98 protein-coding genes, 1 tRNA gene and 3 pseudogenes are annotated in these 115,343 nt (G+C 72.9%); 47 read left to right on the top strand and 55 right to left on the bottom strand.

Features of this window, described 5'->3' with window-relative positions; translation table 11 throughout:
• Positions 1-89: 89 nt before the first annotated feature.
• Positions 90-1,271: an Rv3626c family coenzyme F420 biosynthesis-associated protein gene (locus tag LZ495_RS19110; protein ID WP_235053547.1), complete on the bottom strand. Its 1,182-nt coding sequence runs from the start codon at positions 1,269-1,271 to the stop codon at positions 90-92.
• 83 nt (positions 1,272-1,354) lie between these two features.
• Positions 1,355-2,908 (bottom strand): D-alanyl-D-alanine carboxypeptidase/D-alanyl-D-alanine endopeptidase, encoded by a 1,554-nt coding sequence (gene dacB / locus LZ495_RS19105; protein WP_235053546.1) that lies wholly within the window; start codon positions 2,906-2,908, stop codon positions 1,355-1,357.
• A gap of 322 nt (positions 2,909-3,230) precedes the next feature.
• On the opposite strand from dacB, the gene LZ495_RS19100 reads away from it, so the two are divergent.
• Entirely contained in the window at positions 3,231-3,722 is a 492-nt protein-coding gene (locus tag LZ495_RS19100) for an inorganic diphosphatase (protein WP_231773328.1), read from the top strand.
• Between the two features lie 130 nt (positions 3,723-3,852).
• On the opposite strand, the gene LZ495_RS44925 is transcribed toward LZ495_RS19100, so the two are convergent.
• The 4 genes from LZ495_RS44925 to LZ495_RS19080 form a co-directional block, all read right to left on the bottom strand.
• The gene (locus tag LZ495_RS44925) at positions 3,853-5,157 is read right to left on the bottom strand and encodes a C40 family peptidase (protein ID WP_235053545.1); all 1,305 of its coding nucleotides are present in this window, start codon (positions 5,155-5,157) and stop codon (positions 3,853-3,855) included.
• Between the two features lie 57 nt (positions 5,158-5,214).
• Positions 5,215-6,156 carry a hypothetical protein gene (locus tag LZ495_RS19090; protein ID WP_235053543.1) on the bottom strand — a complete coding sequence of 314 codons (942 nt, stop codon included), beginning with the start codon at positions 6,154-6,156 and terminating at the stop codon, positions 5,215-5,217.
• Between the two features lie 38 nt (positions 6,157-6,194).
• Positions 6,195-6,887, bottom strand: coding sequence for a DedA family protein (locus LZ495_RS19085; protein ID WP_235053541.1), 693 nt, complete (start codon positions 6,885-6,887; stop codon positions 6,195-6,197).
• 219 nt (positions 6,888-7,106) lie between these two features.
• Positions 7,107-7,994 (bottom strand): alanyl-tRNA editing protein, encoded by an 888-nt coding sequence (locus tag LZ495_RS19080; RefSeq protein WP_235053540.1) that lies wholly within the window; start codon positions 7,992-7,994, stop codon positions 7,107-7,109.
• Between the two features lie 161 nt (positions 7,995-8,155).
• Between LZ495_RS19080 and LZ495_RS19075 the strand changes: the two genes are divergently transcribed.
• Positions 8,156-8,893 carry a hypothetical protein gene (locus LZ495_RS19075; protein WP_235053539.1) on the top strand — a complete coding sequence of 246 codons (738 nt, stop codon included), beginning with the start codon at positions 8,156-8,158 and terminating at the stop codon, positions 8,891-8,893.
• A 244-nt stretch (positions 8,894-9,137) separates the two neighbouring features.
• Here LZ495_RS19075 and LZ495_RS19070 read toward each other — a convergent pair whose 3' ends face one another.
• Together LZ495_RS19070 and LZ495_RS19065 are read right to left on the bottom strand one after the other, a co-directional pair.
• The gene (locus LZ495_RS19070; RefSeq protein WP_235053537.1) at positions 9,138-10,118 is read right to left on the bottom strand and encodes an LLM class flavin-dependent oxidoreductase; all 981 of its coding nucleotides are present in this window, start codon (positions 10,116-10,118) and stop codon (positions 9,138-9,140) included.
• Between the two features lie 108 nt (positions 10,119-10,226).
• Complete coding sequence (locus LZ495_RS19065; RefSeq protein ID WP_235053536.1) at positions 10,227-10,694, bottom strand: MarR family winged helix-turn-helix transcriptional regulator; 468 nt, start codon at positions 10,692-10,694, stop codon at positions 10,227-10,229.
• Positions 10,695-10,793: 99 nt separating this feature from the next.
• Here LZ495_RS19065 and LZ495_RS19060 point away from each other — a divergent pair, with 99 nt between their 5' ends.
• On the top strand, positions 10,794-11,702 hold the full coding sequence (locus LZ495_RS19060) for an SDR family NAD(P)-dependent oxidoreductase (RefSeq protein WP_235053535.1): 909 nt from the start codon (positions 10,794-10,796) through the stop codon (positions 11,700-11,702).
• Positions 11,699-12,619: a TIGR03619 family F420-dependent LLM class oxidoreductase gene (locus LZ495_RS19055; RefSeq protein ID WP_235053534.1), complete on the top strand. Its 921-nt coding sequence runs from the start codon at positions 11,699-11,701 to the stop codon at positions 12,617-12,619. The genes LZ495_RS19060 and LZ495_RS19055 overlap by 4 nt, the downstream gene beginning before the upstream one ends.
• 145 nt (positions 12,620-12,764) lie before the next feature.
• Here the strand turns inward: LZ495_RS19055 and LZ495_RS45310 are convergent, their stop codons facing one another.
• A complete protein-coding gene (locus LZ495_RS45310) occupies positions 12,765-13,121 on the bottom strand; it encodes a L,D-transpeptidase (protein ID WP_372498597.1) in 357 nt (118 codons plus the stop codon).
• 28 nt (positions 13,122-13,149) lie between these two features.
• Here LZ495_RS45310 and LZ495_RS45305 point away from each other — a divergent pair, with 28 nt between their 5' ends.
• Positions 13,150-13,548 (top strand): hypothetical protein, encoded by a 399-nt coding sequence (locus tag LZ495_RS45305; RefSeq protein ID WP_372498596.1) that lies wholly within the window; start codon positions 13,150-13,152, stop codon positions 13,546-13,548.
• A 224-nt stretch (positions 13,549-13,772) separates the two neighbouring features.
• On the opposite strand, the gene LZ495_RS19045 is transcribed toward LZ495_RS45305, so the two are convergent.
• A complete protein-coding gene (locus LZ495_RS19045) occupies positions 13,773-14,660 on the bottom strand; it encodes a TIGR03854 family LLM class F420-dependent oxidoreductase (RefSeq protein ID WP_235053531.1) in 888 nt (295 codons plus the stop codon).
• Positions 14,661-15,076: 416 nt separating this feature from the next.
• Positions 15,077-16,333: a hypothetical protein gene (locus LZ495_RS19040; RefSeq protein WP_235053530.1), complete on the bottom strand. Its 1,257-nt coding sequence runs from the start codon at positions 16,331-16,333 to the stop codon at positions 15,077-15,079.
• A 277-nt stretch (positions 16,334-16,610) separates the two neighbouring features.
• Here LZ495_RS19040 and LZ495_RS19035 point away from each other — a divergent pair, with 277 nt between their 5' ends.
• Positions 16,611-16,919 carry a hypothetical protein gene (locus tag LZ495_RS19035; protein ID WP_235053528.1) on the top strand — a complete coding sequence of 103 codons (309 nt, stop codon included), beginning with the start codon at positions 16,611-16,613 and terminating at the stop codon, positions 16,917-16,919.
• Between the two features lie 34 nt (positions 16,920-16,953).
• On the opposite strand, the gene LZ495_RS19030 is transcribed toward LZ495_RS19035, so the two are convergent.
• On the bottom strand, positions 16,954-17,472 hold the full coding sequence (locus tag LZ495_RS19030) for a methyltransferase family protein (protein WP_235053527.1): 519 nt from the start codon (positions 17,470-17,472) through the stop codon (positions 16,954-16,956).
• 152 nt (positions 17,473-17,624) lie between these two features.
• On the opposite strand from LZ495_RS19030, the gene LZ495_RS19025 reads away from it, so the two are divergent.
• A complete protein-coding gene (locus LZ495_RS19025) occupies positions 17,625-17,975 on the top strand; it encodes a winged helix-turn-helix transcriptional regulator (protein WP_235053526.1) in 351 nt (116 codons plus the stop codon).
• Positions 17,976-18,006: 31 nt separating this feature from the next.
• Positions 18,007-18,345: a hypothetical protein gene (locus LZ495_RS19020; RefSeq protein WP_235053525.1), complete on the top strand. Its 339-nt coding sequence runs from the start codon at positions 18,007-18,009 to the stop codon at positions 18,343-18,345.
• Between the two features lie 70 nt (positions 18,346-18,415).
• On the opposite strand, the gene LZ495_RS19015 is transcribed toward LZ495_RS19020, so the two are convergent.
• Positions 18,416-19,345, bottom strand: coding sequence for a LysR family transcriptional regulator (locus LZ495_RS19015; protein ID WP_235053524.1), 930 nt, complete (start codon positions 19,343-19,345; stop codon positions 18,416-18,418).
• A gap of 157 nt (positions 19,346-19,502) precedes the next feature.
• Between LZ495_RS19015 and LZ495_RS19010 the strand changes: the two genes are divergently transcribed.
• A complete protein-coding gene (locus LZ495_RS19010) occupies positions 19,503-19,964 on the top strand; it encodes a carboxymuconolactone decarboxylase family protein (RefSeq protein ID WP_235053522.1) in 462 nt (153 codons plus the stop codon).
• 40 nt (positions 19,965-20,004) lie between these two features.
• Here the strand turns inward: LZ495_RS19010 and LZ495_RS19005 are convergent, their stop codons facing one another.
• Positions 20,005-20,523 (bottom strand): hypothetical protein, encoded by a 519-nt coding sequence (locus LZ495_RS19005; RefSeq protein WP_235053520.1) that lies wholly within the window; start codon positions 20,521-20,523, stop codon positions 20,005-20,007.
• Positions 20,524-20,665: 142 nt separating this feature from the next.
• Here LZ495_RS19005 and LZ495_RS19000 point away from each other — a divergent pair, with 142 nt between their 5' ends.
• Both LZ495_RS19000 and LZ495_RS18995 read left to right on the top strand, forming a co-directional pair.
• Positions 20,666-21,349: a TetR/AcrR family transcriptional regulator C-terminal domain-containing protein gene (locus tag LZ495_RS19000; protein ID WP_235053518.1), complete on the top strand. Its 684-nt coding sequence runs from the start codon at positions 20,666-20,668 to the stop codon at positions 21,347-21,349.
• 110 nt (positions 21,350-21,459) lie between these two features.
• On the top strand, positions 21,460-21,975 hold the full coding sequence (locus LZ495_RS18995) for a MarR family winged helix-turn-helix transcriptional regulator (protein WP_235053516.1): 516 nt from the start codon (positions 21,460-21,462) through the stop codon (positions 21,973-21,975).
• Positions 21,976-22,075: 100 nt separating this feature from the next.
• On the opposite strand, the gene LZ495_RS18990 is transcribed toward LZ495_RS18995, so the two are convergent.
• Positions 22,076-22,771: a DUF998 domain-containing protein gene (locus tag LZ495_RS18990; protein ID WP_235053514.1), complete on the bottom strand. Its 696-nt coding sequence runs from the start codon at positions 22,769-22,771 to the stop codon at positions 22,076-22,078.
• A gap of 171 nt (positions 22,772-22,942) precedes the next feature.
• Here LZ495_RS18990 and LZ495_RS18985 point away from each other — a divergent pair, with 171 nt between their 5' ends.
• The 3 genes from LZ495_RS18985 (at position 22,943) to LZ495_RS18975 (ending at position 26,320) form a co-directional block, all read left to right on the top strand.
• Positions 22,943-23,266 carry a YciI family protein gene (locus tag LZ495_RS18985; RefSeq protein WP_235053512.1) on the top strand — a complete coding sequence of 108 codons (324 nt, stop codon included), beginning with the start codon at positions 22,943-22,945 and terminating at the stop codon, positions 23,264-23,266.
• A 31-nt stretch (positions 23,267-23,297) separates the two neighbouring features.
• Positions 23,298-25,316, top strand: coding sequence for a DUF6596 domain-containing protein (locus LZ495_RS18980; RefSeq protein WP_235053511.1), 2,019 nt, complete (start codon positions 23,298-23,300; stop codon positions 25,314-25,316).
• 185 nt (positions 25,317-25,501) lie between these two features.
• A complete protein-coding gene (locus tag LZ495_RS18975) occupies positions 25,502-26,320 on the top strand; it encodes an SDR family oxidoreductase (protein WP_235053510.1) in 819 nt (272 codons plus the stop codon).
• Between the two features lie 66 nt (positions 26,321-26,386).
• Here LZ495_RS18975 and LZ495_RS18970 read toward each other — a convergent pair whose 3' ends face one another.
• A complete protein-coding gene (locus tag LZ495_RS18970) occupies positions 26,387-29,833 on the bottom strand; it encodes an AfsR/SARP family transcriptional regulator (protein WP_235053509.1) in 3,447 nt (1,148 codons plus the stop codon).
• Positions 29,834-30,156: 323 nt separating this feature from the next.
• On the opposite strand from LZ495_RS18970, the gene LZ495_RS18965 reads away from it, so the two are divergent.
• From LZ495_RS18965 to LZ495_RS18935, 7 genes are all read left to right on the top strand, one after another.
• Entirely contained in the window at positions 30,157-31,698 is a 1,542-nt protein-coding gene (locus LZ495_RS18965; protein ID WP_235053508.1) for an MFS transporter, read from the top strand.
• Between the two features lie 184 nt (positions 31,699-31,882).
• Complete coding sequence (locus LZ495_RS18960; RefSeq protein ID WP_235053507.1) at positions 31,883-33,346, top strand: MFS transporter; 1,464 nt, start codon at positions 31,883-31,885, stop codon at positions 33,344-33,346.
• A 69-nt stretch (positions 33,347-33,415) separates the two neighbouring features.
• Positions 33,416-34,267 carry a Rieske (2Fe-2S) protein gene (locus LZ495_RS18955; RefSeq protein WP_235053506.1) on the top strand — a complete coding sequence of 284 codons (852 nt, stop codon included), beginning with the start codon at positions 33,416-33,418 and terminating at the stop codon, positions 34,265-34,267.
• A 112-nt stretch (positions 34,268-34,379) separates the two neighbouring features.
• Positions 34,380-36,647, top strand: a complete 2,268-nt coding sequence (locus tag LZ495_RS18950; RefSeq protein WP_235053504.1) for a serine/threonine-protein kinase — start codon at positions 34,380-34,382, stop codon at positions 36,645-36,647.
• Between the two features lie 167 nt (positions 36,648-36,814).
• The gene (locus LZ495_RS18945; RefSeq protein ID WP_235053503.1) at positions 36,815-37,810 is read left to right on the top strand and encodes an NAD-dependent epimerase/dehydratase family protein; all 996 of its coding nucleotides are present in this window, start codon (positions 36,815-36,817) and stop codon (positions 37,808-37,810) included.
• Positions 37,807-38,577 carry a WecB/TagA/CpsF family glycosyltransferase gene (locus LZ495_RS18940; protein WP_235053502.1) on the top strand — a complete coding sequence of 257 codons (771 nt, stop codon included), beginning with the start codon at positions 37,807-37,809 and terminating at the stop codon, positions 38,575-38,577. Before LZ495_RS18945 ends, LZ495_RS18940 begins: the two co-directional genes overlap by 4 nt.
• On the top strand, positions 38,574-39,749 hold the full coding sequence (locus LZ495_RS18935; protein ID WP_235053501.1) for a glycosyltransferase family 4 protein: 1,176 nt from the start codon (positions 38,574-38,576) through the stop codon (positions 39,747-39,749). The genes LZ495_RS18940 and LZ495_RS18935 overlap by 4 nt, the downstream gene beginning before the upstream one ends.
• Here the strand turns inward: LZ495_RS18935 and LZ495_RS18930 are convergent.
• Both LZ495_RS18930 and LZ495_RS18925 read right to left on the bottom strand, forming a co-directional pair.
• Positions 39,710-41,185, bottom strand: coding sequence for an oligosaccharide flippase family protein (locus LZ495_RS18930; RefSeq protein WP_235053500.1), 1,476 nt, complete (start codon positions 41,183-41,185; stop codon positions 39,710-39,712). The two genes, LZ495_RS18935 and LZ495_RS18930, sit on opposite strands and share 40 nt — an antisense overlap.
• Before the next feature lie 36 nt (positions 41,186-41,221).
• The gene (locus LZ495_RS18925) at positions 41,222-41,818 is read right to left on the bottom strand and encodes a sugar transferase (protein WP_308268381.1); all 597 of its coding nucleotides are present in this window, start codon (positions 41,816-41,818) and stop codon (positions 41,222-41,224) included.
• Between the two features lie 260 nt (positions 41,819-42,078).
• Here LZ495_RS18925 and LZ495_RS18920 point away from each other — a divergent pair, with 260 nt between their 5' ends.
• The 3 genes from LZ495_RS18920 (at position 42,079) to LZ495_RS18910 (ending at position 45,538) form a co-directional block, all read left to right on the top strand.
• Positions 42,079-43,218: an LCP family protein gene (locus tag LZ495_RS18920; RefSeq protein WP_235053498.1), complete on the top strand. Its 1,140-nt coding sequence runs from the start codon at positions 42,079-42,081 to the stop codon at positions 43,216-43,218.
• Positions 43,219-43,376: 158 nt separating this feature from the next.
• Complete coding sequence (locus LZ495_RS18915) at positions 43,377-44,903, top strand: tyrosine-protein kinase domain-containing protein (protein WP_308268359.1); 1,527 nt, start codon at positions 43,377-43,379, stop codon at positions 44,901-44,903.
• Positions 44,900-45,538 carry an arsenate reductase/protein-tyrosine-phosphatase family protein gene (locus LZ495_RS18910; RefSeq protein ID WP_308268357.1) on the top strand — a complete coding sequence of 213 codons (639 nt, stop codon included), beginning with the start codon at positions 44,900-44,902 and terminating at the stop codon, positions 45,536-45,538. The genes LZ495_RS18915 and LZ495_RS18910 overlap by 4 nt, the downstream gene beginning before the upstream one ends.
• On the opposite strand, the gene LZ495_RS18905 is transcribed toward LZ495_RS18910, so the two are convergent.
• Entirely contained in the window at positions 45,514-46,518 is a 1,005-nt protein-coding gene (locus LZ495_RS18905; RefSeq protein ID WP_235053496.1) for a polysaccharide deacetylase family protein, read from the bottom strand. The two genes, LZ495_RS18910 and LZ495_RS18905, sit on opposite strands and share 25 nt — an antisense overlap.
• Positions 46,515-47,393, bottom strand: coding sequence for a class I SAM-dependent methyltransferase (locus tag LZ495_RS18900; protein WP_235053494.1), 879 nt, complete (start codon positions 47,391-47,393; stop codon positions 46,515-46,517). Before LZ495_RS18900 ends, LZ495_RS18905 begins: the two co-directional genes overlap by 4 nt.
• A gap of 238 nt (positions 47,394-47,631) precedes the next feature.
• On the opposite strand from LZ495_RS18900, the gene LZ495_RS44920 reads away from it, so the two are divergent.
• Positions 47,632-48,729: a GNAT family N-acetyltransferase gene (locus LZ495_RS44920; protein WP_235053492.1), complete on the top strand. Its 1,098-nt coding sequence runs from the start codon at positions 47,632-47,634 to the stop codon at positions 48,727-48,729.
• Positions 48,729-49,724 (top strand): class I SAM-dependent methyltransferase, encoded by a 996-nt coding sequence (locus tag LZ495_RS18890; RefSeq protein ID WP_235053491.1) that lies wholly within the window; start codon positions 48,729-48,731, stop codon positions 49,722-49,724. The genes LZ495_RS44920 and LZ495_RS18890 overlap by 1 nt, the downstream gene beginning before the upstream one ends.
• Positions 49,725-49,764: 40 nt before the next feature.
• Here LZ495_RS18890 and LZ495_RS18885 read toward each other — a convergent pair whose 3' ends face one another.
• Positions 49,765-51,024, bottom strand: coding sequence for a nucleotide sugar dehydrogenase (locus LZ495_RS18885; RefSeq protein WP_235053489.1), 1,260 nt, complete (start codon positions 51,022-51,024; stop codon positions 49,765-49,767).
• A 173-nt stretch (positions 51,025-51,197) separates the two neighbouring features.
• Here LZ495_RS18885 and LZ495_RS18880 point away from each other — a divergent pair, with 173 nt between their 5' ends.
• A complete protein-coding gene (locus LZ495_RS18880) occupies positions 51,198-52,778 on the top strand; it encodes a Rieske 2Fe-2S domain-containing protein (protein ID WP_235053487.1) in 1,581 nt (526 codons plus the stop codon).
• A 70-nt stretch (positions 52,779-52,848) separates the two neighbouring features.
• Here the strand turns inward: LZ495_RS18880 and LZ495_RS18875 are convergent.
• From LZ495_RS18875 to LZ495_RS18850, 6 genes and pseudogenes are all read right to left on the bottom strand, one after another.
• A pseudogene (locus LZ495_RS18875) lies at positions 52,849-53,532 on the bottom strand (glycosyltransferase family 4 protein); the annotation flags it as partial.
• 779 nt (positions 53,533-54,311) lie between these two features.
• Positions 54,312-54,497, bottom strand: a complete 186-nt coding sequence (locus LZ495_RS18870) for a hydrophobic protein (RefSeq protein WP_235053485.1) — start codon at positions 54,495-54,497, stop codon at positions 54,312-54,314.
• A gap of 234 nt (positions 54,498-54,731) precedes the next feature.
• Positions 54,732-55,496 carry a GAF and ANTAR domain-containing protein gene (locus LZ495_RS18865; protein ID WP_235053484.1) on the bottom strand — a complete coding sequence of 255 codons (765 nt, stop codon included), beginning with the start codon at positions 55,494-55,496 and terminating at the stop codon, positions 54,732-54,734.
• A gap of 80 nt (positions 55,497-55,576) precedes the next feature.
• Positions 55,577-56,353: a GAF and ANTAR domain-containing protein gene (locus LZ495_RS18860; protein WP_372498603.1), complete on the bottom strand. Its 777-nt coding sequence runs from the start codon at positions 56,351-56,353 to the stop codon at positions 55,577-55,579.
• Positions 56,354-56,441: 88 nt separating this feature from the next.
• Positions 56,442-57,041, bottom strand: coding sequence for an STAS domain-containing protein (locus LZ495_RS18855; protein WP_235053482.1), 600 nt, complete (start codon positions 57,039-57,041; stop codon positions 56,442-56,444).
• A 464-nt stretch (positions 57,042-57,505) separates the two neighbouring features.
• Positions 57,506-57,748 carry a flavodoxin domain-containing protein gene (locus tag LZ495_RS18850; protein WP_235053481.1) on the bottom strand — a complete coding sequence of 81 codons (243 nt, stop codon included), beginning with the start codon at positions 57,746-57,748 and terminating at the stop codon, positions 57,506-57,508.
• A gap of 269 nt (positions 57,749-58,017) precedes the next feature.
• On the opposite strand from LZ495_RS18850, the gene LZ495_RS18845 reads away from it, so the two are divergent.
• On the top strand, positions 58,018-58,374 hold the full coding sequence (locus tag LZ495_RS18845; protein ID WP_235053480.1) for a PRC-barrel domain-containing protein: 357 nt from the start codon (positions 58,018-58,020) through the stop codon (positions 58,372-58,374).
• A 31-nt stretch (positions 58,375-58,405) separates the two neighbouring features.
• Positions 58,406-58,573 carry a hypothetical protein gene (locus LZ495_RS18840; RefSeq protein ID WP_235053479.1) on the top strand — a complete coding sequence of 56 codons (168 nt, stop codon included), beginning with the start codon at positions 58,406-58,408 and terminating at the stop codon, positions 58,571-58,573.
• A gap of 191 nt (positions 58,574-58,764) precedes the next feature.
• Here the strand turns inward: LZ495_RS18840 and LZ495_RS18835 are convergent, their stop codons facing one another.
• The 3 genes and pseudogenes from LZ495_RS18835 to LZ495_RS18825 form a co-directional block, all read right to left on the bottom strand.
• Positions 58,765-58,944: a hypothetical protein gene (locus LZ495_RS18835; RefSeq protein ID WP_235053477.1), complete on the bottom strand. Its 180-nt coding sequence runs from the start codon at positions 58,942-58,944 to the stop codon at positions 58,765-58,767.
• Between the two features lie 221 nt (positions 58,945-59,165).
• Positions 59,166-59,459: pseudogene (gene mihF, locus LZ495_RS18830) on the bottom strand (integration host factor, actinobacterial type); the annotation flags it as partial.
• A 359-nt stretch (positions 59,460-59,818) separates the two neighbouring features.
• Positions 59,819-59,974, bottom strand: coding sequence for a hydrophobic protein (locus LZ495_RS18825; RefSeq protein ID WP_235053475.1), 156 nt, complete (start codon positions 59,972-59,974; stop codon positions 59,819-59,821).
• Between the two features lie 1,103 nt (positions 59,975-61,077).
• Between LZ495_RS18825 and LZ495_RS18820 the strand changes: the two genes are divergently transcribed.
• From LZ495_RS18820 to LZ495_RS18805, 5 genes and pseudogenes are all read left to right on the top strand, one after another.
• Entirely contained in the window at positions 61,078-61,617 is a 540-nt protein-coding gene (locus LZ495_RS18820) for an Asp23/Gls24 family envelope stress response protein (protein WP_235053473.1), read from the top strand.
• 130 nt (positions 61,618-61,747) lie between these two features.
• Entirely contained in the window at positions 61,748-62,059 is a 312-nt protein-coding gene (locus tag LZ495_RS18815) for a GlsB/YeaQ/YmgE family stress response membrane protein (protein ID WP_235053471.1), read from the top strand.
• A 103-nt stretch (positions 62,060-62,162) separates the two neighbouring features.
• Entirely contained in the window at positions 62,163-62,468 is a 306-nt protein-coding gene (locus tag LZ495_RS18810) for a DUF1003 domain-containing protein (protein ID WP_235053469.1), read from the top strand.
• A 146-nt stretch (positions 62,469-62,614) separates the two neighbouring features.
• A pseudogene (locus LZ495_RS45300) lies at positions 62,615-62,866 on the top strand (DUF5994 family protein); the annotation flags it as partial.
• A gap of 267 nt (positions 62,867-63,133) precedes the next feature.
• Positions 63,134-63,706, top strand: a complete 573-nt coding sequence (locus LZ495_RS18805; protein ID WP_235053467.1) for a DUF5994 family protein — start codon at positions 63,134-63,136, stop codon at positions 63,704-63,706.
• A gap of 13 nt (positions 63,707-63,719) precedes the next feature.
• Here the strand turns inward: LZ495_RS18805 and LZ495_RS45295 are convergent, their stop codons facing one another.
• The 9 genes from LZ495_RS45295 to topA form a co-directional block, all read right to left on the bottom strand.
• Entirely contained in the window at positions 63,720-64,244 is a 525-nt protein-coding gene (locus LZ495_RS45295; RefSeq protein ID WP_372498595.1) for an STAS domain-containing protein, read from the bottom strand.
• A 102-nt stretch (positions 64,245-64,346) separates the two neighbouring features.
• Positions 64,347-64,420 (bottom strand) — tRNA-Thr (locus LZ495_RS18795).
• Between the two features lie 55 nt (positions 64,421-64,475).
• Entirely contained in the window at positions 64,476-65,993 is a 1,518-nt protein-coding gene (locus LZ495_RS18790; protein WP_235053465.1) for an alpha/beta hydrolase, read from the bottom strand.
• Between the two features lie 197 nt (positions 65,994-66,190).
• Positions 66,191-67,879, bottom strand: a complete 1,689-nt coding sequence (locus tag LZ495_RS18785; RefSeq protein WP_235053463.1) for an alpha/beta hydrolase — start codon at positions 67,877-67,879, stop codon at positions 66,191-66,193.
• A gap of 66 nt (positions 67,880-67,945) precedes the next feature.
• The gene (locus LZ495_RS18780; protein ID WP_235053461.1) at positions 67,946-69,694 is read right to left on the bottom strand and encodes an alpha/beta hydrolase; all 1,749 of its coding nucleotides are present in this window, start codon (positions 69,692-69,694) and stop codon (positions 67,946-67,948) included.
• Between the two features lie 33 nt (positions 69,695-69,727).
• On the bottom strand, positions 69,728-71,176 hold the full coding sequence (locus tag LZ495_RS44915) for an alpha/beta hydrolase (RefSeq protein WP_235053459.1): 1,449 nt from the start codon (positions 71,174-71,176) through the stop codon (positions 69,728-69,730).
• Positions 71,177-71,366: 190 nt separating this feature from the next.
• A complete protein-coding gene (locus LZ495_RS18770; RefSeq protein WP_235053458.1) occupies positions 71,367-72,554 on the bottom strand; it encodes a DNA polymerase III subunit delta' in 1,188 nt (395 codons plus the stop codon).
• 117 nt (positions 72,555-72,671) lie between these two features.
• Positions 72,672-75,941: a dTMP kinase gene (gene tmk, locus LZ495_RS18765; RefSeq protein ID WP_235053457.1), complete on the bottom strand. Its 3,270-nt coding sequence runs from the start codon at positions 75,939-75,941 to the stop codon at positions 72,672-72,674.
• A 206-nt stretch (positions 75,942-76,147) separates the two neighbouring features.
• A complete protein-coding gene (gene topA / locus LZ495_RS18760; RefSeq protein WP_235053456.1) occupies positions 76,148-79,003 on the bottom strand; it encodes a type I DNA topoisomerase in 2,856 nt (951 codons plus the stop codon).
• Positions 79,004-79,332: 329 nt separating this feature from the next.
• Between topA and LZ495_RS18755 the strand changes: the two genes are divergently transcribed.
• The gene (locus tag LZ495_RS18755; protein WP_235053455.1) at positions 79,333-80,949 is read left to right on the top strand and encodes an MDR family MFS transporter; all 1,617 of its coding nucleotides are present in this window, start codon (positions 79,333-79,335) and stop codon (positions 80,947-80,949) included.
• Here LZ495_RS18755 and LZ495_RS18750 read toward each other — a convergent pair.
• The 5 genes from LZ495_RS18750 to bldG all read right to left on the bottom strand — a co-directional run bounded on the left by LZ495_RS18750 (position 80,900) and on the right by bldG (position 87,150).
• The gene (locus LZ495_RS18750; protein ID WP_235053453.1) at positions 80,900-82,393 is read right to left on the bottom strand and encodes a DUF7059 domain-containing protein; all 1,494 of its coding nucleotides are present in this window, start codon (positions 82,391-82,393) and stop codon (positions 80,900-80,902) included. The genes LZ495_RS18755 and LZ495_RS18750 overlap by 50 nt on opposite strands.
• Positions 82,394-82,420: 27 nt before the next feature.
• Positions 82,421-83,191, bottom strand: coding sequence for a hypothetical protein (locus tag LZ495_RS18745; RefSeq protein WP_235053451.1), 771 nt, complete (start codon positions 83,189-83,191; stop codon positions 82,421-82,423).
• A gap of 143 nt (positions 83,192-83,334) precedes the next feature.
• A complete protein-coding gene (locus LZ495_RS18740) occupies positions 83,335-85,728 on the bottom strand; it encodes a sodium-translocating pyrophosphatase (protein ID WP_235053449.1) in 2,394 nt (797 codons plus the stop codon).
• Between the two features lie 492 nt (positions 85,729-86,220).
• A complete protein-coding gene (locus tag LZ495_RS18735) occupies positions 86,221-86,688 on the bottom strand; it encodes an ATP-binding protein (RefSeq protein WP_235053448.1) in 468 nt (155 codons plus the stop codon).
• A 120-nt stretch (positions 86,689-86,808) separates the two neighbouring features.
• Positions 86,809-87,150: an anti-sigma factor antagonist BldG gene (gene bldG / locus LZ495_RS18730; protein ID WP_231773267.1), complete on the bottom strand. Its 342-nt coding sequence runs from the start codon at positions 87,148-87,150 to the stop codon at positions 86,809-86,811.
• A 108-nt stretch (positions 87,151-87,258) separates the two neighbouring features.
• Between bldG and sftH the strand changes: the two genes are divergently transcribed.
• The gene (gene sftH / locus LZ495_RS18725) at positions 87,259-89,622 is read left to right on the top strand and encodes a DEAD/DEAH box helicase (RefSeq protein ID WP_235053447.1); all 2,364 of its coding nucleotides are present in this window, start codon (positions 87,259-87,261) and stop codon (positions 89,620-89,622) included.
• A gap of 36 nt (positions 89,623-89,658) precedes the next feature.
• On the opposite strand, the gene LZ495_RS18720 is transcribed toward sftH, so the two are convergent.
• The 8 genes from LZ495_RS18720 to ssd all read right to left on the bottom strand — a co-directional run bounded on the left by LZ495_RS18720 (position 89,659) and on the right by ssd (position 95,839).
• Positions 89,659-90,009 (bottom strand): Rv3654c family TadE-like protein, encoded by a 351-nt coding sequence (locus LZ495_RS18720; protein WP_235053446.1) that lies wholly within the window; start codon positions 90,007-90,009, stop codon positions 89,659-89,661.
• Positions 90,010-90,041: 32 nt separating this feature from the next.
• Positions 90,042-90,446 carry a TadE family type IV pilus minor pilin gene (locus tag LZ495_RS18715; protein WP_235053445.1) on the bottom strand — a complete coding sequence of 135 codons (405 nt, stop codon included), beginning with the start codon at positions 90,444-90,446 and terminating at the stop codon, positions 90,042-90,044.
• Positions 90,433-90,771: a DUF4244 domain-containing protein gene (locus LZ495_RS44910; RefSeq protein ID WP_308268345.1), complete on the bottom strand. Its 339-nt coding sequence runs from the start codon at positions 90,769-90,771 to the stop codon at positions 90,433-90,435. Before LZ495_RS44910 ends, LZ495_RS18715 begins: the two co-directional genes overlap by 14 nt.
• 395 nt (positions 90,772-91,166) lie before the next feature.
• A complete protein-coding gene (locus LZ495_RS44905) occupies positions 91,167-91,940 on the bottom strand; it encodes a type II secretion system F family protein (RefSeq protein ID WP_235053444.1) in 774 nt (257 codons plus the stop codon).
• Positions 91,928-92,617 (bottom strand): type II secretion system F family protein, encoded by a 690-nt coding sequence (locus tag LZ495_RS18700; protein WP_235053443.1) that lies wholly within the window; start codon positions 92,615-92,617, stop codon positions 91,928-91,930. The genes LZ495_RS44905 and LZ495_RS18700 overlap by 13 nt, the downstream gene beginning before the upstream one ends.
• Positions 92,618-92,667: 50 nt before the next feature.
• Positions 92,668-92,961: a hypothetical protein gene (locus LZ495_RS18695; RefSeq protein WP_235053441.1), complete on the bottom strand. Its 294-nt coding sequence runs from the start codon at positions 92,959-92,961 to the stop codon at positions 92,668-92,670.
• A 234-nt stretch (positions 92,962-93,195) separates the two neighbouring features.
• Entirely contained in the window at positions 93,196-94,338 is a 1,143-nt protein-coding gene (locus LZ495_RS18690) for a TadA family conjugal transfer-associated ATPase (RefSeq protein WP_235053439.1), read from the bottom strand.
• Between the two features lie 400 nt (positions 94,339-94,738).
• Positions 94,739-95,839, bottom strand: a complete 1,101-nt coding sequence (gene ssd / locus LZ495_RS18685) for a septum site-determining protein Ssd (protein WP_235053437.1) — start codon at positions 95,837-95,839, stop codon at positions 94,739-94,741.
• A gap of 788 nt (positions 95,840-96,627) precedes the next feature.
• On the opposite strand from ssd, the gene LZ495_RS18680 reads away from it, so the two are divergent.
• Positions 96,628-97,446, top strand: a complete 819-nt coding sequence (locus tag LZ495_RS18680; RefSeq protein WP_372498602.1) for an HAD family hydrolase — start codon at positions 96,628-96,630, stop codon at positions 97,444-97,446.
• Between the two features lie 406 nt (positions 97,447-97,852).
• On the opposite strand, the gene LZ495_RS18675 is transcribed toward LZ495_RS18680, so the two are convergent.
• Positions 97,853-98,692 (bottom strand): Fic family protein, encoded by an 840-nt coding sequence (locus tag LZ495_RS18675; RefSeq protein WP_235053433.1) that lies wholly within the window; start codon positions 98,690-98,692, stop codon positions 97,853-97,855.
• A gap of 194 nt (positions 98,693-98,886) precedes the next feature.
• Here LZ495_RS18675 and LZ495_RS18670 point away from each other — a divergent pair, with 194 nt between their 5' ends.
• Positions 98,887-99,870 (top strand): ATP-binding protein, encoded by a 984-nt coding sequence (locus LZ495_RS18670; RefSeq protein WP_235053431.1) that lies wholly within the window; start codon positions 98,887-98,889, stop codon positions 99,868-99,870.
• Between the two features lie 70 nt (positions 99,871-99,940).
• Here LZ495_RS18670 and LZ495_RS18665 read toward each other — a convergent pair whose 3' ends face one another.
• Positions 99,941-101,257, bottom strand: a complete 1,317-nt coding sequence (locus tag LZ495_RS18665; protein WP_235053429.1) for a polysaccharide deacetylase family protein — start codon at positions 101,255-101,257, stop codon at positions 99,941-99,943.
• Positions 101,258-101,694: 437 nt separating this feature from the next.
• Here LZ495_RS18665 and LZ495_RS18660 point away from each other — a divergent pair, with 437 nt between their 5' ends.
• The 6 genes from LZ495_RS18660 to acs all read left to right on the top strand — a co-directional run bounded on the left by LZ495_RS18660 (position 101,695) and on the right by acs (position 111,683).
• Positions 101,695-104,112, top strand: coding sequence for a SulP family inorganic anion transporter (locus LZ495_RS18660; RefSeq protein WP_235053427.1), 2,418 nt, complete (start codon positions 101,695-101,697; stop codon positions 104,110-104,112).
• 254 nt (positions 104,113-104,366) lie between these two features.
• A complete protein-coding gene (locus tag LZ495_RS18655; RefSeq protein WP_235053425.1) occupies positions 104,367-105,875 on the top strand; it encodes a DUF4331 domain-containing protein in 1,509 nt (502 codons plus the stop codon).
• A gap of 127 nt (positions 105,876-106,002) precedes the next feature.
• A complete protein-coding gene (locus LZ495_RS18650) occupies positions 106,003-107,283 on the top strand; it encodes a tetratricopeptide repeat protein (protein ID WP_235053424.1) in 1,281 nt (426 codons plus the stop codon).
• Positions 107,280-109,007: a nickel transporter gene (locus LZ495_RS18645; protein WP_235053423.1), complete on the top strand. Its 1,728-nt coding sequence runs from the start codon at positions 107,280-107,282 to the stop codon at positions 109,005-109,007. The genes LZ495_RS18650 and LZ495_RS18645 overlap by 4 nt, the downstream gene beginning before the upstream one ends.
• A gap of 34 nt (positions 109,008-109,041) precedes the next feature.
• Positions 109,042-109,485 carry a hypothetical protein gene (locus LZ495_RS18640; RefSeq protein ID WP_235053422.1) on the top strand — a complete coding sequence of 148 codons (444 nt, stop codon included), beginning with the start codon at positions 109,042-109,044 and terminating at the stop codon, positions 109,483-109,485.
• A gap of 227 nt (positions 109,486-109,712) precedes the next feature.
• The gene (gene acs / locus LZ495_RS18635; RefSeq protein ID WP_235053420.1) at positions 109,713-111,683 is read left to right on the top strand and encodes an acetate--CoA ligase; all 1,971 of its coding nucleotides are present in this window, start codon (positions 109,713-109,715) and stop codon (positions 111,681-111,683) included.
• A gap of 131 nt (positions 111,684-111,814) precedes the next feature.
• Here the strand turns inward: acs and LZ495_RS18630 are convergent, their stop codons facing one another.
• Positions 111,815-112,327 (bottom strand): protein-tyrosine phosphatase family protein, encoded by a 513-nt coding sequence (locus LZ495_RS18630; protein WP_235053418.1) that lies wholly within the window; start codon positions 112,325-112,327, stop codon positions 111,815-111,817.
• A 147-nt stretch (positions 112,328-112,474) separates the two neighbouring features.
• On the opposite strand from LZ495_RS18630, the gene merB reads away from it, so the two are divergent.
• The 3 genes from merB (at position 112,475) to LZ495_RS18615 (ending at position 115,290) form a co-directional block, all read left to right on the top strand.
• Positions 112,475-113,146 carry an organomercurial lyase gene (gene merB / locus LZ495_RS18625; RefSeq protein WP_235053416.1) on the top strand — a complete coding sequence of 224 codons (672 nt, stop codon included), beginning with the start codon at positions 112,475-112,477 and terminating at the stop codon, positions 113,144-113,146.
• A 251-nt stretch (positions 113,147-113,397) separates the two neighbouring features.
• Positions 113,398-114,720, top strand: a complete 1,323-nt coding sequence (gene nhaA, locus LZ495_RS18620; protein WP_235053415.1) for a Na+/H+ antiporter NhaA — start codon at positions 113,398-113,400, stop codon at positions 114,718-114,720.
• A gap of 150 nt (positions 114,721-114,870) precedes the next feature.
• On the top strand, positions 114,871-115,290 hold the full coding sequence (locus tag LZ495_RS18615; RefSeq protein WP_235053414.1) for a phage holin family protein: 420 nt from the start codon (positions 114,871-114,873) through the stop codon (positions 115,288-115,290).
• Positions 115,291-115,343 lie beyond the last annotated feature (53 nt).

Raw genomic sequence — 115,343 nt, 5'->3', positions numbered from 1 at the left:
CCGGCTCATGGCCCTGCCTCGGGCCGGTTGCGGCTCTGCCCGGCGGGCCGTGCCCCGCCCGTGCGGGCGGAGCCGGCCCTGCGGACTGCCTACTCGGGAGCGGAGCGGGTGCTGTGCACGCGGTCCACCCAGGTCTGCGGGTCGGCGATCTCGCCGCGCGTGGGCAGCGTGTTGGGCGAGGTCCACACCCGGTTGAAGCCGTCCATGCCGACCTGGTCGACGACCATGCGCACGAAGCGCTCGCCGTCCTTGTACTGGCGCAGCTTGGCGTCCATGCCGAGCAGCTTGCGCAGCGCGAGGTCCAGGCGGCCGGTGCCGCGGGCACGGCGCTGCTGGAACTTCTCGCGGATCTCGCCGACGCTCGGGATGACCTGCGGGCCGACGCCGTCCATGACGTAGTCGGCGTGCCCTTCGAGCAGCGACATCACCGCGGTGATGCGGCTCAGGATCTCGCGCTGGACCGGGGTCTGCACGAGTTCGACCAGCGAGCCGTCGCCGCCCCGGGACTCCTCGTCGGCGTCGCCGCGGCGGCCCGCGACCAGGGCCTGCGCGGCGTCCCGGAAGCGGCGCGCCATCGCGGCGGGGTCGACCTCGGTCTCGGTCAGGAACGCGTGGACTTCCTGCTCCAGGTGGTCGCGCAGCCACGGGACCGCGGTGAACTGGGTGCGGTGGGTCTCCTCGTGGAGGCACACCCACAGGCGGAAGTCGCGCGGTGCGACGTCCAGTTCGCGTTCCACCTGGACGATGTTGGGCGCCACCAGCAGGAGGCGCCCCGGGCCCGCGGAGAGCCGCTTGCCGCCGAGTCCGTCCTCGGCACCCTCCGCGGTGGCCGGGATGTCCGGGTTGTCCGGCAGTGCCGCGGGGGCGAACGTCTCGTACTGGCCGAGCACTCGGGCGGACAGGAAGGACAGCAGGGTGCCCAGTTCCAGGCCGGTGACCTTGCTGCCCATGCCGGTCAGGGCGTTGCCGCCGGGGATGTTCTCGCGGCGTTCGTTGACCTTGTCGAGCAGGGGACGCAGCACATGGCGGAAGCCCTGCACGTTGGCGCGCACCCAGCCGGCCCGGTCCACGATCAGCACGGGCGTGTCGTTGCCGCGCGTGTCCAGGCCGGTGAAAGCCCGTACGTGTCCCTCGGATTCCGCGGCGTGCGCCCGGAGTTCGGCGACGACGGCGCGGGCCTCGTCGCGGGTCACCTCGGGCCCGGGACGCACCAGCCGGTTCGCCGTGGAGACGGCCAGGTCCCAGTCGATCATGTCCGCACCGCTCGTCATACGGCCACCGTACGTGCTGGAAGGAGTGTTTGGGCGGGCGAAGCGCGCGTTTTCCGGTCGGTACCGGCCATCGCGCATTCCGGTCACCCGGCCGCGGCGGCCGGTGCGGAGGCCGCGGGGGTGCCGCAGCCGCAGTCGCCGAGGGCCGCGGCCATCTTGTCGAGGGCCGGGCGGGCCAAGTCGGCGCCGCCCGGGACCTGGTCGGCCAGGAACGCGAAGGCGAGCAGCCGCCCGTCGGCGTCGCGCACCACGCCGGCCAGGGTGCTGACGCCGGTCAGCGAGCCGGTCTTGGCCCGCACGATGCCGGTCGCGTCCGCGACGTCCGCCCGGCCGAAGCGGTCCTTGAGGGTGCCGGTGAACCCGGCGATCGGCATCCCGGTGACCGCGGTGCGCAGTTCGGGATGCGCAGGGGACGCGGCGAGCGTGATGAGCCCGGTGAGCACCGCCGGCGGCAGCTTGTTGGCCCGGTTGAGGCCGCTGCCGTCCTCCAGGTGCATGGCCCCGAGGTTCACGCCGAGTCCGGCCAGGACCTCCTTGACGGCCTCGCTGCCGCCCGCGAAGGACGCGGGCTTGCCCTTGGCGACCGCGATGTGCCGCAGCAGCGCCTCGGCGATGTCGTTGTCGCTGGCCATCATCATCTGCTCGACGACCTCGGGCACCGGCGGCGAGTGCACCGCGGCGAGTTCGGTGCCGGGCGCGGGGGCCGTGCCGGCCTGCGCGGCCGGGGCCGGGTCGACCGAGGTGCCGGCGGTGCCGGCCGCGGCGCTGCCGGCCGCGGGTTTGCCGTTGACCGCGATGCCCTGGCGGGCCACGAGCTGCGCGAACTGCTCGGCGGCCTTGGCGGCCGGGTCGGCGACGCGGGCGCTGGGGCCCTCGACCTTTTTGCCGTCGACGCGGCCTTCGTCGGCCATCAGGGCGACGACCGGCGCGATGTTGTCGTTCGGGCTGATCGGGTGGTTGGCCGGCCCGGAGTACAGCGAGGTGTCGTAGGCGAGCTGGACCTGCGTGATGCCCGCGGCGCGCAGCGCCTTCGCGGTGGCGGCGGCCAGCGCGTCCAGCCGGGCGGGGGCGTACTGCCCGGCGTACTGCGAGCCGTCGAGCGCGGTCAGCGTCGGGTCGCCGCCGCCCACGAGCACGATCGTGCCGGGGGCCGCGCCGGCCAGCACGCGGGTGGTGAACCGCTGGTCGGCCTTGAGGGCGGCCAGCGCGGCGACGCCGGTGGCGACCTTGGTGGTGGACGCGGGGACCGCCCCGCGGTCGGCGTCCACGGCGTAGAGCGTGCGGCCGGTGGCGACATCCACGACGGAGACCGCGGTCTTGCCGGGGCCGCCGAGCGTCTTGTCGGCCAGCAGCGGCTCCAGGACGGCCTTGACGCCCTGGTCGGTGGGCAGCCGTCCGGCCGGGTTTTCGTCCACCGGGGCGAGCACCGGCGGTGTGATACGCCTCTCACCCGTACCGCCGCCCGCGGCACCGGACGCACCCTGCGCACCGGCCTGGGCTCCGCCGCTGCGCTTGCTGCCGTGGTGCTCTCCGACCCGGTAACCGTCCTGCCAGGGGCCTGCGGCCCAGACCGCAAGGACCGCCAGCAGGATCCCCGCGACGGTTGCGGCCAGGGCCACCGTCCTCACCCTGGGCACGCGCGACCAACCCCTTTCGACAGATCCACTTCGGCAGCCCCGGCGGGCATGCGAGACACTGTCAGCAGACTAGGTTCTGTTCGGGACTCCGGCAGGACTCCTGTCACCCCTACGGGTGTGCAGGACGTCCCCACCGAAACACCGTCCACCGTGCGTCGAGGAGGGCCGCCGGCCCGGCCGAGGCCCGGCGCGGCCGTCCGAGTCCGCAGGCAGTCCGCCACGTCCCCGAAAGGCCCTGACCGGCCGCTTCAGGGTGCCGTGCGGCCCGCCGACGCCACGGACAGACCCTGATGATCCCGGCCGAACAATGGATGGAGGAGCCTTGGAGTTCGACGTCACCATCGAGATCCCTCGGGGTTCGCGGAACAAGTACGAGGTGGATCACGAGACCGGCCGCATCCGGCTCGACCGCATGCTCTTCACCTCGACGCGCTACCCGGCCGACTACGGCTTCATCGAGGACACCCTGGGTGAGGACGGCGACCCGCTGGACGCCCTGGTGCTGCTGGAGGAGCCGACCTTCCCGGGCGTGCTCATCCGCTGCCGCGCGATCGGCATGTTCCGGATGACGGACGAGGCCGGCGGCGACGACAAGGTCCTGTGCGTGCCCGCGACCGACCCGCGCATGGAGCACCTGCGCGACATCCACCACGTGCCGGAGTTCGACCGGCTCGAGATCCAGCACTTCTTCGAGGTGTACAAGGACCTCGAGCCCGGCAAGTCCGTCGAGGGGGCCGACTGGGTCGGCCGCGTCGAGGCCGAGGCCGAGGTCGAGGCGTCGTTCAAGCGCCTGAAGGAGTCGGGCCACCACTGACCGCCTCGCCGGCGGCCACGGTGACCCGCGTCCGTACGCGGTACCGCAGTTCTCGCAGGACCCGCAGCACCCGAAAGGGCGGTCCTCCCGGATGGGGAGACCGCCCTTTCGCCTGCCCGGGTGACCGGGGTCAGGGGCGGGCGTAGAAGTCCGGGGTGCCCATATAGAACATGCTGCTGATCCGGATCACGTCGCCGGTGCGCGGGGCGTGGATCATCAGGCCGTCGCCGAGGTACATCGCGACGTGGTGGATGTCCTCGGCGCGCGGCGTCTCGGTCCAGAAGATCAGGTCGCCGGGCCGGAGTTCGGCGTAGCCGACGGGCCGGCTCTCGGCGTACTGGGTGGCCGCGAAGTGGGTCAGCGCGACACCCGCCTGGCGCCAGGCCTGCACGACCAGTCCCGAGCAGTCGTAGCCGTGCGGGCCCTCGCCGCCCCAGATGTACGGCTTGCCGAGTTGCGCCTTAGCGTAGGCGATCGCCGCGGCGGCGCCGCTGCGGACCGGGGCCGGCCGGGCCGCCTGGGCGCTCCCGCCGGAGGCTCCGCCGGCGGCGCCGGGCCGGGCCTGGGGCCGTCCTGCGGCCGCGGCCGTCTGCCGGGCGGCCTCCTCGGCGCGGCGCCGGGCCTCGGCCTCGGCACGCTGCCGGGCTTGTTCGGCGAGGCCTTCCTGGCGCTGCCGCTCGAGTTCGAGCGTGGTGTCGCGGGCGGCCGCCAGGTCGGCCAGGAGGCGGTCCTGCCGCAGGGCGAACTCTCCTACCCGGGACTGCTGTTCGGCGACCTTGGCGGCGGCCGCGGCATAGGCGCTGCGCACCGTCTCGGCGGTCTCCCGGGTGCGCCGGGCGGCGGCCTCGGCGGTGTGCCGGGCGGTCTGCGCGAGGCGGGCGGCCTCGCTGCTGCGCCGCAGGCCTTCCTCGCGGGCCCGGAGCACGGTCCGCATCGCCTCCGCTCGCATGGCGGCCTCGGACGGTGTGGACGAGTCGAGCAGCATGCCGAGCGTGCCGAGGCGCGAGCCGCCGTCCATCCGGTAGGCCTCTGCGGCCAGTCGGCCCAGTTCGTCGCGGGCCTGCGCGACTGCGGTCCCGGCGGCGGCCACCTGCTCTTTCGCCTGCCCGGCGGCCCGGGCGGCCAGCCCGGCCTGCACTTGGGCGCCGTTGTAGGCCTCGACCGCGCGGGCGGCGTCCAGCGCGCTCCGGTCGAGTTCGGCGCGGGCGCGGTCGAGTTCGGCCTGCAGGCGGACCGCATCCGCGGCCTTGGCCTGCACGTCGGTGCGGGCGCGGTCCACCTGGCCGGCATCCGGGAAGGCCCCGGCGCCCGGATCGTCCCCGGGTGCGGCGACGACCGGACCGGCGAGCAGCGCCAGCGCCAGAGCGGCAGGCGGTCCGCCGCGCGCGACCGCCCGGAACAGGATCTTCCGCTTCCGCGGCGCGCTACGGGTCACGCACGCCACATTAGTGACATGAAGTGACTAGCGCATCACAGATTGTGACCTTTGGCTCTATCGGCCGAGCGTCCCGGGAACCTGCCACAGCCGCACCAGCCCCGAATCGGGGTCGGCGGTCACCCACGTGCCGTCGTGCCGCACCACGAGCCACGCGCGGCCCTCGTCGTCCGGGTAGTCGACCTCGGCCACCGGGCGCAGGTCGGGCACCGAGAACACCACGTGGCGCTGGTTCGAGGACGCCGCGACCACCCGGTCGGGACCGAGGAAGCCCGCGTAGAAGTCGAAGACCTCGTCGTCCTCCGGGAACAGCGCGTCCGGCCGGCGGGCCGCCACGATCCCGCCGTCCGGCGAGCGCAGCAGCGCGAGCGGACCCTGGCCGTACGGCGTGGTCAGCATGAGGCCGGAGCCCGGCTGGATGTCGATGAGGATGCGGCTGTCGCCCGCGGCGATCTCGGCGGGCGGCCCGTCGCCGTCCGAGCCGACCAGGAAGATCCGGTACGCGTCGTCGCCGTGCCCGGCCGCGACGCCGACGTGCAGGCCGTCCGGATGCGGCAGCAGTTCGGAGCCCACCGTGGACGCCGGGAGCGGCGCGGTGCGCAGCACGGTGCCCTCGCGCGCGTCGAACAGCACGCAGGCGTCGCCCTCCTCGGTGCGCACCACCGCCCACACGCCGCGCGCATCGGTGCTCACCACGCACGAGCCGGATTCCTCGAACTCCCAGTCGGCGTGCGGATGCGACCAGATCTGACGTCCGGTCATGTCCAGCACGCTGACCCGGTCGGGACCGGACGCGGCCACGAACGACAGGTCGGGCGCCACCGCGTGGCCGCCCTTCCATTCGCGCGGCAGCGGCACGGTGCGCACCACCGCCAGCGAGTCGTCGAGAACGAGCAGCTCGCCGTCCTCGGTGTGCGCCAGCCAGACCGAGGCTCCGGGCACCCGGTCGAGGCTCCACAGGGGCGGCAGCGAGGTCTGCGCGGCAAGGAGAGGACGCATGCGCAGACGCTACCGCCGCGGGGCGCCGCGCTTGTACGTCAGTCCGTACGTCGGGCGCCCGCGTGCGTCTCCTGCGGCTCCTCGGACCGCGCCTCGGCGCGCGCGGCACGCGAGCCGGCCCGGGCCCGCAGCACCTCGTAGACGATCGGCAGGACGGACAGCGCGACGATCCCGATGAGGATGAACTCGATGTTGGTGCGCACGAAGCCGATCTGGCCCAGGAAGTAGCCGAGCACCGTGACGCCGCAGGCCCACAGGATGCCGCCGATGACGTTGTAGAGCACGAACGTCCGGTACTTCATGTTGGCGACGCCGGCCACGATCGGCGTGAAGGTGCGCACGATGGGGACGAAGCGGGCCAGCACGATCGAGCGCGGCCCGTACTTCTCGAAGAACTCGTTGGCCTTGGCCACGTTCTCTTGTTTGAAGAGCCGGGAGTTGGGGCGCGTGAAGAGCGTGGGGCCGACTTTGCGGCCGAAGAGATAGCCGACCTGGTCGCCCGCGATGGCGGCGATCACCAGGAGCAGGCAGACGAGCCACAGCGGCTGGTCGAGGTACTTGCCGTCGGCGACCAGGAGGCCGGTGGTGAACAGCAGCGAGTCGCCCGGCAGGAAGAACCCGATGAGCAGGCCGGATTCGGCGAAGACGATGGCGAGGATGCCGATGAGGCCGAACGTCGAGATCAAGTACTCGGGGTCGAGCCAGGAAGGCCCGATGGCGAGGGTGGTCACGGCGGCGGCCTTCCGGTGGATGCGGCAACGGGCTCAGGGCCGAGGCAGGGGCCATGAGTCATGGAAATGCAAAGGGACGGTCTTCCAAGAGTAACGTCGCTCGGCATTGCGCGGTTCCCGAAGCACGCGAAACAGCCCCTGGGGGACCGGAAAACCGGGGCCGCCCGGGGCGGGCCGGGGGCGTCCGGGGATCTTCGCGCCCCGGACGCACCCGGGCGGTCAGCCCTTGGCCGTCACCTTGGTGCGGACGGTGAACTCGGTGCCGTCCTCGGACAGCGCCAGGTCGACGACCACCGACTCCAGCTCGGCCAGGCTGTGCACGTGGCTGCCGCCGCACGGGATGTGCGCGTCGCCCTCGGGCAGCGCGCAGTGCCACACGCGGCGGGCGGTCAGCGCCGGGTCCGGCACGTCCAGGCGGACCTCCGCCCCGGTGGCCAGCCAGCCGGCCAGGGTGGCGTTGGTCCGGTCCCGCACCGCGTCCAGGTCCGCCGCCAGGTCCTCGCTGCCGAAGCCCTTCTTCCGCAGCGACTTGCCGATCCGGTAGTCGTCGCGGCTCTCCCACGTGAAGATCTTCGAGGTGTCCATCGCGAGGTTGTCGAAGTCCGGGCGCCCCAGCGCGTCGGTGCGGACCTCCTTGCGCCAGCGCGGCGCCAGGGCCTCGTTGAGCGCGAACGCCATCAGGTGGCAGGCGGTGTGCGCGGCGCTGAGCGCGGCGCGGCGGTCGGCGTCCACGGCGAGCTCGGCCTGCGCGCCGACCAGCGAGGCCGGGTCCACCCCGTCGGCCGGGTCCACGACGTGCAGGACCAGCCAGGCCCACGTCTCGTCGCCGCGGCGTACCGGGATGTCCGCGGCGACCGCGAACTCCCCCTCCGGGCCCACGCCGCCGGTCTGGCAGTCGGCGACCGGGTAGGTCCGGCCGGCCACGGTGAGCGTGCCGGTGTCGGCGGGCTGGTCGGGCCAGGTGTGGTCGAGCGGGTGGAACGGGGTGTCCGCCACCACGACCGCCCACCGGCCGTCCGGCAGCACCGGCACGGCGAGGACCTCGGACTTCCCGGCGATGTCCCCCGCGGGGTAGCCGACGGTCGTGGACGTGGTGGGGAGGGACATGCCCGGCACTCCTCGCGTGTGGTGTTGCGCCGTTTTTGGCGGCGCGGCCGTGTCCGCGGCGGTGTGCGGACCGGCTCCACCGATCATGTACGAACGGCATCGAATCAGAAAGTTCAGCGGAAGCCGCCGCAGTCCGGACAGGCAAGGAGAGGGAACTGCAGGTGCACCACGGGGCCGCAGCGGCGGCCGAGGCGGTCGCGAGCGACAGCCTTCCGGTCCGGCACGCGATCGGCTGGATGCTGGGCGCGTTCATCGTGACCTTCGTGCTCACCCGGATGGTGACGCGGCTGATCCGGGCCGGCAAAGGCCCGTTCCGCAACGTCACGTTCGGCGGCGGCACGCTGCACATCCACCACCAGGTGTGGGGCATCTTCCTGATGCTGATCTCGGGTGCCGCGGAGTTCGCATACGAGCCGGGCGGGGTCGGACGGGCGGCGCTGGCCGCGGCGTTCGGCGCGGGCGCCGCGCTCACCCTCGACGAATACGCGCTGTGGTTCCACCTGGACGACGTCTACTGGTCCGCGGAGGGCCGCAAGTCGGTCGACGCGGTGCTCATCGCGGCCGCGCTCGGCCTGCTCATGATGCTCGGCGCGAACCCGTTCGACGTGGGCAGCGGGGACAGCAAGCCGGAGATCGCCGGGGTCGTCGTGGTCAACCTGGCCTTCGCGCTGGTCGCGATCTTCAAGGGCAAGGTGGCCACCGGGCTGATCGGCATCCTGGTGCCGTTCGTCGCCTGGGTCTCTTCGGTGCGCATCGCCAAACCCGATTCGCCGTGGGCGCGTTGGCGGTATCCCGAGGGATCGCGCAAGCACGCGAAGGCACTGCGCCGGTTCCCGCCCGGGCACCGCACGGCGTGGGACAAGTGCAAGGACCTGATCGGCGGCGCCCCCAGCAGCTGAGCCGAGCCCGTGGACCGGCTGCCGGGGGCACTGCCGCGCATCCGGTCCGCCACCGGATGCGCCCGGGGCCGGCGAAGAAGGGCGCCGGCCCGCGCTGGGGTGCTCCGTGGCAGAGGGTTGCCTCAGGAAGACGATTAGTAACACTAGTGGCGCGCAGTCACTCGGGCGGCCGAGTGTCCCGGCCGCCCGAGTGACTGCGCGCATGAGGACGCCGCGACCCGGTCGTGCGGGCCGCGGCCGGTGCTCACAGGTTGGGGATGACCTCGGTCTCCAGCAGCTTGAGGCTCTCCCAGGCCAGCTGCGGCGGGATGCCGCCCATCATCGGGTGGAACAGCCCGAACGCGGCGTCGCCCATCGCCTTCAGCTCGTCGACGTACTGCTCGGGGGTGATCACGCGGTACTGCCCGGTCTTGCGCAGCTCGTCCACGCTGTCCACGCTCGTGTAGCCGCCGGCCCCGCTGGTGCCCGCCTCGGCCATCATCGCGCCGTACGCGTTGACCTCGTGCATCGCGAACGGCGCGATGCGCTCCCAGTCCGCGTCGGGGTCCTTGGACAGGTGCAGGAACCCGGTGTCGCCGCCGAAGTACGGGCCCGGGTCCTCCTGGCCGAGCTTGAGCTTCTCGTCCCGGTAGAACTCCCACAGGCCCGGGTTGGACGGCATGAAGCCGTCCGCGATGCGCGCCGCGCGGCGGGCCGCGGCCTCGACGCTGCCGCCCAGGATGATGGCCGGGCCGCCGGACTGGAACGGGGTCGGGGTGACCTGCACGGTCCGGCCGCGGAACTCGAACGGCTCGCCGGTCCAGGCGGCCCGCAGCGTCGCCACCATCTCGGTGGTGAGCTTGGCGCGGTCCTTCAGCGACCGGTCGAACATCGCGAACTCGTGCGCGGCGTACCCGTTCGCGAGGACCACGCTGACGCGGCCCTGGCTGATCAGGTCGACGACCGCGAGCTCCTCGGCCATGTGCAGCGGGTCGTGCAGCGGCGCGGGGATCGCGGCGATGGTGACCATCATGTTCTCGGTGCGCGACGCGATGGCCGCGGCCATCGGCAGCGGGCGCGGCAGGTAGCCGTCCTCGGAGGCGTGGTGCTCGGAGAGCGTCACCATCATGAAGCCGAGGCGCTCGGCCCAGCTGACCATGTCCAGCGCGGCCGCGTAGCGCTCCCCCATGCTGGTGCCGGCGAAGGCCGGATTGCGGAAGTCGAAGCGAAGCGCGAACACAGCCATGCCGTTGTCTCCTGTTCCCACGCCCGCAGCCCTGCGGGCGCCCCGTGCCTGATGGATCGTCAGGTTAGTGTCGGGCGCCGGAGAGAGCCAGATGCTGGACGCAATCCATCACTTTGTCTCGCGCACCGCGGCGGCCGCGAGCAGCGGGTCCGGTTCGGCCAGCACGCGGACCAGGAGGGTGCGGAGCATGCGGCGGTCCGCATCGCCGAGGCCGCGCAGCGGCGGGTCGACGGCGAGCCGCTCCAGCAGATCGGCGCGCAGGGTGCGGCCCTCGGCGGTCAGCTCGACCTGCTTGGCGCGGCGGTCGCCGGGCAGCGGGCCGCGGCGTACGAGTCCGCGCTCCTCCAGCCGGTCCACCACGAAGGTCACGTTCGGCGGCTCGCAGCACATGCGGCGGCCCAGTTCGCGCATGCCGGCCGGTTCGGCGAGCTCGTAGACCGCATTGGCCTGCGAGGCGGTCAGCCCGACCGCCGAGGCGCAGGCCGCGAAGTGCGCGTCCAGCCGTGCGGTGGCCGCGTAGAGCAGCGGCGTCAGGCCGGGCAGGTTCTCGTCGGCGCCGTCCGCGCGGGTCTCCATGGCCGCGCAGCCTATCGTGCGAGTGCGAATGATTACAGCTCGAAATATTTGCGGTATAACGTTCTGCATGTGCTGACGGATCGTCAGAAAGGCCCGCGCATGGACTCCCCGCCCCCGCCGCTCCCCCTCGCCGGGCGGATGGCGCTGATCACCGGCGGCAGCGGCGGCATCGCGTCCGCCTGCGCCGCACGGCTGCTCCGGGACGGCTGCTCGGTGACGCTGAGCGCCCGCCGCGAGCCCGAACTCGCGGCGGTGGCCGCCAGGCTGCGCGCCGACGCACCGGCCGGGGCCGAGGTCCGGCACGTGGCTGCGGACGCCTGCACCGCCGAGGGCGTCCGGGCCGCGGTGGCCGAGGCGACCCGGCCCGCATCCGGCGGGGACTCCCCCGGACGCCTCGACGTCTGCATCGCCACTGTGGGCGGCGGCACTGTCGCCCCGATCCTCGCGATGGACGACGAGGCCTTCACCGAGGACCTGCGCCGCAACGCGGTCAGCGGATTCCTCGCGATCAAGTACGCCGCCCCCGCGATCGCCGCGTCCGGCGGCGGGGCGATCGTCGCCGTCTCGACCACCGCGGCCAAGCTCTCCTGGCCGTACTTGGCCGGGTACGCGGCGGGCAAGGCGGGCCTGGAGGCCCTGGTCCGGGTGGCCGCCGACGAACTCGGCCCGGTCGGCGTCCGGGTCAACGCGGTACGCCCCGGCCTGGTCCGCTCCCAGGAGGACGCCCGCATCTTCCGCGACGAGGAGCTGCTCGGGCAGTTCCTCGCCAACAAGCCCCTCGGCCGCACCGGCCTCCCCGAGGACATCGCCGAAGCCGTCCGCTACCTGGCCGGCCCGGAGTCCTCGTGGACCACCGGCCAGAGCATCGCGGTCGACGGCGGCAACGAACTGCGCAGCGCGCCGTCCTTCGAGAAGCTGGCGCGCGCCTCGCTCGGCGACGCCGCCGTCGACGCCGCACGGAGCGGGCAGCCGCCCGCGAAGCCCCCGACAGTCAGGAGTACGCCATGACCGACGACGTCCAACTCTCCATCGGCCTGCCCAACTTCGGCACCTGGCCGGGCGGCGACTGGCGCGGCTTCCTCGATGTCGCCCGGGCCGCCGAGGACGCCGGCATCGACCGCATCGTGCTGGTCGACCACGTGGTCATGGGCCCGCACACCGACAAGTACGTGTGGGGCCGCTTCCCCACGCCGCCCGAGGCCGAGTGGCCCGAACCGCTCACGCTGCTCTCCGCGATCGCCGCGGTGACCTCGCGCGTCCGCCTCGCCACCGGCATCCTCATCGCCCCGCTGCGCGGCGCCGCGCTGCTCGCCAAGACCGCCGCCACCCTGGACCAGATCAGCGGCGGCCGCCTCGACCTCGGCGTCGCGGTCGGCTGGCAGCGCGAGGAGTACGACGCGGCGGGCCTGGACTGGGACCGGCGCGGGCAGCTGCTCACCGACACCATCGCGGCGTGCAAGGCGCTGTGGACGCAGACCCCGGCGGCGTTCAAGTCCGAGACGGTCAACTTCACCGACACGTACCTCATGCCGAAGCCCGTGCAGCCGGGCGGCGTCCCGCTGTGGATCGGCGGCACGCTCAACAAGCGCAACCTGGCGCGCATCGTGGAGTCCGGCGACGGCTGGATCCCGATCATGGGGCTGTCCACCGCCGACATGGGCCGCGACGTCGCCACCATCCGGCAGGCGCTGGCCGACGCGGGCCGCGACCCGGCGGCGCTGCGCGTGCAGGGGCCGGTGCCGATGGTGAAGGGCGAGGACGGCAAGTTCGACCTGGCCCGCACCCTGGAAGGGGCGCCGGAGGTCATCGCGGCCGGGGCGACCGCGCTGCAGCTCCCCATCCAGGCGTTCTGCGCCGGGCCCGCGGACGCCCCGGCGTTCTTCGCCGACGCGCGGCGCCACCTGGACGCGGTGCTCGGGCGCTGACCCGCGGCGGGCACGCGAAGGGGGCGGGGCCATCGGCCCCGCCCCCTTCGGCAATGCGCGGTGCTGCCGGTGCCGTCGGCGGCACCGCGATGCAGAAGTACCGGACGTGCTGGAGGTACCGGGAGTACGGGAAGTACTGGACGTACTAGGAGCGGTAGACGATGACCTTGTCGCCGACCCGCGCCTCGTTGAAGAGCTTCTGGATCAGCGGCTTGTTGCGCACGTTGACGCAGCCGTGCGAAGCACCGTTGTACCCGTTCGCGGCGAAGTCGGGCGAGTAGTGCACGGCCTGGCCGCCGCTGAAGAACATCGCGTACGGCATGGGCGTGTGGTAGATCGTCGAGACGTGGTCCCGGGACTTCGAGTTCACCTGGAACGCACCCTCGCGGGTGGGCAGTTCCTTGGAGCCGAAGCGCACCTCGAAGCCGTACTGCGGCACGCCGTCGATCACCCAGGTGAGCTTGCGGGTGGTCTTGTCGATGCACATCGCGCGCCCGGTCATGCAGCGCGGGTCGAGGTTGCCGGCCGGCTTGGCCGGCGGCTTCGTGGTGGCCGGCTTCGTGGTCGCGGGCTTGCTCGTCGACGGCTTGGCGCTGGTGGACTTGGCGGACGGCTTGGCGCTGGTCGCCGTCGGCTTGGCCGAGGTGCTGCTCGGCGCCGCGGTGGTGGGGATCGACGTCGGCGAGCTGCTCGGGGCCCCGGTCGTCGGCGTCTCCGCGGGAGTCGACGCCCCGGTGGCCGGTGCCGAGCTGCTGGTCCCCGCCTTGCCCTTGGCGTCCGTGTCCTTGTCGGACGATCCGGACGTACACGCGGACGCAGCCAATATGACAGCGACCGCCGCAGCCACGGATATGCGCGTCTTCTTCAAGTCCTTCCAGCCTTCCTGTGCCCGGCACAAGCTCAGTCCCGGGATATCCCGAGTGGTGTGACCCGAGATGGCGATCCCGAGTTGGTTCTGCCCGATTGACGCGATCAGCAGGACCTCGGGTTGCACTCCGTTTGTCTCAGGTCTGTCACTGAGCAATAGGAAGCGGCCTCGGCGGGAACCTGGGCACAGCCAGCAGTTATGCGGTCTTCGCCTGCTTCAGGGAAACGCTTCTTTCGTCCGTGATCAGCGTACGCCCGGCCTTACGGCACGGCTTGGGGCCGCGCGTCACGTCTCCAGCGGGCCCAGCTCCTGCGCGAATTCGTCCAGGAACGCCGCCCAGGACACGGGCGGCGTGGCCGGGCGCACCACGAACTTGCTGATCCCGCCGTCCACGCAGGCCCGGATCATGCGGCGGGCGGCCGCCCACCCGACCGGGACGAGGTCGGCCGGATCGGCCTCGGGCGCCCGCTCGCGCAGCGCGCCGAGCAGGGCCGCGGGGTAGTCGCCGAAGGCCACCGGCAGGCTCAGCCCGTAGTGGTCGTCCTCGACGATGCGGCCCGCCTCGGCGGCGGCCGCCTCGATCGCGGTCCGGCCCCGGGCCGCTTCCGCGGGCGTCACCCCGGCGGCCAGCCAGCCGTCCGCGAGCCGCCCGATACGGCGCAGCGCGGCCGGACCGCTGCCGCCGAGCCACAGGTCCAGGCGGCGTCCGGGACGCGGCCGGACGGTGATCCCGGCGCACCGGAAGTGGGCGCCCTCGAAGGTGACATCGGTTTCGTCGAGCAGGCGGCGGACCAGGGCCAGTGCCTCGTCGAACACCTCACCGCGACGGCCCGGCACCGGGAAGAGCGGGCGCTCGAAGGCCCGCGCGTGCTGCACGCCGAACGCGGGCAGGATGCGCCCCGGTGCCAGATCGGCCAGCGTGGCCAGCTCCTTGGCGACCGCGACCGGGTTCCGGCCGGGCAGCACGGAGACCCCGGTGCCGAGCTTGAGGCGCGCGGTCCGCCCCGCGGCGAACGCCATGCCGACGTGCGGATCGGGCAGGTCGGACGTGACGCTGTCGGGCAGCCACAGCGAATCGACGCCGAGCTTCTCGCACCAGTCGACGAGCCCGCCGAAGGACATCTCGTCGTCGGCCGCCCGCGGCCCGAGCCCCACACCTATGCGAATCTTCACCACCCCACCGTCGCCCGTTGCTGACGCATCGTCAACAGCCGGTCGGCGCGTCGCCGGTCAGCGACCGGGGCAGGGCGGGTAGGGCCGCCTGAAGGAGCCGAGACCGCGGGCCACAGCGCGGCGTTCAGCGGCGGGGGTCGATGGCCTCGAGCGGGTCAGCGACGGGGATCGGGGTGCGCGTCCCCCCGACCGGGACGGGCGGCAGCAGCGGCGAGGCCCGCCTTCTCCACTGCAGGGCGGGCTGTTCCCCTCGCACGGCAGGCGAGGCCAGACGGCAGGCGGGACGGGCGCGGCCGGGCGGTGAGCGGGGAAGCGGCACGCCGGTCAGCGGCAGCTGCCTTCTCGGCGGCACGGGATTCAGCGACGGCCTGCGGCCTCGGGCGGATCGGCGGCGGCGATCGGTGCGTGGGCCCCCGCTACCGGCGCCGGGCCCGGGTGTGGTCCGCGGGGCCTTCGGAGTGGAACGGGAAGACCATCTGCAGGTCGGTGACCACGATGGGCTCCCGGGTCAGGTCCAGGTCGTCCGGGTCGGCAGGCGGCGTCGAGGGGTCGGGTTCCGGAGTGCGCGCGGGGGTCGCGGGAACGGGCGTCTCCGGCGCGGGCGCGGACGGGCTGGGCGACGACGGAGTGGGCTCCGCAGGCTCCGGAGCCGGGGGCGCGGCCGGGGCCTTCCACTCCCGGGCTCCGGTGGCAACTGCCTTGGCCACCAGGGCTGCGTCGACCGGTACGTCGAGCACGGACTGGCGTACCTGCACGGCGGCGAACGGGGCACCGGCCTTGCCGTGGGCGAGCGCCTGCTGCGAGTACAGCCCTTCCTCGGCACCGAGGCAGACGTCCACCCACGAGCGGCAGACCGTGAAGCCGCCGCTCTCCGCCGCCGCCGCGACGGCCTCGGCGAAGGTCGGTTCGGCACCTTCCGGCAGGTCGACCTCGACATCGGCGACCGCGAGGTCGGCAGGCAGCGCGTCCAGCCGGACCGCGGGCATCGCGCGCTCGCGCAGGAATTCGCTCCACATGTGGAACACCGTGCCGGTGCAGCTGCTCGGATCGGCGGCCGCGGCGCAGTCGGCGGCCGGGCCCTTGGGCACCGCCGGAGCCGTGCACCCCGCGGCACCCTCCGGACCGCCCGCGTAACGCTTCGCACCGGCCAGGAGCAGCACGGACTCCGGTACGCCCCGGGCCACTTCGACGCCGAACCGCTCGATGCCGGGAGCGCAGCCCGGGTGCGGGACCTGGACCGCGACGGAGGTGCCGAGTCCCATCACGTACGCCGACCCCCAGCCCTTGGTCGGGTGCTCGTAGGGGAAGACCCGGCCGAAGTAGACGCCGCTGGGGACGTCCTGCTGCACGGTTCCCGAGTAGCCGCGGGGGTAGAGCGCGTCGTCGGCGCCCTGCCAGTCGCGGGCGATCACCCGGTCCAGGCCGGTCCGCAGCCCGTCGCGCACGGCCGCATCGGGGGCCTCGTAGCCGGTGTCGGGGAGGGCGCCGAGGTCGCGCGTGACCATCTCGTAGAGGTCCACGGGTTCGGGCGGCGGAATCGCGGGACGGCCCTGCGCGGCCGGTGCGGCCGCCAGCAGGCCGCACAGCCCTGCAGCGGCGGCGACGAGGGCCACGACTCGAGGGGCGCGGGCGCCCCGCGGAAGGCCGGCGAAATGGTCACGATATGCAGTCATCTGCTCACGCTAAGTCGACAATCTGCGACACGCCCGCAACCCTGTTCGAACGTCACCCGGGAGGGCCCATCTCGCCAGGAAAGATCCGGCGTGTCCACTTACGATCGAAACAGATCGCACATGAGCACTATCCGAGAGCGACCTTTGCCTAATTGACACGTTTGGCCTAGTCGATCCCGGTTAGTCGTCAGAAGTAACGGCACGGCACCAAGGCAGTCGCACGGCCCGCCATTTCGGGCTCGGAGACCGCCTTCACCCCCGACCTCAGGCGGCGCACATGTACCTCGTTTTCGCCCTCCTGGCTCCGATAGCGATGTTCGGTCTCCTGCCCGGCCTCGCGTGGTTCGAGGACCGCATGCTCGGCCCTTCGGCACTCGGCTCCAAACGCAATCCGGCGCCGTCCCCGGCCGCGGATCCCGCACCCGCCCCGAGCGCCGCCGACGAGGTCTCCGATCCGCTGCCGACTCCGATCCCGCTCCAACCGGTCGCGGCCGCCGTGCCCGCCGCCCCGGATCCCGCGAACGCCCCGGTCCGGCACCATCTGCGGCACACCCCCAAGCGCCGCCGCGGCCTGCGCGCCGCCTGACACCCGCCCCCGCGGCAGGCCTCGCGCCCGCCCCTCACGGCTCCCGGTACGGACGCGTCCGGGGCCGCCAGGCGGGCACCGCCGCACAGTAGGCCTCGTACTCCGCCCCGAACTGCCGTCGCAGTGCGGGCTGCTCGTACCAGCGCACGAACCACGCGAAGAGCGCGGCCAGACCCGCCGCGTACGCCCCCAGCACCACCGGCCGCCAGAGCAGCAGCGCCTGGCCGGCCACCGCGCCCACCACCGCCAGGTACATCGGATTGCGCACATAGCGGTAGAGCCCGCCCACCACGAGGCGCCCGGTCGGCGCGACCGGCGCCGGGGTTCCCACCCCCTCGCGCACGAAGCGCGCGAACGCATGCACGAGGACGGCCGCCGACACGGCCAGCAGCAGGCCGCCCGCGGCCCGGATCGGGGTGGCCATCCAGCCGTCCGGGTCTCCCGCGGCCCCCGACCGCCAATCGGTCAGCAGCCAGGGCACCACGCCGGCCACGACCCCCGGCGCCGCCGCGAAGAACAGGGAACTGCCCAGGGCGGCCGTCGATTTCCGCATGTCGGACATTGTCCGCCCCGGGCCCCCCGAGGCCCAGCCGCCACGGCGGCGCACGGACCGGGACCGCCATGAGGGTCCGCCGGACGCCGATGTAGTGTCGAAACCCGTCGGGGGCGGACAGATGCCCACGTACCGGCAAACGAGGGGAACTCATGCGGGGACGCCACTACAGCTCCGGGCTGGAGGCGGCCGTCGACGTCGTCGGCGGCAAGTGGAAGGCCCTGGTCCTGAGGGCCCTGCACGCCGAGCCGCGCCGCTTCGGCGAGCTCAAGAAGGACGTCGCCGGGATCACCGAGAGAGAGCTGATCGAGCAGCTGCGCGAGCTCGAAGGCGACGGCATCGTGCACCGCGAGATCTACCACCAGGTGCCGCCGATGGCGGAGTACTCGCTCACCGCGCTCGGCCAGGAGCTGAACACCGCGCTGGACGCACTGGGCGTCTGGGGCACCCGCCACATGGACCTGATCGAGGAGCGCCGTTTCGGCATCGCTGCAGTGAGCTGACCCGCGGACGGCCAAGGCCTAGGGTCACCCCATGGGGAAGGCACGGAGGCGAGAGCTCCGCATAGGCGCACAGGTATGGCTGTGGTCGGTCCACCACCGGCATCCGCCGTGCCAGGAAGTGCTGTCCCTGCGCCGGGAAGGCTCCCCCGCGGTCCTGCGGCTGGTGTTCGCCGAACGGGGTGGGCGGTTCGCGTCCGGCGGCTACGCGCACTCGGGCCTGGTGGGGTCCGCCGACGCTGCCCTGAACCTGCACGAACCGGGCGTGGTGCGGAGGTTCGTCGATGCGGCCGACGCGCTCGGACTGCCCGCGGCGGGGCGGAACGAGACCGAGATCGACGGATGGCCGCTTTTTGACACGCTGACACGCTGACGCGCGACCTGGGCTTCTGTGGTGTGCCCGCGAACCCGGTCCGCGAGCACTGCGGTGCTTCGGCGGGCGCTCAGGATTCCTCGGCGGGGCGGCGGTCGGCGTCCGGGTGGACGATGCGGCGGATGCCCAGTTCGCGGGCGAGGCGTACGAACGCGTGCACGTGGGCGCCGTGGTCGGCGGCGGTCCATACGAGGGCCCATTCGGTGCGCGGGGCGTCGCGGAACGGCACGTAGACGACGCCGCAGTACGGGAAGTACCAGGAGACGTGCTCGCCGACCGGGCTGACGATCTGCCCGTCGGCGACGAGGGTGAGCAGTTCCAGCGACGTGCGGACGAACGGCCCGCGGGGGATCAGGCGGCCGCCCGGGGTGGTCCGCGGGAGCATCGCCTCGACCCAGTAGTCGGGCACCGCGTCGCCGAGGTCGAGGACTTGGCGGCCGGCCAGATCCTCGAGCGTGGCGAAGGCCCGGAGCGCGAGGTCGGAGGACGACGGCACGGCCAGCGCCCGGCCCTCGGTCAGCACGACCGGGCCCACCGACAGGTCCGGTTCGCGGACCGGCAGCCAGATCAGCTGGACGTCGATCTCCCCCGCGCGCAAGCGGCCGAACGGGTCCCCGAAGCCGAACTCCACGGACTCGACCTCGCAGTCCGGGTGGCGCTCGCGGAACTCGTCGATCAGGTACCGCATTTCGTTGCCCAGGGCGCCCATGAAGCCGACCCGCAGCGTGCCCCGCAGGCCCTGCCCGTCCGCGCGGGCGCGGGCCAGCGCCCCTTGGACCAGGTCGAAGGCGACGCGCAGGTCCTCGCGCAGCCGGCGGCCGAGCGGGGTCAGCGCGACGGCCCGGCTGCTGCGCTCGAACAGCGGAGCGCCGATCCGGCGTTCCTGCTTCTTGATGACCTGGCTGACCCGGGCCTGGGACACGTGCAGGCGCTCCGCGGTGCGGCCGAAATGCAGTTCCTCGGCGAGCACCAGAAATATCTCGATCTCCCGCAGTTCCACCGCAGGCCCCACCCTTCGATAACTCCACGGTTATTGCTGTACGGCCGGATCGGCCGTTGATCATCCGGACCGCACCCGCCGAGGATCGAGGCATCCGGATCCCCTTTCGGCGGACCCGACTTCACCCCCTCACCCCGCGAATCCCCGGAGGATTTCCATGCAGGCACGGATGAAGAACCCGGCTTTTGTGCTGCCGGACGGCATCAAGGGCATCGGCAGCCTGTTCCGGGCCGTCGAGCAGGGCGGCATCCCCGAAGAACTCCAGGAGCTGATCGGCCTGCGCGCCAGCCAGATCAACGGCTGCAGCGCATGCGTGCACGCGCATGTCCAGAACCTCGCCAAGGCGGGGGCGAGTGCAGAGCGGATCGCCTCCGCGGCCGCATGGCGCGAAGCGCCTTTCTACACCGACGCGGAGCGGGCCGCACTGCGCCTGACCGAGGCCGTCACACGCCTCGCGGACCGGTCCGAAGAGCCGGTGCCCGACGGGCTCTGGGACGAGGTGGCCGACCACTTCGACGAGGAGGAGGTCGCCGCACTGCTGCTGCTGATCGGCGTCACGAACCTGTTCAACCGGCTCAACTCCGCGATCCGGGAACCGGCCGGCACGACCTGGGGCTGACCCGCGGACCGCGTCCGCGGCCTCTCCGGCTGCGGTGGGGTCAGGCGGCGATCGTCGCGGCCAGCGCGACGACCGAGCCGCCGATGACCACGGTGTGCCGGGCGGTCTGCAGGCGGCTCACCCAGCCGGGGAAGCCGTCCTCGGCCGCCTTGAGGAGGGCGGCGACGTCGACGCGGGCGAGCATCGGGTCGCCCTTGCGGGCGAACGCCGCCGTCACCGACTGCACCGCGGTGCGGTTGCTGTAAATGATCAGGAAGTTGCCGACCAGCACGATCGACTGGAACACCCAGGTCAGGATCCGGCCCCAGTCGTTCCCCGCGAGGTTGAGCCCGGCCAGGGCCGCCATGACGGCGGCGACGGTGACGGGGGCGGCGGTCTCGTGGCCGCTCGCGTCGAAGCTCAGCTTGTTGTCGGCGAGCACCGAGACCGGGACGCCCTGGCGCTCCAGCTCGGCCTCGGCGCCGTCTTTCGCGGCGGCGCCGTAGCGGTGCCGGACCACCGGGATGCTCACGAAGGCGAGCCCGACCAGGAGCTGGAGTACCGCGGCCAGAACGTTCATCGAGGGTCTCCTCTGCCGGGCGCAGGGCCTGCGCCGTTCCACTTGCACTTTGTTCAAGTGGATTCTGGACCCCGACTTGCACTTAGTGCAAGTAGTTCTTGAACTTTGTGCAAGTCGGGGCCGTCGGCCTATCGTGGGGCGCATGCCGCGCGACAAGCTGACCCGGGACCAGATCGTCCGCACCGCCTTGGAACTCCTCGACGAGGAGGGCCTGGAAGGCCTCAACATGCGGAGCCTGGGCAAGCGGCTCGACTCGGCCGCGACCGCCGTCTACTGGCACGTGAAGAGCAAGGACAACCTGGTCCTGCTGGTCGCGGACCGGCTGTGGGACGAGGTCGCGCTGCCCGACCTCGACACGGTCGGCTGGCGTACCGCGGCCGGCGCGATGGCAGCGGATCTGCACGCCATGTTCGTCCGGCACCCGTGGCTCGTGCAGGCGCTGGCCTCGCACCTGCTCTACGGCCCGGGCAAGGCCCGGCACGACGACCACAGCCTGGCCGTGTACGAGGCGGCCGGCCTGGAGGGGACCGCGGCGGACCAGGCCGCGGCGGCGGTGTTCATGTACGTCCTGGGCAGCGCCTCGGGCGCCTCCGCGCAGGCCGCGCTGCGGCGGCGCTTCGCCCAGGAGGGCACCGACGGGGACGCCCTGCTCGCCGAGACGGTGGCCCAGGCAGCCGAGATCGCCATGCAGTTCCCGCACCTGCGCAGCCGCATCGAGGCGGCCTCGGGCACCGACTACGCGGCCGCACCGGACCGGAGCTTCGAGTTCGGGCTGCGGGCGCTGCTGGACGGGATCGAGGCGGACCTCGCGGCGGCCCGCGCCTGACCCTGCCTGCCCCCCGCTGCCGCCAGCCCCCTCCCCGCGCGCGTTCCGCCTCGGAAATCATCTTCTACGGGATCATCCCGCAATGGATACTCCCGCGGTATCATTACTGCATGGTTACCGAACCGCACAGCGAGAAGCGGGCCGCCGTGGAACGGCGCGCCCCCGACCTGACCTTCCTCTTCTCGCATGCCGGGCACGTCCTGGCCACCGAGCTGACCGCGCGGCTGGGCGAGATCGACCTCTCCCCGCGCGGGCAGTGTGTGCTGGTGCATGCGCTGGACGGCGAGATGACCCAGATCCAGCTCGCCGAGGCCAGCGCGCTCGACAAGACCACGATGGTGCTGACCGTGGACGAGTTGGAGAAGAAGGGCTTCGCGGAGCGCCGCCCCTCGCCCACCGACCGCCGGGCCCGGATCATCTCGGTGACGGACGACGGGCACGCCAAGGCCGTCGAGGGCCGGCACGTGGTCGACGCGGTGCACAACGACGTCCTCGCCGCGATCCCCGAGGACGAGCGCGAGGCGTTCGTGCGCAACCTCGAACTCCTGGTGCACGGACGCTTGTCCACGCCTGTGGAGGCGGGCCGGCCGGTGCGCCGCGGCGGTCACACGGGCAGCCAGAACTGAGCTTCCGCACCTGCCGGACGCCCGGTCCGGAGTGATCCGGCCGGGCGTCCGCGGCATTTCCTGGCAGGTGGCGCAGGTGTCGTAGGTGTCGCCGGCGTGGTCAGGCGGTGCGGCGGAGGCGGGCGGCGGCCGCGGCCAGCCAGATCAGCATCGAGGAAGCACCGACGGCCAGGACGAGCGCTCCGCCGGACGCGCCGCTCATCGCCCAGGCGTTGCCGACCAGCAGCGCGGTGGCCGCGGTCCGGGAGGCGGCGGCCAGGCCGCGGCGGCCCTGGCGTGCGTAGTGCCGCCCGAGCACGAAACCGGCCGCGATCAGCGCGGCGAAGGTGACGGATCCGGCCGCCATGTGGCCGATCGCATGCCAACTGAGCGTCTCCGGCGGGCCGTCCCGAGTGCCGACCGGGAATCCGTCCGCCGGGTCCATCGTCAGGAGCCCGGCGGCGATCATGCCGAAGCCGGCGGTACGGGCGAGGCGCGGCACCCATACTCCGCCGACCGCACCGGCCAGGGCGCGGCGCAGACCGGTCGCCCCGGCCGCTATGAGGACGCCCGCCACCACGAAGTTCGCGATCTGCACCCAGCCGAGCGACCCGGTGGCCAGCGCGCTGAGCGGGTGCCGGGTCGGCTCGAAGCCCTCCCGGGCGGCCGCCTGGGCCGCGGAGACCGCCACCCACAGAGGACCGGCGACCACGGCGCAGGCGAGCGATGCCGGTGTACCGAAGCGCGGGCCTGCGGCGGCCCGGCGGGCGGCGCCGGAAGCAGCGGCGGCGGGGGCGGGAAGTTGCGTGGTCGCCATGGCGGTGTCCTCCGGGTGTGCGGTGGATGCGGTGTTCGGACTCGCCAAGACGTCGTCCCGCTGATAAGACAGGGAACGACTGCATTCCCTGTCACATGGACCGGGACGACGTGACGGTGCAACCCCGGCACGGCGTCGGGGCCGAGCACCTCGCAGAAACCGGAGAACCCCATGCGCTACCTGATGATGTCCAAGGCCTCCGCGACCGCTCCCGACGAGAAGCTGTTCGCCGAAATGGGTGCCTTCATCGAGGAGTTGACCGCGGCCGGCGTGCTGCTGGCGACCGGCGGCCTGGCCCCGGAAGGCATCCGGCTCGTCTCCTCCGGCGGCGAGCTGACCATCACCGACGGGCCGTTCGCCGAGACCAAGGAGGCCGTGGTCGGCTTCGCGCTGGTCGAGGTGCGCTCCAAGGAGGAGGCCGTCGAGCTGGGCCGCCGCTTCCGCACGATCGTCGGGGACGGCGAGAGCGTGATCCAGGAGGTGTTCGGCCCGTGACCCGGGACCGATCGGCGGTGCCGGGGTGCCGGTGACGGACGTCCACCGCAGCGTCGACGCGATCTGGCGGATGGAGTCGGCCCGGATCATCGCGGCACTCGCCCGCATGGTCCGGGACGTCGGCCTCGCCGAGGAACTGGCCCAGGACGCCCTGGTCGCGGCCCTGGAGCAGTGGCCCGGGCAGGGCGTCCCGGACAACCCGGGCGCTTGGCTCATGCTGGTCGCCAAGCGCCGGGCGGTCGACCGCATCCGGCGCGACCGGCGGCTCGCCGAGACCGGCGCCGAACTGGCCCGCGAGGCGGACCGGGACGCCGGACCGGCGGGCGGGTGGGCCCCGGACACCGCCGACGAGCCGGCCGACCTCCTCCGCCTCATGTTCGTCTCGTGCCACCCGGTGCTGCCCACCGAGTCCCGGGTGGCCCTCACCCTGCGGCTGCTCGGCGGGCTGACCGCGGCCGAGATCGCCCGGGCGTTCCTGACCGTCGAGCCGCTCGTCGCGCGGCGCATCGCGACCGCGAAGCAGACCCTGGCCGACGCCGGGGTCGCCTTCGAACTCCCGGACGGCGCCGAGCTTGCCGACCGCCTGGCGTCGGTCCTCGAAGTCGTCTACCTGATCTTCAACGAGGGCTACTCGGCGACCTCCGGCGACGACCTGATGCGTCCCGGGCTGTGCCTGGAAGCGCTGCGGCTGGGCCGCCTGCTCGCCGACGCCGCCCCGGACGAGGCCGAAGTGCACGGCCTGGTCGCCCTCATGGAGATCCAGGCCTCCCGGGCCGCGGCCCGCACCGGTCCGGGCGGCGAACCCGTACCGCTGCACGCGCAGAACCGCGGTCGCTGGGACCCGCTGCTGATCCGCCGCGGGTTCGCCGCCATGCTCCGGGCCCGGGCCGCGGGCGGGACGGCCGGGCCATACGTGCTGCAGGCCGCGATCGCGGTCTGCCACGCGCAGGCGTCCAGTGCCGAGGAGACCGACTGGCCGCGCATCGCCGGACTGTACGAGGCACTCGTGCGGCTGGTGCCGTCGCCCGTGGTCCGGCTGAACCAGGCGGTCGCGGTGGGCATGGCGGCCGGCCCCGAAGCCGGGCTGGCGCTGACCGAGGAACTCCTCGCCGACCCGGCGCTGCGCGATTACCACTTGCTGCCCGGCGTCCGCGGCGACCTCTTGCTGCGGTCGGGCCGCCGCGAGGAGGCGCGACGCGAGTTCGAACGGGCCGCCGCGCTGACGAAGAACGCGGCGGAACGGGACTTCCTGCTGCGCCGCGCGGCCTCGGTGCCGGCCGGAGCGCCGGGCACCCGGGACCAGGGACCCACGCTCGGGGAGGCAGCGCAGGCGTTCCTGGCGCGCGAGGAACTCCCGCCTGCCACCGCCCGCTCGTACGGCCAGACGCTGCAGCGCCTGCGCCTGGCACTGGGCGACGGCCTGCCGGTGGCCGCCATGACCGCGGACCAGGTGGCGGGCGTGTTCCGCACCGCCTGGGGCAGCGCCGCGGCGGCGACGTGGAACCGGCATCGGGCCGCGGTCGGGTCGTTCGGCGCCTGGGCCGAAGTCCCGCACCTGGACGCCCGGCTCGTGCGGCGGCGCGACAACTCGTCCAGGAGGAAAGGAACTTCCTCGGCTGGAGCCGCGGGTCCCGGGGAACCCCCAGGCGGTTCCGACGTCCTGCGGCGGGCTCTGCAGGAATCCGCCTTGCGCGAGCGCGCGCTGTGGACGCTCCTGCGGGAGTCGGAGGCCGCGGTGTCGGCCGTGCTCGGCCTCAACGTGGAGGATCTGGACGTGGCCGACCGCCGCGCGCTGCCCGGCACTTCGGGCCGGCACCGGGTGGCGTGGCGGTCCTCGGCGGCCGCGCTGCTGGCGGAACTCGTCGGCGCGCGCACCAGCGGGCCGCTGTTCCTTTCCGACCGGCGTCCGGGTCCGGCCCGCCTGCGCACGCTGGGCGCACGCGACATCTGCCCGCACACCGGCCGCGGGCGGCTGTCGTACGAACGCGCGGAGTACCTCTGCAAGACCACGACCGGGCTCACCCTGCGGCAACTGCGCGCCACGGGCTGACGCCGCGAACCTTCCGCCTGCGCAGGCCGCCGCGGCCCCAGGCGAGAGCCCTGCCGGAAATTCCTCGGCAGTGCCCGTCACATCTCCGGGCCGGGCTCCGTCAATGCTTCGACAGCGCAGAACGGAAGCGGGAAGGCCCCGGGAAACGGGGCCGGCCCGCCGGACACACCGACGGAGAACCGGACATGCCGCAGAACACGCAGGACCCGCAGACCGCGCAGGCCGCGCAGGCCGTCCAGCCGAAGAAGATCGCCGTGGCGGGCGCGACCGGCCGCCTGGGCAGCCACGTGGCCCGCATCCTTCGCGAGCAGGGACACGACGTCGTGGCGATCTCGCGGTCCGCCGGGATCGACGTGGTGACCGGCGAGGGCCTCGCCGACGCCCTTGCCGGAGTGGACATCGTGATCGACACCGCGAGCACGCCGTCGCCGGACGAGCAGGACGCCATCGCGTTCTTCACCGCCTCGGCGCGCAACCTGCACGAGTACGGCGCCGCGGCGGGCGTCGAGCGCATCGTGTCGGTCTCGATCATCGGCATCGACGCATCGGAGGGCGGCTACAACCTCGCCAAGGTCGCGCACGAGAAGGCCCTGGCCGGCGGGCCGCTCCCGGTCCAGATCCTGCGCGCAGCGCAGTTCCACGAGTTCGTCGAGCTGCTGGTGAGCTGGGGACGCCAGGGCGGCACCGCGTACGTCCCGGTCATGCGCACCCAGCTGGTGGCCTGCTCGGCGGTCGCGCAGGCCCTTGTGGACCTGGCGAACGGCCCGGCGCCCGCGGCCGGTTCGACCCGCATGCCGTTCCCGGAGATCGCCGGACCGCGCGAGGAGAGCCTCGCCAAAGCCGCCCGGCTCGTGTTCGCGCACCGCGGCGAGGCCGTGGAGGTGGTCGAGGTCAGCGACCCGAACACCCCGGACCGCAAGCTGCTGGAGAGCGGCGCCCTGCTCCCGGGTGCGGACGCCCTGCTCGCCGGACCGGCGTTCGCCGACTGGCTGGCCGCTTCCTGACCCCCGTCCCCGCGCTGTCGGGGCGCGGGGACGGGCCCCGGGAGCGGTCCCAGGGGGCGCGGAGGTTCAGCCGAACGGCAGTTCGCGGACGATGCCGTCCGGGGACTCGGCGCGGCCGGAGGCGAGCAGGCGGTCGAACTCCGTTTTGCCGAGGGCGGCCTGGGCGGCCGCGGTGATGCGGTCGAGGTCGCCGCTCTCGGCCTTGGCGAGCGGCACGCCGACCGACTCCCGGGCGGCCGCCGCGCTGCCGAGCAGGCGGGCGGCGTGCGCGTACCCCCCGGCCAGCGCTTCCGCACCGGCCAGGCCTTCCAAGGCGAGGGCCAGCGAGCGGGGGTCGCCGGTGGCCCGCGCGGCGTCGTACCCCTCGCGCTGCAGGCGGCGGGCCTCGCCGGCGTCGCCGCGCTGTTCGGCGATGAAGCCCAACTCGGCCATCACCAGGGCGATGCCGAGTTCGCCGTACACGTCGCGCAGCCAGTCCAGCCACTTGAGCAGGTGCGCCTCGGCGTCGTCCAGCCGCCCTTGGCGCCGGGCGCTGAGGGCCAGGCCGATCTCGGCGAACTGCTCGCCGCGCTTGTGCGCGTGCTCGACGGCCAGCAGCCTTCCGCGCTCGTGGAGGATGTCGGCGTTGGCGTAGTCGTGGGTCAGCAGGGCGATCCGCCCGAGGCCCGACCACTTGTACGAGGCGTCCGTCCACAGGCCGAGTTCCTCGGCCATCCGCAGCCCGTCGCGGTATTCGCGGGCGGCTCCTTCGTAGTCCTCGGTGATCTCGGCGACCATGGCCAGCGTCTCGCCGACCCGCAACTGGCCCCAGCGGTCGCCCAGTTCACGGAATATGCGGAGACTGGCCGTGGCCTGCCGGGTGGCGAGAGGGAGATCGCCGCGGATGAAGGCGTGCCCGGCGAGGACGGACAGCGACGCGGCCGTGCCCCAGCGGTCGTCGAGCGTCTCGAACAGCGCCAGCGCGCGGCCGACGCGTTCGTGGTTGCCGTCCAGGTCGCCCGAGCCGTACAGGGTGAAGGCCAGCAGCCACAGGGCGTTCGCCTGGTCGCGCGGCGAGGCGATGGACTCCGCGACGGTGACGGCATGTTCCGCGAGGACCAGGCCGTCGGGCGCGCCCGAGTGCAGGGCGTAGGCGGCGCGCCAGACCACGGTCATCGCACGCAGTTCGGGGGCGGCACCGGTGTCCGGGACGGCCAGGGCGGCGTCCAGCGAGCGCCGGGCCTCGCCGAGCCGGCCGCGTAGGAGCCAGTACCAACCGAGACCGGTGGCCAGGCGCAGCGCCGACGTCGCGTCGCCGTGCCGGGCCGCCGCCTCCAGCGCGTTGCGCAGGTTGGCCGTCTCCGTGTCGAGGCGCTCCAGCCACTGGCGCTGGGTGTGGTCGCGCAGGTGCGGCGCGGCGGTCTCGGCGAGTTCGGTGTAGTACGCGGTGTGCCGCCGCCACACGGCGGCCGTCTCGCCGGCCTCGTCGAGGCGTTCGAGGCAGTACGCGGCCACCGACTCCAGCAGCCGGTAGCGGATGCCGGCGCCGGGGGCCGGTTCGGCGGCCACGACGAGGGAGCGGTCGACCAGCCGGGCGAGCAGGTCCAGGACGTCCGCTTCGGGGACGCCGGTCCCGGGGGCAGCCGATCCGGTATCGCCGGCCGCGGGGGCCTCGGTGGCGAGGACGCCGCCGCAGATGCGCTCCGCGGCGTCGAGTGTGCAGCCTTCGGCCTGGGTGGCCAGGCGCCGCAGCACCACGCGCTCGGGTTCGCCGAGGAGTTCCCAGCTCCAGTCGATGATCGAACGCAGGGTCTGCTGGCGCGCGGGCGCGTTGCGGCGGCCCGCGGCGAGCACCCGGAAGCGGTCGTCGAGGCGCTCGGCGAGATCGCGTACGCCCAGCACCCGCACCCGGGTGGCGGCGAGTTCCAGGGCGAGGGGCAGTCCGTCGAGGCGGCGGCAGATTGCCGCGACCGCGGACACGTCCGCGGCGTCCAGCCGGAACCCGGGTGCGGCAGCGGCCGCGCGGGCCAGGAACAGGCGTACCGCATCGGAGCGCCCGAGTTCCGCCAGATCGCGGACGTCCGCCTCGGGCAGTGCCAAGGCACCCACGGCGTAGACGAGTTCGCCGTCGATGCCGAGCGGCTCCTGGCTGGTGGCCAGCAGGTGCAGTCCGGGAACCCGGCCGAGCAGGAGTGCGGCGAGATCGGCGACCGGGTCGACCACGTGCTCGCAGTTGTCGAGGACGATCAGGATCTGCTTGTCCTGGAGAGCCGTGACGAGCCCGTCCATCGGGTCGGCGGACGAGGGCGTGCGGGACGCCCGGGTCCGGGTGTCGTCGCGCATGCCGAGGGCGGCGGCCACGGCGGTGGCGATGTCCGCGGCCGGAACCTGGGCTCCGGCGCGCGCGGAGCGGTCGAGGCCGGCCAGTTCGACCAGCCATGTGCCGTCCGGGAAGGCGTCGGCGGCATCGCCCGCGGCGGCCAGCGCGAGGCGGGTCTTGCCGACGCCGCCGGGGCCGGTGAGGGTCACCAGGCGCGCGGCGGAGCCTTCGGCGTCCGCATCGGCGTCGGGGGCGGCGGGTGCCACCAGGCTGCGTACCGCGGCGCGGTCGGCCGAGCGGCCGACGAGGCCGGTGAGCGGCGCGGGGAGATTGCCGCGCGCGCGGGGCGGTGCGGTGCGGGCGGCCGTCTCGGGGAGCGATGCCGCTCCCGGTTCGCGGACGGGTGCCGGGGCCGGGGCGGCGGCCGGGGACATGGGGGCGGCCGGGGCCGGCACCTGCGGCGCGTCCAGGGCCGGGTCCTGTTCCAGGATCGCCTGGTAGAGCGCGGCCAGGCCGGGGCCGGGGTCCACGCCCAGTTCGTCGGCCAGGCGTTCGCGGAGCGCCGCATACCGCTCCAGCGCCTCGCTCTGGCGGCCCGCCCGGTACAGCGCACGTATGTACGTGGCGTGCAGGCGCTCGCGCAGCGGGTGCTCGGCGGCCAGGTCGGCGAGTTCGCCGGCCAGCACGTGGTGCTCGCCGAGTCCGAGCCGCGCCTCGGCAAGTTCCTCCAGCGCGACCAGCCGCAGCTCCTCCAGCCGCCGGCTCGCGGACCGGGCGAACTCGGCGTCCGCGAAGTCGGCGTACGCCGCGCCCCGCCACAGCCCGAGCGCGCGGCCCAGCAGCGCCGTCCTGGCCTGCGGATCAGCGGTGCCGCGGGCCTGCGCGCAGAGGTCTTCGAAGAGCAGCGCGTCGACCGCGTCGCGGGCCGTCGCCAGCAGGTAGCCGGGGGCGCGCGACACGACGAGTTCCCGGGCACCCGGCTCGGCCGCCTCCAGTGTGCGGCGCAGCTGCCACACCTTGGTCTGCAGCGCCGGACCGGGCCGGCCCGGCAGGTCCTCGCCCCACAGGTCGTCGAGCAGCCGGTCGACGGCGACCGGGCGGCCGGCATGCACCACGAGGTCGGCCAGCAGCGCCCTGACCTTGGGTTCGCCGACGGAGACCGGGGTGCCCGCGGTGGTCCGCACCTCCAGCGGACCCAGGACTCCGAAACGCATGGCAGCACCGTAGCCCAGCGCCCGTGAGTGCCGCGGAGAGCGCCGTGAGCGGACCGTGAGCCCGCCGAGAGGGGCCCGCCGGAAGGTGGTCCCCAGGAAGCCGGACGGCCGCCGGACCGGCGGCCGGCACAGGCGCCCGGCGGACCTACGGCAGGCCCGGCAGGCACCCGGCAGGCACCGAAGGAAGCGAGGCCCGCATGGCCCCCACGGACCGCAAGGACAGCACGGGCCGCGGGGGTCATGCAGACCTCCCGGACCGCACACCCGCCGACCGGACCCGCACCCGCCGCGACGACGCGGCGGCCCACTCCACGGAGACCAGGATGAGGAACACCGACGCCGCCCGCCCGGCCGCCGGACCGCCGGCCCGACCGGCCGGCACCGCACGGCCCCACTCCCCCGCCGGACCGCCCGATGCCCGCAGATGGAAGGCGCTGACGCTGCTGGTCATGTCGTTCTTCATGGTCATCGTCGACTCGCAGATCGTCATGCTGGCGCTGCCCGCGATGGAGTCCGACCTCGGCTTCGCGGCGGGCGACGTGCAGTGGGTGATGAGCGCGTACCTGCTCAGCTTCGGCGGCCTGCTGATGTTCGGCGGCCGCACGGCCGACCTGCTCGGCGGCCGGCGCATGTTCATGGTCGGCACCGCGCTGTTCGGCATCGCGTCGGTCCTGTGCGGCCTCGCGGTGAACTCCGAGATGCTGATCGGGGCGCGCATCCTGCAGGGCGCCGCGGCGGCGATCATGACGCCGACCGCGATGGCCGTCCTCATGCACACCTTCGCCGAGGGCCCGGAGCGCAACAAGGCACTCGGCATCTGGACCGGCATCGGCGCGTTCGGCGCCACCGCCGCGCTGCTCATCGGCGGTCCGATCACCGACGGCCTGGGCTGGGAGTGGATCTTCTACATCAACGTGCCGGTGGTCGCCGCCGTGCTGCTGCTCGGCCCGAAGGTGCTGCGTGAGACCCCGGTCGCACCGGGCCGCAAGAACTTCGACCCGGCCGGGGCGATCACCATCACCGCGGCGATCGCGGCGCTGGTGTACGCCGTCGTGGACGCCCCGGAGGCCGGCTGGACATCCGGCCGCACGCTCGGCCTGCTGGCCGCCTCCGCGGTCCTGCTCGCGGTCTTCGCGGCGATCGAGAACCGCTCCAAGGCCCCGCTCGTCCCGCTGCGCGTCTTCAAGTCGCCGACCCTCGTGGGCGGCAACATCCTGATGCTCATCGTGGCAATGGCGGTGTACGGCGGCGCGCTCATCACGTCGCTGTACGCCCAGCAGGTCCTCGGGTACAGCGCGGTCAAGTTCGGCCTGAGCACCGCGATCTACGCCCTCATGTCGATCGTCGGCGCCAACATCAGCGCCCGGCTGGTCGCCAGGATCGGCTACAAGCCGATCGCCATCGTCGGCATGTCGCTGCTCACCGGCGGCCTGCTGCTGCTCACGCAGATCGATGCGAACGGCGGCTACTGGAGCGACCTGTTCTTCGGCCTGGTCATCTTCGGCACCGGCATCGGCAGCACCAACGTCGCGGCGTCGATCGCCTCGCTCACCGGCGCCAAGCCGGAGGAGTCCGGCCTCGTCTCGGGCATCAACAACGCGGTCTTCCAGATCGGTGCCGCGCTCGGCATCGCCATCGCCTCGTCGGTCGCCCTGGCGCAGACCACCGGCACCACGCCGGAGGGCCTCACGGACGGCTTCCAGGCCGGCTTCCTGGCCACCGCGGTCTTCGCCGCCGTGGGCCTGGCCACCGCGCTGCTCCTGCTGCTGGTCCGCGGCAAGTCCGCGAACGCCGAGGTCGCGGAAGGCGGGGAGGGCTCCGGCGACACCGCGGGCTCCGCGCCGAAGGTCTCGGTCATGCACTGAGCCGGAACCGGCCCGGACCGGAGGCGGCACACCGCACCCGGCCCCTGGAGGGGGTGGCCCTCGGCAACAGCCGGGGCCACCCCCTTTCGCTTCGCCCCTTTCGCTGCCCTTCGGATTTCCGCTTCTGCCTTCCCGCTTCCTTCTTCCTTCTTCCTCATTCCCGGCTTGCCTCGGAGGTCCGTTCATGTCGTTGCTCGCGCCCGAACGGCCGGTGCGCACGCACCTCGCCGACCCCCCGGCGCGGCCGCGCAGCCGCTGGGCCGCGCTGCCGGTCCTGCTCGTCGCGGTGTTCATGACGACGCTGGACTTCTTCATCGTCAATGCCGCGGGCCCCGCGGCGCGGCGCGACCTGGACGCCGGGGCCACCGCGATGCAGACGGTCCTGATCGGCTACGGAATGGCGTACGCCGCAGGCCTGATCACCGCGGGCCGGCTCGGCGACCTGTACGGCCCGCGCCGGGTGTTCGCGGCGGGACTGGCGCTGTTCACCGCGGCCTCGGCGGCCTGCGGGCTCGCCCCCGACGCGGAGTTCCTCGTCGGCGCGCGCATCGTCCAGGGCCTCGCCGCCGCCCTGATGGGGCCTCAGGTGCTTGCGCTGCTCGGCACGTTGTTCCCCGGTGCGGACCGGGCCCGGGCATTCGCCTGGTACGGCGCGACGGTCGGGCTGGCCGGGACCGGCGGCCAGGTCGTGGGCGGCCTGCTGGTCGCGGTCGACCCGGCCGGGCTGGGCTGGCGTACCTGCTTCCTGGTCAACATCCCGCTGGGCGCCGCCGCGCTCCTGTTCGCCCCTGCGGTGCTGCCGCGCGGGGAGCGCTCCGTACCGGACCGGAACGGCCTCGACCTGCTCGGCGCCGCGCTGGCCGCGGCCGGGCTGATCGCCGTCGTCCTGCCGCTGGCCGCCGCTCCCGAGGCCGGGACGTCCTGGTGGACGTGGCCGGTACTGGCCTCGGCCGTACCGCTGTTCGCCGCCTTCGCCGCGCAGCAGCGGCGCCGGACGGCCGCCGGACGCGGGCTGCTCGTCGACCCCGCGGTGTTCCGCGAGCGCGGGTTCGCGGCCGGACTGCTGTGCATCGCCTTGCTGTTCGGGGCCTCCGCGGGACTGACGTCGGTGCTCGCGGTCGGCCTGCAGGACGGCGCCGGGCTGTCGCCGCTCGCCGCGGGAGCGATATGCACGGCACTCAACGCCGGGTTCTTCGCCACCTCGATGCACACCGGCCGGCTCACCGGGCGGCTCGGCAGCCGGCTCCCGCTGATCGGCGCGGCCGTCCTCGCCGCCGGCCTGGCGGCCACGGGGTGGGCCGCGCCCGCGACCGGGACGTCCGTACCGCTCGGGCTGATCGCCGGGCTCGCGGTCACCGGCGCGGGCATGGGCCTGCTCATGGCCCCGCTCACCGCCGCAGCCCTGGTAGGCGTGCGCACCCGGCTTTCCGGTACGGCGGCCGCCGTCCTCGGCACCGTCCAGGAAGTGGCCGGCGCCCTGGGCATCGCGGTGACCGGCCTGGTCTTCCACCAGACCCTCGGCGCGGGCCTCCCGGCCGCGGGCGATCCGCGGTGGACCACCGCCTTCCGAGCCGCGTCCGTCCTGCTGGTCCTCGCCGCATCGGCGATAGCGGCCGTCCACATCCGCGCTCGGGCCGTCCGGGACTGACGGACCGGATGCGCGCCCGGGGTGCAGGGCGGGCCGCATGCCGGCCGCTCTTGCGGGCAGCGCCTGGACATGGGCATCACGGCGATCACCACACGTCTGGAACGCACCCGGAGCCTCGACCGGCCTGCGGCTCTGCTGCAGGCGCTGTCCGGGCGGGTGCCGGAGGGCCGGGTGCGGGACACCCTGCACGGGGTTCCGCTCGGGCACCCGCTGCACCCGGTGCTGGTCCAGGTGCCGGTCGGGACATGGGCTTCCGCGTCGGTGCTGGACTTCGTGCCGCGTACCGGACCCGCGTCGGCCGCGCTGATCGCGGTCGGCCTGGGCGCCGCGGTGCCGGCCGCGGCGGCAGGGGCTGTCGATCTCGCGGCCACCGGGAAGGAACAGCAGCGCGTCGGCGTGGCCCACATGGTGTGCAACAGCATCGGCCTGGGCCTGTACACGGCCTCGCTGCTCGCCCGGCTGCGCCGGCGGCCCGTCCGCGGGCGGCTCCTGGCACTCGCCGGCCTCGCCGCGGTGGGTGCGGGCGGCTTTTTGGGCGGACACCTGGCGTACCGGCAGGCCACCGGCGCCGACCGCACCGCCTCCCTCCGCGCGGCCTTGGACGACCGGTGGCACTCCTTGGGGCGGCTCGCCGACCTGCCCGAGGGCAAACCGGTCGAGCACCTCATCGGCGAGACCGCTCTGGTGGTGGTCCGCCGCAGCGGCGGTGCGGATGTGCTGGCCGGACGCTGCGCGCACCTGTCCGGGCCGCTGTGGGAAGGGGCCGCGGACGACGGCTGCGTCACCTGCCCGTGGCACGGCAGCACCTTCCGCCTCGCGGACGGCGCGGTCGTGCGCGGGCCGGCCACCGCCCCCCAGCCGGTCTTCGAGACGCGCGTCGACGGCGGCGAACTCCTCGCACGCTTCCGACCCGCCCCCTGACGCCGACCGGCGCGGCAGCCGCGGCGGAGAAAACCGCCCGGCCGGTCCCGGGATCCGCCTGCGGATGTGAGAACGTGATCGCCGACCTGAACAGGGGGCGTAGGTGTCACGTGTGCTGGTGGACAGATACGAGCTGGTCGGGCTCCTCGGCCGCGGCGGTATGGGCGAGGTCTGGGAGGGCCGGGACCGGCTGATCGGGCGGCGCGTCGCGGTCAAGCTGCTGCCCACCGGCCACCAGGACCGGTTCGCGTCCGATCTCTTCTTCCGCGAGGCCCGTACTGCGGGCGGGCTCAACCACCCCGGCGTGGTGACCGTGCACGATCTCGGGCAGGACCCCGACAGCGACGCCATGTTCCTGGTCATGGAGTTCGTGGACGGCCGGGACCTGGCCACGCTGCTCAAGAGCGCCGGGCCGCCGCCGGTGCCGGTCGCGCTCGACTGGGCCGCGCAGACTGCCGCGGCGCTCGCGGCCGCGCACGAGGCGGGCATCGTGCACCGCGACCTCAAGCCCGCGAACCTGATGTGCCTGCGGGACGGCACGATCAAGGTGCTCGACTTCGGGATCGCCCGGTTCATGGCGGGCACCGAGACGTCCAGCCAGATCATGGGCACGTTCGCCTACATGGCGCCGGAACGTTTCGACCTGCGGCCCGGCGACGGCCGGTCCGACCTGTACTCGCTCGGCTGCGTGCTGCACGAATTCCTCACCGGCAGCCAGCCGTTCGACTCGGCTTCGGGGCCGGTGGCGGCGATGACCGCGCACCTGTACCAGGCGCCCACACCGCCCGGTGCGTCGCGGCCGGGCATCCCCGCCGCGATCGACGACCTCGTCCTGCACCTGCTCGCGAAGGCACCGGAGGACCGGCCCGATTCCGCGGCCGACGTGGCCCGGATGCTGCACGGGCTGGCGACGCACGTTGCGCCGGCCGCCTCTTCGGGCCCGTGGGCCGCGGTGCCGCCGGACCCGTCGTCTTCGCCGTCGTCCTCCGGGACCGTCTGGGCGCAGATGGAAGCGACCGCGACGGCCCCGCGGATCCCGCGCAGCGGCAACACGCCCCGCCCGGTGCCGCCGCCTGCCGAGCGGACGGACGCCACGAACGACGTCGGCGGATCGGACAGTTCGGACCGCCGGTCCGCGGCCGCGGCGGCACCGGCCGGGGCGCACGGCGAGGGCCCCGAGCCCCTGGCGTCCCCCGAGCCCCGCAAGCCGGTGACCCGCCGCACAGCGCTCTGGCTGGGGATCACCGCCGCGGCTGCCGCGGGCGGCGCGGCCGCGGCCGTCCTCGCGACCAGGGGCAGCGGCAGCGGCGAGACGCCCGCGGGGAACGCGAAGTCCTCGCCCGCCGGATCGTCCCAGGCATCACCGTCCGCACCGGCAACGCCCGGGGCACCCCCGGCAGCAACACCGTGGAAGCTCACCGTGGGCGAGCCGTCCGTGAACTCCCCGGCGCTCTCCGACGGCCTGGTCTACGTGACGGTCGGCTCGGAGCTCTTCGCGGTCGATGCCGCCACGGGCACGAAAAAGTGGAGCAAGCCGTTCGGCAGCGAACTCGGCGCACCTGCCGCCGCCGCCGGCCTGGTCTACGTCGCGAGCGAGCGCACCGGTCTCATGGCGCTCAATGCCGCCGACGGCAGCAACAGGTGGACGGCGCCGACGATCCAGATGCCCCGCGACCCGGTCGTGGCGGACGGCCTCGTCTACGTCGGGAGCGAGGACAAGAGCGTCTACGCCCTGGACGCCGTGACCGGCGTCAAACGCTGGAGCGCCGCGACCGGCGGCGCGGTCTACTCGACCCCGACCGTGGCCGATGGCACCGTCTACATCACCAGCGCGGACTTCCGCATCCACGCCCTTGATGCCGCGACCGGAAAGCTGCGCTGGAAGTCCGCCCGGAGCCCGTTCCCCTACGTGTTCGCTCCCGCCGTGTCGGACGGGCAGGTGTATGCGCTCGACCAGGAGCAGAACCTGGAGGCGCTCAAGGCGGGCGACGGCAAGCAGCTGTGGGCGTCGAGCATCGGCCACATCGCCGTCACCGGCCGCCTCCTGTCCTGGCCGTACGCCGCCGCCGGCCTCGTCTATGCGGTCGGCAAGCGGGAAATCCTGGCGCTGAAGGCCAAGGACGCCGAACCCCAGTGGCAGAGGCCGCTCAAGGCCACCGAGACGGCGTTCCTGTCCTGTCCGATCATCGTCGGCGGCAGCCTCCTGGTCGGCGACGACAAGGCGCTGCACGCGTTCGAGGCGGTCACCGGCGAACCCGGCTGGTCCGCCGAGATCGGCGCGGTCTACACGCGCCCGGTGACGGACGGACGCCTGGTCTACGCGGTCGCCCACAACGGCGTCCTGCATGCCGTCGACGCCAAGAGCGGCGCCCACGCCTGACCACCCCGTACGCAGCGCTGCCGCGGTCCCCCTGCGGCAAGCGGGCGTTTCGCATGGGCTGATCGGGTGGCTGTCGGCGGAGGTGCGTGTCGCAGTTGCGGAGTGCGGCGGGTGCGCAACCTATTGTCTGCGCATATTTATCCCGTTTCGTACCCGGGGAGCCACTTATGCCGTATGTAGACGCCGTGGTCACCGGAGCGGGAGGGTTCATCGGCGGACACTTGACCCGGGCCCTGCTGGCCGAGGGCAAGTCCGTTCGCGCGGTGGACCGCAAGCCGCTCACGGAGTGGTACCAGCAGCACGCCGGCGCGCAGAACCTCGTGCGCGACGTCTCGGTCCTCGATGCCTGCGAGGAGACCGTCCATGGCGGCGTGGGCGAGGTCTACCACCTCGCCGCCGACATGGGCGGCATGGGGTTCATCGAGAACAACAAGGCCGCGTGCATGCTGTCGGTACTGTCCAGCACACACATGCTCATGGCCTCGCGCGATGCCGGTGTGGGCCGCTACTTCTACGCGTCGTCCGCCTGCGTGTACGCCGCGGACAAGCAGACCGAAGCCGCGGTCCTGCCACTGCGCGAGGAGGACGCGTACCCCGCGATGCCGGAGGACGGCTACGGCTGGGAGAAGCTGTTCAGCGAGCGCATGGCCCGGCACTTCCGCGAGGACTACGGGCTGGCCACACGCACCGCGCGCTACCACAACATCTATGGTCCGCACGGTACTTGGGACGGCGGCCGGGAAAAGGCCCCCGCGGCCGCCTGCCGCAAGGTCGCCATCGCGGCGCTCACCGGCGGCGACGCGATCGAGATCTGGGGCGACGGCGAGCAGGTGCGCAGCTTCACCTACATCGACGACTGCGTCGCGGGCACGCTGCGGCTCACCCGCAGCGGCGCCGTGGAACCGCTCAACATCGGCTCCGACCAGTCGGTGACGATCAACGAACTGTACGCCGCGGTCGAGCAGATCGCCGGTGTGCGCCTCGGTCGGCGGCATGTGCCCGGGGCGCTCGGCGTGCGGGGCCGCAACAGCGACAACACCCGGGTGGTCAAGGAGCTGGAATGGGCGCCGTCCACCAGCCTGCTGCAGGGTCTGGAGCCGACCTACCGCTGGATCCACGCGCAGGTGAAGGCGGCCCTCGACGGCACTGGTCCGCGCCGGTGAGCCCCATCGCGCGCGTGGACGTGCTCGGCGTCGGCGTCAGCGCGGTCGACCCGGCCGACGCGCTCCGCGAGATCACGCGATGGGTCGACGAAGGCGAGCGCCACTACGTCTGCGTGACCGGCGTGCACGGCGTCATGGAGGCCCAACGCGACCCCCAACTCCTGCGCGTGCACAACAAGTCCGGGCTCACGGTGCCGGATGGCATGCCGATGGTGTGGGCCGGGCACCGCGCGGGCGCACGCCACATGCGGCAGGTGGCCGGGCCGGACCTGATGCTGGACGTCCTGGCCCGCGCCGCCGAACGCGGCTGGCGGTCGTACTTCTACGGCGGTGCCGAGGGCGTACCGGAGCTGCTGGCCGAGCGCCTGCAGGCACGGTTCCCCGGCTTGCAGGTCGCGGGGTCCTACTCGCCGCCGTTCCGGCCGCTCACGCCGCGCGAGGCCGGGTCGATCGTGGCCCGCATCAACGGCAGCGGCGCGGACCTGGTGTGGGTCGGCCTGTCCACGCCGAAGCAGGAGCGGTGGATGGCCGAGCACCGCGCGGCCCTGGACGCCGCGGTGCTGTTCGGTGTCGGCGCGGCGTTCGACGTGCACACCGGCCGGACCTCGCGTGCCCCCGCATGGATGTCCCGACGCGGGCTGGAGTGGTCGTACCGCATGGCCACCGAGCCGCGGCGGCTGGCCTGGCGCTACTTGCGCAACAACCCCTCCTACCTGGCCCGCATCGCGCGGCGACCGCCGCGCATGCGCGCGCCGGAGGAAAGGTGACGCCGCTGCGCATCGCCGTGGTGCACAGCTTCTACTCGGCGGCCCGGCCCAGCGGGGAGAACGAGGCGGTCCGCGATCAGGTCGCGGCGCTGCGCCGGGCCGGGCACGAGGTCGAACTCGTCGCGGTGCACACCGACGACGAGGCGCGCGCGTCGCGCCTGCATCCGCTGCGGGCGGCCGCGACCGTGGCCACCGGGCTGGGCCGGACCCCGCTCGCCCGGCTGCGGTCGTTCCGGCCGGACGTCGTGCACGTGCACAACCTCTTCCCCAATCTGACGCGCGGCTGGGTGCGCGCGTGGCCCGGCCCGCTGGTCGCCACCGTGCACAACTTCCGGCCGATCTGCGCGGGTTCGACGCTGTACCGGGCCGGCTCGGTGTGCACGTCCTGCCTGGACGGGGACCGCTGGGCCGGGCTGCGGAACGGGTGCTACCGCGATTCGCGCGTCGCGTCCGCACCGCTGGCGTGGGCGAACCGCAAGGGCGCGCCGGCCGATCCGCTGCTGAGCCGGGCCGACCGGCTCGTCGTGCTGTCCGAGCTCGGCCGCCGGATGTACGCCCGGGCCGGCATCCCGGCGGAACGCACGGTGCTGATCCCGAACTTCGCGGACGCCCCCGCTGCGCCCCGGGAGCCCGCCCGCGGCGGTGCATGGCTCTTCGCGGGCCGCCTGACCGCGGAGAAGGGCATCCTGGAACTCCTGGCCCGGTGGCCGGAGTCCGTACCGCTGGACGTCGTCGGCGACGGCGAACTCCGGGATGCGGCACGGGCGGCCGCGCCGGCGCAGGTGCGCTTCCTGGGCGCGCTGAGCCGGGCCGAGCTGCGCGCCGGGCTGCCCGGGCGGCGCGGGCTGGTGTTCCCCAGCCGCTGCTTCGAGGGCGCTCCCCTGGTCTATGTCGAGGCGCTGGCGGCCGGGCTGCCGGTGCTGGCGTTCGAAGGCTCCTCGGTGGCCGAGTCGGTCCGCGCCGCGGGCACCGGGACCGTGGTGGGGTGGGACGAGCCGCTGCTGCCGGTGCTCGACGAGGCGGCCCGGCGCTTTCCCGCGCTGGTCGGCCACTGCCGGGCGGTGTTCGCCGAGCGGTTCACCGAGGAGGCGTGGGTGCGGCGCACCGAGGAGTTGTACCGTGCGCTGGTCGATCAGCCCCGCAGAAGCCCGTTGGCGACCGCCGCCGAATAGAGCGGCAGGCGGCGGCGCAGCACCCAGCACGCCGCGGCCACCACGGACATGCCGAGCAGCCCGCCGGCCAGGCCGGCCACCGGACTGCCGTCCGCGGCACGGACGCCGAGCCATCCGCTCATTGCCAGGGCGGCACCGATGAGGGCGTGGACCGCATAGGGCCGGACCAGGGCGGCCGGCCGGATCAAGCCGTCGCGGCGCCAGCGGGCGATCTGCAGTGCGTGTCCCGCCCCGGCGGCCAGCGAACCGCCGAGGGCGAACACCGCAAGGTGCCGGACCTGCGTGACGGCGGCCGCGGTGCACGCCGCCATCACGGCCAGCACCAGGAGTTGCGTGTACAGCAGGAACAGCATCTTCTTGCGCGTCTCGTCGACCGCGTAGCCCACCGCGCACAGCAGCACCAGCGGGGCGCCCGCGGCGAGTACGGGCACGAGCAGTCCCACGGTTCCCCAGCCCGGTCCGAGCAACAGGGCCGCGACCGGCGGCCCGACCCCGGCCAGCGCCCCGAAGCACACGCAGGCAAGGGCGGACGACATCCCGAGGATCCCGGGCAGCATGCCGCCCAGCGAATCGCCTTGGCCGTTGACCCGGGCCATCGACGGCAGAAACGCGCGGCGCAGGCTCTGCGCGAGGAGAGAGGAGGGGATCCCGACAATGAGCACCGCCCGGGAGAACTGCCCGCCGACCGCGGATCCGAGATGCCGGGTCACCGCCCACAGGGCGACGTCGGCGACCAGCGCCTGGATCACGCCGTAGCCGGCGAACGCACCGGAGACGCCCAGCATCGCAGCGGCCCGGACCGGCTCGCCGTCCGGAAGCGGACAGGTCCGCAGCCGCGCGGAGGCCGCCGCCAGGACGAGCGTGGGGGCGATCACCTGGGCCGCGACCAGGCCGTACGGGCTCCATCCGGCGGCCAGGAGTGCGGCCCCGCAGGCCATCCCGGCGAATTGCGCCCAGGCCTCGGCGAGCGAGGCGAACCGGGCGTGGTCGAGCCGCCGCAGCGCGGCGGTGGCGACCAGGGAAGCCGGCTGCGTCAGGAAGAACAGGCCGAACAGCCGGACGATCGGGTCGATGTCCGGCAGCCCCCAGAGCACGGCTGCCGGTGCCGCGGCGAACTGCGCGGCCACGCAGCACAGCACGCCGGCGCCGAACGCGACGCGGTAGGCGGTGCGCACCGTCCGCCGGGTCAGCTCCTCGGCGCGCAGCAGGTAGGTCGAGAGCCCGGCGCCCGCCACGTAGCCCAGGACCGTGAGCGCGGCACTGGCCGCCGCGAACGCGCCGAACCCCTCGGGCCGGACCACGCGCGCGGTGAACGCGGTGTAGCAGAGCTGGAGCAGGGCGCCGGCCAGCGCCGCCGACGAGTTCCAGGCGAGCGCGGACAGCGCGGTGCGCGCCTCGCGCGGCGGCGGGCCCGAAGCCTTGGGGGCTTCGGGCACTTCCGCTGCTTTCGGTACCCCCGGTGCCGCCATCGGTCAGCGCGCTCCGCGGGCGGTGAGGACGGCGGGCACGGTCCGGGCCAGGATGGCCAGGTCCAGGCGTACCGAGGTGTTCGCGACGTAGTGCAGGTCGAGTCGCACCATTTCGTCCCAGGGCAGGTCGGAGCGTCCGCTGACCTGCCACAGGCCGGTCATGCCGGGCGCGACGTCGAGGCGCTTGCGGGCCGGCCCTTCGTAGTCCGACTCCTCCATGAGCAGCGGGCGCGGCCCGACGAGGGACATGTCGCCGCGCAGCACGTTGAACAGCTGCGGGAGTTCGTCCAGGGACAGCCGGCGCAGCGTACGGCCGACCCGGGTGACCCGGGGGTCGTCGCGCAGCTTGAACAGGTGCCCGTCGGCCTCGTTCAGGTCCGCGAGTGCCGCCCGGGCGGCGTGCGCCCCGACGTGCATCGTGCGGAATTTGAACATGCAGAAGGGCGCGCCGTGCCTTCCGGCCCGCACCTGCCGGTGCAGCACCGGGCCCGGTGTCGTGAATTTGACGAGCAGCAGAATGACCACCATGAATGGCGCGAACATGACCAGAATAAGCAGGCTCAAGGTCATGTCGATAAGCCATTTGGGGGAAAGTCGCACGACCAGCGGACGTGCCACATAAATTGCCACGTTCCCACTCCTCGGAGGGATATCTTGTGCGGCAAACCTAAAATCCCCCCAACCGGAAATCACTCTCACACAGTGACAACGGCGTCGTGGTTCCGCCACGCGCCCGCTGCTCCGAACGGATAGGTGTGATTCATGCGTTGCTCGCTCCTGGGCCGGAAACAGCGGGATCTGCCGGATGACGGGACCACCCGATCGGCCGACGCGTCCGGCGCCCGAACGGACGCACGCCGGTGAGCGGGTCGGGACTCGGCTCGTGGTTCCCGGGCCCGGAGGACACACCGTCGGAGGACGCGCCGCCGGAGGGCCAGTGGGGTCCGCCGCCGCCCGCGGGGCGGCTGCGCAGGGTGCTGTTCGGGCTGCTGGCCGCCGCGGTGCTGCTGGCCGCGGTGCTGGGCGGGACGGGCTGGTGGCTGTACCGGCAGCTGGACGGCAACATCCGCACCGACGACGACACGCGGAAGTCCCTCGCCCAGGTCGAAAAGGAGCGGCCCAAGGCCGCCGGCCCGGCCCGCAACCTGCTGATCATGGGCTCGGACTACCGGCCCGAACTGGGCAGCGCCCGCTCGGACACCACCCTGCTCCTGCACCTGTCGGGCGACGGGCGGCGCGCCCTCGTGGTCAGCGTGCCGCGCGACCTGATGGTGTGGATCCCGGACTGCGCGCGGGACGGCAAGAGCGCCGCGGACGCCGGACCGGAGCCGGACGGCGGCAGAGCGCCCGGCGCGCTGCGCTACGAGCAGTTCAACTGGAGCTTCGACATCGGCGGCCCCGCCTGCACGATCCGCACCGTCGAGCGGCTGACGGGCGTGCGCATCGACCACCACATGGTGCTGGGCTTCGACGGCTTCACCCGGCTGGTGGACGAACTCGGCGGCGTCGAGGTCGAGCTGCCCGCCGCCGAGCGGGACCCGAACGTCGGCCTCGACCTGCCGGCCGGCCGCTCGGTCCTGCACGGCCAGGACGCCCTGGCGTACGTGCGGGCCCGCCAGTATGTGGGCGACGGCAGCGACACGAACCGCATGGCCCGCCAGCAGGAGTTCATGCGGAAGCTGGCCGCGAAGGTGCGCGGCGGAGACGTCCTGCTGAACCCCGTCCGGCTGTACCGGGTGCTGGACGCCGCGACATCCGCGGTCACCGCCGATGCCGGCCTCGACTCGCTGGACGAGCTGTACGGGCTGGTCGAGCGCCTGCGCGCGGTCCCGGAGGGGAACGTGTCGTTCGTGACGGTGCCGCGCAAGGCCTACCCGGCCGACCCGAACCGCGACGTCCTCGCCGAGCCCGCCGCGGGCGCGCTGTTCACCGCACTGCGCGCGGACCGCCCGTACGCACCGGACTCGTTCGTGCCGCCGCCGATCCCGCCGGCGCCCTGACCCGGCAGCACGGCGAAGAAAGCCTGACTCGGTCCGACCGCCCGCAATGCGGCCGCTGCAAAACGCTCGGCGACGGCGGTCGCGCGAACACGTATCCGGACGCCTCGAATGGACCAGGCCGGTTCACGGGAAATGACGCGGCGCGTCTCTAAGCTCAGGTGCAGGGATATCTCATATTCCCGGCCGAATTCCGGACGGCTCGGCTGTCGGGCGGGAACTACCCGAAGAGGTGCACGGTGGACTTGCGCGGATTCCTCAGGGCGCTGTCGCGGCGGTGGGTGTCAGTGGCCCTCCTCGCCCTCGGCGGACTGGCCGCCGGACTCACGCTGACGGCCTGCTCGACGGCCCAGTACAAGTCGGTGAGCCAGATCTTCGTGGCCACCCGGGGTACCTCGGACGTCGCCGAGATGAACCAGGGCAGCGCCTTCTCGCAGGCCCGCGTGCAGTCCTACGCGGACATCATCGCCAGTCCGCGCGTCACCGCCCCGGTGGTGAAGCAACTCGGCCTGGACACCAGCGCCCGGGCCCTGGCCGACCGGGTCCAGGCGACGGCCCGGCTCAACACGGTGCTCATCGACATCACGGTGACCGACACCGACCCGGAGCGGGCGGCGCTCATCGCCAATGCGGTGGCCGCGGAAGCGGGCCTGCTGATCGTCGACCTCGAGACGCCGCCCGGGCAAGGTGCCGCTCCCGTGCACATCGGCATCACCCGGAGCGGGGTGCCGGCCACCGACCCGGTCTCCCCGAAGCCGCTCCTCAACGCGGGCGCGGGGCTGCTGGGCGGCCTGCTCACCGGCATCGCCTTCGCGCTGCTGCGGCACACGCTCGACACCACGCTGCGGACCGGCGAAGAGATCGGCGAGACCGCCGGCATCGCGGTGCTCGGCTCGGTGCCCTTCGACAAGGCCGCGGTGGCCGCACCGCTCGCGATCGGCGACCAGGCGCTCAGCGCCCGGGCCGAGGCGTTCCGCCTGGTGCGCACCAACCTGCAGTTCGCGCAGGTCGACCACCGGCCGCACGTGATCATCGTGACCAGTTCGCTGCCCGGCGAGGGCAAGACCAACACCGCGGCGAACCTGGCCCTTTCGCTGGCCCAGGCCGGGCACACCACGTGCCTGATCGACGCGGACCTGCGCAACCCGTGCGTGGCCAAGACGTTCGGGCTCGTGCAGTCGGCGGGTCTGACGTCGGTGCTGATCGGTGCCGCCACGGTCTCCGACGTCCTGCAGTGGGCGGGCGACGACACACTGGCGGTGCTCACGTCCGGGCCGATCCCGCCCAACCCGGCGGAGATCCTGGCCTCGCAGCGGATGAGCCAGGTCCTGCGCGACGTGGCCACGGCGTTCGACGTGGTGATCGTGGACACCGCGCCGCTGCTGCCGGTCGCCGACACCCTGGGGCTGGCACCGCTCACGGACGCCGCCATCCTCGTGGTGCGCGCCGGGAAGACGCCGGCCGACCAGGTGCGGGCGGCGGCCGACGGCCTGCGTGCCGTCGGCGCGCACATCCTGGGCGGCGTACTGAGCATGACGGACCCGCAGCAGCAGCGGACGTACGGCTACGGGTACGGGTTCGAGCACGTGGACGCGGCGAAGCGGGCCGCCGACGCCACCGCGCCGCGCCCGCGGCCGGTGCGGTCGGAGGCCGATGCCGGAGCGATGGGCACGGGGGTCGGCGCGTGATCGGCGTCGGGCCCGCGGTGCGGCGGGAGTCCGACGCGTTCACCGTCCTGTTCGTGTGCACCGGCAATCTGTACCGGTCGCCGCTCGCGGAGCGGCTGCTCGCGGCGCGGCTCGGCGCGGGCGGCCCGGAGGCGGCGGCCGATTCGCTGCCGGGCATCGTGGTGCGCAGTGCCGGGACGCACGCCCGGCCGGGAGCCGTGCTGGGCGCGGACACCCGGCAGGTGATGGCCGAATTCGGCGGCGACGGAAGCGGGTTCGCGGCGCGCCGCCTCACCGAGAGGGACGTCGCGGGGGCCGATCTGGTGCTGGGGATGGCGCGGGAGCACCGCGAGGCGGCCGTGGGGCTGTGCCCGTCGGTGCTGCGGCGGTGCTTCGCCTTCGAGGAGTTCGTACGCCTTGCCGCGGTGGCCTCGGAACCGGCTGCGGACCCGGCCGCGGACCCGCGTGAGATCGTGGCGCGCGCCGCGGCCCTGCGCGGGCGGGTCCGGCCGCCGGCCCCGGACGCCGACGACATCGCGGACCCGGTCGACCTGCCGCCGGAGGCGCTGCGGGCCTGCGCGGCCCGGGTGGACCGGGCGGTGCGGCGGACCGCGGTGCTGCTGGCGCCGCGTCACGAGCTCCTGGCGAACGGCTGAACCGCGCGCGCCGCCGATCGAGCGACCGTGCGTCCGACCCGGAACACCGCCGGATGCAGTCCGGACAGCACGGTCGCGAAGCGGTCCGGGCCGGCCGCGGGCGTGACCACCAGGCGGTCGATGCCCAGCGGGGAGCAGGACCCGGGCCGGGCCAGGCTGTGGTTGTAGAGGAACGCCGTGCGGTAGCCGCACTTGTCGAGGAGGCGGTGCGCGCGGGCGTCGGTGTTGCCGTTGGGGTAGGCGAACGACGTCGGGGCGCTGCCGAGCAGTCCGGCGAGCCGGTCGTGCGCTCCCAGGATCTCCTCCTCGACCTGGCGGTCGTCGCAGCGGTCGAGGCACGGATGGGTCAGCGTGTGGCTGCCGATCTCGACGCCGCCGTCGCGGAGTTGCACGAGCTGCTCCGGAGTGAGCTGCGGGCGGCGCGGTGCCTGGGCGGTGGCGGTCTCCCGCAACTCCTCCAGTACGGAACGGCGTTCGTTCTCGGTGAGCAGCTTCATCGGATGCGGGACGATCTCGGGGGCCACCTCGGGCAGGCGGCGGCTGCGGCCGCCGTGCCGGGCCAAGTACTCGGCCTCGTCCCACCAGAACGGCGTGTCGGTGCCGATCAGGCCGGCGACCACGAAGCACACGGCCGGGATGCCGCGGGCGGCAAGCAGCGGCAGGCCTTCGGTGGCCACGCTGACGTCGCCGTCGTCGAAGGTCACCAGGACGCTGTACGGAGGCAGGCGGCGTCCGTTGTGCACGGCGTCCTCGACCTGGCGCAGCGAGACCGGGAACGCGTGCGCCTGCAGGTGGTCCATCTGGGCGGCGAACCCCTCGGCGTCGTCGATGCCGTGGTAGCCGAGCACCGCGAGCCGGTCGGCGGACCGGCGGCGCAGGTAGGCCTGGAGCGGGGAGCGGCGCAGCGCGGCGTCCGCTCCCGGCCAGGCATCGGCGCGGGCGTACCAGGACGCCAGCCGGGCGCGGACCGCGGGGTTCACGCGGTCCGGGCCGCGGCGGTCGGCCGGGCGGCCTCGGCGGCCTGCGAGGTGAAGGCCGCGCCGATGCCCAGGCCCGGGTACCAGTGGTCGGCCGGTTTCTCGTCGAAGTAGAGGAAGCGCATGCCCTGGGCGTCCGCCCAGCGCGGCAGCGTCCACCACATGTTGCAGCGGGTCGCGACCACGACGGCGCGCGGCGACAGCAGGGGCCGGGCCGCGGTGAGTTCCGCGAGTTCGTGGTCCTGGGTGAAGGCGGTGTCGGAGATGAACAGGTCGACGGGCATCTGCCGGGCCACCGGCCCGGCCAGGAACTCCAGGGAGTCCCCGACCACGTGGTCGACGATCTTGTCGTACGGCGGCAGGATCAGCTCGCCGCTGCGGTCGTCGAAGTCGCAGGTGGCCAGCCGGCCGGTGCCGTTGCGCAGCATGGCGGCGGCGATCACCGCGCTGCCCAGGCCGCGGTTGGTGCCGGTCTCCACCACGAACTCCGGGCGGAGCGCGCGGACCAGGGCGTACCAGCCGATCCGGCGGCCGTAGCGGACGACCGGGTCGGTGGTGGCGCGCCGCGGACTGCGGGCCAGGCCGTCGCCCACCACCCGGCGCAGGTCGTCGTCCTCGCGGATCTCGGCGAGGTACCTGCGCGCGTCCGCGGCGGGGACGCCGGTGACGGTGGTGACGAACCAGGCGAGGTGTTCGAGGTTGAGGCGCTCCAGGTCGTACGTGTAGTGCACGTGTTCGCGTGAGCGCACCAGCCACGACGCCGTCCGGGCCGCGGTGCGGGCGTTGTGCCGGGCCACCGCGGCGATCCGGCCGGGCAGCACGGCGAGCGGGGCGAGCGGGCTGGCGGCGATGCGCCGCGTCAATCGGTTGTGCAACACGAATGCTCCTAGTGGGTGACTGAGCCGTCGGCGCGGTACTTCTGCCGTCCCGGATGGAGGATTCGTGGCAATTTACCCCTGTGCCATCGAATCGATATGCCGGACATGCGGGGGAACATGCATGTCGCCGATCCTGTACGCCATACGGCGTGTCGTTCCTGGCGGACTCCCGCGGGTCCCCCTGCGTCCGCCCGCGCCGCGGCCTCGACACGCACGGAATCACCCCTGCGGCGGACCGGTGACCGCGCTTACCGCACCGGCCGGCGACGGGGCCGCGGTCCGCAGCGGGTTCGCCGTCCACCGTGCCCCGGACGCGCTCGCCGCGTACGAGGACGGTTGGCGCGAGCTGGCCGCGGCCACCCCGGGGGCGTCGTACTTCGGCACGCCGGACTGGGTGCTCGCGGCGTGGGAGGACCTGGGCGCCGCCGCCGCGCGCCACGCCGAGACCGCGGTGTGGACCGCACCGGACGGCACCGTCGAGGCCGTCCTCCCCCTGCTCCGCACCCGCGGCCGGCTGCACCCGCGCATCCCGCTCCCGGTCCGGCACTGGACCCTACTGGGCCTCGCCGACGCCGCCGACCACGGCGTGCTGCTCGCTGCTGCGCACCGCCGCGACGCCGTGCGCGCCCATCTGCGGGCCCGGACCCGGAACGCCGCGCTGTGGCTGCCCGCGCTCGACCCCGAGGCCGACACCGCGCTGCTGCCTGCCGGGTGCCGCCTGCTCGCCCGCGAGACGTGTCCGCGCCTCGCGGTCGGCGGCGGACGGCAGGCCGGCTCCGCGGGATTCCGCCGCCTCATGCGCCGCCGGACCCGGCAGCTCGAGGCCGACGGCGTCACCTTCCGGTGGGTCCCTCCGGAGGCCATGACCGCCGGAGTGTTCGACACGGTTGCGCACCTGCACCGGGTACGGCGCGAACACCTGGGCACGCCAAGCGGCTTCGATTTGTCCCGGCGGGACTTCCACGTGCGGCTCATGGCCCGCGCGGCCCCCGGGCGGGGCCCGGCCGCCATGCTCGCGGAGCGCGGCGGGGAACCCGTCGGCGCGGTGTACGGATTCCTGTGGGGCGACACGTTCGCCTACTACAACGGCGGCTGGGACCCGGCCTTCGCGCGGCTCAGCCTCGGCACCGTCCTGCTCGACCGCACCATCACGGCGACCGCCGACGAGGCAGGCGCCCGGCACTTCGACTTCCTGCGCGGCGGCGAGGCCTACAAGTACGCCTCGTTCGGCGCAGACGACCGCTTCGACGAGCAGTGGCTGCTCCCCCGCGGACCGTCCGCCCGCCTGGCCGGCGCGATCCTGCGCACCGCCAAATCCCGGAAGGAGCGCCGCTGATGACGGACCCGCAGGCGACCGCCCGACCGAACCCCTCCGAGAACAGGACCGCGATGCCCGACAACACCGCCCGCCGGAAGCCGAGCCTGCGCACCGCCGCCAAGGCCGGTGCCGTCACCCTCAACAAGGCCCTGTCGCACCTGGGCGTGCTGGTCTCGCCCCGGCACTACTACGCGTCCGCGCCCGACCTGCGCGCCCTGGCCGGGACCCGCGCCGTCTGGGCACCTGCCTCCGAACTCCCGGGAATCGACGTCGATTTGGATGCCCAGGCCACCTGGCTCCGGGACACCTGCACGCCGTTTGCCGCCGAGTACGAGGGCGGCCGCGCCTACCAGGAGGCCGCGCATCTGGGCCCCGGCTACGGCTTCGTCGAGGCGCAGGCCCTGCACGGCATCCTGCGCGCGCTGCGCCCGCGCCGGTACCTCGAAGTCGGCAGCGGCGTCTCCACCCGCCTCGCCCTCGCTGCCCTCGACCGCAACGCGGCGGACGGCCACCCGGGCGCGGTCACCTGCGTCGAGCCGTACCCGCACGCCTGGCTCGCCGCCGACCCGCGCGTGGACCTCCACCGCGCTCCCGTGCAGACGGTGGGCACCGACCCGTTCACCGCACTCGAAGCCGGCGATGTGCTGTTCGTCGACTCCTCGCACGTGGTCAAGGCCGGCAGCGACGTCAACTTCCTGGTGCTCGAGGTCTTCCCGCGCCTGGCCCCGGGTGTGGTCGTGCACGTGCACGACATCTACCTGCCCTACGACTATCAACGGGACCTACTGGACACGCCGTTCCACTGGGCCGAGACCTCACTGGTCCGCGCGTACCTCACCCACAATCACCGAGTGCGGATCCTGGCCTGCCTCTCGCATCTGCACTACGCACGCCCTGCGGACCTGGGCAAGATCTTCCCCGACTACGTCCCGCAGCCCGGACGCGACGGCCTGCGGCTCCGCCCGGACGCGGCGGGCCACTTCCCGTCGTCGCTCTGGTTCGTCACCCGCTGACGCCGGCCCTCGGCCGGCTCCCCGGCCGGGGCACCCGGATTCAGAGGACCTCGATGTGCTCCGCACGGCCGAGCGTGCGGCGGCAGTCGAGGATGTAGGACGCGTGCTCGCGGATCATGTCCAGTTCGGTGTCGTCGTGGTCGACGAGCAGGACGACGGCGTCGGCCGCGGCGACGATGTCCGCGGTCATGTCGACACGCCGGAGCCGGGCGTCGAACCGGTGCGCGGCATCGACGTGCGGGTCGACCGCGGCGACCTCGGCGCCGAGGTCGAGCAGCATGTGCGCGATCCGGGCGGACGGCGATTCGCGCGCGTCGCCGGTGTTCTTCTTGTAGGCGAGGCCGACGAGGAGCAACTTCGCGCCCTTCACGCACTGGTGGCGCTCGTTGAGCGCGGTCGTGAGCCGGCGGACCACGTAGTCGGGCATGTGGTTGTTCACGTCGTTCGCCAGCTCCACGAAGCGGAAGCTCTGGCCCAAGGCCCGCTGCACCCGCCAGGACAGGTACGACGGGTCGATGGGCAGGCAGTGGCCGCCGACCCCCGGCCCCGGCGTGAAGCGCATGAATCCGAACGGTTTCGTGGCACAGGCGTCGATGGCCTCCCACACGTCGATGCCCAGGTCGTGGGCGAACATCGCGACCTCGTTCACCAGCGCGATGTTGACGTGCCGGAAGGTGTTCTCCAGCAACTTGGCCAGCTCGGCCTCCTTCGGCGTCGACACCGGCACGGTGCGCTCGACCAGCGAGGAGTAGAAGGCGTCGACGGCGGCGAGCGACGCGGCGTCGACACCCGACACCACCTTCGGGGTGTTGACCAGGTTCCACACCGGATTGCCCGGGTCGATCCGCTCCGGACTGAACCCCAGCCGGAAGTCGCGGCCGGCGGCCAAGCCGGACACCTCGGCCAGGACCGGGCCGACGAGTTCCTCGGTGGTCCCGGGGAACGTCGTGGACTCCAGCACGACAATCGCGCCCGGGCGCAGGAAGCCGCCCAGGGTGCGTGCGCAGGCCTCGACGTAGGAGAGGTCCGGGGCGCCTTCCCGCAGCGGCGTGGGCACGGTGATCACCGCGACGTCGAACCCGGCGAGATCCCCCGGCTCGCAGGTCGCCCGGTAGCGGCCGGCCGCGGTGACCGCGCTCAGATCCTGCGCCGGAATGTCCTCGATATAGGACTCTCCGGCGATCAGCCGTTTCACCCGGGATTCGTCGGTGTCGTATCCGATGACGTCGTGCCCGACCTGCGCGGCACGTACCGCCAATGGAAGACCGACATATCCCTGGCCGGCGACGACAACACGCATGGTCCGCCCTTTCCAAAGGTGTTGCCAGGGTAGGCGAACCGCGTGGCGCATTTCCCGGCGCGCGCTGCTCCGCGCGGGTGAAACCGCTCCCGGTCGTGCGGCAAGCCACGCCGACCCGCGGTCGATTGCCGGGAAGGTGGGCGTGGCCATTCGGACGACCGAAGGATCCGGACATGAACGAACCGCGCCACACCGTGCACTTCTACGGACACGCCTGCATTTACGTGCAGACACCCGACGTGTCCCTGGTGGTCGATCCGTGGTTCACCCGGCGCGGCGCCTTCCTGTCGACCTGGCACCAGTTTCCCCGCAACGACCAGCTCGACCTGGAGCCGCTGCGCGCGGCCGACTATGTCTTCCTCTCGCACGAGCACCGGGACCATTTCGACCCGGAGTTCCTGCGTACGCTCCGGCCCGACACGAAGATCCTGATTCCCCGCTACACGGACGGCTATCTGCAGCGCGAGCTGGCCGGCAGCGTCCGCAACGAGGTCGTCGTCCTGGACTCGCACGAGACCTACTCGCTCGGGCCGGACCTCGCGGTGACGCCGGTGGTGCAGTCGGTGCCGATCTGGGACGACTGCACACTCGTGATCCGGACTCCCCAGGCCACCATCGCGGACGTCAACGACATGAAGCTGTCCGCACGGGATCTCGCCTGGCTGCGCGAGTCGTTCGACATCGACTACCTGTTCATGCAATTCTCCGGCGCGAACTGGCATCCGTACGTGTACGACTATTCGCCCGAGGAAAAGCGGCGGATTTCCCGGCACAAGCGAGAGAACAAGTTCGGTGCGGTGCACAAGATGTTCGCGGCCTCCGGAGCGCGATGGCTGGTGCCCGCGGCGGGCCCGCCGTGCTTCCTGGACCCGGAGTTCTCCGCGCTGAACCTGGACGACGACTCGATCTTCCCGACCCAGGCGGAATTCCACGCGTACGCCGAGCGCGAAGGATTCGCCGAACGCACCGTCATCCTGCTGCCCGGCGACGAACTCGTACCGCACGTCGATCACGCCAAGGACAACAAACGCCGTTTGGAACATCCGTGCTTCACGGACCGGCATGCCTATCTGTCCGACTATCAGCGCGACCGGGCACCGGATATCGCGCAGGCGCTCGCGGAAATTCCCCAAGCCCCCGGACCGCTGCTCGGAAAGCTCCGCGAGTACTTCCAACCCCTGGTCTCCGCCTCCGCGTTCTTCCGGGACCGCATCGGCGGCCGGCTGCTCGTCGAGAGCGTCGGCGCCTGCCCCGAGTCCGTGATCGTCGACTTCACCCGGTACCAGGACTCGGTCTACCCGCACGCCGGAGAGGACTACTTCTACCGGCTCCGCGTCGAGGACCGGCTGCTGAACCTGGTGCTGGACCGGGAGCTCAGCTGGGAGGAACTGTTCCTGAGCCTGCGCTTCGAGGCGAGCCGCGAGCCGGACCGCTACAACGAATTCCTCGTCGTCTTCCTCAGGTTCGCCGACCCGGAGAGCTACCGCGCGTACGCGCGGTACGAGCGCGGCAAGCAACTCGACGAGCGCACGGTGGTCGAGCACGAAGGCAGCCGGTACGAGATCCAGCGGTACTGCCCGCATGCGATGGCCGACCTGGCGACGGCCGAGATCAAGGACGGGTGCGTGGTGTGCCCCGGCCATGGCTGGGCGTTCCGGCTCGACGACGGTACATGCGCGACCAACCCGGCGCGGATCGCGGTACGCCCTCTCGCGGACCCGTCTCCGCAAGCAGCCGGACCAGACCCTCGGTGAACCGCCGGCTCATCTCCTCGACCGTATAGCGCGGGGTGTCCCGGACGCACTCGGCACGCAGGGCGGCCAAGCGCTCCGGGGCACTCAGCAGACCGACGACCCCGTCGACGAACGATTCCGGGTCGTCGGGGGTCACCACGGCATTGCGGCCGTGCTCCAGGTAGTCGAACTCGGGTCCGTGCCAGGGCGTCCCGGTGGTCACCATCGGGCAGCGCAGCACGAACGAGTCGACCACGCCGAGGCCGACCGACGCGGGCATGAGCAGCACATCCGAGGCGGCCCCGAGCAGCGCCTTGTCGTCCCCGAAGGCCTGGCCGACCCAGACCACGGCCCGCCCGCGAGCCGCGGCCTCCGCGACAAGGTGCTTGTGCTGCCCGGTGCCGGCGACCAGCAGCTTGAAACCCGGCAGCCGCCGCGCGATCTCCTCGGCCGCGTCGAGCAGGAAAGGGATGCGCTTGTTCGGACTCAGCGCGCCGACGTACAGCCCGGTCCGTCCGGCCTGGAGCCCGTGCAGTTCCCGCAGTTCGGCCACCTGCTCCTCGGTGACGCCCTCGTAGGCGCGCGCCAGCGCGGTGGTGTCGATCGCGTTCTGCACGGCCGTCGCCCGCCCTGCCGGGAAGCCGTTGTCGGTGACCGCCCGCACGCCGCTGTCGGTATACGCGAAGAACCAGCGGGCCTGCCGGGTCAGCGCGAACTTGAGCGACTGCTCCACGGCCGACTGCGGGCGGTGGTACGTGCGGCCGTGGTCCCACATGGCGATGGCCGGCCCTGATCCGGCCAGCTGGCGTACGAGGAGCGGGTACAGCTCCAGATTGCGCAACGCCTGGTCGACCACCAGCACATCGGAGGTGCGGGCCAGCGTGCCGAGCCGCTTGTGGACGAACGGCCGGCCCGCGATGCGCACGCTGCGCTGCGGCAGCCGCACCGCGCGGTCCATGCGGATGGCGTCCGCCCGCGTCCGCTGATCCTGGCTGTACGGGTCGCCGTGGGCGACCACGAGACTGATCCCCTGCGCGTCGAGATCGCGCTCGAGCGTCTCGTAGAACGTCCGCCGGAATTCCGACAGGAACGGCACCACCAGTGTCACCAGCGGGCGCCGGGTGGATCGCGGAACCCCAGGGGCGTTCTCCATACGCCGAACATGCCACGACCCGAACGGTCCGGTCGGCAGCCGGCAGGTAGCCACGCCGGAGGCAACACGCACAGAGCAACCGGCACCAGGCGCCCGCCGGACCCCGGCCATCCGCCCCGCGAAATACCAAAAGGCCAGGTCAGAAGCTTCTGACCTGGCCTTCTTGGGGAGCCGCCTAAGGGAATCGAACCCTTGACCTACGCATTACGAGCACCCGATGAATCATGGTCTGGCGTCCTGCGGAGTCCGCCCTGTCCAGGTTTTCACCGCTCTGCACACCCGGACCTGCGCCTCCGTCGGCCTCCGTGCGCGCGAGTACCGGCACATCCGCTCACGCATCGCTCACGCAGAACGCGGGCTCCTCAAGCTATGGCACCACGGTCCGTGGACCACTCAGGTGACTACCAACGATGCCATCCTTCCCGGCGCCCTTGGTGGTAGCGGTCTCGGTGCTCGCGGCGGTAGCGGATCGATCCGAGGATCCAGGCGATCACCGACACCGCCGCTGCGACGACGAACAGCGGGAGGGTGAAGCCGGCGACGAACAGGATCAGGACCAGCAAGGCAAGAAGAATCAGGGCGATCAAGGCCGGGCCTCCACACGGTCGGGTCCGCGGGGTCTCGGCGAATCGGCGGGGCGCTTCCCCTGGATACCCGGGGTCTTGTCGCCCTGCGCCGTATTTGCCAGTTAACGCCCGATGATTGCCCTATGTCAACGAGCGTCCACGCTTGGTGAGTTAGGGCGGCATCGCCGCAGCCCTCGCCGACCGGGCCGCGCATCTCGTCCGTTCGTAGCGGCGGGCCGGTTGCGGTGCGCGCCGTCACGCGGGATGCGGATGGCGCGAGGGTCGCACGCTCGTGGTCTGCGGGTCGGTGCCCAGGTCGGTGAGGGATTCGGTGCCGTCGACGAAGGCTTGGGCGAGGTCGGCGAGGCGGCGGTTGTGGGAACGGGCGTAGCTGCGCAGCGCGGTGAAGGCTTGCTCCATGTCGAGGCCGTGGCGTTCGGCGAGTTTGCCTTTGGCCTGCTCGATCAGGACGCGGCTGGTGAGTGCGGCCTGGAGCTGCTCGTTGAGCACGTCGCTGCGGTCGGCGGAGCGTTGTTGGAGGAGGCTGATGGTGGCGACGTCGGCGAGGGCCTGGGCGATCTGCGTGTCGACCCCGTCGAAGTCTCCGACGTCGGTGCGGAAGAGGTTGAGGGCGCCGACGACTTCGTCGCGCAGGCGCATGGGGAAGGCCTGGACGGCGGTGTATCCGCTGTGCCGTGCCTCGGCGGCGAACCGCGGCCAGCGGTCAGTGTGCATCGCGAGGTCGGGGACCGTGACGGGTACGCCGGTGCGGAAGCATTCCAGGCAGGGGCCTTCGTCGTTCTGCAGCTGGAACAGTTCGAGGAGGCGTACGCGTTCGTCAGAGGCCGCCATGACCCGCAGGTCGCCCTGCGGGTCCGCCAGCAGGACGCCGGCCGCGGTGACGCCGAGCATGCCGACGCACCGATCGGTGAGCAGTCGGAGGAAGTCGATCAGGTCGAAGTCGGCGACCAGGTTGTCGGCGAGTTCGACGAAGGTCCGGAGCAGGAGCCGTTCATCCATCAGGGGCGCTCTCAATCGCGGCCGACCCCGTTGCGGGGGGACGCTGAAATGCGGTGGAGTCCATGCTTCCCGGCGTCGTGTCAGATGTCATCGTGCATCGTCCCCTTGTTCGGTGGAGGGTCCGGGGTGAAGCGCAGGGTGCGGGCCACGACGTCGCGGGACACGTCGGCGAGACGGCGTCCGTGGGCGTACGCGTAGGCGCGCAGCCGGATGAACGCCTCGTCGATACCGACGCCGAGTTGTTCGGTGAGCATGCCGGTGGCCTGGTCGATCTCGGCGCGGTAGCCGCCCAGGTCGGCGAAGTAGAGGTCAAGCGTGCCGCCGTCGACGAGGGTCGCCGGTGTGCTGTGTCCGGTATGGGGGGTCTGGAGCAGGACGAGGGTGGCGGTGTCGGCGAAGACCTTGGCGTCGGCGAGTTGTTCGGGGTCCAGGCCGCCGGGCTGGTGGGCGTACAGGTCCAGGACACCGGGTCTGGTGGCGCCGATCCGCAGCGGGAAGGCGAAGACCGCCCGCGCGCCGGCCTGGGCCGCGGCGGGTGCGAACGCCGGCCAGCGGCCCAGGACGTCGTCGACGAGCAGGTCTGCTGTCAGCACAGCGGTGCCCTGAGCGAAGGCGTCCACGCACGGGCCTTCGCCGAGGGTGAGCTGCAGTTCCTCCAACTGCTCACTGACGTCGTCGGTGCTGCACAGGGGGTGGCTGGACTTGGAGAGCGACATCGCGGAGACCCCGGCGCCCTGCACCGGGAGGTCGGCAACGGCGGCGGTGCAGACGTCCAGCACGCCCACCTGGGCTCCGCGCCGGGCGGCGTGCTCCGCGACCAGGACCCGGATCCGCGCCGAGCGGCCGACGGCGTTCACCTGCCGCACGTCCGGCACGGAGGAATGCATGCGGCACGCGGCGTTCGCGGGACGTCGGGGCGGCGCGGTCCTGCGCCCGTCCCCGCGCCTATCCCCACCACGACCGGGTCACTTCGCTCGTGGCTCGCTGGGCGTGGCTCGCGAACGCGGACGTGAGCGACGCACGGGGGTTGCCGAGGAGCGCCTCCCGCAGCGGGTCGCCGCGCAGCCAACCCAGGACCCGCCAGGCGCTGGGCCGTTCCGGCCCTGGCGGGTCGGTGGAGGCGCTGCTGATGACGATGACCTGCCCTGCCTCGGTGGGGCCGACGGGAGGCTCGTCGGCGTCGGCGTCGGGTTTCGGGGGCGTCGGCCGGGCGGGAAGGCCGAGGAGGATGGTGCCGGTACCGGTGAGGGTGAGGAGCCGGGCAACGATCGGGCTCAGGTTGTGCAGCCGCAGGTGGCCGCCGGCCCTGGCGGCGTCGCGGGAGGTGTCGAGGAAGGCGTGCAGGCCGCTGCTGTCGCAGAAGGTCACGCCGGACAGGTCGACGTCGATGGTGGAGTAGCCGTCGAGCAGGCAGCGCGTCATGCAGCCGCGCAGCTGCGGCGCGGAGTCGACGTCGATCTCGCCCTGGACGGTGAGCAGGGCTCCGGTGACGGTGTCGCAGCGGAAGACGGCGAGGTGGACAGGGACGGTCTGGCGATTGGGCATGGCGCCTCGGTTCCGAGAGCCGACCGGGCTCACCGCACGCGAACCGGTTTCCCGGACCAGCGTGGGTAGTTCCACGGTGGTGTGGTTCGTTCGGCGGGCGAAGAGCCGGTCCGGCAGCCGGAGTCCGGGGCGGTGGGACGCGGTCGATTCCCTCGGGGATGCCCGGGTGATCGGACGAAGCTTCCGCTCCCTGGGACATCCGTGATCGGTGCCAGTGTGCCGTCGGGGTCTGGGACGTCCGTTCCGCAGCCTAGTCCTCATCGCAGTCCCGTGGGTCGGCAAACTCCGTCAACCTGACATGCATCGCGTACGGCGCAGGGTGGAGGGCGCCGGTAGGGGTCGGCCGTCGGCCATCCACACCCCGACCATGTCCGGAACCCCGCAAGGGGACGCGGTGTTGTCAGCGGTCCGACTCGGACTCGAGGCTCGGGTGATGCCGGGGCGACGCTGTCGGCCGGGGTGTGTCATTCCACCGTGAGCTTTTCGGCGATGCCGAGGGCCCACTCGTCGATCTCGGCCCAGTCGCGGAAGTCGCCGTCGTGGATCGCGCTGCCCGCGATCACGGCTCGGTACTGCCACAGGTGCCCGACCTGGCAGGTCTCCAAGACCTCGACTTCGACGCTGTGCTCGGCCGGCCGTTCGCCGATCCGGTCCGCGATCGACCGGGTCGAGCCGTGGCGTGTGGCGTAGGTGATGAGCACGAGCACGGAAGCCGCACCCAGGTGGGCGTTGTGTCCCAGTCTCTTCGTTCGGCTACCCGGACCTTGCGCGTCAGAACGTACGAGCGGTCGGCGCAACTGCGCTTGGAAGCCTGATTCCGGGGCATCGGCACATCCGGATGTGCTGTGGCGCGCCTTCGCACGACTTCCTGTGCCGAAGGCGCTGCCGCCCGTCTGCCTGGGTTGGCGTGCCCGGCTGTCCGGGGGCACGCTGAAAGGAAGAGCTCGCACGCAGCCACCACGCGACAGGAGCCGGGATGATCCAGGCAGCGGATATCCGCGAGTGGCGTACACACGATGTCGTCGACCCGAGCGGCCACAAAATCGGGGTACTGGAAGCGGTCTACGTCGACACCAGCACCGACGAACCGTCCATGGCCACCGTCAAGGTAGGGCTGCCCACCCGCCACCGCCTCGTCTTCGTCCCCCTTGCGGACGCCGTCGTCGGGCCCGGCTATGTGCGGGTCGCGCACGACAAGGGGCGGGTGAAGCAGTGCCCGTCGATCGGCACCGACGACGTCCTGCCCGCCGAGGACGAGGAAGCAGTCTTCCGGCACTACGACCTGCCGTACCAACCGGGAGCGGACGGCGAGCGCCAGCTCGCCCGTCGCTGAACCCCACACCGAAGAGGGAGGCATCCGCGCCGTGAATCCCTTCCTGATCCTGCTTGTCATCGCGATCGTGCTCGGCATCATCGGCGTGGCCGCCGACGGCCTTCTTTACCTGCTGTTCATCGGCATCGCCGTCTTCGTCGCCGCACTGGTCTACCTCGCTGTCCACTGGCGACGCTCCGGCCGACGACCAGTGCGCTGACCGACCTGCACAGGGCGACGCCTCCCGCGCAGACCAGGCTGCGTCGGCCAGACCGTCACTCTGCCGCGTATGCCGCTGAGGGGTCCGACGGACGTGTCCAGGACCCGGCAGGAGACACAGTGTCGAACAGCCCGACCTGGGGGGAGTTCGCCGAGGAACTCGCGCCACGGTGCCCCGCCGGGGTCGGCGCGTTAGCCGTACGCGCATTCGGCCCAGCCGGCCACCGCGAACCCGGGCCGCGCAGCGTCCTCCGCGAACCACCGCCGGACCTCCTCGCGAAAGTGCGGGTGTCCGTCGGCAGCATCGTGGTAAGCGGCGGCCGACATGTCCGCGATGGCTGCCTGTTCGTCCTCGGCCTGCCAACGGCTCATGGCCTCGCAACCGCCCTCCCTGCCCGTGCCGTTCGCCGGTTGCTGTCCTGATGGAACTCTGCCCGGCGCATCGGAGGGGTGGGAAGCCGGACAGGGGTCAACGGCGGCCGTAGCGGCTGCGGCCGCCACCGAAGGCATCAGCGCACGGCGGCGGCCGCCGCGCCGCGCGGTCCGGACATCTCCCGGCGGCGGGCGACGCTTCGGGGCCGGGGCGGGAACAGTTCGAGGAGCCGGTCACGCTGGCGCGGGCCGAGGCCCTTGAGCCTGCGGTTCGCCGGGATGTCCATCTGGTCCAGGATGCGTGCGGCGCGGACTTTGCCGACGCCGGGCAGCGCCTCCAGCACCCGGCGCACCGGGGTCTTGCCGGCCACCGGACCGCCTCGGTCGAACAGGGCGGCCAAGGTGAGCGAGCCGTCCTTGATGTCGGCCAGCAGGACGGCGCGTTCCCGGCGGGCGGCCGCCGCCTTCGCCAGCGCGGCCCGGCGGTCCTCAGCAGTGAGCATGGGCAGTGCCATGGGAATCCCCTCATCTCTCGGTCGTCCGGGACGGGACCGGCGCCGGTCGCGGTGGTCTCTGTGTCCGGCGCCCGACGGTCGGGGGCCGGCGCCGGACACAGAGGGTCCGGTCAGCGCCTGACAGCGCTGCGCAACGCCCTCACCGCTCGCGCGAGGGACTGGTTCCGGCCGCCGGGCGACCGCTGCGTGTGGCCTGTTCCGCCGGTGCCGCGGCCGGCTGGGTCGCGCCCGTGGTTCTGCGGCAAGCGGCTTTGCAGTGTGCGTGCTCGGTTCTTGAGCTTGGCGACGATGCTCATGGCAGTCCTCCCGGGTCGGTGCTGCGGACTTGTACGCACGCGGCCTTTTCGCGTCGGACGCGTTCACCGTGGGGATCGACGGCGGTGGCCGTGGCGCCCCGCGGCGAACAGGGCGATCACCACAGCGAACGCCCCGACGATCCACCAGAACGGCAAGGTGAAGAGCCCGGCGCCGAACAGCACGGCGGCGAGCAGGAGAAGGGCGATCCAGAAGCGCACGGCCGGGCCTCCACACGGTCACGATCCGCGGGGTCCCGGCGAAGCAGGCAGGGGGCGGGCTGCCCGGAGACTCCGGCGCGTCATCGCCCTCCTGCTGTGCCCTTCAGTCAACTCCCGGCCGCGGCGCCTGTCAACGGGTGCCCCGTGCAGTGGAGTTCGCGGTGTGCCAGGCCGTCGTGGTCCCGCTTCGCGGCCGGGTAGCACGTGGGTTGCGCCTCGGGGCGTCTCGGTCGCTGCGGGTGGCTGCGGCGCCCGCAGCACCGGGGCGAACGGGTCGGGGCGGTCGGCCGACGGCAGGATCCGGTCCTCCCACCACGACAGGCCCAGGACGGCACCGAGCAGGAGGAAGGGGAACACGGGCACGAGGATGAGCACGTACATCGGTGATGCCTGTCGTCGGGTGCGGATGACGCCGACGGGCGAAGGAGCGATGCCCGCACAGAGCGCCCACCAGGGGCGCGGAAAGGGGTTCCGTGCTGCCGGGGGCCGGGGCCGCAAAGCCCACATTAGTCCCGGTTACCCCTATCGAACAGGAGGCAACGGGCGGTGTCCTGAACGGAGTTTCCAATCGGTGCGTCTCCTGACCCGCGGGCCGACAGCGCGTAACGGTCGAACTCGGGGTCTGTTCGCGGTGCCCGCGCGGGACTACGTTGGCAGTGACGCCCTGGCCCCCGGCAGCGAGACGAACCGTCCGCTCCGAGGAGGCGCGTGGTGTACGCAGGCAACAGAGCCGCCGGTGGTTCCGCGCTCGTCCTGAGGATGCCCGACCGGCCCCGGGCCGGCACCCCACGTCGGCCGACGTGCCAACACCTGCGCGGGCCGCCCCGGAAGGAACCCGAACGCACACCACGCCACGCCACGCAGCCACCCCGCACCACAGCCGGGCCCGCGGCCCACGAGGTTCGCCAGAGCGCCCGCCTCGTCCGACTCCGCACATCACGAGACGCCGGACCCGCCCGGGTATCTCGGCCGTACCCGAGTACGGGCCGCAACGCCGTGAGCGCAGCGAGGAGGGCCGCCGGGCCCGGCTGCGGAGTCGGACAGGGCGGGAGCTGCCCTTCACCCTCCGCACATCCGCCAACCTCCCGAGGAGGTGGCTTCGCATGACGGAGCCGATCAGCCAGACCCTGCCCAAGCCGCAGCCCCAGGCGCACATCCGGCCCGGGCCGGGACCCGACCTCGCGTCCGCGCCGGTCGAACCCCGCGTCTTCGCACCGACGCCGCCACCATCCTCGCCGGCCGGGACCGCCACGGCGCCCGCGAGCCGCGGCACGACCAGCATCGCCGACTCCGTCGTGGCGAAGATCGCCGGGATGGCCGCCCGCGAGGTCCGCGGCATCCATGCCATGGGCGGCGGGTTCACCCGCGGCTACGGCGCAGTGCGCGACCGGGTCCCCGGGACCGGCACCGACGCCTCCCGCGGCGTGAAGGTCGAAGTCGGCGAGAAGCAGACCGCCGTCGACCTCGCGGTGGTCGTCGAGTACGGAGTGAGCATCGCCGACGTCGCAGCCGCAGTCCGGGCCCATGTCACCGACGCGGTCGAGCGCATGACCGGCTTGGAAGTCGTCGCCGTGGACATCGCCGTCCACGACGTCCACCTCTTCGACGACGCGGCGCAGAACACCACACCGCGCGTTGAGTGACGCCGCTCCCGCGCGGGCGACGAAAAGCACGATCGCCGCCGGCCGCAACTCTGCGGTCCGCGGCTCTGCACGACCGGCCCGCAAGCCGGTCGCCGCAGACCACGCATCAACGCTCACAAGGAGTACCGCCATGGGCATCATCGCCTGGATCGTCCTCGGCTTGGCGGCCGGGATCATCGCCAAGATGCTGGTCCCCGGCCAGGACCCCGGCGGCCTCATCGTCACCGCACTCATCGGCATGACCGGTGCCCTGGTCGGAGGCTTCATCGCCGTCCAGGTCTTCGACGTCGACGGGACACAGGGCTTCTTCAACCTCTCCACCTGGGTCAGCGCCATCGCCGGATCCATCCTGCTGCTCGTGGCCTACCGCGCAATCACCAACCGCGGCTCAGGCCACAGCCGCGGCCGCAGGGGCCTGCGGCGGAGAACCGCGCGAAGGTGACATCGCGCCGCCCATCGCGAACGCCACCCCGATGCCGATATCCCTGCGCCGCACGCCCAGGCGCGCCCCCGACCGCCGCAACCGTCCGGACACCCAGTCCCGTTTGAGCGATCGGCCTACTGGCGATCGGCGCAGCCACCGCGCTCAAGCAGCGGGCGCCTGGCTCGCCGGTCGCGTCGCCAGGGCCTTCGACTCCTGGCTGTTCATCGTCGCCCAGACGGCCGTCGCCGTCGTCTGGGCCGTCGTCAACCGTGTGACCCCCGAGGACCGCTGGATGCCCGGACTGCTGCTCGATCTCGCACTGATCCTGGGGCCGCAAGCCGCCTACGCGGCACCGCTCGTCCTGTTCAGCCGGATCCGCCTGGCCGACGCAGCCCGCATCGACGCCAGACCGCGCCTGGAAGTCTGATTCCGGGGCATCCGCACATCAGGATCCGTATTCGCGCGCCCTTCCGCCGATGCAGGGCTGCCTCCGGCCCCGGCACGCTCCTGCTCAGGCCGCAGGCGATCGGACGTCGCCAGGGCGTGCCGGACGGCGCGTAGTGGCCGCGGTCCCGCGACGTCGGCTCGCAACTGCGCGGCCTTGTCACCGCGTTGACCGGACACATCGGCCCGATCAGCCGGGTCGGCCTGGACCGGGACTCATGGGATGCAGTCCCAGAGCACCCGTTCGCGGCCCGCCGGATCGTGCACGTCGACTGGTTTCCGCTCGGTGACGACACCGTGCTGTTCAGGCGGGACGACGGGAACCTCGTCGCGCTGCTCGTCGTGCCGCCGCACGCGACCCGGCGCCAAGCTCAGCGGGCCATGGCCAGAGCTCTGGACCTGGGAACCTTGCACTGGCCGCGAAGATCCTCGTCGACGCCGGCATCCATCCCGAGGGCGGCCCTGCGACCTGACGGTCATGAGTCCGGTTCTGCCCCGCACTCACACTCATGCGCAGCGCAACGCCCGCGCCGGTCCATGCCGCAGTACTGTGGGAGTACCGAGGACACTTCGTACGCCGACTTCGATATCGGTGTCGTGCTCGGCGAGCAACCATGCCGGAAGCCCTTCCGGAGGCAGGTTCGCATCATGACCGCGACCGACGATCGCCTGGCGACCACCGAACGTTTGCACACCATCCCCGCGCGTATCGCGCTGACCCCGCCCGGACAGGCCGCAGGTCGGCTCGACGGCGCGTGGTGGCCCTACTCTCGCGATCTCGCCCTCGAACTCCCCTCCCTGGCAAGGGCAATGGATGACATGGGCATGATCACCCGCGCGACGGTGAACCCCACGCTCTGGCAGAGCGTTCCCCGGCGGGTCCCGGTCTCCGGGCGCCTGGTCAAGGTCGGCTGGTTCACCGACGAGCAGGACCTCCACGAGATCATGCTCCTGTCGCACCGCGCGGGGCGCTGGGAACTCCTCGTCGTTCCGCCGGAGACCGCCGCGGACACAGCGCAGCGGATGATGGCGGCCGCGGCGACGGCAGGCGACATGCGCACCGCCACTGCGCTGGTCCACGCCATGAGCACGCCTGGCCAGGCCCGCACCACCGACCTCCAGGGGGCCGACGACCCCTCGGAGACAGACTGGGAAGCCGAAGGCGGCCATCTCCGCGCCACGAGAGACGGCGCTTTCCCCATCGCGGCCGCCGTAGGCTGAACTCGCCGTCACGTCACCGGGGATCCCACGGCACAGTCCCTGGGGAGGGCCAGGCAGCGGGTGGCGTGGACGCGAGCAAGGCGTCCGCCAAGGTCCGGTGGAGCGGGAACCGGCCGTCCAGGCGGGTGGCCACAAGCATGCGAAGCACCAGGGGATCGGTGCTGACCAGCCGGAGGCCGCCGGGGCGGAGCGTCCGGGGCCTGATGCGGCAGAGGATGTTCAGCATGGTCGTGTCCATGAAGGCGACCGGACGCAGGTCGATGACCAAGCGCGGACGGGGGCCCGGGTCAGGTCGTCGAGCACCTCGGTGATGGCCCCGCGTGTGGCCACGTCGACCTCGCCGCGCAGTTCGACGACGCACATACCATCCTGTTCGCGGTGCCGGGCACAGGGTGAGACGGTCGCCTGCCACACGGAAAGCACCTTCCGCATCTGCGGGTGCGGTGCAACACGACTGCGGAGGCCCTGGCAGGCCGGATCGGCTGTGCCGTGACGTGCGCCGGCGTGCATGGCACAAAAGCCCGGAGTGCTCACACATCCGCTCACGCAGGACGGCTGCGGGAGCTGCCCATAGCCGCAGCGGTCGGCTACGGAAAGCCAGAAGGCCAGGTCAGACGAATCTGACCTGGCCTTCTTGGGGAGCCGCCTAAGGGAATCGAACCCTTGACCTACGCATTACGAGTGCGTCGCTCTGGCCGACTGAGCTAAGGCGGCATGTCTTCACCGTGGTGGTGGGGACGGCGACAAGCATACACAGGCGGCGGGGTGGTCAATTACAGGTTTTGCCGTCGGGGGGTGCGGTGCCGGTGAGGAGGTAGGCGTCGACGGCGGTGTCGATGCAGGTGCTGCCGCGCAGGTAGGCGGTGTGGCCGTCGCCGTCGTAGGTGAGGAGGGTGCCGGAGTCGAGCTGGGCGGCGAGGGCCTGGGACCAGGCGTACGGGGTGGCCGGGTCGCGGGTGGTGCCGACGACGAGGATGGGGGCGGCGCCGGGGGCGTGGATCTCGTGGGGGCGGCCGGTGGCCGGGACGGGCCAGGTGCCGCAGGTGAGGCCGGCCCAGGCGAGGGCGCGGCCGAAGGTCGGGGAGGTCTGCTCGAACTCGGGGACCTGGGCGCGGACCTGGTCGGGGGTGGTGGCGGCGGGCGGCAGGTCGAGGCAGTTCACGGCGGCGTTGGCGTACATGAGGTTGGCGTAGTGGCCGTCGGAGCTGCGTTCGTAGTACTGGTCGTTGAGGTCCAGGAGGAGGTCTCCGTCGCCGCGCAGGGCGGCCTGGAGGGCGCGGGTGAGCTGGGGCCACTGGTCGCGGGAGTAGAGCGGGGAGAGGATCCCGGTGGTGGCGATGGCCTCGTTGACGTCGCGCGTGCCGTCGCCGGGGAGGGGCTTGGCGTCCAGTTCGGCCAGGAGGGCCTGGATGCGGGCCAGGACGGCCTCGCGGGTGGGGCCGAGGAAGCAGGAGCCGCCGGCCACGCAGTTGTCGGCGTAGGCGTTCAGGGCGGTCTCGAAGCCGCCGGCCTGGAGGCGGTTCGCGGTGGCCGCGGAGAGACTGGGGTCGACGGCGCCGTCGAGGACGAAGCGGCCGACGTTGGCCGGGAAGAGCTCGGCGTACGTGGCGCCCAGGAAGGTGCCGTACGAAGCGCCGAAGTAGTACAGCTTGGCGTCGCCGAGGGCCTCGCGGATCTGGTCCATGTCGCGGGCCGCGTCGACGGTGCTCACGTGCGCGACCAGCGGTCCGGTCTCGGCCTGGCAGGCCTTGCCGAACGCGGTGGCGCCGGTCACGAGGGCGGATACTTCACTGCCGTCGTCGGGCGTCTGGTCGAGCTGGGTGTACTCGTCCATCGCGTCGTCGGACAGGCACTTGACCGGGGTGCTGTGCCCGACGCCGCGCGGGTCGAAGCCGACGATGTCGTAGCGGTCGCGCACGGTCCGCGGGAACTGCGAGGCGGCGTAGCGCGCGAAGTCGACGCCGGAGCCGCCCGGGCCGCCGGGGTTGACCACCAGCGAGCCGATGCGGTCCGGGCCGGTCGCCTTCTTGCGGATCAGCGCGATCTTGGTGCGGTCGCCGCCGGGGTCGGCGTAGTCGACCGGGACCGTGAGAGTGCCGCATTCGAACTGGCTGCCCTCGCAGGCCTTCCAGTCGATCTCCGCGGCCTCGGGCATCGGAAGCGCAGCGGGCGGCGCACCGGGGGCGGGGGTCCCGGACGCGCCGGGGGACTTCTTGACGTCGCCGGCGCCGCTGCATCCGGACAGCAGGAGCGCGGTGGCCAGGACCGCACCGGTGAGAGCCTGCACCGCCCGGTTCGCATGCCTCAAACGGACCAGCCCCTCGAGTCGCCGGCACTCGGCCGCGCGGGGCCGACCTTGAAAGGAGCGTATCCGGCAAACCGTCCGTCGGCGGCCCGGCGACGCGTACCGGGGTGGCGTCGCGTGCCGGGCCGGGTCGCGCGGAGGGGCCGCGCGGGGGTGCCGTCAGGTGAGGTGGGGGGCGCTCAGCTGCAGCGTTTGCCCTCGGCGGGCATCTTGCCCTGGGTCAGGTACGCGTCGACCGCCGCATCGATGCACGCGTTGCCGCGGCCGTAGGCCGTGTGGCCCTCGCCTTCGAGGGTCAGCAGGGTGGCGTTCTCGAAGCCCGCGGCGAGCCGCTCGGAGGCCGCGTACGGCGTCGCCGGGTCGCCCGTGGTGCCGATCACCAGGATCGGGTCGCTGCCCGGCGCCTTGACCGTGTGCGGCTTCTCGGCGGTGCGGAACGGCCACGACGGGCAGCCCGGGCCCGAGAAGTCGGCCGGGGTGCTGTCCCGGGAGAACAGCGGGGCCTCGCGGCGCAGCTGGTCCAGGACCTGCTGGACGCGGGCCGGGCTGGGCGCCTCCGCCATGCCGTCCGCGCAGCCGATGACCCGCAGCGCGTCCATCGAGCCGTCGTAGCGGCCGTTCTCGTCGCGGCCGTTGTAGTCGTCGGCGTACGCCACGAACGCGGTGCCGTCGCCGCGCTTCATGGCCATGTCGAACGCGCTGCGCAGGGCCTCCCAGCCCTGGTCCTCGTCCGCGTAGAGCAGCCGGATCATCCCGGTCCAGCCGAGGCTGGAGGTCAGCTTGCGCTCATCGAGGCGGCTCGGCAGCGGGTTGGTGCGCAGGCTGTCCAGGAAGTCGACGCCGACCAGCGCGGCGCGGGCCGGGTCGGTGCCCAGCGGGCACGAGGGGCGCTTCGCGCAATCCTTGGCGAACCGGGTGAAGGACTGCTCGAAGCCGACGGTCTGGCCGATCGAGTCGTCCAGCGGGTCGGCGGCCGGGTCCACGGCGCCGTCGAGGACGAGGCGGCCCACCCGGTCGGGGAACTCCTCGGCGTACAGCGCGCCGAGGTAGGTGCCGTACGAGTAGCCCAGGTAGTTGAGCTTCGGGTCGCCGGCCAGCACGCGCAGGATGTCCATGTCGCGCGCCACGTTGCGGGTGCCGACGTGCGGCAGCAGCTCGCCGGACCGGGACTGGCAGCCGGCCGAGAACTCCTCGTCCTGGGCCTTGGCGAACGCGTCCGAGGCGGCGGTGTCCTTGGGGTCCGGCCCGTCCTCGGCGTTCATCCGGTCGCGCTGCTCGTCGGAGAGGCAGACGACCTTGGCGCTCTCGCCGACGCCGCGCGGGTCGAAGCCCACGATGTCGAAGCTCTTGCGGATGTCCGCGTCGTACTCGGCGGCCCAGCTCTTGAGGTAGTCGATCCCGGAGCCGCCGGGGCCGCCCGGGTTGGTGAAGAGCGTGCCTATTCGCTTGCCCTTGCCGGAGGCCTGCAGGCGCATCGCGGATATCTCGATCGACTTGCCCTCGGGCTTGGCGTAGTCGAGCGGCACGCGCACCTTGGCGCACTGCATCTCGCCCTCGTCGCCGTCGGTCTCCGGGTCGTCCGGGCACGCCTTCCAGGCGGGCTTCTGGGTGTAGAAGGACGTCAGCGCCGGGTCGTTCTGGCCCTTGCCGCCGGGCGTGGGGGCGATCGCCAGGCCGGGGCCGGACGGGCCGCCGGAGCCGGGCGCGGCGGTGCCGCCGGGCGTCGTGTCGACCGACTCGCGGGCCTTGCCCGCGACGCCGCCGGTACCGCCCACGGCGCATCCGGAGACGAGCACGGCGGCAGCGGCGAGCGCGGCGGCGGGTATCGCGCGACGCGGGAAAAGAGCACGGCGGCTGGGAGTCCTCACCCTGCCATGCCTACCACGACCGGGCAGTTCACGTGGCAATGCGGTCCCGCCGCCGTGCCCGGCCGGCTATGTGCAGCGCGTCCCGGCGGGCGGCAACGCGCCTTCCAGCAGGTACGCGTCGACCGCGTCGTCGATGCAGTCGCTGCCCTTTCCGTACGCCCCGTGCCCTTCGCCCTCAAGGGTGAGCAGCGTGGCGTGCTCCAGGCCCGCGGCGAGCCGCTCGGAGGCCTCGTACGGCGTCGCCGGGTCGCCGGTGGTGCCGACGACCAGCACCGGGTTGGAGGCAGGCGCCTTGACCGTGTGCGGCTTCTCGGTGGTGCGGAACGGCCAGTACTCGCAGCCCGGCCCCTCGAAGTCCTCCGCGACGGTGTTCTGCGAGAAGAGCGGGGCTTCCTTCTTGAGCTTGGCCAGCATCTCCTGGATGCGCTCGGGCGTCGGGGCCTCGGCCATCATGTCCGCGCACCGGATGACCGGCAGGGCGTCCATCGACCCGTCGTACTTGCCCTTCTCGTCACGGCCGTTGTAGTTGTCCGCGTAGTACAGCAGCGCGGCGCCGTTGGCGTCCCGCATGGCGTACGTGAACGCCTCGCGCAGCCACTTCCACTGCTTGTCCTCGTCGCCGTAGAGCAGGTTGATCGCGCCGGTCCAGCCGAGGTTCGAGGTGAGCTTGCGCTTGCTGTCGTTGGTCCGCAGCGGCTTCGTGCGCAGTCCGTCCAGGAAGTCGGACGCGATCTTCGGGGCCTTCTCCGCGTCCCGGCCGAACGGGCAGCCGGCGCGCGCCGCGCAGTCCTTGGCGAAGCGGGTGAACGACTGCTCGAAGCCGATCTGCTGGTTGACCGACTTCTCCAGCGGGTCCTGGGCCGGGTCCACGGCGCCGTCGAGGACGAGGCGGCCCACGCGGTCGGGGAACTCCTCGGTGTACAGCGAGCCGAGGTAGGTGCCGTACGAGTAGCCCAGGTAGTTGAGTTTGGCGTCGCCGAGCACGCCGCGCAGCACGTCCATGTCGCGGGCGGCGTTGCGGGTGCCGACATGCTGCAGCAGGTCGCCGGACTTCTCCTGGCAGGCCGCGGCAAACTCCTTGCCGAGCTGCTCGCCGTGCGCCTTCGTGGCGGCGTGGTCGGCCGGGTCCGGGCCGTCGTCGCCGTTGCGGCGGTCGCGCACCGCGTCGTCCAGGCAGCGCACCGGCGTGCTCGCCCCGACGCCGCGCGGGTCGAAGGAGACCACGTCGAAGCGGTCGTGGATGCCGCCGTCGAAGCGGGCGTACGCGTACTTGAGCCAGTCGACGCCGGACCCGCCGGGGCCGCCGGGATTGGTGAGCAGCGAGCCGATCCGGGCGTCCGCCTTGCCGGCCGGGTGCCGCATGACCGCGATCTCGATGGACCGGGCGGCCGGGGCGGCGTAGTCGAGCGGCACGCGCAGCGTCGCGCACTGGAACTCGCGCTCGTCCTTCTCGGTCGTCTCCGGGTCGTCCTTGCACGGCTCCCAGGCGAGCTGCTGGGTGTAGAACTCGCGCAGCGCCGGGTCGTCCTGGCCCTTGGGCTTGGGCGGTTCAGGGGTTGCGGCCGGCGGTATGCCGCCGGGTCCGGGCGGCGAGGCCGGCGGCGCGGACGAGGCGCTGCCCGCGGATTCCGCACCGTCGCTGCCCGACGTGCAGCCCGCCATGAGCGCGGCGGCGGCCACGGCCGGCAGTGCGAAGCGGAACGGGCCGCGCCGCAGACGGCCCAGGCCCGAGGGGCCGGTGGCCGACGGCATCCGGTCGGCCCGGGATATGGAGGGGTCGACGCTGCCTGGCGTCGCGGCGGTTGGAGGGGTCACCCGGTATGGCTATCACGCCGGGCCCACTCCCCGTCAGGCGCCGGTGTTGCGGGTCGCGGTGGCGGTGGCGGTCGCCGGGCGCGTCGAGGAGGCCGGCGGGCCGCCCGGCGGCGCGTCGGTGACGTTGCGGCCCAAGAACACGAGCGCCGCCGGGAGTTGCTTGGCGGTGTCGCCGGACGCGGTCGCCGTCTCGACCACCGTGGGGGCCTTCGCCGCGGTCTTGAGCGCCGCGGAAGCCTGCTTGCCGGCGTTGTCGTTGGCCGCGTTGGACAGGAACAGGCGTACGTCCGGGCGGGCGCCGACCAGCTTCGCGGGCTGCTGCGCCTCGCGCACGTCGGCGGACCCCACCCACAGCGGCGACTTCAGCGCCGTGGCGCCGCCGATGCTCGCCGCAGCCGCGTAGTACTGCGGGAACTGCAGCGCGTACTTCACCGCGCACAGCCCGCCCGCGCCCTCGCCGAGCACGCCCCACGCGCTGCGCTCGGCGGCGACGCGGTAGGTGGCGGCGACGGCCTCGCGCACGTCTTCGTTGTGGAACGTCGCCATCTTGGCGCGGCCCGGGATGTCGCTGCACTCGGTGTCGAGCGTCTCCGGCTTCGGCAGGGCGCGCACCTCGGACTCCGGATACGGCGTCAACTCCGGTGCCACCAGCACGAACGGGGGCAGCGTGCCGGCCGTGATGCCCTGCGCGAGCTTGGCCAGCAGCGTGGTCTTGTCGGCCAGCATGGAGTTCTCGCCGGTCCCGGGGTAGGCCGAGTGCACGACGAGGACCGGGAAGCGCTTATTGCGAAAGTCGTCGCGCTGGTACTGCGGCGGGAGCCACACCCACACGTCGGCGGTCACTCCGGAACGCCGCCCCGGCAGCGTCACCTGGTTCAGCGAACCGCCCGAACGCACGCCCAGCGACTCGAACTTCAGCGGCTGCATCGGTCCGAGCGAGGTGCTCGGGCCGCCGGACGGGAGCCCGCTCGGCGACGAACTTCCGGTCGCCGCGGCCGGCCCGGTGTCGTCGCCGTCGCTCTTGACGCTGTCGTAGGCCATCGCCCCGACCGCGGACGCGACGACGACGAATGCCAAGGCGACGCCGCCCACCACGAGTTGCGGGCGCCGGGCGCGGGTCGCGCGCACCGGTTCGGGGCGGGCCTCGGCGACGGACGGCAGCTGGTCGGGGTCGATCTCGACGATGTCCGCGGCCGGTGGCACCGCGGGCCGCTCGGCGACGGCGGGGCGGGCGACCCGGGCGGGCACCGGAGCCGGCGCGGGCGCCGGAACCACCGCGGCCACCGGCCGCGGCGCACGCGCAGCCGGTGCCGGAGCCGCTGCCGAGGTGTGCACGGGTACGTCCGCGGGCGGGCCGGCCGGCGGATCCGCCGGGACAGCGGCGGGCTCGCCCGGTGCACCGCGGCGGGCACGCAGGACGAGGGCCACGGCCAACCCCAACGTCACCGCGATGAGCAGGCCTTTGAGCGCCTTCCGCGTCACCGGTCGCACCGACTTGCACCGTCCTTGAAGGTAGTTCTGAGGTCTCGGTGGCCGACGTGGCGGCTGGGCACCGTGGGGAACTCTCCCATGTCGACGCTTCGAAGGGGGCTCCGGGTTCCCGCCCGCCACCCGTTCGGCGGCCCGAACACGACGGATCCCGCCGGATCTTGCAGCGCGCCCGCGCGCGCCGTCAGCCGGCCCGCAGGGTGAGCGCCATCGCCTCGACGGCCAGCAGCGGCGCGACGTTCGCGTCGATCGCGCGGCGGCAGGCCAGGATCGCCTCGATGCGGCGCAGCGTCGACTCGGGCGTCCCGGCCTGCGCGATCCCTTCGAGCGAGGGGCGCATGTGCTCGTTGTCGAGCGGCACCGGCGCCCCCAACTGCACGGCCAGCACGTCCCGGTAGAACGCCGCGAGGTCGACCAGCGCCAGGTCCAGGCAGTCGCGCTGGGTGCGCGTGGCGCGCTTCTTCTGGCGGTTCTCCAGTTCCTTGACCACACCCGCGGTGCCGGACGGCAGCCGGCCGCCCGGGGTGGACGCGCCGAGGGCGTTGCGCAGTTCCTCGGTCTCGCGCGCGTCGAGGTCGGCGGTGACCTCCTTGGCGTCCGCGGCCGCGGCGTCGACGAGGCGCTGCGCGGCCGCCATCGCGGTGCCGATCTCGGCGAGCTGCAGCGGCAGTTTGAGCACGTCGGCGCGGCGTTGCCGGGTCTGCTCGTCGGTGGCCAGGCGGCGCGCCCGGCCGATGTGGCCGCCGGTGGCGCGCGCCGCGTAGGCGGCCATCGCCGGGTCGATGCCGTCGCGCCGCGCGAGCATGTCGGCGACCGCGCCGACCGGCGGGGTGCGCAGCGCGATGTGCCGGCAGCGCGAGCGGATGGTGGGCAGGGCGTCCTCGACGGACGGCGCGCACAGCATCCAGACGGTCCGCGGCGCGGGTTCCTCGATGGCCTTGAGCAGGACGTTGCCGGCGCCTTCGGTGAGCCGGTCGGCGTCCTCCAGGACGATGACCTGCCAGCGGCCGCCGGCCGGCGACATCGCCGCCCGGCGGACCAGGTCGCGGGTCTCCTTGACGCCGATGGACAGCAGTTCGGTGCCGACCACGTCGACGTCGGCGTGCGTCCCGGCGAGCGTGGTGTGGCAGCCGTCGCAGTGCCCGCAGCCCGGTTCGGCGCCGAGCGCGAGGTCGGGGCTGACGCAGTGCAGTGCGGCGGCGAACGCCCGGGCCGTGGTGGAGCGCCCGGAGCCGGGCGGCCCGGTGAACAGCCAGGCGTGCGTCATGCCCGAGGACACCTCGCCGGCCAGCGCCGCGCGGGCCGCGGACGCGGCGGCGCGCAGCTGGCCCACGACGCGGTCCTGCCCGACCAGGTCGTCCCACACTGTCACGGCGTCGTGCTCCTCAGGCGATGCGCGGGGCGGGCTGCCCCGGGTACGACGGTACCGGGCCGCGGCGACAGGAACGCACACCGCGAGCCCGGCACGGATCGCCGTCCGGGTCCGCCGCTACGGCTTGCGGCGCCAGCGGCTGCGGCGCGGCTCCTCGGGGGCCGGTGCCTCTTCGCCCGCGGGGGCCGAGCCCCACGGACCCAGCAGGTCGTCGGCGAGCGAGAGCGGGTCGTCGTGCGGCGGGGGGTCGTCCACCGAGCCTTCGTCCGGATCGGGGCGGACCGCCGGGAAGACCCGGGTCTCGTCGATGCGGATCTTCGGGATCTGCTGGGTGTCGTCCTCGGAACCGGGGGGCGGCTCCTCGGCCGACCGCAGCCGGACGATCTCCAGCTCGGCGGTGTCCGGCTCGGGCGAGACCACCGGCGTGGTCTTCGTCGCGGTGGCCGCGGAGGCGCCGGAGGCGCCGGAAGCGCCGGAAGCGCCGGAAGCGCCGGAAGCGCCGGAAGCGCCGGAAGCGTCCGACTTCCCGGACGGCCCGGCCGGCAGGGTCCCGGACGGGGCCTCCGGATCGGCCTCGGCCTCGGCGGCCAGCGCCGCGGCCTCCTTCGCGGCCCGGGCCTGGGCGGCCGCTGCGGCGACCACCGCGCGGGCGGCGTCCTCTTCCGCGGCCTTGCGCTCGGCCTCGGCGAGCCGCAGGGCCTCCTCGGCCTTCTCGCGCTCCTCGGCACGGCGCTTCGCCTCTTCGGCGCGCCGCGCGGCCTCCTCGCGGCGGCGCGCGGTGTCCGCGGCCGCCTCCTCCTCGCGGCGCTGCCGCTCCTCCTCGGCGCGGCGGCGGCGCTCCTTCTCGGCGGCCCGCTCCTCCTCCGCGGCGACGCGGTCGCGCTCGGCGCGGAGTGCGGACTCCTCCTCGATGCGCCGGGCCTGCTCGACCCGGATGCGCTCCTCTTCCTCGGCCTTGACCCGGGCCTCCTCGGCGCGCTGCTCGGCCTCCTCGGCCAGGCGCTTCTGCTCCTCGGCGCGGCGGGCGGCCTCTTCCTCGAGGCGCAGCCGCTGCTCCTCGGCGCGGCGCTTGCCCTCCTCGGCGAGCCGGGCGGCCTCGGCGGCGAGGCGCTCCTGCTCCTCGGCGCGGCGGCGCACCTCCTCCTCGGCCCGCAGCCGCTCTTCCTCGGCCTTGCGGGCGGCCTCCTCGGCGAGGCGGGTCTGCTCGGCGTAGCGCTGGCGCTCCTCGCTCTCGGCACGCAGCCGGGCGATGAGGGCCTGCTTCTCGGCCTCGGCCTGGGCCCGCTCGGCCTTGCGGCGCTCCTCTTCCTCGCGCTCGCGGCGGGCCAGTTCCTCGGCCTGCCGCTTCTCCTGCTCGGAGACCGGGAGCTCGCGGTCCAGGCGGTGCCGGATGGCGGTGGTGACCACGTCCGGCTCCTGCGCTGCGTCCACCACGAGGTAGCGGTCCGGGTCGGCGGCGGCCAGGTCCAGGAACGCGCCGCGGACCGTGTGGTGGAAGCTCTGCGGCTCGGACTCGAGCCGGTCGGGGGCCTCGGTGAAGCGGCCGTGGCCGACCGCCGGGTCCAGGTCGAGCAGGATCGTCAGGTCCGGCTGCAGGCCGTCGCTGGCCCAGCGCGAGACGCGGGCGATCTCCCGGGTGCCGAGCTCGCGCCCGGCGCCCTGGTAGGCGACCGACGAGTCGATGTACCGGTCGGTGATGACGATGGCGCCGCGGGCCAGCGCGGGCCGGATGACGGTGGCCACGTGCTCGGCGCGGTCCGCCGCGTACAGCAGCGCCTCGGCGCGCGCGTCGATGCCGGTGTTGTCGATGTCGAGCAGCATGGCGCGCAGGCGCTTGCCGATCTCGGTGGCGCCGGGCTCGCGGGTCACCACGACCTCGTGGCCCTTGCTGCGGATCCACGCGGCGAGCGCCTCGACCTGGGTGGACTTGCCGACGCCTTCGCCGCCTTCGAGGGAGATGAAGTAGCCGGGGGTGCCGGACGCGCGGCCGGACACGTGGTCGACGTTGCGGGCCGAGTCGACCAGGTCGCGCAGCAGCGGGGTGCCGCGGCGGTCGTCGACCGAGCGCAGCGCGAGCCAGCCGAGCAGCGCGACCAGCACGCCGCTGCCCATCAGGGTCAGCGCGGAGCCGTTGTAGGTGAAGACGTAGCGGTCCGCGACGATCCAGGTGTGCAGGCCGAGGGCGCCCGCGGCCAGCGCGCCGGCCGCGAGGCCGACCAGCAGCATCACGCGTACCGCGGACTGCACGAAGGCGAACGCGCGCGGACGCAGCTCCTCGCCGACCTCCAGGCCGAAGAGCGTGTAGCCGGTGACCCAGGCGATGCCGCTCAGCACGCCGAGGACGGCGGTGAGCACCACGGTGACCACGACGTTGGGCACCAGGCCGATGAGCAGCAGCGCGAGGCCGGCCTCCACGACCGCGAGGCCGAAGAGCCGGCGGCGGCTGAACGCCGGGACGACCTTGGGGCCCCACAGCAGGCCGAGCGCGACACCGGCCAGCAGGCTCAGGAAGACCATGCCGTACGCGGCGTTCCCGGCGCCCAGTTCGGCGGTGTACAGCGGGGTGAGGCCGACCAGCACGCCGCCCGCGAGGAACAGCGCGAACAGGCCGAAGACCAGGCCGCGCGTGGTCCGCGAGTGCTTGAACACCTTGGGCGCGTCGCCGAGCACGGCCACCGGGTTCGGGCGGCGCGTGCTGACCGCGCGGCCGCGGGTGGGCATGCGCAGCAGGTACACCGAGAACGCGGAGACCAGGTGGACCGCGGCGGTGGCGAACAGCGCGAGGTCGGACGGGTGCTGGTCGAAGGCGTCGACCGACGGCGCGAGGAGCCGGGTGACCAGCGCGAGCAGGATGAACAGGAGCGCCGCCGCGGGGGCCGCGGCGTAGCCGGTGACCAGGTTGAACTGGGCGGCGGTGGCCAGGCGTTGACGCGGCACCAGGTTGGGCACGGTGGCATCGCGGGCCGGTCCCCAGAAGGCTCCGGCGATGCCGCCCAGCGCGGTCGCGGCCAGGATCCACCACAGTTCGTCGACGAACGGCACCGAGGCGACCAGCCCGAACCGGACGATGTCGCAGACCGCCATGGTCCAGCGGCGGTCCAGGTGGTCGACGATCTGCCCGGCGAGCGGCGCGACCAGCGCGGCGGGCAGCAGACGCAGCACGAACACCGCGGCCACGGCGGCCGCGTGGTCCATGTAGTCGCCGTCCACCGTCCACAGGGCGGCCGAGGTCAGCGCGAGCAGGCCGAGCCAGTCCGCGAGTGCGGACGCTGCGATGGCCGTCCAGAAACGGCGGTAGGGGGCGATCTTGAGGACGCCCCCGATGCCTTGCACGGGATCCGTGGTCCGGGGCGGTATGGCCGCCTCCTGCTGCTCGGCTTGCGTCATGCCGTCAACCCTAACGGGGTCCGCGGCAAGGGAAACGACGTTCGAACCGGCGTTTCCCGGAACGGCTCCGGGCCATTGCGGGCAAACGCGGGCGGGCCGCCGGAGATTTTCCGGCGGCCGCCCGTGTTTCCCGTTTTCGGCGACCGGCCGCGCTCGCGCGGTACCGGGCCGGCCCCGGAACGGAGGCATCCGTTCCGGGGTGTGACTCAGGTCGCCTTCTTGGCCGGGGCCTTCTTCGCGGCGGTCTTCTTCGCGGGCGCCTTCTTGGCCGGGGCCTTCTTGGCGGCCGCGCGCTTCTTGGGCGCGGGGCCCTTGGCGCGCTTCTCGGCGAGCAGTTCGTAGCCGCGCTCGGGAGTGATCTCCTCGACGCTGTCGGCCGCGCGCAGGGTCGCGTTCGTCTCGCCGTCGGTGACGTACGGGCCGAAGCGGCCTTCCTTGACCACGACCGGCTTGCCGCTGACCGGGTCCGCGCCGAGCTCCTTGAGCGGCGGCTTGGCGGCTGCCCGGCCGCGCTTCTTCTCCTCGGCGTAGATGGCGAGGGCCTCGTCGAGGGTGATGTCGAAGAGCTGGTCCTCGGTGGTCAGCGACCGCGAGTCGGTGCCCTTCTTCAGGTACGGGCCGTAGCGGCCGTTCTGCGCGGTGATCTCCTCGTTGCTCGCCGGGTCGACGCCGACCACGCGCGGCAGCGAGAACAGCTTGAGGGCGTCCTCCAGCGTCACCGTGTCCAGCGCCATCGACTTGAACAGCGAGGCGGTGCGCGGCTTCGGGCCCTTGGCGGCGGCCTTCTTCGCGGTCTTCTTGGCGGCCGTCTTCTTCGCCGCGGTCTTCTTGGCGGGTGCGGCGCCGTCCGCGGCCGGGCCGGTGCCGGCCTCGGGCTCCGGCTCGGCGGCCGCCGGGGCGGGCTCCGGCTCGGGGAGGATCTCGGTGACGTACGGCCCGTAGCGGCCGTCCTTGGCCACGATCTGGTGGCCGGTGGCCGGGTCGGTGCCCAGCACGAAGTCGCCGCTCGGCTTGTTGAGCAGTTCCTCGGCCTTCTCCACGGTCAGCTCGTCCGGCGGCAGGTCGGCCGGCACGTCGGCGCGCTTGTCGTCGCGCTCGACGTAGGGCCCGTAGCGGCCGACGCGCAGCACGATGCCGTCGCCGACCGGGAACGAGTTGACCTCGCGGGCGTCGATCGCGCCCAGGTCGGTCACCAGGTTCTTGAGGCCTTCGAGGTGGTCGCCCTGGTGCTCGGCGCCGCCCGGGGCGTCCTCGCCGAAGTAGAACCGGCGCAGCCACGGGACCGCCTCGGTCTCGCCGCGGGCGATCTGGTCGAGGTCGTCCTCCATCTTGGCGGTGAAGTCGTAGTCGACCAGCCGGCCGAAGTGGTTCTCCAGGAGGCCCACCACCGCGAACGCGATGAAGGAGGGGACCAGCGCGGTGCCCTTCTTGAACACGTAGCCGCGGTCCAGGATCGTGCCGATGATCGACGCGTACGTCGACGGGCGGCCGATCTCGCGCTCTTCCAGCTCCTTGATGAGCGAGGCCTCGGTGTAGCGCGCGGGCGGCTTGGTGGCGTGGCCCTCGGGGTTCAGCTCCAGCGCGGTGAGCGCGTCGCCCTCGGTGACCATCGGCAGCCGGCGCTCGCGGTCGTCGAGCTCGGCGTCCGGGTCGTCGGAGCCCTCGACGTACGCCTTGAGGAAGCCGTGGAAGGTGATGATCTTGCCGGATGCGGTGAACTCGGCGTCCCGGCCCGGGAGGCCCTCGGCCGGGGCGGCCACGCCGCCGATGCGGACCGTGACCGACTGGCCGACCGCGTCCTTCATCTGGGACGCGACGGTGCGCATCCAGATCAGCTCGTAGAGCCGGAACTGGTCGCCGGTCAGGCCGGTCTCGGCCGGGGTGCGGAAGCGGTCGCCGGAGGGGCGGATCGCCTCGTGCGCCTCCTGGGCGTTCTTGACCTTGCCGGCGTAGGAGCGCGGCGCGTCCGGGAGGTACTCGGCGCCGTACAGCTCGCGCACCTGGGCGCGGGCCGCGGCGACCGCGGTGTCCGACAGCGTGGTGGAGTCGGTACGCATGTAGGTGATGAAGCCGTTCTCGTACAGCTTCTGGGCCACCTGCATGGTCGCCTTGGCACCGAAGCCCAGCTTGCGCGAGGCCTCCTGCTGGAGCGTGGTGGTGCGGAAGGGCGCGTACGGCGAGCGGCGGTACGGCTTGCGCTCGACGGCGCGGACCTCGAAGGGCACCGACTCGAGCGCGGCGGCCAGCGCGCGGGCGCCGGCCTCGTCGACGTGCAGGACGTCGCGGCCCTTGAGCTGCCCGTCGGAGCCGAAGTCGCGGCCGGTCGCGACGCGCTTGCCGTCCAGGTTGACCAGGCGGGCGTTGACCGTGCGCGGGTCGGTGGCGTCGCCGGCCCGGCCGGTGTCGAAGGTGCCCAGGACGTCCCAGTAGGACGCGGAGCGGAAGGCGCGGCGGTCGCGCTCGCGCTCGACCACCAGGCGGGTCGCGACGGACTGCACGCGGCCCGCGGAGAGCTTGGGGCCGACCTTCTTCCACAGGACCGGGGAGACCTCGTAGCCGTACAGGCGGTCCAGGATGCGGCGGGTCTCCTGCGCGTCGACCAGGCGCTGGTTCAGCTCGCGCGGGTTGGCGACCGCGGACTGGATGGCGTCCTTGGTGATCTCGTGGAAGACCATGCGGCGGACCGGGACCTTGGGCTGCAGGACTTCCTGCAGGTGCCACGCGATGGCCTCGCCCTCGCGGTCCTCGTCGGTGGCGAGGAAGAGCTCGTCGGCTTCCTTGAGCAGCTTCTTGAGCTTGGCGACCTGCTGCTTCTTGTCCGCGTTGACGACGTAGATGGGCTCGAAGTCGGCATCGACGTTGACCCCGAGCCGGGCCCAGGACTGGCCCTCGTACGCGGCGGGCACCTCGGCGGCGCCGTTCGGGAGGTCGCGGATGTGACCCACACTGGCCTCGACCACGTAACCGGGCCCAAGGTAGCCCTTGATCGTCTTCGCCTTGGCAGGCGACTCGACGATGACGAGTCGACTGCCTTCGCGCGCGGTCTCGCTGCTCGGGGACACCTTCGCTCTTCTCTCCAGGTTGCTGGTGGCGGCCGGGGCCTGTCCGGGGACTGTAGCTGTCGTGTGGCGGAGTGTGACCGTACCTCAGCCCCTGATGTCAAACCGGCCCTGCCCGGTATACGACACGGATCGGCCCGATGCCACTCGAACGGTAACGCGCACCCAACCGTTCCCGCTTCCCGGGCCGCTAACCCTCCGCCTCCCGAACGGCCGCAGGGGCGTCTCCCGGCCGGTCGATCGCTTGATGGTTGTCCGATACATCTTGATTCCTCGACCACGGGCCGTAATCTCTGATGGACCGTCAGATCGGCACGGAAGCGGGGCCTGGCATGGACGACGAGGCAGCCGGAGGACCCGTTCCCGGTACCGCGGCAGCGGCCGGGCCCGCCGAGATCGGCGCAGCTCAGCGCCGTACGGTCTTCACCGGGCTGCTCATCTCGATGTTCATCGCGGCGCTCGCCAGCACGGTGATCACCACCGGTCTGCCGACCATCGCCGGCGAGCTCGGCGGCGTCGACAAGGTCTCCTGGGTAGTGGCCGGGCACCTCCTGACGAACTGCGCGGCCACCCCGCTGTGGGGAAAACTGTCCGATCTCTACGGGCGCAAGCCGCTGCTGCTGAGCGCCATCGGGGTCTTCACCGCGGGTACCGCGCTGTCCGGGATGGCCGCCGACATCTGGCAGCTGATCGCGTTCCGGGCGCTGCAGGGCGCCGGGGTGGGCGGCATGATCACGCTGTGCCAGGCGGTGATCGGCGACATCATCAGCCCCGCCGAGCGCGGCCGCTACCAGGGCTGGATCGGCGCCGCCTTCGCCTCGTCGACGGCGCTAGGCCCGCTGCTCGGCGGGGTGCTCGTGGACACCGTCGGGTGGCGCTGGTGCTTCTTCTCGATGCTGCCGTTCGCCGCGGTCGCCTTCGTGGTGATCCGGCGCAGCCTGACGCTGCCGCCGCGCCGGTCCGAGGTCTCCGTCGACTACCTCGGCGCGCTGCTGCTGGTGGCCGGGGTGAGCGCGATCCTGCTGCTGGTGTCGTTCGGCGGGCGGCAGTTCGCGTGGACCTCGGGCACCTCGTACGCGCTGGGCGCGGCGGCCGCGGTGCTGCTGGCCGCGACCGGGCTGTGGGAGCAGCGGGCCCGCGAACCGCTCTGGCCGCCGCGGATGTTCCGCAACGGCTCGTTCGCCGCGCAGTGCTCCGCGGCGTTCCTGATGGGCTCCACCATGTACGCGTCCATGGTGTTCCTGCCGCAGTTCTTCCAGCTCGGCCGCGGCTTCACGGCCACCGGGGCCGGGCTGCTGATGCTGCCGTTCATCGCGGCCAACTTCGCCGGGTCGACGCTGTCCGGCCGGCTCATCGCCCGGACCGGGCGGATCAAGGTCTTCCCGATGATCGGCATGGCCCTGTCCGCGGCCTCCGCGGCACTGCTCGCCTGGCAGGTCCTGGCCGCGCCGGCCCCGGCGCTGTGGCCCGCGATGGTGCTGGCCGGGCTCGGCATCGGCTTCACCTCGCAGGTGCTGATCCTGGCCGCGCAGGCCACCGTGGAACGCCGCGACCTGGGGATCGCGACGTCCTCGATCGCGTTCTTCCGGACGCTCGGCGGGACCATCAGCACGGCGGTGTTCGGGGCGGTCATCGCCCGCCGGTTCACCGACACGCTGCCCGGCGCGCTGGCCGAGCACCGCGTCCCGGCGGCGCAGCTGCCGCCGGGCGGTGCGGATGCCGCGCTGAGCCACCCGGACCGCATCCGGGAGTACGCGCACGGCCTGCAGAGCGCGGTGCGCGACGCGTACTCGTCGGGCATGAGCGCGGTCTACCTCGTGGTGCTGCCGTGCGTGCTGCTCGGGCTGGCCGCGGCCGCGGCCATGCGCGACACGCGGCTCCCGGTGAAGGCCCGTCCGGTCAGGGAGCGCCGGGGAACAGCAGGAAGCCGTCCGCGACCAAGGACCTGAGCGGGCCGGGCACCGCGTCGCGCAGCACCGTGCGGTTCTCGCCGAGCAGTTCGGCGATCGCGTCCACGATGGCGCCCGCGGTCAGCCGGCCGTCGCTGGCCCCGGCCAGCGCGGCCCCCACGGTGTCCACCCGGTCCGCCCGGCACATCCCGCGCTGCTGGCGCAGCACCACGTACTCGGGGTCCTCGGCACCGGGCTGGCCGGTCTGCTCCTGCAGCACCGCGGGGGCCAGCCGGAACGCGGTCTCCAGGAGCGCCGCGTCGTCCAGGTCCCGCAGCCGGTCCTGGCGGCCGAACCACTCCGCGATCGTGTCGCCGAGCGGCTGCTCGACCGCGTGCGGCCACTCCTCGACGTGCACGGCCGGCCGCTCGGAACCCGACTTGTGCAGGGTGATCCAGCCGAACCCGACGCCCTCGACGCCGTCCTGTTCGAACGCGTCCAGCCAGGCGTCGTAGCGCGCGGCGTACTCGGCGCTCTGGTGGTCGCCCGCGTCGCGCAGCCACAACTCGGCGTACTGCGCGGGGTCCTGGACCTCGCGCTGCACGACCCAGGCGTCGCATCCGGTCGGCGCCAGCCAATCGCGCAACCGGTCCTGCCAGTCCTCGCCCTTGACGTGCTGCCAGTTGGCCAGCAATTGGCAGAAACCGCCGTCGTTCAGCCGGTCCGGCGCCTGGGCCACCAGGCGGCGGCAGATCTCGTCGCCGGGCAGGCCGCCGTCGCGGTAGGTGAAGCGGCCCTTGGGTGAGATGACGAAGGGCGGGTTGGAGACGATGAGGTCGAAGGCCTCGTCCTCCACCGGTTCGAACAGGCTGCCCTCCGCGAGCCCGACGTTCGACACGCCGGACAGCGCCATCGTCAGCCGGGTCAGGTCCAGCGCGCGGCGGTTCACGTCGGTCGCGGTCACCGCGCGGGCGTGCCGCGACGCGTGCAGGGCCTGCACGCCGCAGCCGGTGCCGAGGTCCAGCGCCCGGTCGACCGGGCCGCGCACGGTGATGCCGGCCAGCGTGGTGGACGCGCCGCCGATGCCCAGCACATGGTCGGTGCGTACCGGACCGGACACGCCGCCGATGCCGCTGCCCAGGTCGGACACCACCCACCAGTCGGTGTCCGCCTCGCCGTACGGGCGGATGTCGACGACGGCCCGCACGTCGTCGCCGTCCCGGACGAGCAGTTCGCCGGCCACCGCCTCGTCGAACGGGAGCGCGGCGCGGGCCTGCGCGTACGGCACCGAAGTCTGCAGCAGGAACAGCCGGATCAGCGTCGCGAGCGGGCCGCCGTCGCCGCGCAGCGTGCGCAGCGCCGGGACCGTCTCGCTGCGGGACAACGCGCCGTACGCCTGCGAGCCGAGTGCGTCGAGGCATCCGTCGACGGTGTAGTCGGCATCGGCCAGCGCCGCGCGCAGCCGGGCCACCTGAGAGGAGTCGTGCATGGTCACGGACACCATCCTGCCCGGTCCGCGGACCGGATCCGATCAGCTCGCGGCAGTGGGCGCCGGGGTGGTGGCGGGCGGAGTGGCCGGCGGAGTCGCCGCCGGGGTGCCGGCCGGGGTGGCTGCCGGGCTGCCGGCCGGTTCGGAAGCCGGCGGCGAGGCCGGGGCCGAGGCAGGCGGTGCCGTGGTCGCGGGAGCGGAACCTGAGGCCGTGCCGGGCGCGGACGACGCGCCGCCGGCGGCCGGCAGCGAGGCGACGCAGCCGGACACCGCGGCCAGCGCCTTGCCCAGTTCGCCGGTGTGCAGCTTCTCCAGCGCCGCGTTGGACGTGGTCACCGTGCCGGCGATGCTGGGCTGCAGCGCGCGCAGGCCGTCGGCGAACGCCTTCTGGTCCGCGGTCGGCAGCGCCTCCAGCTGGGTCTTGACGGTGTGCCAGCCGGTGGCGATCGCCAACTGCTCGGAGACGAGCGCGGCGCGCTGCTCCTTGCCGCCGTCGACGTCGGGGTCGCCGGCCCGGCCGAGCGCGTCGGCGAGTGCGGTGTTGGCGGCCGCGAGCCGGGAGACGTCCTCGGCCAGCCGGGTGCGCAGCGCGTCGGGCTTCTCGCCGGGCAGCACCACGGATATGTCGGCGAGCGCGGTCTTCGACTCGTCGATCTTGGCGGTGACGTCCGCGGTGCACACCTTGGCCGCCCACCCGGCCAGGCTCTTGTTCTTCCCGTCGCCGTCGTCGCTGCACCCGGCGGTCAGTGCCAGGACCGCGGCGCAGGCCGCCGCAACCGCGAGATTTGCCGGGATCTTCGGTGCCACGCTCACGTCTCCAGGCTGCTGGGCAACATCGGTCCGACCGTCGCAACGGCCCTCCGAGACTCGCATACGGCAGGCAAAGGGGGCGACGCGGCCTCCGCGTCGCCCCCTTTCGCCACCCGGACCTGCCGGATCCGGGGCCGTGCCCGCGCTCAGCCGCCCACCGGGTGGGCGTCCTTCGGTTCGTGGTTCGGCGAACCGACCGCGATCGACTTGCGCTTGCTGAACCACACCGCGCCGATGATCACCACGATCGCCAGTACCGCCACGAGCGCCCGCAGCGGGCCGCTCGCGTTCTCGCCGATGGTCAGCTTGACCACGGCGGGCGCGATGAGCAGCGCGACCAGGTTCATCACCTTGAGGAGCGGGTTGATGGCCGGACCGGCGGTGTCCTTGAACGGGTCGCCGACGGTGTCGCCGATGACCGTCGCGGCGTGCGCGTCGGTGCCCTTGCCGCCGTACGTGCCGTCCTCGATGGTCTTCTTGGCGTTGTCCCACGCGCCGCCGGAGTTCGCCAGGAAGACCGCCATCAGCGTGCCTGCACCGATCGCCCCGGCCAGGAACGCGGCGAGCGGGGCGATGCCGAGCGCGAACCCGACCGAGATCGGGGCCAGCACGGCGAGCAGCCCGGGCGTGGCCAGTTCGCGCAGCGAGTCGCGGGTGCAGATGTCCACGACCCGGCCGTACTCCGGGGTTTCGGTGCCGTCCATGATCCCGGGCCTGGTGCGGAACTGCTCCCGTACCTCGAACACCACCGCGCCGGCCGCGCGCGAGACGGCGTTGATGGCCAGGCCGCTGAACAGGAACACCACTGCGGCGCCCAGGATCAGCCCGAACAAGTTGTTCGGCTGCGAGATGTCGAGGCTGAAGGAGAGTGCCTCCAACTTCGACATGCCCTCCGTCGCGCTCGCGCCGACTTCCGCCTGCGCGGTCTCCACGGCGTCCCGGTACGAGCCGTACAGCGCCGTCGCGGCGAGCACCGCGGTGGCGATGGCGATGCCCTTGGTGATGGCCTTGGTGGTGTTGCCCACCGCGTCCAGGTCGGTCAGGATCTGCGCGCCCTCGCCCTCGACATCGCCGGACATCTCCGCGATGCCCTGCGCGTTGTCGGAGACCGGGCCGAAGGTGTCCATCGCGACGATGACGCCGACCGTGGTGAGCAGGCCGGTGCCGGCCAGCGCCACCGCGAACAGGGCGAGCATGATGATGCCGCCGCCCAGCAGGTACGCGCCGTACACCGCGACGCCGATGAGCACCGCCGCGTACACCGCGGACTCCAGGCCCAGCGAGATGCCGGACAGGATGACGGTGGCCGGACCGGTCAGCGAGGTCTTCACGACGTCCTTGACCGGGCGCCGCGACGTCTCGGTGAAGTAGCCGGTCAGCTGCTGGATGACGGCCGCGAGCACGATGCCGATGAGCACCGCCACCAGGGCGAAGACCCGCGGGTCGCCGCCGTGTTCGAGGATCTCCTTGCCGGTGGTGGTGGTCGGCGCCAGGCCCTCCAGCTCGGAGAACTTGTCGGGCAGGTAGGCGAATGCCGCGATGCCGACCAGGACCAGGGAGATCACCGCGGACAGGAAGAACCCGCGGTTGATCGCGGTCATCCCGCTGCGGTCGCCGGCCCGCGGCGACACCGCGTAGATGCCGATCACCGCGGTGATCACGCCGATCGCCGGGACGAGCAGCGGGAACACCAGGCCGGCATCGCCGAACGCGGCCTTGCCGAGTATGAGCGCGGCGACCAGCGTCACCGCGTACGACTCGAAGAGGTCGGCGGCCATGCCCGCGCAGTCGCCGACGTTGTCGCCCACGTTGTCGGCGATCGTCGCGGCGTTGCGCGGGTCGTCCTCGGGGATGCCCTGCTCGACCTTGCCGACCAGGTCCGCCCCGACGTCCGCGGCCTTGGTGAAGATGCCGCCGCCGACGCGCATGAACATGGCCAGCAGGGCCGCGCCGAAGCCGAAGCCCTCCAGGACCTTGGGCGCGTCCTCGCGATAGATGATGACGACCAGGGCCGCGCCGAACAGGCCCAGGCCCACGGTGAACATGCCGGCCACACCGCCGGTGCGGAACGCGATGCGCATCGCGGTGTGGGAGGCCTCGGGTCCGGAACCGCCGGCGCGCGCGGCGGCGGCCACCCGGACGTTGCTGCGCACGGCCAGCCACATCCCGGTGTATCCGGTGATGGCGGAGAAGACCGCGCCGACGAGGAAGAACAGCGAGCGGCCGATGCGTTCGTCCCAGCCGTCGGCCGGGAGCAGCATCAGCAGGAAGAACACCCCGACGGCGAAGAGCCCCAGGGTGCGGAACTGTCGGGTCAGGTACGCCGCGGCGCCTTCCTGGACCGCTCCGGCGATGCGCTTCATGCTCTCGGTGCCCTCGTCGGCGGCGAGCACCTGGCGAACCAGTGCCGCTGCGACGCCGAGGGCGGCCAGTGCAATGACCGCGACCACCACGACGTACGTCAGATCGCTCCCGGCCACTTCTGCTGTCCCGGGTGCTGCGGAGACGGTGGCGAGTTCGGTGAGTTGGAGCCCGGACATGCGTCCTCCATCGCGAGGGATGTTTCGGACTGGCTTCTCAGACGGGCGCTAGACGATCTTTTACAACGTGAATGGGAGTGTATGCAAATGATCAAGAACACACCATGGAAATCTTCATGATCATATCTAATTACACATAAAATACGCGTGCTATGCCGCGTTTCGGGCATTCCCGAGTAACCATGTTTTGCCGACCCGAAAACGGGAAATGCACCGGGTCGGATCAGGGTGCGGCCCGTCCCGCGCAGTCCCGCTGGACCACGCTGCGCCCGCCTGTCCCGCGGCTGTCCCGCGGCCGTCCTGCGGCTGTTCCCGGACAGCACGACGGCGGGTGCCCGGAACCGGGTCACCCGCCGTGGAAGAGAATCAGCCGTTCGGAGCCGTCGGCTCCGGAAAAGTCGTGCACCGCCCGACCGGTCGGACCGGTAGGGCCGGACCGGCGCAGGCCGATGAGATCAGCCGGTCGGATCAGCCGGTCGGAAAATCCGTGCGTCAGACCGGTTCGTCGCCCGGCTTGTCCTTCGCGGACGGCCAGGACATCCGGATGCTGCCGCCCTCGGCGCCGGCCCGGACATCGAGCTCGTCCACCAGTCCGAGGATCACCGCGAGGCCCAGCTCGCTCTCCGCGACGTCCAGGCTCGCACCGTTCGCGGCGGCGCCGGGGAACGGGCTGGAGGCACTGCCCTCGCCCGCACCCACCGCAGCAGGCTGCGGCACCGCATCGCGCACCTCGATCGAGAACCGGCCTTCGCCGTCGTCGAGAGTCACCGTGACCGGCTCGTCCGCGCCGACCTGACGGGTCAGGCCGACCGCGCGCGAGCAGGCTTCGCCCACGGCGAGGCGCACTTCGTCCAGCACCGACTCGGCCACGCCGGCCCGGCGGGCGACGGCAGCGGCAACGAGCCTCGCCGTGCGGACGTGTTCGGGCAGCGCCGTGAAGCGCAGCTCGACGATGGCCATAGATCCCCCAGCCGTACTTGCCGACGATCCGACCGGTGGGCTGTCCGGTGCGAAGCGCTACCTGGATGAGCGGTGGCGGACGGAACGCCCGTCCGCAGCGCGAACGGGGCGTCCCGGATTTCAGTCCGTCGCGGCGACGGCCTCCGCCACCGAGGTGTGGATGGGGAACACCTTGGTGAGGCCGGTGATACGGAAGATCTTCAGGATGCGCTCCTGAGTGCACACCAGACGCAGCGAGCCCTCATGCGCACGCACGCGCTTCAGGCCGCCGACCAGGACGCCCAGACCCGTCGAGTCCAGGAAGTCCACACCCTCCATGTCCACGATCAGGTGGTAGCTCCCGTCATTGACGAGTTCCACCAATTGCTCGCGCAGTTTGGGGGCGGTGTACACATCGATCTCGCCGCCCACCTCGACGACCGTACGGCCGCCCTCGGTTCGGGTCGACAGGGACAGGTCCACGGATCCTCCAGCACCTTGCTATCGAGCGGTCGCCCCCCAAGGATCGGCAGCCGCCAAGGCATTCAACCACTTATGGGCGCTACAGGACGATGAATCCCACGACATTGGATGCCAGACTGGTGCCCGATGTCGCCCAATCCACACTCCCAGGAAGACCTGTTGGACCGCTTGCTCGCGGCCCACGGGCGACCCGATCGAGTGACACACGTTCGGCGTATACCCCCGCGCGGGGGCCGGCCGGCCGCATGGCCCGAATGGGCGCGCCCGGAAGTCGTGGACGCTTTTCGGGCGGCCGGTATCGACCACCCTTGGGAACACCAGGCACGTGCCGCATCGGCCGCCGCGTCGGGCCGGTCTGTCGTACTTGCGACCGGCACCGCCTCGGGCAAGTCCATGGCCTACCTACTGCCGGTACTCACCGCCCTCTTGGAGGGTACCCGGGCACCGAACGGCCGTGGTGCCACCGCGCTGTATCTGTCCCCTGCGAAAGCACTCGCAGCGGACCAGGTACGCGCCGTCGACGAGCTGCGCGCGGCCGGTACCGGACTCGACCGCGTCCGGGCCGCGGCCTATGACGGCGACACGCCTGCCGAGCTGCGCCAATGGGTGCGCGCGCAGGCCTCGTACGTGCTGACCAATCCGGACATGTTGCACCGCTCGCTGCTGCCCGCGCACCGCACGTGGTCGGCCTTTCTGAAAACCTTGAAATACGTTGTCGTGGACGAGTGCCACACGTACCGCGGCGTGTTCGGCTCGCATGTCGCCCAAGTGCTGCGCCGGCTGCGGCGGATCTGCCGCCGATACGGCGCCGATCCGGTCTTCGTGCTGGCCTCCGCGACCGTCTCGGACCCGGCGGCGGCCGCCGCCCGGCTGATCGGCGCGGCGCCCGGCGACGTGGAGGCGGTGACCGAGGACGCCTCGCCGCGCGGCGGACTGACCTTCGCGCTGTGGGAGCCCCCGCTCACCGACCTCAAGGGCGAACGCGGCGCCCCGGTACGGCGCACCGCCACCGCCGAGACCGCCGACCTGCTCACCGACCTGGTCGTCGACGGCGTGCGCACGGTCGCCTTCGTCCGCTCCCGGCGCGGCGCCGAAGTGGTCCGGGTCATCGCCCGCGACCGGCTCGAACGCATCGACGCCAAGCTCGCCGACCGGGTCGCCACCTACCGCTCCGGCTACCTCGCCGCCGAGCGCCGCGACCTCGAACGCGCACTGCACGACGGAAGCTTGCTCGGCGTGGCGGCCACCACCGCACTCGAACTCGGCGTGGACGTCTCCGGTCTGGATGCGGTCCTGATGGCCGGCTACCCGGGCACCCGCGCCTCACTGTGGCAGCAGGCCGGCCGGGCCGGCCGCGCCGGGCAGGACGCGCTGGCCGTCCTGGTGGCCCGCGACGACCCGCTGGACACCTTCCTGGTGCACCACCCCGAAGCCCTCTTCGACCGGCCCGTCGAGGCGACCGTGCTCGACCCGGACAACCCGTACGTCCTGGCCCCGCACCTCTGCGCGGCAGCCGCGGAACTGCCGCTCGAGGAAGCCGACCTGCCGCTGTTCGGCCCGGTCGCCGCCGAGCTCCTGCCCGGCCTCGAACGCCGCGGCCTGCTGCGCCGCCGCGCCACCGGCTGGTACTGGACCAGCCGCGAACGCGCCACCGACCTCACCGACATCCGCGGCTCGGCAGGCCAGGCCGTCCGCGTGGTCGAGGAGGACACCGGGCGCGTCCTGGGCACCGTGGACGCCGCAGCGGCGCACAGCGCCGTCCACCAGGGCGCCGTGCACCTGCACCAGGGCGAGACGTACATCGTGCGGCTGCTCGACCTGGAGGACGACGTGGCACTGGTCCGCCGCGCCGCCCCCGACTGGACGACGACCGCCCGCGAGAAGACCGACATCCGCATCCTGGAGGAAGTCCGCGCCGAGGACTGGGGACCGGGACGGCTGTGCTTCGGCTCGGTCGAGGTCACCAGCCGCGTGGTGTCCTACCAGCGCCGCCGGATCGCCACCGGCCAGGTCCTCGGCGAGCACAAGCTGGATCTGCCCGAACGCTCGCTGCGCACCCGCGCGGTGTGGTGGACGGTGACCCCCGACCAGGTCGCCGAAGCCGGCCTGGAGGAGGCCGACCTGCCCGGCGCCGCACACGCCGCCGAACATGCCTCGATCGGCCTCCTTCCCCTGTTCGCGACCTGCGACCGCTGGGACATCGGCGGCGTGTCCACCGCCCTGCACCCGGACACCGCCCTGCCCACCGTCTTCGTCTACGACGGCCACGCCGGCGGCGCCGGCTTCGCCGAACGCGCATACGCCACCGCCGCGCACTGGCTCACCGCCACGATGGAGGCCATCGCCTCCTGCGAATGCGAATCCGGCTGCCCCAGCTGCGTCCAGTCCCCGAAGTGCGGCAACGGCAACTTCCCCCTCGACAAGACAGGCGCCATCCGCCTGTTGGCGACACTGCTGAGAGGACGCCCCTGACCTGCCGCCCCGCCTGAGCCCGCGGGATTGCGGCGGTCAGCCCGGGCCTGCACGCGCGGGGACGCGGGAGACCCGCGACTGGCCGGCCAGGAGCGGCATGCGGGTCTCCGCGACCACGTCCGCGAACCCCGATCTCACCGTGCACGACACCAGGACTGCCCCCTGAGCCGCGGCGATCCGGCGGGCCGCCGCGCACGCCGGCCCCTGGCCCGCGTCGGCCTGCGCGGCGGCGGCCAGCGCCGCGCCATCGGCGGCGACCGCAGCCCGGTGCCGCGCCGCCGCCGCGGCACCGAACGCCAGCACCACACAGGCCAGGCACACCGGCAGCAACGCCCACACCGCGGCCCAGACCGTCGCCGACCCCCGCTCGCGATGGCCGAATCCCACCTCCTTCCCTCCTCCGGGGCGTCCCCGGAGCCTCATGGCCCCGCCGGTTCCATGGCAACAACGGCCTTATGCTCCACCGGAATTCGCAATTCCCTCCACGGTCCGGGAAGCGGAATCCCGGCGGTCACCCGGAATCTGACCGTGCCGTCGCGCACGACCGCATCGAACTGCGCCTCGCGCGGGGCGAGCCCGTGCGCGGCGGAATTCGCCGCATCCACGGATTCGCCCCGCGCAACAGCCCGCGCCCCCGCTTGCGCCGCATCGACGCACCGAATCTGGGCCGCGGCAGCCGCAATCCCGGCGACCAACCCGAGCACCAGCAGCACAAGTGCCGGAAGCACCACGGCCGTTTCCGCTGTGACGTAGCCGGCGTCCGAGCCCCGCCTGGTGAGCCAGGACCACCGGGTCTTCCGCGTCCCCCGGTCAGAACGTCGCATTGAGCGCCTTGCCGATGACCGAACTCAGCCCGGACGACACGATGTCGCTCGACACCACCTTGTAAAGCGCGGTGCTGAACGCCACGGCCGCGATCGTGCCCACCGCGTACTCCGCCGTCGACATGCCGTCCTCGCGCCGCGCCGCACGGCGCACCCGCTCCCACACGGGTCGGGCCCGGTGCATGATGCGGCGCCGGATGACGCACGGCAGCCCGGTCAGCCGGGCCGTGCCCGGACTCCCGCCCGAAGCCGGCCCGGCTCCTCCCCCGCGGTCCTCCACCTCGGCCTGCCCTCGATCCCGCGGCACGGTCTCGACGGGCCCCAAGGGCCCAGCAGGCTCAGTGGGGCGACGAGTTGCCCGATGCGCGGCGTGAGGCGGTGGCTCGGCGGGCTCGGCAGGTTCAGCAGGCTCGACGCTCCCGCCCCCAAGGCGGGCGGACCATGCCGCGGGCAGCCCCGAGGGGGCTCCCACCGTCTCAGGCACCTGCTTCGGCACACGTTCCTGCTTCGGCACCCCGATCGGCGGTGGTGGCGATGGCGGCGCTTGCCCGGATGCGATTTCCGGGTCGACGCGTACGGAGTCGCCGTCGGTCTCGGTGTGGCCCCCACTGGGCGAAGTGGCCGCAGTATCAGCCGGATTGGGCAGCCCCGGTGTCGTGGCCGCATCCGCGTTGTCGATGGTGGCGGTGCTGACGGGGTGTTCGGACATGAAGGTCCTCCTCAGGTGTGGGACAGCAGCGGGGCGGCCAGGCCGATGACGACCGGGATCACCCCGAGCAGCAGGAAGGCGGGCAGGAAGCAGACACCGAGCGGCACGGTCGCGCGTACGGCCGTGCGCCGGGCGGTGGCGGTGAGTTCACGGCGTCTCCGCTCCCGGCAGTCATCGGCGATGTCGGCGATCCGCTCGGCGAGCGGCGCACCGCCCTCGCCGGTCCGGGACAGGGCCCTCGCCAGTGGGACCAGTTCGCGCTGCTCGGCGAGCGCACCCCAGCAGCGCAACGGGTCGCCGCCCAGTCGGACAGCGGCAGCCGCGGACCGCAGTTCCTCGCCGAGCGGTCCGCCGACCGCCGTGCCGACCGCAGCCACCGCCTCGGCCGGAGCTGCCCCGGCCGTAAGGCAGGCGGACAACAGGTCGGCGGCGGTGGGCAGATCGGCCAGGATCCGGCGGTCGCGCTCGCGGTCGGCGGCCGAGACCACGCCGCGCAGCTTCCGCGCCACCAGATACCCGGCAACGGCGCCGACGGCGAGCCCCGGCAGACCGCCGACGATCAGCACAGCCGCTCCCCCGGCCGCCCCGGCCGCCGCCCGGCGCTGTATCTGCGGCGTGCGGATCCGGCGTACCGACTGCGGCACCGGGAGGTCGGCAGGCTTGCCGGCTCCCCACGCACCGCGCAGCAGGCGACGGCGGCCAGGCGGGCCGGGCAGGGCGAACCAGACCGCTCCCCCGGCCAGCACACCGGCACTTGCCAGTCCGGGCAGGGCTACGCCGTCCACGGCCCACCTCCGCGGGCGATGCGGTCGGTCCAGAGCAGCCCGAGGGCGACGAGCAGCAATCCGACCACCAGGCAGACGAATCCCGGTGCGGTGTGCAGCAGCACGTCCAGCGGCCGGGCGCCGGCGAGTTGGCCCAGCACGATGCCGAACACCGGCAGCAGGGCCAGCAATCGGGCCGTGGAGCGGGCGCCGGACAGCTCGGCGGCCGCTTCGAGGTGCCCGGCCTCTTCGGCGCGCAGTCCGGCGGCGACCCGGCCCAACGCCGCGGCGAATCCGGCGCCGCGCTCGGCTGCGATCCGCCAGCAGGCCGCGACCCGGACCAGGGAGTCCATCCCCGGCGGTCCCGCGGCGCGGTCCAGCGCCGCGGCGACGTCACCGCCGATCCGGGCCACCGCCACGGCCTCCGCGAGCCTGGCCCGGACCGGGCCGTCGACGGATTCCACCGCGGCGGCGAACGCTTCCGGCGGCTGCTGCCCGGCGCGGAGTTCGCCCACCATCGCGGTGGCCACCTCGGCCACCCCGGTCCGCAGCGCCGCGAACTCCCGTTGCGCGTCCGCTCGGACCCGCCGCCGGACCAGGAACACACCGACCGGCAGGGCCACCAGGACCGGCACCGGAGAGGATGCCGTGAAGCCGAGCATCGCGCCTCCGGCCAGCACCGGCAGCCCGACACGCACCGCCGGCAGCCGTTGCAGCGTGCCCCAAGGGACGCGCCCCGCCGCCGGATTCAGAGCGCCCGAACTGCCGCCCGGACCCAGGCTTTGGGCAGGGGAAGGCATCGAAGGGATGGATGAGGTCGACGAGGTCGAGGGCGAAGAGGTCGAAGGAGCGGGAGTTCGCGAAGGTCCGAGAACGGCAGGAGGACCAAGCGGGCCAGGATGAAGGTCGTGTCCGAGGTCTTGTCCGAAGCCGAGGTCGTGTCCGCCGCCGTGGTCGGCACGGTCATGGTCGGCACGGTCATGGTCGGCACGGTCATGGTCGGCACGGTCATGGTCGGCACGGTCATGGTCGGCACGGTCATGGTCGGCATGGTCGCGGACGGCACGGTCACCGTACGAACCGCTGTTGTGGCGGGCCGCGTTCTCGACTTGCGCCCCATCTGCACCAAAATCTCCCTTCCGGCCAGGATCGTCGGCCGGCTGATGCGAAGTGAGGTCGCGGATGCGGCCGCGCCCGCTGCGTGCGCCGGCCAGCAGGACCGCTCCGGCGGCCAGTACCGGGGCGGCGATCAGCACCGCCGGTGTGGTCGGCGCGTTCACGGCCGCCACCAGCCCGCGAGCAGGGCGGCCAGCCGGGCAAAGCCCGGACCGGTGCGCTGCGGTCCGGCGCGGTCGATCAGCACGGCCGGAACCGGGCGGACGAAGCCGCGGGCGTCCCGCTCCAGGACATGGATCTCGGCGATCCGGCGCAGGCCGTCACGATCTCGGACGAGATGCACGACGACGTCGAGGGCAGCGGCGAGTTGGCTGTGCAGCGCGTCGCGGGTCAACCCTGCGGGTGCCGCCAAGGCCTCCAGCCGGGCGGGCACGTCCGCAGCGGAGTTGGCATGAAGCGTCCCGCAGCCGCCTTCGGCCCCCGTGTTGAGCGAGGCGAGCAACTCAGTGACCTCCGCGCCGCGGACCTCGCCGACGACGATGCGGTCCGGGCGCATGCGGAGCGCCTGGCGGACCAGGTCGCGCATGGTCACCGAGCCGGCGCCCTCGATGTTCGGGGGCCGCGACTCCAGGCGGACCACGTGCGCATGCCGCGGGGTCAGCTCTGCGGAGTCCTCGACCAGCACGAGGCGTTCGGCCGGGTGTGCGGTGCCGAGAAGCGCGCCCAGCAGGGTGGTCTTGCCGGTGCCCGCGCCGCCGGTCACCAGGAACGCGGCCCGGGCCGCGACCATCGCGCGCAGCAGGTCGGCGCAGTCCGGTGGGAGCGCACCGCACGACACCAGGTCGGCCAGGGTCATGGTGGTGCGCCGCGGCACCCGCAGCGAGATGCAGGTGCCGCGTACCGCGACGGGCTTGAGGACGGCGTGCAGGCGTACGCCGTCCGGGAGCCGCGCGTCGACGTAGGGCGCGGCATCGTCCAGGCGGCGGCCGGCGCTGCCGGCGAGGCGCTGGGCGAGGCGGCGCACGGCGGCGTCGTCGGGGAAGGCCACCGCGGCGCGCTGCGGGCCTGCCCCGCGGTCCACCCACACCTCGTCGGGGGCGTTCACCAGGACGTCGGTGACGTCGGGGTCGGCGAGCAGCGGAGCGAGCAGGCCCGCGCCGACGATCTCCGCATGCAGCGCGCGGAGTACCGCGAGCACGGTCGCGTCGCCGAGCACGCGCCCTTGGGCCCGCAGGGCTTCGGCGACCGCGGCGTGGGTGGGGTCGCGGCCGTCGGCGGCGAGGTGGGCGCGCACGTCGTCCACAAGCTGTGGATCGACCTGCGGACTTGCCTGGGGGCCCGCCGGGCCGGGCGGCGCGCCGGGAACCGGTGCCCGGGGTGTCGGCGGCGCGGAGGGCATCGGGGGCCGCGCAGAGCCGCCGGCCACGGCAGGCGCGGACGAGGCGCCGGACGCCCTCAGGGATGGAACTGCCGGGCCGGGAACGGCCGCGACGGGTGCCCGGAAGGCCGGCGGCAGGGGCGGCATCGTCGGACGGGCCGGGAAGACGCCAGTGTCGGGACCGGCAGGAGTACGTGTGGGCATGGCTGTTCCTTTTCGGAGCGTCCGGAAGCGAGCCGGACAAGGCGGAGGGGAGGAATAGGTGGAAAGAGCGGAAAGAGCGAACAAGGTGGACAGCCTTCCCGCCGACGCGTGACGGCGGCCCTCAGGCCGCCTCGCTCTCCGGTTGCGGCAGTTCCTCGGCCAGGAACTCCCGGCTGAAGCGGGACAACGGGCTGCGGGGGCGGCTGCCCGGGAGTTCGCCGCGCTCGACGGCCTCGGCGAGGCCGGCCTCGTGGCGTAGTTCGCCGGCCAGCGGGAGCCCGGTGCCGGCCGCCACTTCGGCGGTGGACAGGCCCGCCGGGGACGGGCTGCGGACGACCGTGCGCAGGTCGGGGACGAGTGGGCGCATCAGTGCGGCCACTTGTGCGGCTGCGGCGATGGCGCGGAGTTCGGAGGGGACGACCAGGAGCGCGGTGTCGCATTGGGCGAGGGCCTCTTCGGCGACCTGGTCGCGGTGGCGCGGCATGTCGACCACGACGACCTCGTGGCGGCGGCGCACGGCGGCGACGATGGCGCGTATGGCGTCCTGCGGGACGGCGGTCGGGGTGCCGCGGTCCCAGGAGAGCACCGTGATGCCGTGCAGCCGGGGCAAGGCCGCGGACAGGGCGCTGCCGTCGACCCGGCCGCGGGTGCCGTGCAGGTCGGCCCAGCGGAGGCCGGTGGCGGTCTCGCCGCCGAGCAGGACGTCGATGCCGCCGCCCATCGGGTCGACGTCCACGAGCGCGGTGCGGAGCCCGCGTTGCGTCGCCGCCAGGGCCAGGGCGCAGGCCAGTGTGCTGGCTCCGGCCCCACCGCGGCCGCCGGCGACCGCGACGCTCAGCAGGGCGCCGCCGCCTTCGAGGAGGTCGGCGAACCGGTTGATCAGCCACACCTCGCCGTCCGGCAGGAAGATCACCTCGGCCGCCCCGAGCGCACCCGCGCGCTTCCACACCTCGGCGTCGTCGAGGTCGGTGCTGAGCAGGAAGGTGTCGGCGCGGCGCGGGAGTCCGCAGTGCAGCGCCTCGTCGGAGAGGTCGTCGCCGAGGATCACCAGCGGGCTCTCCGCCCAGGCGCTGCGCGCCGATCCGAGGTCGGCGCAGATGTCGGGCTCGACTCCGGCGGCCGCGCACAACCGCAGGAGTGCGTCGAGCAGCTCGGGGTCGGCGGTGACGAGGAGCGGGCCCGGCGGGTGACCGGGGCGGGGCAGGGACGGCAGAGGCAGCATGAAGGGCTCCCGAGGCGTGCGGAGGCAGCACCGCGCACGGGCGCGGCGGCATGGTCGTGAGGGGCTCGGGAGGTCGGGGGTACACAGGTGATGACACAAGGCCCATGGGCCACCCCGCCCGGAGCGGGCCTATGCGCATCGGCACGATCCGGCGGAGGCCTCCCGAAGGTCTGCAACAAGCTTCGCGCATCGGCCGGGTGCGGCCATGCGAGTGGAGCGCGGCTGTGGATAACCACGGCCTGTGGAAAACGAAATCACTCGTTCGGGGGACGGGCGGCCCGCGATCGGGCGCTAATCGGCGGACTGCCGCACGGAAATCGCAACTCCAGCAAATCCACGGGAAGTTGCCGGAAAACGCGGGAAGCCGCGACAACTCGAAAGAACCCGGAAGAGACCCGAAGAGACCCGAAGAGACCCGAAGAGACCCGAGGACACCCGAAGAAACCTGGAGAAGCCGCGGAGAAGCCGGAGAACCCGAAGAACCTGCGGAAACCCGAACGAACGGGCGCTGCGCGGCCCGGCGGCCGCAGGGCCGGGGGGTGAGCAGCCCTGCCGCGGGGTACGACCCGGGTGCCGACACGACGGCGGCACGATGACGGCAAAACGCTTCGGACAAGCGACGACCCCCGCCGGGGGGGAGAGCGGGGGTCGTCTCCACGGCCGACTCGGGGGGGGAGGAGCCGGACCGGGTTAGCACGGTCGCAGAACGATCCGTGGCTTCCAGGATGTACCCGAGAGGCTTCTCGGGCAAACCCGCGTGCCCGAGTTTACGCCGAATGGCTGCCCCTATCCTCGACTACGTGGAAAACCACGTACCGATGCGGACCGCAGCCTTCTTCGATCTCGACAAGACCATCATCGCCAAGTCGAGCGCGCTGGCCTTCAGCAGATCGTTCTACCAAGGCGGTCTGATCAACCGCCGCGCCGTGCTCAAGAGCGCCTACGCCCAGTTCGTGTTTCTCGTCGGCGGCGCCGACCACGACCAGATGGAGCGGATGCGCGAGTACCTGTCCGCGCTGTGCCGCGGCTGGGACGTCCAGCAGGTCCGGGAGATCGTCGCCGAGACCCTGCACGACCTGATCGACCCGCTCATCTACGACGAGGCCGCCTCGCTCATCGAGGAGCACCACGCGGCCGGCCGCGACGTGGTGATCGTCAGCTCGTCGGGCGCCGAAGTGGTGGAGCCCATCGGCGAGATGCTGGGCGCCGACCGGGTGGTCGCGACCCGCATGGTGGTCGAGGACGGCCGCTACTCGGGCGAGATCGAGTACTACGCCTACGCCGAGAACAAGGCCAAGGCGGTACGCGAACTCGCCGAGACCGAGGGCTACAACCTGGCCAGGTCGTACGCGTACAGCGACTCCGTCACCGACCTGCCGATGCTCGAAGCGGTCGGCCACCCCTACGTGGTCAACCCGGACCGCGGGCTGCGCCGCGAGGCCATCGCGCGCGGCTGGCCGGTGCTGAGCTTCAACCGCCCCGTGCAACTGCGCCAGCGCGTCCCGTCGTTGCCGGTGCCGTCCCGCACGGTGCTGGCGGCAACCGCGATCGGCGCGGGTGCGGCAGCCGCGGGGTTGGTCTGGTACGCGGCCAAGCGGCGTCGCTGATCGGGCGTACTGGCGTGGCTGTTCGGGCGCAGACGTACATCTGTGACGTCCGATTGATCACCTTCGACCCGAAAGGTAAAGATCTTGGGCGAGGGGTTCCCCTGACTACGGCGAACAAGTAGAAAGGGGATCAACGGCCCGCGGGACCGCCTCCGAAACGGAGTGGCGCGACACTCCAACGAGGCAGACGGCCACACGGACCGAGCACGGACATCGGGAACCCACGCGCGACCGACCCTCGTAGGGGCCGAACGCGCCGGACTTCCGGGGCTCATCCCCCGGGCCGGCCGTCATCACGGTGCACGCACTGGTACCCCGTTGTACGTGCCAAGTGGCGGCGTCCTCCCCGTGGGCGCCGCCCATTTCTTTGCCCGGGAACCGGAGATCCGCAGCCGCCGCGGCCGGTTCACATGCCGCGCATGACCGCCTCGCAGACCGCGACGCTCTCGCGCGCGCCGAGCGTGACCGCCTCCGCGCAGTGCCCGATCCAGCCCGCGACGCCTTCCGGCGTGCCGGATACGTAGCCGCGCAAAGCCTTTTCGTACGCGTCCGCGCCCAGGTCCAGATGGCCCACCTCGGGCACCACGGCGGACTTCGGGTCGAGCCCGCGCGTGATGAGCACGATGCGCTGGGCGGCGCGGGCCACCAGGCCGTTGCCCCAGACGAAGGGCTGCAGCGCGAGGATTTCGCCGTGCACGAGGGCCGCGACGACGACCGCGGGTGCCTCGCTGGGCGCCAGCAGCAGCCGGGCCAGGCCGTCCAGGCGCGCGGTGACGTCGGCGGGTCCGGGCAGCACGCCCGGGTCGGGCCGCACCGACACGTCCTCGCCGGCCAGGCGCGGGCGGCCGAGGGCGTCGGCCGGGACCACGTCCGCGGCGGCGACCATGTGCAGCCGGGCGAGCACCTGGATCGGGCTGCGCCGCCACACGTCGACGAGCGTCCCGTACTCGGCGGACAGCCGCAGCGCGCCGCCGACGATGCGGGCCTCGGGGTCGTCGGACTGCGAGTAGTCGGTACGCCGGCGGACCTCTTCGAGCGACCAGTCGGCGCCTTCGAGCGCGGCGCTCGCGCGGGCGCCGCGCAGCGCGGACTCGGCGGTGATCTCGGGGCTGCGGCGGCGCATCGTGCGGTGCCCGAGAAGTCCGTCGACCGCCTTGCGGGCGGACTCGACGGCTTCCGGCACGCCGGGCAGTGCGGCGACGGCGGCGAACGGATCCTGGCTCGGCTGTGCGGTGGCGGTGCTCACCCGGCCGACCCTACGCGCCGCGCGCCCGACCGCGCGTGCGCCCCCGCGGATACGGCGGCAGCAGTCACCGTCCGACTTGACGCGGACACGCACCGCAACCGATGATCCTTGTCGAAAACGATTGTCACTCCCGACAAGCCGGGGCGGCCCACCGCGGCCCGGCCGCACGGCACACGCACGGAAGGACCGGCCTCGTGAAGATCGCCTTCGTCGGCAAGGGCGGCAGCGGCAAGACCACGCTGTCCTCCCTCTTCGTCCGCCATCTCGGCGCGGCCCGGCTCCCGGTGCTCGCCGTCGACGCGGACATCAACCAGCACCTCGGCGTGGCCCTCGGGCTGACCGAGGAGCGCGCCGCGGCGATCCCGCCGCTCGGTGCGCACCTCACGCTCATCAAGGACTACCTGCGCGGGGACAACCCGCGCATCGGCTCGGCCGACGAGATGGTCAAGACCACGCCGCCCGGCCGGGGTTCCCGGCTGCTCCGGCTGGACGAGGACAACCCGATCTATGACGCGTGCCGGCGGCCGGTGGGCAGCTGCTGCAGCGGCATGCGGATCATGGCGACCGGCCCGTTCCAGGAGGACGACCTGGGGGTGGCCTGCTACCACTCCAAGGTCGGCGCGGTGGAGCTGATGCTCAACCACCTCGTGGACGACGCGGGCGAGTACGTGGTGGTGGACATGACGGCGGGCTCCGACGCCTTCGCCTCCGGACTGTTCACCCGCTTCGACATGACGTTCCTGATCGCCGAGCCGACCCGCAAGGGCGTCAGCGTCTACCGGCAGTACCGCGAGTACGCCCGGGACTGGGACATCTCGCTGGCCGTGGTCGGCAACAAGGTGCAGGGCCCCGACGACCTCGCCTTCCTGCGCGAGCACGTCGGCGCCGACCTGCTGACCTGGACCGGGCAGTCGGAGTTCGTGCGCGACCTGGAGAAGGGCCGCACGCCGGACTTCGCGGATCTGGAACCGGACAACCGGGCCGCGCTGGAGCGCATGCGCGAGGCGGTGGACGCCACCCACGAGCGCCGCGACTGGACGCGCTACACCGAGCAGATGGCCGAGTTCCACATCAAGAACGCGCACAGCTGGGCGAACTCCCGGACCGGCGTGGACCTGACGTCCCAGGTCGACCCCGGGTTCGTGCTCGGCCCGCAGGCGCTCGCGTCCCGGACCTGACCACGACCGGTACGCGCGAAGGGCGGGTCCGCTGCTGCGGACCCGCCCTTCATGGGCAACGAGTTGCGGCTCAGCCCTCCCGGCGCACCGGGGGAACGTACGCGGCGGAGCCGTTGGCGGCCGGCGGGGCGCCCGCGCCGCCGCCGGTGATCGCAGCCCAGTCGGCCGGCGCCTGGGCGACGCCCAGGCCCTGCAGCTTGGCGATCACGGCCGGGTCCTGCGCGTCCAGCCAGTCCACGTACTGCCGGAACGACGCGCAGCGCACGCCGTCCTTCTTGCACACCGCGCGCATCGTGTTCTCGACGGCGTTCATGTAGATGCCGCCGTTCCACGTCTCGAAGTGGTTGCCGATGACCAGCGGGGCGCGGTTGGTGGTGTACGCGCGCTCGAAGCCGCCGATGAAGAAGTCGGTGGCCTGCTTCTCGAGTGCGGGCAGCTGCGCGGCCGGGGTGTCCTTCTTGCCGTTGGTCTGCTGCATCAGGATGTTGTAGTCCATCGACAGCTGGGTCTTGCCCGACCCGGGCCAGGGCAGCGACTGCAGCGGCAGGTCCCAGATCCCGTCGACCTTCTTCGGCCACACCTGGTTGCCGCCCGGGCCGCTGGTGTCGTAGCGCCAGCCGAACTCCTTGGACGCCGCCATCAGGTTCTTCTGGCCCTCGAGGCACGGGGCGCGGCCGCCGATGAGCTCCTTCTTGTAGTCGAAGGGCAGCGACGGGATGTCGTTCCAACCGGAGTTGGTGCGCCAGTTCTGCACGAAGGAGTAGACCTGCTCGATCTCCTTCTTCCACTCCTCCACGGTCCAGCTGCCGCCGCCCTTGGCGCCGCAGAAGTGGCCGTTGAAGTGGGTGCCGATCTCGTCGCCCTCGAGCCACGACTCGCGCATCTGCACCAGAGTCGCGCGCTCGTTCTTGTCGTACAGGAAGCCGATGTCCGAGGCGCCGGGGCCGTGCCGGGGGCCGGTGTAGAGCGCCTTCTTCGACTCGGGCAGCACGTAGATGGCGGAGAGGAACATCGTCATGTACGCGTTGCTCTCGCGGGCCACCTTGCGGAAGCGCGAGACGAGGTTGACGCCGTCCATCTCGGCGGCGCCGTCCCACGAGAAGATCACGAACTGCGGGGGCTTCTCGCCCGGCTTGAGCTTTTCGGCCTTGGGCTGGTTGGGCTGCGGGCCGGTGTCGCTGGTCGAACCGTCGCCGATGGGCGTGCCCGTGCGGTCCCCGTTCGGGGACGGTGAACCGGAGGAACTGCCGGTCGGTCCGGGGCCGGAGTTCTTGGCTGCGGACGCACCCGAGTCCTTGTCGTCCCCGCTCTTTGCGAACACGACGAAGCCGATGGCGGCCAGGACCGCCACCACCACAAGGACGGCAGCGCCTCGGACAGAACGCACAGTTCACCTCAAACGTTGACGGGACCGGACGGTCCGGGGCGGATGCGGCACCACCACTTGTCCACAAACACGCACAGCGACGCCGCCCGGTTGCACCGGTACCCGGCGACCATCGCCGCATACCCGGCATTCGGTGCTGCTCACGCACCGGCCATGTGAAGCAAGACACATCACTGTAGGTGACAACTCGGCGGTCGCCCGAAGGTCACGGCTCACGCCCCGCGGATTTCTTTCACCCGTTTGAGTGGGCTTTTTACCGTTTCTAGATGAGAAACTGAAGGTAACGTAAAGACTACTTAGCGCAACCTTGGCGTTTTCGCCGCCGACTCCCCCTGCCCACAAGGCACCCCACTCGGCCACCCGCCAGCCCCGCCTGACCAACTGTTCGCCCGGCCCGCAAAGCCGGCGTCAGCTGACCACCCGGAGGAGACGGGACCATGCCCCTCCCTGCGTCCGCGCCCACACCCCGACCGCCCGGGCCGACCCCGCCCGAGCCGTCCCCCCGCGATCCCCGCAGTCCCCGCAGTTCTCCAAGCACCCGCTTCACCCGCAGTCCCCGGTTCCGCGCCAAGCGGGCCGCGTTCGGGCACGACCTGGGCGCCTCGCTCGTCGTGTCCCTCATCGCCATCCCGATGTCCCTGGGCATCGCCCTCGCCGCCGGCGCCCCGCTCACCGCGGGCATCATCGCCGCGGTCGTGGGCGGCATCCTGGTCGGCACCCTGGGCGGCGCCCCGCTGCAGATCAGCGGCCCGGCGGCCGGCCTGACCGTGGTGGTGGCCGGCCTGGTGGGCACCTACGGGTGGCGCGTCACCTGCGCGATCACCGTGCTGGCCGGCGTCCTCCAGGTGCTCCTCGGCCTCGCCAGGGTGGCCCGCGCGGCCCTCGCGCTGTCCCCGGCGATCGTGCACGGCATGCTCGCCGGCATCGGCATCGTCATCGCCATCGCGCAGTTCCACGTCGTGCTCGGCGGCTCGCCGCAGAGCGCCGCGCTGGACAACCTGCGCGAACTCCCGGGCCAGTTCGCCGCGCTGCGCGCGCCCGAACTGACCATCGGCCTGCTGACCGTGGCCGTGCTGCTGGCCTGGCCGCTGCTCCCGGCCCGGCCGAGCGCCCTGCGCCGGCTGCCCGCCCCGCTGGTCGCGGTGGGCCTGGCCACGCTGGTGGCCGTGCTGCTGGACATGCCGGTCGCGCGCGTCGACCTGCCGGGCACCGTCCTGACGTTGCCCGCGCTGCCCACCGGGTACGGCTGGGCCGGACTGCTCACCGCGGTGGTCACCGTGGCGGTGGTCGGCGGCGTCGAATCGCTCCTGTCCGCGGTGGCCACCGACCGCATGCGGCCCGGCCGGTCCGCCGACCTGGACCGCGAACTCGCCGCCCAGGGGCTCGGGAACGTCGTATCCGGCCTGGCCGGCGGCTTCCCGGTGTCGGGCGGTGCAATCCGCTCCACCGCCAACATCCGGGCCGGGGCGGTCACCCGTACCGCCACCGTGCTGCACGGCTTCTGGGTGCTGCTGTTCGCCGGCCTGTTGGCCGGGTTCGTGCAGCGCATCCCGCTGGCCGCGCTGGCCGCGCTGGTCATGGTCGTCGGCATGCAGATGGTCAACCGCGCGCACATCCGGCACGTGCACCGGCACCGCGAGTTCCCGGCGTACGTCGCCACCGTGGCCGGCGTCGTGTTCGCAGGCGTCCTCGAAGGCGTGGCGCTCGGCGTCGTCGCCGCCGTGGTGATGGCGCTCGTCCGGCTCGGCCGCAGCACCGTGCACACCTACGAGCGCGACGGCGCGCTGCACGTGGAAGTGCACGGCTCGCTCAGCTTCCTGTCGGTGCCGCGGCTGTCGCGCATCCTGGACCGCCTGCCGCCCGGCGAGCACGTGGTCCTCGACCTCACCGTCGACTACCTCGACCAAGCCGCGTTCGAGGCCGTGCACTCGTGGCGGACCGGATACGTCGCGGGCGGCGGCCAGGTGGAGATCGAGGAGATCCACGACGACCACTACGTGCGCGCCGCCGAAGGCCAGCCCGGCTCGGGACGCGTCGGACCCACCCCGTCCGCACGCTGGTTCGCCCCGTGGTGGCACTGGCAGCGGCTGCACCCGCGCCGCGGCCGCCCGCCCGCGCACCCGCTGGTGGCCGGCACCCGGGAGTTCCAGCTGCGCACCGCACCCCTGGTCCAGCCGTTCCTGGAGCGCCTCGCCCTCGAAGGGCAGAACCCCGCCCAGCTGTTCATCACCTGCGCGGACTCGCGCATCGTGCCGAACCTCATCACCGCGAGCGGCCCCGGCGACCTGTTCACGGTCCGCAACGTCGGCAACCTCGTGCCGCTGCACCTGGTCGCCGACCCGGGCGACGACTCGGTGGGCGCCGCGATCGAGTACGCGGTCTCGGTGCTCGGCGTCCGCAGCATCACCGTCTGCGGGCACTCCGGGTGCGGTGCCATGCAGGCGCTGCTCGACTCCACCGCCCCGGCGGCGGGCGGCGAGGGCGCCCACGGCGTCCCGGACAACACCCCGCACCTGCGGCGCTGGCTGGCCAACGGGCGCGCCAGCCTGGACCGGTTCGCCGCGCGCCCGGCCCCCACCCTGTCCGGCTACGCGCCGCCGCCCGTCGAGCAGCTGTGCCTCACCAATGTGCTGCAGCAGCTCGACAACCTGCTCGGCCACCCGGTCGTGCACCGTGCCGTCGAGGACCGGCAACTCCGGCTCTTCGGACTGTACTTCGATCTGGCATCCGCCCAGATGTACGTGCACGACGCCGCCACCGGGCGCTTCGAACCGGTGGACGCGCCAGGCGGCGACGAAGCCGAACAGGCCGGTCCGCCCGCCCTGGAGCAGGAATTCGAGGCCGCCCCGGCCTGATCCGGTCCGGTCCGGTCCAGCCTGATCCAGGCTGGACCGGTCTGCTCCGAACCCCTCTGGGCTGCTCCGGAAAGAAGTTCGAAGTCCCGCCCAACCTCCGGGCGTTCCGCTCCGAAACAGGGGTGGACACAGACCGCCACAACGAGACGTCTGCAGGCGTCGTGGCGGTGCACCGGGGACCCGGTCCGCACCGACAAATCCGCGCCCGCCCGACCGGCGGGCGCGGAGCCGTCCCAGGACCGAAGGGCACTGCCATGACCCGTACGAACGGCCACGCCTCCACGGCGGCGGCCGCCACCGCACTCCCGGGCCCGCGCCCGGGCCGGCGCCGCCGGACCACGCCGGCCGTCGCCCTGCTCGGCGCCGGCGCCTTCCTGGCCACCGCCACTCTCGCGTTCCCCGGCCTGGACCGGGCCGGGGCGTCCAGCCACCGCGAGGCGCCGCTCATCGCGACCAGCCCGCAGCTGGACAACACCGACGTCTACGCGTTCGTCAGCCCGGACCGGACGGACACCGTCACCCTGGTGGCGAACTTCGTGCCGTTCCAGGAGCCGAACGGCGGGCCGAACTTCTACCCGTTCGCCGCGGACGCCCGCTACAACCTCAACGTCGACGCGGACGGCGACGGCAAGCCGGACGTGACGTACCGCTTCACCTTCAAGAACCAGGACAAGCGCGGTACCAGCACGTTCCTCTACAACAACGGGCCGGTCACCTCCCTCGACGACGAGAACCTGCTGTTCCGGCAGACCTACACGGTCGAGGAGATCCGCCCCGGCAAGAGCTCGCGCGTGCTCGTCGACAACGCAGTGGCCGCCCCGTCCAACGTGGGCAAGGCCTCGATGCCGAACTACCAGGCACTGCGCGACGCAGCGCTCACCGACGTGCCGGGCGGCGGCCGCGTCTTCGCGGGCCAGACCGAGGACCCCTTCTTCCTCGACCTGCGGGTCTTCGACCTGCTCTACGGCGGCGACCTGTCCGAGGTCGGCCAGGACACCGTGGCCGGGTACAACGTCAACACCATCGCCCTGCAGCTGCCCAAGAACACCCTGGCGCTGAACGGCGATGCGGCGCGCAACCCGGTCATCGGGGTGTGGAGCACCACCGAGCGCCGCGGCTTCGACATCGTCACCGAGGACGGCAAGAACCGCGACTGGGGCAAGTACATCCAGGTCTCCCGGCTCGGCAACCCGCTGGTCAACGAGGTCGTGGTGCCCGCCGCGCTGAAGGACCGCTTCAACGCGCTGACGCCCGACCAGGACGCCAAGGTCCCGCAGTTGGTGGACCGGGTGAAGAACCCCGAGGTGCCGCAGCTGATCGAGAAGATCTACGGCCTCAAGGCCCCGGCGACGCCGCGCGACGACCTGGTGGAGATCTTCCTGACCGGCATCGCGAACGCGGCCGGCGGACCCATCAAGGCCGACCTCAACTCGCAGCTGCTCAACAAGGACGTGGACCCGAAGAAGTTCGTGCCCGCCGAAGAGCTGCGGCTCAACATGTCCGTCCCGCCCGCGGCCAAGCCCAACCGGCTCGGCGTGCTGGGCGGCGACCTGGCCGGATTCCCGAACGGGCGCCGGCTCTCCGACGACGTCGTGGACATCGAACTCCAGGCCCTGGAAGGCGCCGCGGTCACCGGCAAGCTCGTGCCCGCGCTCGCCAAGGGCGACATGGTCGACGTCAACAACAAGAACTTCGGCGCCGCCTTCCCCTATGTGGGATTGCCGGAGTACTGGGCGGTCAACCGCGCCCTGCCGAAGGGCTGAGCGCAGCCGGACGGTACCCGCACAAGTACGGCACGGCATGTACGACCACGCGGTCCTGGACCGGACCCGGGGCACTCCCCCGGGTCCGGCGACCGCCCGTCAGCCCGTCGGCTCTGGGGGATCCACCATGAACAAGCACGCGACCGCCCGGCTGGCGGCGGCCTTGGCAGCCGCCGCGGCCCTGCTCGTCGGCGTACCCGCGCTGGTCGCGCTGCCGGACCGGGGTTCCGCGGCGGCACCCGCGGCCGCGGTGCCGGCCGCACCGGACGCCGCCTCCGGGCGCGGCTCGCTCGCCGCCGTGATCGCGGCCGCACAGCAGAAGCTGCGTACCCGGCCCGACGATGCCCGTGCGCTCGCCACCTTGGGCGCGGCGTACGTCGAGCAGGCGCGGGTGACCGGCGACCCGACCTACTACCCGCGCGCGCAGCAGGCGCTCGACCGGGCGCTGGCCGGCTCGGTTCCCGGCGACGCGGCGTACGCGCCCGCGCTCGCCGCACAGGCCGCGCTCGCCAACGCCCGTCACGACTTCGGCCCCGCCCGCGACTTCGCCGCGCGCGCCGCAGCCGCCGAGCCCTACAGCGCCACTGCTTACGGCGCACTCGCCGATGCGCTCACCCAACTCGGCGCCGCGGCCGAGGCCACCGCGGCCGTCCAGCGGATGCTCGACCTGCGGCCCTCGGTCGCGGCGTTCACGCGGGCCGGATACGACCTGGAACTGCGCGGCGACCTGGCCGGGGCGCAGGCCGCCTTGCAGCGCGGCCTGGACCTGGCCGCTTCACCGGACGAGGTCGCATACTGCCACCGCTACCTGGCCGAACTCGCCCGTCGGCAGGGTGATCCGGCGGCTGCCGTAAGGCACTTCGACGCGGGGCTTGCCGCCGTTCCCGGCGACCCCGCGCTGCGGGCCGGGCGCGGCGCCGCACTGGCCGCGCTGCCCGGCGGCGCGGCCCGCGACCAGGCCCTCGCCGAGTACGCGGCCGCGACCGCTGCCCTGCCGGTCCCGCAGTTCCTCGCCGAGTACGGCGAACTGCTCGAATCCGCCGGCCGAGCGGATGAGGCCCGGGCGCAATACGACCTGTCTGCAGCGTCGTTCGCGCTCCTCGAAGCCAACGGGGCCGGCGACGACCTGGCCCGCGCCCAGTTCGAGGCCGACCACGGCGACCCCGCCGAGGCGCTGCGCCGTGCCGAGGCCGAGTGGGGCCGCCGGCAATCGGTCTTCACCGCCGACGCGCTCGCCTGGGCCCTGCACCGCAACGGCCGCGATGCAGAAGCCGTCGGTTATGCGCGCCGCGCCCTCGCGGACGGCTGGCGCGACCCGGTTCCGGTCCGGCACCTGGCCGAGATCGAACGGGCGCTGTCCGCCACGGGCGCGCCCCCGGTTGCCGCAACTCCCGGAGGTGCGTCGTGAAGTCGCGTACGAGGCAGCGCATCGGCGCGGTGCTCGGCGCTGCCGCCCTGACCGCGGTCGCGCAGGCCGGCGTCGGGGCACCGGCCGCCGAAGCCCACCCGCTGGGCAACCTGAGCGTGAACCAGTACCACGGGCTGACCGTGCGGCCGGACCGCGTCGACGACTTCGCGGTGCTCGACCTCGCCGAGATCCCGACCCGCCAGGAACGCGACCGCATCGACGGCGACCGGGACGGCACGGCGTCGGCCGCCGAGCTGGCCGCGTACGCCGCGGACTCTTGCGGACGCGTGGCCCGCGACCTGCGGATCACCGTCGACGGCCGGGCTTCGGTGTGGACCGTGACCGGGGTGCGCGCGGAACAGCAGCCGGGCAGCGGAGGATTGCCGACCACGCGCGTCGAATGCCGGCTGAGCGCGGCCGCGGCGCTGGACCGGCCCGCCCGGCTGGCGGTCTCCTCGCACCACCTCGCCGACCGGGTCGGCTGGCGGGAGTTCACCGCGGTGGGCGAGGGCGTCGCCCTGCCACTGGATGCGGCGCCGCGGGCCAGCACGAGCGGTGAGCTGCGCAACTACCCGACGGATCTTCTGTCGTCGCCGCTCGACCGGCGTTCCGTCGAGCTGGACGTACGGCCCGGCACCGACGCCGCCCCGGCCGGGGCGCGTGTGTCGACGCCGGAGGACTCGGTGCTCCCGGGCTTCGTGGCCGATGCCTACGACGCGGTCCAGGAAACCTTCGACGACCTCGTCGGCGCGGACGACATCACCGTCGGCGCCGGGCTGGCCGCGGTGCTCCTGGCCCTGCTGCTGGGTGCCTCGCACGCCGCACTTCCCGGGCACGGGAAGACCGTGATGGCCGCCTACCTGGCCTTGCGCAATGCGGACGGGCGCCGGCAGGGCGTGCGCGACGCGGTCATGGTCGGCGCCACGGTGACGCTCACGCACACCGCAGGGGTGCTGGCGCTGGGGCTGGCGTTGACCGCGTCGGCGTCGCTCACCGGCGAGTCGGTGCTGGCCTACCTGGGTGCCGCGAGCGGCATCCTGGTCGCCGCGGTCGGGGTGACGCTGCTGCGTGCGGCATTGCGGGGCACCGGCTTCGTGCACGGACACACCCACGAACACGGCCACGCGCACTCGCACGAGCACGGCCACGGGCACTCGCACGAGCACGGGCACGGGCACGGGCACGGGCACGGGCACGAACACGCCGGTCGCGAGCTTGTGTCGGCGGCCGCAACCGCCTTCCCCGGCACGGGTCACGGCCACCCGCACCCGCACGCCCATGCCCACCCGGGCACCCACGGGCCGGGGCATGAGCACGAGCACGACCACGCGCACACCCACACGCACCACCACGGCCCGGCCGACGGCCCACCCCCGCGCCGCCGCGTGCTCGTCGGCATGGGCATCGCCGGCGGGCTCGTCCCCAGCCCGTCCGCGCTGGTCGTGCTGCTCGGCGCCATCGCCCTCGGCCGCACGGCATTCGGCGTGCTGCTGGTCCTCGCGTACGGACTCGGCATGGCCGCGGTGCTGACCGCCGCCGGACTGCTGCTGGTCCGCGTACGCGACCGGGTGCGGCGCGGGGCCGTCTCCGGGCGTGCCGCACTCCTGGCCAAGGCCGCGCGGCCGGTCCTGCGCCGCACCCCTGTCCTCACCGCCCTTTTCGTGGTCGCCGTCGGGCTGGTCCTTGCCTGGCGCGGCCTGTCCGCACCTGCCGCCTTCGGCTGACCGCCGAGCACCCAGTTCCCGAGGGGGAATCGCCATGCGCACCACCACGACCCGGACGTCCGGGCGACGGCTCGCCGTCTGCGCCGCCGCCGTGCTCTTCGTCCTGACCGCCTGCTCCGGCGGAGGCGGGGACAAAAAGGGGTCCGCCCAGCCGGGCGGCGGAGGGGCCTTCGCCCCCGCCCCGGCGTCCGCAACCTGCCAGGAGCACCAGTCGCAGGACCCGGGCGCCGACTACACCTCCGCCGAGGAAGGCGACACCGCCAAGGTCTTCGAGCTGCTGCGGCACTACACGGCCAACGGCCTCAAGCCGTACTGCGACGGGAAGGGGCCGACCGCGCTGGACAAGACCTGGGCCGAGCTGTTCCTCGGCTTCGGTGCGGACCCCGCCTTGATCGCCCCGGAGCTGGGCGGCAATGGGCAGCCGCCCGGGGAGCCGATGGAGGACCCGGAGGCAGCAGAGGCGCCTGCCGCAGGCTGACCGCGTCCGCCCGACCGTCCCCGCGCGCACTCACGCGTTCACCCGGACGGCCGGACCGTGTCGCGCGTCTCATCCGGGGCCGCGGCCGTCCGGTCGCCGGGTACCTGCACACCCTCCGAAGAGGTCTAAACCAATTACGGATGGCCTCTTGTCAGCCCCGCCCGGTCACTGATTCGCTACAGGCGATAGAAGATGTCACGCAAAGTCTGCACGACGGAGGAAAACGCGTGAGTGACGCAGCCGAGAACCGCGAGGCACTGTCCAACCTGCTCAAAGAGGAGCGCCGCTTCGCTCCGCCCGCCGCGCTCGCCGCCTCGGCCAACGTCACGGCCGCCGCGTACGAGCAGGCCGCCGCCGACCGCCTGGGCTTCTGGGCCGAGCAGGCCGCCCGGCTGGACTGGGCGACCGCGCCCACCGAGACCCTGGACTGGTCGAACGCGCCGTTCGCCAAGTGGTTCGCGGACGGCAAGCTGAACGTCGCGTACAACTGCGTGGACCGGCATGTCGAGGCCGGCCTCGGCGACCGGGTCGCGATCCACTGGGAAGGCGAGCCCGGCGACAGCCGCACCATCACCTACGCCGAGCTGCAGCGCGAGGTGTCGAAGGCCGCGAACGCGCTCACCGGGCTGGGCGTGCAGGCCGGCGACCGGGTGGCGATCTACCTGCCGATGATCCCCGAGGCGGTCTTCTCGATGCTCGCCTGCGCGCGCATCGGCGCCCCGCACTCGGTCGTGTTCGGCGGCTTCTCCGCGGACGCGGTCTCGTCGCGCATCCAGGACGCCGACGCCCGCGTGGTCATCACCGCGGACGGCGGCTACCGCCGCGGCAAGGCGTCCGCGCTCAAGCCCGCGATCGACGACGCCCTGGCGTCCTGCCCGGACGTGCGCAACGTCCTCGTGGTCCGCCGCACCGGCGAGGACGTGGCCTGGACCGAGGGCCGCGACGTCTGGTGGCACGAGCTCGTCGACGCGCAGCCGGAGACCCACACCCCCGAGGCGTTCGAGGCCGAACACCCGCTCTTCATCCTCTACACCTCCGGCACCACGGGTAAGCCGAAGGGCATCCTGCACACCTCCGGCGGCTACCTCACCCAGGCGTCCTACACCCACCACGCGGTCTTCGACCTCAAGCCGGAGACCGACGTCTACTGGTGCACCGCGGACATCGGCTGGGTCACCGGGCACTCGTACATCGTGTACGGGCCGCTCTCCAACGGCGCCACCCAGGTCATGTACGAGGGCACCCCGGACACCCCGCACCAGGGCCGCTGGTGGGAGGTCGTGCAGAAGTACGGCGTCACGATCCTCTACACCGCGCCCACCGCGATCCGCACCTGCATGAAGTGGGGCGACGACATCCCCGCCAAGTTCGACCTGTCGTCGCTGCGCGTGCTCGGCTCGGTCGGCGAGCCGATCAACCCCGAGGCGTGGATGTGGTACCGCAAGAACATCGGCGGCGACCGCGCCCCGATCGTCGACACGTGGTGGCAGACCGAGACCGGCGCGATGATGATCAGCCCGCTGCCCGGCGTCACCGAGACCAAGCCCGGCTCGGCGATGCGCCCGCTGCCCGGTATCGCGGCCGACGTCGTGGACGACAACGCCGCGTCGGTGCCGAACGGCGGCGGCGGCTACCTCGTGCTCACCGAGCCGTGGCCGTCCATGCTGCGCACCATCTGGGGCGACGACGAGCGCTTCAAGGACACCTACTGGTCGCGCTGGGACGGGCTGTACTTCGCGGGCGACGGCGCCAAGAAGGACGAGGACGGCGACATCTGGCTGCTCGGCCGTGTCGACGACGTCATGCTCGTCTCCGGCCACAACATCTCGACCACCGAGGTCGAGTCGGCGCTCGTGTCGCACCCCAAGGTCGCCGAATCGGCGGTCGTCGGCGCCGCGGACCCGACCACCGGCCAGGCCATCGTGGCGTTCGTGATCCTGCGCGGCTCGGCCGCCGACGACGCGGGCGTGGTCGACGAGTTGCGCAACCACGTGGGCGCGACGCTCGGCCCGATCGCCAAGCCGAAGCGCGTCCTCATCGTGCCCGAGCTGCCCAAGACGCGGTCCGGCAAGATCATGCGCCGGCTGCTCCGCGACGTCGCGGAGAACCGCGAGCTGGGCGACGTCCAGACGCTGACCGACGCCTCGGTCATGGACCTGATCCAGACGAAGCTGCCGTCGGCGGCCTCGGAGGACTGAGCCGCCCGGCAAGCGACACGCCGCGGGCCCGGCCGGAGCGATCCGGCCGGGCCCGTCGGCCTGTTGCGGTCCAGAGATGTTGCGGTGCAGAGATACGGAAAGGGTCAGGAGACGGATGCCGGGCGGCCCCTTCAGGCCGACTCCTCCAGCCCGGTGAGCAGCCGGGCCACCGCAAGTCCGGTGTCCAGGTAGTCGACGAACACGTCGTTGTTGAGCGCGAACGGCGAGCGCCGCTCGCGGATTATCTTCACCGCGGTGGGGGCGTCGTAGCCCAGCTCGACCAGCACCTGCGCGACCACCAGGCCGGAGCGGTTGTAGCCGGAGTGGCAGCGCACCAACGTGCGGCGCCCGTCCCGCAGTCCCTGCCCGACGACGGCCGCCATCTCCTCGACGACCGCTATCTGCACGGGACTGAGCGGGTCGTCCGGTATCGCGGTGCAGTGGTGCTCGATGCCCTGGTTCGGGCCGTGCCCCTCGGCCGCGTACAAACTGACGACCAGATCGAACTGATTGCGTACGACGGCGGGTTCGTAGGCCCCATGCATCGTGCGGTAGTAGTGCCCGCCCATCCACAGGTTGTGGATGATCTCGTTCCACGGACTGTCCGGCCCCGGTACCTTGCGATCCTTCCCGCGGCTCTTCACAGCGTCTCCCCTCGCGTCCGGCCCGTCCGCGACGCTACCCGGGCGCACGCGCCCGGACGAGGGAAAAACCGGGGCGACCTGCGGCCGTCCGGCCGAGGACCGGGCGATCCTGGGCTTCGGCGCATATTGCGGGGCAGAATCCGGGACATGACGCCGGACTCCGAGGCACTGCGGCTGGCCGTCTACGACTCGTTCGCGACGACCGGCCGCGCGCCCACCCCCGCCGAACTCGCCCTGCGCCTCGCGGCGCCCGAAGACTCCGTGCGCCGCGGGCTGCGCGCCCTGCACGAGCAGCGCCATGTGGTGCTGGACGCCGGCGATCGCATCGTGATGGCCCACCCGTTCTCGTCCGTCCCTCTCGGGTTCTCGGTCATGGGCGCGCACACCTTGTGGTGGGGCGGCTGCGCCTGGGACGCGTTCGCGATCCCGCACCTGGTCGGCGGCGAGCCCGAGGTCCTGGTGGCGACCCGCTGCCCGGGCTGCGGCGCGCCGCTCGCCTGGGTGGTGGGCCGGGACGCCCCACCGCCCGGCGGGCACGTCGCGCACTTCCTGGTGCCGGCCGCGCACATGTGGGACGACGTCGTCCACACCTGCGGAAACCAGCGGCTCTTCTGCCGCCGCCGGTGCGTCGACGCCTGGCTCAAGGCCACCGGCGGCACCCCCGGGTACGTCATGGACCTGCCGACGCTGTGGCAGCTGGCCCGCGGCTGGTACGCCGGGCGCCTGGACCCGGACTACCGGCGCCGCGAACCGGCCGAGGCCGCCGCGTACTTCCGCGAGGCCGGCCTCGAAGGCCCGTTCTGGGGCCTGCCCGAGTAGCACGGTTTTCGGTGGCCGGCCCGATACCCGGACATTTCTTGTCGTTACACTGACGGGGTCGGGGCAGCCTCCGCGCGCCCGCATTCCGGTGCGGCGAGGGGGCACGGGCGCCCGATGCTCCAAGGGTCTCCTTCGCCCGGAGGCACGCCGGGAAGCCTGGTCGGCACAGGTGCGCACCGCGCATCTGCCTGTTTTGTCCGCAGCGCAGCGCGGTATACGCCTGCGAGCCGTCCGACCAGGAGGACCCCTTCGTGCGTTCCGCCATCCGCCGTACCTTCCTGCGGCGGCCGTCCACCCTCGCCGAGCGGAACTTCGTCGCGGACGCGCTGCGCACCGAGACGGTCGGCGGCGCGCTGCTCCTGATCGCCGCGGTCATCGCGCTGATCTGGGCGAACTCGGGGTGGAGCAGTGCCTACGAGGACCTGAAGAACTACACGGTGGGCCCCGAGGCCCTGCACCTGAACCTCTCGCTGGGCGCCTGGGCCTCGGACGGCCTGCTCGCGATCTTCTTCTTCGTGGCCGGCATCGAGCTCAAGCGCGAACTGGTGGTCGGCGAGCTGCGCACCCCGTCGGCGGCCGCCCTCCCGGTGATCGCCGCGGTGTGCGGCATGGCGGTGCCGGCGCTGTTCTACTTCGCGGTCAACGCGGGCGGCGACTCGCTCGAAGGCTGGGCGATCCCGACCGCCACCGACATCGCGTTCGCGCTGGCGGTGCTCGCGGTCATCGGCACGAACCTGCCGTCCGCGCTGCGCGCCTTCCTGCTCACCCTGGCCGTGGTGGACGACCTGCTGGCCATCATGGTCATCGCGGTCTTCTACACCGAGGACGTGAACTTCGCCGCCCTCGGGATCGCCGCGGCCGGCCTCGTGGTCTTCTACCTGATGCAGCGTCACCGGGTGCGCGGCTGGTGGTTCTACCTGCCGCTCGCGCTGGCGATCTGGACGCTGATCCACGAGAGCGGCGTGCACGCCACGGTCGCGGGTGTCGCGATGGGCCTGCTGATGCGGGTGCTGCCGGACGAGGACGAGAAGACCTCGCCCGCCGAGCACTTGGAGCATGTGGTCCGGCCCATCTCGGCCGGTTTCGCGGTCCCGGTGTTCGCGCTGATGTCGGCCGGCGTGGCGGTCTCCGCATCCGCACTGGCCGACGTCTTCACGCACCGCATGCCGCTCGGCATCGTGATCGGCCTGGTGGCGGGCAAGGCGATCGGCATCTTCGGCGGCACCTATCTGGCCGCCCGGTTCACCCGCGCGGAGCTCAACGAGGACCTGGCCTGGGCCGACGTCCTCGGCCTGGCGATGCTGGCCGGCGTCGGGTTCACCGTGTCGCTGCTGATCAGCGAACTGGCCTTCGAGGGCGAGGCGGGGATGACCGACCAGGCCAAGGCCGCGGTCCTGGTCGGCTCGCTGCTCGCCGCGGTGCTCGCCTCGGTCCTGCTGCGGATAAGGAACAACAAGTACCGCGCGCTCGTCGCGGAAGAGGACCGCGACGACGACGGGGACGGCATCCCCGACATCTACCAGCAGGACGCCGACGCGGCCCGGCAGGAGAAGCTGCGGCACCTCGACGGCTGACCCCGCAGCCTCCCGCTCCCGTCCGTTCCCATCCGTTCCCATCCGTTTCAATCCGTCCCACCCGTACGCCGTGCCCCGCTGGATCGCCGATACCGGGGCACGGCATGATCGGGGCTGACGCCGGACGACCGCCCCGAATGAGGAGAGAGCATGGCAGGCACCGAGAGGCCCCGCGCACAGGACGTGCCCGTCGACACCCAGCGGTCCCTGGGCGAACTGTTCTCGGACGCCACGCGCGACATGTCGACGCTGGTGCGCAGCGAGATCGAGCTGGCCAAGAGCGAGGTGAAGGTCAGCGCGATCCAGGTCGCCAAGGGCAGCGGTGCGTTCATCGCCGCGGGCGCCCTGCTGTTCTTCGCGTTCCCGTTCCTGAGCGTGGCGCTGGCGTACGGCATCCACGCGCTCGGCCTGGGCCTGGGCTGGTCGTTCCTGATCGTCGGCGGCTTCTACGTGCTGCTGGCGGTCCTGCTCGGCCTGTTCGGCGTGAAGTCGTTCAAGAAGGTCCGGGCGCCGGAGCGCACGATCCGCAGCACCCAGGAGACGGTCGCCACGCTCAAGAGCGTCGGCTGATCCGGCCCCCGCGGAGCCGCCTCGGCGGCGGCGACCTGCACACATGTGACGTA

It is taken from the genome of Yinghuangia soli, from assembly GCF_021502675.1.
GTDB classification, from domain to species: Bacteria; Actinomycetota; Actinomycetes; order Streptomycetales; family Streptomycetaceae; genus Yinghuangia; species Yinghuangia soli.
Note: the sequence above shows the minus strand (reverse complement) of the source record. Positions and strands in the feature narration are given on the sequence as shown.

Coding starts and splice junctions, on each gene's coding strand:
- LZ495_RS18820 (WP_235053473.1), top strand. CDS start 61,078: ATGACGGAGCCGATCAGCCAGACCCTGCCCAAGCCGCAGCCCCAGGCG.
- LZ495_RS18835 (WP_235053477.1), bottom strand. CDS start 58,944: ATGAGCCGTTGGCAGGCCGAGGACGAACAGGCAGCCATCGCGGACATG.
- LZ495_RS19005 (WP_235053520.1), bottom strand. CDS start 20,523: ATGAACGTTCTGGCCGCGGTACTCCAGCTCCTGGTCGGGCTCGCCTTC.
- LZ495_RS19110 (WP_235053547.1), bottom strand. CDS start 1,271: ATGACGAGCGGTGCGGACATGATCGACTGGGACCTGGCCGTCTCCACG.
- LZ495_RS18960 (WP_235053507.1), top strand. CDS start 31,883: ATGTCGTTGCTCGCGCCCGAACGGCCGGTGCGCACGCACCTCGCCGAC.
- LZ495_RS18615 (WP_235053414.1), top strand. CDS start 114,871: ATGGCAGGCACCGAGAGGCCCCGCGCACAGGACGTGCCCGTCGACACC.
- LZ495_RS19065 (WP_235053536.1), bottom strand. CDS start 10,694: ATGGAGACCCGCGCGGACGGCGCCGACGAGAACCTGCCCGGCCTGACG.
- ssd (WP_235053437.1), bottom strand. CDS start 95,839: ATGCTGCCTCTGCCGTCCCTGCCCCGCCCCGGTCACCCGCCGGGCCCG.
- LZ495_RS19025 (WP_235053526.1), top strand. CDS start 17,625: ATGCGGGGACGCCACTACAGCTCCGGGCTGGAGGCGGCCGTCGACGTC.
- LZ495_RS19055 (WP_235053534.1), top strand. CDS start 11,699: ATGACCGACGACGTCCAACTCTCCATCGGCCTGCCCAACTTCGGCACC.
- LZ495_RS18750 (WP_235053453.1), bottom strand. CDS start 82,393: ATGGTGTCCGTGACCATGCACGACTCCTCTCAGGTGGCCCGGCTGCGC.
- LZ495_RS18815 (WP_235053471.1), top strand. CDS start 61,748: ATGGGCATCATCGCCTGGATCGTCCTCGGCTTGGCGGCCGGGATCATC.
- LZ495_RS18695 (WP_235053441.1), bottom strand. CDS start 92,961: ATGACCGTGCCGACCATGACCGTGCCGACCATGACCGTGCCGACCATG.
- LZ495_RS18855 (WP_235053482.1), bottom strand. CDS start 57,041: ATGCCCAATCGCCAGACCGTCCCTGTCCACCTCGCCGTCTTCCGCTGC.
- LZ495_RS19010 (WP_235053522.1), top strand. CDS start 19,503: ATGCAGGCACGGATGAAGAACCCGGCTTTTGTGCTGCCGGACGGCATC.
- LZ495_RS18890 (WP_235053491.1), top strand. CDS start 48,729: ATGACGGACCCGCAGGCGACCGCCCGACCGAACCCCTCCGAGAACAGG.
- LZ495_RS18990 (WP_235053514.1), bottom strand. CDS start 22,771: ATGGCGACCACGCAACTTCCCGCCCCCGCCGCCGCTGCTTCCGGCGCC.
- LZ495_RS19000 (WP_235053518.1), top strand. CDS start 20,666: ATGCCGCGCGACAAGCTGACCCGGGACCAGATCGTCCGCACCGCCTTG.
- LZ495_RS18865 (WP_235053484.1), bottom strand. CDS start 55,496: ATGGATGAACGGCTCCTGCTCCGGACCTTCGTCGAACTCGCCGACAAC.
- LZ495_RS19035 (WP_235053528.1), top strand. CDS start 16,611: ATGTACCTCGTTTTCGCCCTCCTGGCTCCGATAGCGATGTTCGGTCTC.
- LZ495_RS18640 (WP_235053422.1), top strand. CDS start 109,042: ATGCGCACCACCACGACCCGGACGTCCGGGCGACGGCTCGCCGTCTGC.
- LZ495_RS19020 (WP_235053525.1), top strand. CDS start 18,007: ATGGGGAAGGCACGGAGGCGAGAGCTCCGCATAGGCGCACAGGTATGG.
- LZ495_RS18755 (WP_235053455.1), top strand. CDS start 79,333: ATGGACGACGAGGCAGCCGGAGGACCCGTTCCCGGTACCGCGGCAGCG.
- LZ495_RS18885 (WP_235053489.1), bottom strand. CDS start 51,024: ATGCGTGTTGTCGTCGCCGGCCAGGGATATGTCGGTCTTCCATTGGCG.
- LZ495_RS18735 (WP_235053448.1), bottom strand. CDS start 86,688: ATGGCCATCGTCGAGCTGCGCTTCACGGCGCTGCCCGAACACGTCCGC.
- LZ495_RS19040 (WP_235053530.1), bottom strand. CDS start 16,333: ATGACTGCATATCGTGACCATTTCGCCGGCCTTCCGCGGGGCGCCCGC.
- sftH (WP_235053447.1), top strand. CDS start 87,259: ATGCCAGACTGGTGCCCGATGTCGCCCAATCCACACTCCCAGGAAGAC.
- LZ495_RS18975 (WP_235053510.1), top strand. CDS start 25,502: ATGCCGCAGAACACGCAGGACCCGCAGACCGCGCAGGCCGCGCAGGCC.
- LZ495_RS18970 (WP_235053509.1), bottom strand. CDS start 29,833: ATGCGTTTCGGAGTCCTGGGTCCGCTGGAGGTGCGGACCACCGCGGGC.
- tmk (WP_235053457.1), bottom strand. CDS start 75,941: ATGACGCAAGCCGAGCAGCAGGAGGCGGCCATACCGCCCCGGACCACG.
- LZ495_RS18845 (WP_235053480.1), top strand. CDS start 58,018: ATGATCCAGGCAGCGGATATCCGCGAGTGGCGTACACACGATGTCGTC.
- LZ495_RS19030 (WP_235053527.1), bottom strand. CDS start 17,472: ATGCGGAAATCGACGGCCGCCCTGGGCAGTTCCCTGTTCTTCGCGGCG.
- LZ495_RS18995 (WP_235053516.1), top strand. CDS start 21,460: ATGGTTACCGAACCGCACAGCGAGAAGCGGGCCGCCGTGGAACGGCGC.
- LZ495_RS18965 (WP_235053508.1), top strand. CDS start 30,157: ATGAGGAACACCGACGCCGCCCGCCCGGCCGCCGGACCGCCGGCCCGA.
- LZ495_RS45295 (WP_372498595.1), bottom strand. CDS start 64,244: ATGTGTGAGCACTCCGGGCTTTTGTGCCATGCACGCCGGCGCACGTCA.
- LZ495_RS18715 (WP_235053445.1), bottom strand. CDS start 90,446: ATGCGACGTTCTGACCGGGGGACGCGGAAGACCCGGTGGTCCTGGCTC.
- merB (WP_235053416.1), top strand. CDS start 112,475: ATGACGCCGGACTCCGAGGCACTGCGGCTGGCCGTCTACGACTCGTTC.
- LZ495_RS18660 (WP_235053427.1), top strand. CDS start 101,695: ATGCCCCTCCCTGCGTCCGCGCCCACACCCCGACCGCCCGGGCCGACC.
- LZ495_RS18805 (WP_235053467.1), top strand. CDS start 63,134: ATGACCGCGACCGACGATCGCCTGGCGACCACCGAACGTTTGCACACC.
- LZ495_RS19090 (WP_235053543.1), bottom strand. CDS start 6,156: ATGCGTCCTCTCCTTGCCGCGCAGACCTCGCTGCCGCCCCTGTGGAGC.
- LZ495_RS19080 (WP_235053540.1), bottom strand. CDS start 7,994: ATGTCCCTCCCCACCACGTCCACGACCGTCGGCTACCCCGCGGGGGAC.
- LZ495_RS18880 (WP_235053487.1), top strand. CDS start 51,198: ATGAACGAACCGCGCCACACCGTGCACTTCTACGGACACGCCTGCATT.
- LZ495_RS18985 (WP_235053512.1), top strand. CDS start 22,943: ATGCGCTACCTGATGATGTCCAAGGCCTCCGCGACCGCTCCCGACGAG.
- LZ495_RS19060 (WP_235053535.1), top strand. CDS start 10,794: ATGGACTCCCCGCCCCCGCCGCTCCCCCTCGCCGGGCGGATGGCGCTG.
- LZ495_RS18650 (WP_235053424.1), top strand. CDS start 106,003: ATGAACAAGCACGCGACCGCCCGGCTGGCGGCGGCCTTGGCAGCCGCC.
- LZ495_RS18655 (WP_235053425.1), top strand. CDS start 104,367: ATGACCCGTACGAACGGCCACGCCTCCACGGCGGCGGCCGCCACCGCA.
- LZ495_RS18740 (WP_235053449.1), bottom strand. CDS start 85,728: ATGTCCGGGCTCCAACTCACCGAACTCGCCACCGTCTCCGCAGCACCC.
- LZ495_RS45310 (WP_372498597.1), bottom strand. CDS start 13,121: ATGACCGGGCGCGCGATGTGCATCGACAAGACCACCCGCAAGCTCACC.
- LZ495_RS19070 (WP_235053537.1), bottom strand. CDS start 10,118: ATGGCTGTGTTCGCGCTTCGCTTCGACTTCCGCAATCCGGCCTTCGCC.
- LZ495_RS18955 (WP_235053506.1), top strand. CDS start 33,416: ATGGGCATCACGGCGATCACCACACGTCTGGAACGCACCCGGAGCCTC.
- LZ495_RS18945 (WP_235053503.1), top strand. CDS start 36,815: ATGCCGTATGTAGACGCCGTGGTCACCGGAGCGGGAGGGTTCATCGGC.